This window comes from Labilibaculum sp. DW002 (genome assembly GCF_029029525.1).
Classification (GTDB): domain Bacteria; phylum Bacteroidota; class Bacteroidia; order Bacteroidales; family Marinifilaceae; genus Paralabilibaculum; species Paralabilibaculum antarcticum.
Map to the genome: position 1 here is coordinate 173015 of NZ_JAKJSC010000003.1, position 92736 is coordinate 265750.

The following is a 92736-nucleotide window of genomic DNA, read 5'->3' on the forward strand; positions in this document are numbered from 1 at the left end:
GATGAGGATCGTTTAATCTCGGCAACTTCGTATAATGGAATTTGAGCATCGCCACTTTTAATTAAAATGGTATTCAGTTCTGATAGACTCTTTTCAGGGAGTTGTATATGAATATCGTTCATTTCTCCCCCTTGTTCGAATTTACCTGCTTTTTTACCCATCAGAATGTCCTTAAGCTGATTGGTAATGGTTTGGGTGTTTAGATTAAATAAACCGGCTTTATATGGGTCGATAACAACATCAACTTCAGGAGCTCCTTCTTCAATATTGGTCGTTACATTCGTTAAATCGGATAATTGACTAAGGCGTTCCTTAATCTGATTTGACAAGTCTTCCAAAACCTGCATGTCTTTTCCTTTCACCTCAACTGCAATAGGTGCATTTTCGGTTCCTATGGTCGATTGTAGAGCGGTTTCGTCACGTACAATTGTAATATCCGCATTGGGAATGTCAGAGATTAGCACACCAACATGATTCAGAATCGCTTCAGATTGAGCCAGGTATTCACTTTTAAGTCGAACTTTAATATTGGCTGTATTTTCGTTCTGGAACACTGATTTACTTGTAGATGAACTGGCACCTGGACCGATTTGACTGTAAATCGTTTCAAACTGATTGCCCATTGACTGTCGTAACATGGATTCAATTGCAATAACAGTTTGAGCTGTTCTTTCAAGTTGCGTGCCCTCTTTTAATTCAATATCCAGGCTGAATTCTCCAATGCCACTTTTGGGCAGGTATTCATTTCCAACATAGGGAAGAATAAGGCCAGTAATTACGATTAAAACACATCCAGCACCAATCACCAAACTTCTTTTGTTTAGGATTTTGGCAAGCATTGTTCCATACCAAGCAATCTTAACCGATTTGAACTTGATGTTTTTCCCTTTGCCTTTATAAGCAAAATTAAAAAGCATGGGTATCATCAGGATCGCAACAAATAAAGAGGCTATAAGCGAGAAAGCAACCGTCCATGCCTGATCCTTAAATAAGGCACCTGAGGCACCATGCATATAAACGATAGGAAGGAATACAACAATAGTTGTTAGAGTTGAAGCAACAATGGCTCCACCGACTTCAGAAGTTCCCTCAATGGCCGCTTCCTTAACGGAAAGACCCAATTCCATTTTCCGGAAAATATTTTCGATAACCACAATGGCATTGTCAACGAGCATTCCTGCTCCAAGAGCCAAGCCACCCAAAGTCATAATATTTAAACTAAGACCATTAAAATACATGAGGTTAAATGTGGCAATAATAGAAACGGGAATGGCAAAACTTACAATAGCTGTAACCTTAACTCTTCGCAGAAAAACAAAAAGTACAAAAATGGCGATAAGCACACCAAGTAGTGCTGTTTCCTGCACTTCGTCAATGGCTTTCTGAATAAATTGGCCCTGATTTTGAACCGTGATAAATTGGTAGCCAGGCAAAGCTTTCTTGATGGATACCATGGTTTTTTCGAAGTCTTCTACCGCCTGAACGGTATTCGATCCTGTTTCCTTATAAATGGATAATCCGACACAACGGATTCCATTAATTCTGACAATATTCTGAGCTTTCTTAGCTACAAAACTCACTTTGGCCACATCTTTTAAAAGGATAGGCACCTTACCTTTTACAAGTGCTTGTTTATTGCCATTTGTTGCCTGTGCAGTACCTGATGGCTTTTCCTGTTTTGTGCCAACAATTACATTTTCAATTTCCTGAGTGTTTCGTATTAAACCGGCACCTTTTATAATATACTTGGTTCCCATTTCCACTATACTTCCACCCGAAACATTCTGGTTGAGGCTTTGTATTTTTTGTACAATTTGGTCGATGGTAATTTGGTGTGCATCCAGTAAATATTGATCAGTTTCTATGCGAATTTCTTTTTCTTGAGAGCCTGTAAGTTCAACTTCTGCAATACCTTTTAATCGAATCAGTTCATTACGAATATAGTTTTCGCCAATTTTTCTTAACTCGTTCATGTCCTGAATTTCAGGATGAAGCATACCTACGATTAGAATGGGTGAGGCATTGGGATCGTGTTGGGTAATGGTGAATTCATCAATTTCAGAATTCTGACTATACGAAGAAAGGGCTTTCTGCAGATCAAGAAAGGCTTCGTCCATATCGCTACCCCATGTGTATTCAACGGTAAGTCTTGCTGATCCGACCATACAAACGGATGAAACCTGACTGACACCTTTTTGTCGAATGGTTTGTGCTTCGATGCTCTCAATAAACTGTTTCTCTATCTCCTCAGGAGGACGTTCCCCTGCTTTAATTTCCACAAATATGCGAGGCGCATTCATTTCAGGAAACAGGTCAACATTTAACTTGCCAAGTGAAACGTATCCTAAAAGCAATATCGCCATTACAATCATGGATACTGTCACGGGGTAGTTGACTGAAAATTGTGTTATTTTCTTCATATTAAAAGCAATTAATTATTGTATGATAGAGGCTACCATTTTAAATTGGATGTGAATTGAAATAGTTGTGTAAATTATTTCACCACTTTAATCTTCGATCTGTTTCTTAAAGTTTCAAATCCTTTAATAACCAATCGATCCTTCTCTTCTAATCCTGAAATAATTTGAACTTCTTTAGGATTTTCCAAGCCGAACTGAATATTTCTTTCTTCGGCCAGGCCTTTGTTCACAACAAAAACAATATTCCCGGATTGTTTGTTCAAGATGATATCCTTAGGAATAACGATAGCCTTATCAGCTTTAGCAACGATAATTTCACCTTTTGCAAACATACCCGGGCGTAACAATAATTTTGAGTTGTTGATGTTCACAACGGCTTTGAATGATCTTGTATCCGCATTAATTGCAGGAGAGATCTGTGCCAGCACAGCATTTAAAGTATCCCCGGGAATGGTATAATTAACAATCTTAACTTTTTGCCCCTTTTTAACCGATGTGATATTCTTTTCAGCCAGATTGATTTCCATATGTAATCTACTGTAATCCATAATAGCTAGCACAGGAGAAGCGGCATCAATTCGGGTGTTTTGAGTGTAGTAATTCAGGTTTGTAATTGTACCTGAAAAAGGCGCTTTAATTTTTAACTTGGCTAAGCGATATAAAGCATCTTCGTAGGCATATTTTGAATTGATCAACTCAATTTCCGATTTCTTCACGTCTGAAAGTGTTACGCCACCTTTTTTATACAAAGATTGTTGCTTCTCATAGTTTTGCTGAGAAATTTGTAGACTCAACTCCTGAGATTTGATTTTAATGTTGTTTTCGTATTCCTTGTCTTCCAGAACGATAACTGTTGTTCCTTCGCTAACGTAATCGCCTAAGGCAAATTTGCGACCTGTTTTTGGATTGATTTGCAAATGGTATTTTCCAGCTACGTCACTTTTTAGAGCAACTGTTTTGATCGGATTGACTGTACCCGTTGTGCTGATAAATTTCTCGATGCTTTTACTTGCAACTTCTTTTACAGATACTTGTACGGCAATATCTTTGTTTAGGTCTGTAGCCTTATCGTCACAAGATGCCAATAAGCTTAAACTAAGAATAAAAATGGCGATTCGTTTCATTGTTATGAGGTTTGTATGGTGTATCATGATTGAAATAGGATTAGTTTTTGATCAAGTTATCTTGTAATTCCTGTGGGACAAAAGATCTGTTGTTTTCGAAATCCCAGAGCGATTGAATTTTCAGGTTAAGTAACTCCAACTTGTAGCTAATAAGCGAATTTGCCAGAGTCATCTTCTTTTCAGAAAGTTGATTTTGAAAGCGTTCCAAATCGATACTGGTTAGATCCCCGTTTTTGTAACGTTCTAAATTGATATCGTAGGTACGTTCTGCATTTTTCTGATTCTGTTCTGCAATTTCAATTTGTTGTATCTGATTTTTTAAATTTCTGTAGATCTTTCTAATATTGATTGTAATATTATTCTTCAAACTATTCATGTCTATTTCACGACTTTCAATTTCCAGTTCAGCAGTTCTAATTTGGGCTTTCCTTTCACCCCAATCAAAAATTGGAATTGAAAAAGTGATGCCAGCACGTGGACTTTTTGTAGGCTTGTCGTAAACATCAGCTAGCTTTTCATTGTTTCCCATAATACCAATCGAAAGGCTTACATTTCCTTTAAATTCGTTTATCGAAGAGGTTTGTATCAAATCAAACTTAGCATTATTTAAATCGATTTGTTTTTGAGTCAATTCCAGTCTTTGGCTTAAACCATTTTGAATGGCTTTTTCAAGATCAACGATCACAGGAATATATTTGATGTCGGTACTTACGGCTACGTCTTCGTATAAAGAGATTCCCAGAAGCAGTTTAAATTGATCTTTTGCATTTTCAAGATCAACGCGTTTGTTGTCCAGATTCGATTGGCTGGTAGAAAAATTCAGTTCTGCCTGATAAAGTTCTTCCTTAGCCGATAAGCCACCTTCAACCTTACTGATAATAATATCTTTACTTACTTTTTGATTTTCAAACTCCTCTTCGGCAATTTTTAGGGCCATTTGTTTTTGGTAGATTGAATAAAAAGCTTCATTCACTTGTCTTTCTATATTCAACATTTCTATGGAGTAGGATAGGGTCGCATTTTCCAGGTTTAACTCATTCCGAGTTAAATCCATCTTGGTTTTATTATATGTAAACAGCGGCTGATCGTATTGCAAATACAGTGAGTTGTTAAAACCCGAGTAATTGGAATTACTAGCTTCAGAGTAATTGTCTTGATATCCAAACTCATTTTGCAGGGATAATCTACCATCTGTTAACTTTATTGGTTGCAAAACTGTAAAGGTTCCCCCTGCTCCCTTATTTTCGGAGGTGTTCCATTTAGAAAAATATTCGTCGTATGATTCTGTTTTGTTGTAGGATATCGGCATAAAATCAAAAGAAAATTGAGATCGTAAAGAAGCCAATCGGGCATTCAATCGCTCCTTGTTTTGCTCCATATTGATTTTTGATTTTTTAATGTCCGGACTGTTTGAAAAGGCTATTAAAAGAGCTTCATCCAGTGTAATTTTCTTTTGAGCTTGAGCGTAAAAAGAACTGAGTAGAATCACTCCGACAAATACGAATATTCTCATCAATTTTAATTGTGTTTTTGTTTTAGTCATGCCTTATCTTGTTTATATATTTTACTTGTTTTCGACCCATTTAATTGCATCTGCAAAAAGATAGGCACCTCGGGATTTATTATTTAATTCAACTTTTGAAGTTCCAGGTGTAATGAAATAGGTACCTAAATAATTCCACCCATTTTCCAGCTCCTGATCACTTTTATTGACCTCTTCAAATCCTGATTCGTGATATATTTTGAAATTGTAGTCTGTCTTTTTTTGTTGTCTTCTTCGACTCCATCCTTTTACTTTTTCGATATGGCAGAAAACATCGTAATAGGCTGGCTTTTTAAGTTCTGCTTTCCAGGAAGCTGAACGATCGCCTTGTCCGGATTTTGTAAAGAATGCCGAACGGACATATTTGCCAAAGAAACCAGATCGAAGTACATTCTTCCATTCATTGGGTGGTCTCCATGTTCGTAAACGTGAGTATTCGTGAGTTGAAACGCGTTTATCATCCAACCATTGCTTCAGATAACTTTTATTGGACACCTGTACATATTCAAAGCCTTTATCTTCGTTGTCAACAACAAATTCGTTATCGGCAAGAATGCCTTCAAATACCTCAGAATTTCTCACTTCATTAAAGAAACCAGTCTTTTTCGTTTCAGAAAAAGTACTGAAATCGTAAACCAAACTATTGGGTAAATTTTCTGATATATGTGTCGAGATGTTCATTCTGCTGGGTTGAGTAGAAAAAACAAAACCGACTTCACGAGCTGAATGTGCAGGTACAAAAATAGTTTTTGAGAAATCAGGTTTTTCATCATCCTGATTTCTACGGTTTCTTCTTCTATTTTGATTTTTTAGTTCAACGCTTACCGACACCATACCATCGGAAGATTCCGGATTTGAAATTTTGTAGCGAATTTGATATTTAATATGATCGCCTTCCTTGACTTTATATGTTTTCAAATCTTTAATTAAGAAACCTGGTAGCTTATTGGTTGTGTACCAGTTTTTCACATCTTTTTCTATCGATTCATCCTTTAGTGTTAAAAGCAAACTATCGAAACTTTGGAAACTGAATTTCTGATGTTGATTCTCCTTGATGTATTTTTTTAGTAAGGAATTGAACGCTTCTTCACCATATCGAGATTTAAGTAAGGAGAACAGATGAATACCTTTAGCTTTGAAAATATCATTCAAGTAAATTTGTTCATCATTATCATCGCTTAATTTTAAGCCTTTTTTGGTAATCTCTAGTAAGGATGATTTCTTTAATTCCAGATTAATGCGTTCTTCTTTACTTATACCATCGAATCGCCATCGGGAGTATGATTGCGATGTGGTATTCTTCTCTTTTAAGTAAACGCCTAAAGCCGTATTTAATGCCGGATAATCCCTCGAACTTAATTGAGTTGAATAGCCATAATAGTTTGGGAATGGCGAATAGGTATTTCGGTCAACACTTTTGAATTGATACCATTCGGTTGATGGTGGCATGAAATTACCACGCACAAATCGTTTGAAGATTCTCGCCTGTAGCTCTTCATCCGAAACTTCTTCGTTATCACGTTTCATTCGTTTTTCGAAGCGTTTTTTTCTCCTTTTGAAATCTGTTTCTTCCATTATTACCCCTTTTTCAGGATAAAAAATGATTTCAGGCTGAACGGCATCACTACTAATTGACCAAATGTGTTTGTCAAGAGCAAATTGAATGGGAACTTCGGCTAAAGCGAATCGTTTAAACGGATATTCCAGATTTATTTTACTTTCGAATTCAGTTTTCAATTCTCGGATTAAGGCTGGTAAACTATCTTGAATTACATCAAAATGCTTCAAGTAAAACTCATTTCCACGCATTGCATAGATGGAATATTCAATTGAATCAACCTCAATGCTATGCTTTAAATAGTCTCCAATTAGCAAACTAATTTTAGGCAAGGCTGCTTCTGGTTTAAATTCAAAAATTCCATCTTCAATTTTAGTTACTTCTCCTTGCGAAACAGCTGTTAGATTATCTGTCGTTTGAATTTTCAAGCTGAAGTTTGTGAAATCAGGAGAATGCAAAGCGGGTTGGTCGGAAGCATATCCAACGCCCGAAGTAGGGTACCATAAAGCATCGCTGATTAAACAAACAAAATTCTCTTGTAAGTAGGAATATCGTTTTCGAATGCGAAACATCTCAGCCGTAAAATTGTCTTTAGTAAGCTCGGGATTTAAGTCTAAAAAATGCGTTCTCTCATCTATTGAACCGCTATAGAAGATTTCTAATATTGTATTCTCATTTTTCTGTAAGGATTTATTTGGCAATATTTTCAACAAGTGTGTTTCTCGTAAAAATTTAAGCTCATTACCTTCTTGAAAAATTGAATTGACAGTAAGTTTTGGGTTCAGACTAAAAAGAAGTGTGTCTAAATTTGAACCAGAACTGTTACGCAGATCCAATTCTGTCTTTACGGATATTGAATCACCCAAATGGTTTAGTTCAATATGGCAACTTATTATATCTGTCTTAGGATAAGATACATATTGGTTGTTTAAAGCTATGATGCCTTCTCTAAATTCTAGTTTGTCTGTTTTTAGATCAATGTATTTTTTCGTCAAAAATCCACCTATGGAAAAAGAAAATATTGCCAAATAGACGGGGAGTGAAACAAATCTTTTCGATTGTGGTAAGCGTTGTAGTTTATAAATTGTAAGAAAGATCAACCCGATTCCAAAGAATAAATAAATCCCTCTGTGAATGGCGACTTCTGCTAGGTTTCCAAATCCTCCAATTGTTGAATTCATCATGGGAACCTTATAGGCAATATAGTCGAAGAGGTGATAAAATTTCGTATTCAGGTAGAAAATGGTCAGCGCAATATATCCCAAAAGAACGATGAAGGTGATGGCCTGATTCTTTAATGTGATCATTAAGAAAAATGCCAAGCCCAGAATGTAAACTAAGGTAGGTATCGATATGAGTAATGGATAGTAAAAAACAATCCAAGCATTTTGTGAAGATTCATTGCTCAAAAATGAAAAGCCAATTCCCATAAGTAAGATCAGGACATTGAGAATGATAAAAACAGAGATGATTCCAAAGGATTTACCCAATATATATTCACTATTGGTCATCGATCGGGCGTAGATCACCTCAATAGTATCATTTTTGCTATCTTGTTTTAAAAATTCAGAAGCTAGAAAAACAGCTACAATGGCCTGTCCTAAATTCAATAAGATTAAGTTGGCATAGGGTATAGCAGCTGGTAGAGCACGGTATATCCAAGGTGCACCGCTATCTTCAAGGAAGGCAGCAACATTAAATATGCCGATGAAAAGGATGGATAAGCCAGCAAAAATCCTGAAAAACCAGGATCGAAGTAGGGTTCTGGTTTCAAATTTAGCTACTGTGCGTATGGTGTGAAGTGAGATCATATATATGACTTGCTAAATGAGTTCTGAAGATTTTTCCATGAAATAGACATAGGCATGTTCAAGATTGGGCTCAATCTCTATGGCATTATTGAGTTGACTACCGTCTCCAATTAGTTGAATATCCCAACCGTCTTGTGTTGGAATGGTAGAAACCACTGCATATTTATCTTTGATTAAATCATATTCGTAGCCAGAGGCGCTAGCTTGCCATACATGGCCCCGGGATTTTTCAATAAGTGCTTCGGGTGTGCCTTTAAATTCGAGCTTCCCATTGTTGAGTAGGGCCAGATTGTTGCAGACACTGGATATATCACCAACGATATGAGTAGATAGAATAATACTGACGTCCTGTTGGCTGATTTCAGATAAAATATTTCGGAATCGAATCCTTTCTTCAGGATCGAGTCCTGTTGTAGGCTCATCGACCACAATAATTTTAGGGTCACTAATCAATGTCTGAGCAATACCTAATCGACGTTTCATACCGCCGGAAAGTTTGTTGGCATCTCGTTCTCTAACATCGAAAAGTCCAACTTTTTCAAGCCACTCATCAACCTTTTTTCTTCTAACTTGTTTACTCTTTATACCAGCTAGAGAGGCAGCATAATCGAGAAACTCCCAGGTTTTTAATTTGGAGAAGAAACGAAAATCCTGAGGTAAGTAGCCAAGTATGCTTCTTATCTCTTTTCGGTTTTTATGCAGATCATACGAGTTGAAGCTAGCTGTTCCGGTTGAGGGCTCCATTAGGGTAACCAGAATTCTCATAAGGCTTGATTTTCCGGCTCCATTGGGACCCAGTAAGCCAAACATACCATTTCCTATCTCCAGATTGATATTGTCGAGTGCTTTCTTTCCGTTCGGGTAAATCTTGCTGAGTTCATTTATGTTGATCTGCATCTGTTTGGTTATTTCAATTTGTAATGGAACTTAGCTGAAAAATAGCTAGGGTAAATAATTTGACTCACTACCAAATGTACAATTTATGGCAAATATTTACTGTTCATTAGACTGTTTTTCGATGAAGACTGTTCTTTACATGTTCTACATGATGTATGAGACAAGAAATAGGCAGAATAGGTTACACATTTAAGCGATTTATTAATTATTATTTAAGCTTAGTATCGTAAATAGGTTTGTTTTTGATTTTATTATTTTCTTATCTTTAGTTTTGATTCATAACTAATTGGTAAAGACGTGAGCTTGAGTTTTAAAAAAGATCCATCGGATAAAGTAGATTTTACTCCTTTGGAATTGGTGCAGGAAATGGAGAAGAGAAAGGATTTACTAATGCTTGATGTTCGGGAACCTACGGAAATACAAATTTGTCATTTGGAGAATGCAATGCATGTACCAATGGGACAAATACCTTCTAAAATAGATGATTTGCCTAGGAACAAAGACTTGGTTGTGTTTTGTCACATGGGCGTTCGAAGCAAACAGGTGATGCATTACTTACGGAAAAATGGTTTTACTCGTGTTTTCAACCTAAAAGGTGGAATTGATCGTTGGTCTATTGAGGTAGATGCGAAAGTTCAGCGTTATCGATAGAAGCTTATTCTACTTCAAAACTAATTTTCCCATATCGTTTTCCATTAATTTGAATTTCGATTTCGTGAAGACCAGCATAGTATTTTCTTGTGCTTATTGGTTTAAAAGATATTTTCTTCTTAAAAAGTAATTGGCCATTAGCAGGAATTGATTTTTTAGAAAGCTTGAAAACTTTTGGTGCTGTTTTACCATTTGCCTTTGTATAGTGCAGAACAAAATCAATCATTAAATTTTGTTCTTTTGGTGCTAAGGATTGAATTTCGAATGAAAATTCATTTTCGTCACCTAGTTTACATCTCAACTTTTGAACACAAAAGTTTACCACATCTATTTTTATATTTTGAGGGTATCCTAATAATTCAAGTGCTCTAGGATGTCCTTGTTTTAATAGTGTTCTAGAAGCATGACTAATGATCCATTTTGTGTCTTTGTTGTCGATTTTATTCCACCGGGTTAAAATTTCAACTACTAAATCAGGATGATCTTTGGCAATATCATTTAGATTATTCGCTACGGAACGACGCACATATAACTCCTTGTCTTCTTTTAATTTTTCAAGTAACTCTATTACTGGAGCAGGATTTTTCTGAAATTCTTTTAAGGGAGAAGCCCAAGGAAGTTTTGGACGAGTACCTTCTGAAACTAACCTGCGAACATGTACATTTTTATCTGTTGTCCATTTATGCAGGTGTTGAAATGTTTCCTTAGGATACTTTCTAATAAAGGGTCGAATGGCATTTTCAGATGTAAATCTTTTTGTAATTTCTAGAAGAGCATTTATAGATTGTTTATAATCTTTCTTCTTTAAACCAAATCGAGATACGTAGCCTGCAAAGGGCATGTAATAAAAGCCTTCAAACCCACTTAATTCATTCTTTTTTATTTCTTCATTAAAAGAATTTAGAATAATTTTTATTGCTTCAGGATATGATTTTGGTAGATAAGTAAAGAGTTCTTGTGTAATTAAATTAGAACGTTCCGTTAAACTAAGTGGTTCTAAATTAGGAACAATAGATGCAATAAAGGAAAGAGAATCAAAATCTTCCCAACAGATCGAAATATGGCGAGCAATATTTTCAACCAATTGTTTATTGTACACATCCTTAAATAAAAAACCTTCTTCCATAATCTACAAACAAATAGAAATAATGTTTATTTCAGACGTCCTATTTAATTTGAATTTTACTCAATAACGATATCTCGTATATAACTAATTGCTTCTCCTTTTTCAGAAATCCCTTCAATTATAAGTTCATAATTACCTGGGATATCGCCAACAGTAAAGTTTAAATTTAGACTCTTATCTTTGGTTACAAGTATGTTTGGTAACCATAACATATCAACTCTAGCATCTGGTGTCTTACGGTCAGAGACTTCTGTTTCTGTGCGAATTAATTGCTCATTAAATAAAGGTAGATGAAAGCGTTCTGTATTAATTGGTAATTCAGTTAATTCACACTTTCCTTTTTTACTAATAATGTGAACAATACCATAAAAATGAGATTTCTTGTAATAATATTCGAATGGAACAACTTCTATTCTATCCAGATCTTCTGGATTTAAATTCATTAAGTCATCTATGTTATCCATTATTAATCCATCGTACATTGGCAATGCTTTGTCAGGCATTAACATCCCAGATTCAGGGTTGAATAAAACCATAGATGCTTTTTGGTGACTATTGTACCTAATTTTAACGGTGGGAATTAACTCATGAAAGTATTCAGGAAGTGAATCAAGAGTAATGTATTTTTTAAGATCATAAGAATAGGTTGGTTTCCCAAAAAAGTTCTTTTTTGATCTATTAACTACTGTATCTTCAATTACTGAAGCAGTTTTTTGCTTGTATAATTTTCGGATGTAATAATTTTGCCATATTTTTTTAGCAAAGTTCTTGCCATCTGTGCTTGCTAGTAATGACTTATTTTTTGATATCCCTTTTTCATAGCTAAGGAATTTATTTTTTAGGGCATAGTCTATTTTAAGAGAGTCTATTTTTCTTGCCTGTATTGCAATATCATGAAATCCTTTATCAAGAGGAAGTTTGAAATAAAACTTACCATCACTGTTGGTTATATTCATATCAACATCTGCAAACTTTCCAATCTTTGAAAAATAAATTAGAGTTTGTCTTAATGAACTGTCTTGGTTGATCAATTGTCCTTCAATGATATATGCATTTTTTTCTGGGTATTGCGTTGGTGAAATTTCCTGATTAATAGGCTGTTGGGTCCAGATGGGTTGAAGATTTGTATTCGAAACCCAACTGTCTAAATTTAGATTTGAATTGATAATATCCAAATGAGAACTTACTGGATAGTCGATTAAAATATTGTTGAAATCTGTAAAATTATCACTTCTAGGAATACCTATTGGTTCTTTTAACCTTATTGATGCTGATAAGTTTAATGTATCACAAATCTTACTAAATTGAGTTAATGGAAACGATAACTCATGAGTATTTCTCGTTTTTAAGTAAAGAATTTCTTCTTTTGAATAATTACTCTTTAAAATCCCAGAATGGAAGCTTACCGAATGCAATGGTTCATTTTTTGAATCAGTTATCTTGATGGAAAGATTATTTCCTTTAAAAACATTTAAAGGAACTTCAAGATAAGATTCCGAACCGTTTAAATTCAATTGGTAAGATTTTTCTATTGAGCTTCGATCGGTTATTAAGATATTTATTTCACCTAGATTACTAGAATTCACATTAAATCTTAATTTTCGATTCAAGTCGACCAATTGTATTTCACCCTTTAATTTTTCCGTATTGATTAGATAAGGAGTATCCTTTCTGGAAATTGGTGTGAAAGAATATTTCGCATTATTAGCAGTAAGGTTTCCTGAGGTAATATCTTGTTCATTTTCATTATTGTAAAGATAGATCTCTTTGATGCTAATTAATTCAGGGTTAATTGAAGAGTTCCAATTCGTATAGGCATTTAAATAGTAAGTGCCAGATGGCAATTTATCGGAGAAATTGATTCCAGTATCACCAATTCCTTTATCAAGAAGAATTTCTTTTTGAAGAATAGATATACCTTCTCCATTTAGTAATTCTAGATAGGCAACATTACTAACATTGGATAACTTCCTTGTGTTTATATCAATATTGTATGCTTGTAGCCAGCAAGTTTCGCCAGAAACAAAGATATTTCTATTCAAGTGTAAATAGATCCGATCTATTGCGTAATTCTGAGAAAAAGAATTGTATCCTAATAAGATTAAGAATATGAAAATTGATATCGATTTGTTGCTTAATTTTGTTCTCATCTAGGGAAATTTAGAATTCTATATTGTATGATACCATCGGAATTGCTTGGCCAAATATGGATAGTTTATATCCTAAACTGCCACTTAAATCACTACGGAAATAAACCGAGTATGCATTTTTCCTACCCGTAACATTATATATACCAAATGTGAAATTAGAGTGAAAGAGTTTATCCTTTTTCAAATTTCCAATTACTCTTAGCGATAGATCTGTTCTAAAGTAGTTCGGTATACGATATTCATTTCTTTGTGAATAGTAGGATATTGGAATATCCTGAATTGTATAATGACCTATCGGAAATGTTGCAGGTCTTCCGGTGTTAAAAACAGTATTTGTTGAGAATATTAATCTTCTCGATATTTTAAAGTTAATAGCTGCTTTAATATTATGAGGTTTGTCAAAAGGAGCTCTATAATACTCCCCATTTTTAATAGAAAAGGAACCAGTCTTATCTTTTGTTTTGAAATAACTTCGAGAATAAGAGTAACTCATCGTTCCATTAATTCGACCAGATTTTTTTGTCAAACTGAATTCCAATCCATAATTTTTCCCATCTACATTAATTACTTCACTTTCAATGTTTTGTTTTAGGAATAATTGAGCTCCATCTTTATAATCTTTGGCATTTTCAATCTCTTTGTAGTAGGTTTCAAGAGAGACTTCATATGCTTTATTACCAATGTTTTTATAATATCCAAGAGAGTATTGGTCTCCTACTTGAGGTTTAAGGTATTTATTTGTTAATCGCCAAGTATCTGTTGGAGAAATAGCCATAGAATTCGTTAATAAATGGACGTTTTGTCTACTTCTATTATAGCTTAACTTTATGGCTGAACTTGTTGATAAATCATAAGAAAAATTCACTCTGAATTCCGGACCGTGGTAGTTGTTGTATAGACCACTCTTTTCTATGGAATCGCGAACTTCTGCTGTTGATGGGTCATCATTTACATACTTCATTTCGTAGCTATCTCCTAGGTTACCAAACATAGAGTAACGAATTCCTATTTCAGCTGAAAGTTTTGGAAGAGGATTAAATTTAAAACCTGTAAATAAGGCTAATTCTATTCCTTTTTCTGAATTGAAGTATTGATTTTTATATGATGATAATTCACTAAGTTTAGAAAGATCGCCTGGCTTTATTTGATAATGCTTGGCTTCATATCCAAAATTCAGTACCGAGTTATTTTCTTTTTCATTAACAAGCTGGCTTTTTATTCCCATTTCAATAACTTCATGTTTTAGCGCGAATGAGCTTTCTGGAATTTCATCACTTTCTAAAACGTAGGAATAATTTGAATAATAGGCATTGCTTAAAATTTTATTTTTTTCATTAATTCTATGTTTCCAATTGATTGAACCGATTAAGTTTTTGAAATTATACGTAGAATCTGAATGCAATTGAAAATCATCATTGCTATAATAATAGCTAAAATCTATTTGGTTTTTAGAGTTTGGTTTGTATGATAATTTACCATGTAGATCGTGAAAATTGGCTTTGCTATTATTTAGTTCTTCAGAATCAATAAGGTCTAAAATCCAATTTGAGTAAGTGAATCTAAAGGAGCTTTGAAAACTTAATTTGTTTTTAACAATTGGAGTTTCAATATAGAGTTTAGAGGTAATTGGGCTAATTCCAAGTTTACCACTAAATTTATCACTTAAGTTCTTTTGCGTTTTTAATTCATAAACCGAAGAAATTCGACCACCAAAATGATTTGGAATACTTGCTTTATATAGGTTTGCTTCTTCAATCATATCGCTATTAAAAGCTGCAAAAAATCCAAAGAAATGCGCAGGATAATAGATCGGTGCATTATCGATCAAAATCAGATTTTGATCCGCAGAGCCACCTCTAACATTAAAACCAACAGAACCCTCACCAGCACTTTCAACTCCTGCCAGCATAGTTGTGCTTTTTATAATATCTGGTTCGCCTAATGCAGAAGGAAGGTTGTTAATGTCTTCTATGTTTACAACATTAACGCCCATGCTTGTTCGTTTTACCTGATCGTCTTTTGCAATCACCTGAACTTCTCTTAGCTCTGTCGATTCTTCGATCATTTCGACATCTAAACGACCATCACCACGTATGTTTATTTTACGTGTTGTTTCCCGTAGTCCGATAAATTTATAGATAATATTATGCCTTCCTGGAGGAAGTTTTATTTCATAATATCCAGTTTTTCCAGAGGTAACTCCCTTTTTTATATCTGGCAAAAAAATCTCAACTCCCTGTAAGGGTGTTGAACTCTTCTTGTATTTAACGAAACCTCGTAATTTTACTTGTTTTTGACCGATTGAATTACCTATATTGTGAATTATGTATTCTTGTTCCTTTAAGGATTCAAGATCTTTCGTTGAATTACTAGCTACTTCTTGTTCTATATTTTCAGTAATTAGATTTGATATTTTTTGATCAAATCCCATATCTAAATCAATATTCCCGGTTAGTATTATACTATTCCCATTTACTAGAAAGTTAATTTTATGCGGTGATAAAATTTCCTTTAAAATAGTATTTACATTTTCATCAGCATATGCTTTCTTCAAGTAAATATTTTTCGTCCATGCTGGATTATAAAATACATGTATGTTGTGATTTATTTCTAATTCCTTCGTGAAATCTTCAAAGGACATTTCTGATTTTCCAATTGTTATTTGCCCCATTAGATTACTAGCACAGAGTATCAATAAACAACCAATTAAAACTATTTTGTTTTTCATTACCATTAGTGTTTAGTGTATAAAATACTGAAGTGTTGAAACGATATCTATTGGAGAATCTTTTCGAAATTTGATATTGTTTTTTCTAAAATGTAGCGCTATTTCCTTTTTTGAAATTTGAAAAGCATCGTAGACATCTTTTTTTGAACTGATCTCGTGAAGATTAGATGAGGTAACAGCGTAAATCTTATTGTCTGCTACAATTTTAAAATTGACATTCTCTGCAGTAGACAGTTTTTTCTCTAGATTCCATTCAATTAAAAACAGGATGTTTTTATTAGCTGATTTTATTACCTGATAATAATGATTGGGATTTAAATCTTGGTGTAATAAGTCTCCTCTCTTAAAATGATAGGAACCTATAGGGTTCGTAATAGTAAAATCAGATAACTCCTCTTTATTTAAAACAATATATCTTTTGGTATTATCCTGCGAGGAAATATTCTTGATTACGTTATGATTGTCCAAATCAAATCCAAAATTCTCATTGTGAACCCAAGAATTACTCATAAATAAACTTCCATTTAAAGATAAGTTTTCCTGAAAAAAGGAATTGTAAATTTTAATATTGTCTTTTGGAATCCAAACTTTGCCATTTATATGGTTGAGTTTATTATTGTCTAGAGTGGGTTGACTAACTGCGTTTAAATTAAATAGGTAGGTTAGTACTATAAAAATTAAAAGTTTGTTTTTTTTCATGATATACTCTTTTTAACAGAGAAGTAGATAGGGGATTTTATAAGTGTTTTTGTTGTCTTGCTAATGTTTTTTTTGATTGATATTTATTGCCAAAAAGATGGTTTAGTAATAGGAAATTCATAAGAGCAATCGTAGCAATAAATATAGCGATAGAAATAAACGGCATCTCCTTTATCATATTCTATTCTGGTAACGTAGTAGATGGTAGGATCAGGCCTGGCTTTTCTTCTCGATTTCTCGACACATTCAGGAGGGAAATATTCAAAATTGGTTTGAAACATATCCCTATTAAATGATTTACCTTTTGCACTTACAGAAGAGACCTCAAAATAACCAACAACAGAATGATCACCATCGCAGCAATAAATATTTCCTTCTACGTTTCCTGGTGTTCTATCATACAGATTACCACTGCTTTGATTTATTTGCTTGATGTGGTCCCAAAACTTATAATTGTTTGCACTAATGGAACGGACATTTATATGAAGATGGTAATCGAATAATAATTTCTGCTCTGTAGAATTTATGGAAATCGTCGGAAGTTTTTTCAGGGATTTGGTATCCAGAATTGAGGCATCGTAGACACTTATCTCATTGTTGTAAATCTGTTTGTAACATACAGATGCTGGTTCGCTTGTAAATAGTAAACTATCTACAACATTTATGTGAAATGGTGTTTGCCATTCCCAACTTTCTTGTGATTCCCATCTTAAATAACTTACACTGTTCGATTGGTCAACAGCGTCAAAGTATAGTTTAACGGCACTACGCTCAACATCTTTAGAAATAAATTGTTTGTAATCTTCACCATAAATGTTTGTGATTTCTACTGGTGGCGACATTATTTCTGGTTCAGACTCATATTCTAAACCATCTTTAGTGATAATTTTTATCCAGTAACTAGTGCCTATTTCACCTCGAAAATCTGATGATTCATTTTGGTATAAACCCGGTTCAATTTCTTGGAATATATCAGAATCCCCTTTGTCATTAAATATGTTAATGATGGCATCGCCTTCAGGATTGACGGAATCTCTAGTTGTAACAGAGTCCATTGAAACTGTTTTGTATAAGCGAATTTGAATAGGAATGTTTTCGTTTGATATTTTACCATCAACGACTAAAACAGAGAAGTTTCCGTTTATTTTAGGGCTATACCTTTCTGTACATGATAAAAATATAGGGACAAAAAGAAAAGGTAATATTAACCTTTTAAGTTTAGTTATGTTCATTTTATGCAAAGGGTTAGGTAGTGGGTTGTCTAAAGTTAAATAAAATCTAGGAAGAAAGATGCTTCTTTGTTTCATTATTTGACAAAATTCTAATTTTATGGTTATCTAACTGTTGCACTGCAGGCGAACTTAACGGACTTATAAAAAAGGTAGTGGGAATTATTAAAATAACATGCTAATAATGTTACAGAATAAATTTGTTTGAATTAATACTTATTGCCAAAAAGATGGTTTTGTGATAGAGAATTCATAAGAACAGTCGAAGCAGAATATATAACGATAGTAAAAAACGGCATCTCCTTTATCAAATTCTATTCTAGTAATGTAATAGATAGCTGGATTAGGTCTGTTTTTACTGGATTTTTCGATACATTCTGGAGGAAAATAATCAAAAGTAGTTTGAAACATATCTCGGTTAAATGATTTGCCTTTACTGCTTACTGAAGAAACCTCAAAATAACCAACAACAGAATAATTATCATCGCAACAGTATATATTTCCTTCTACGTTGCCAGGTGACCTATCATACAGATTTCCACTGCTTTGATTTATTTGTTTAATGTGATTCCAAAATTGATAATTATTTGCACTAATGGATCGGACATTTATATGTAGATAGTAATCAAATAATAATTTTTGTTCTGTATAATCTATGGAAACTAAAGGAAGTTTATGCATTGATTTGGTATCCAGAATTGACGCATCAAAGACACTTATCTCATTGTTGAATTTCTGCCGATAACATATCGATGCTGGTTCGCTTGTAAAAAGTAAACTATCTGGAAGATTTAAGTGGAATGGTGTTTGCCATTCCCAGCCTTCGTTAGATTCCCATCTTATATAACTTACACTGTTCGATTGGTCAATTGCATCAAAGTAAAGTTTAACGGCATTTCGCTCTAAATCTTTAGAAATATACTGTTTGTAATCTTCACCATAAATGTTGGTGATTTCTACTGGGGGAGACATGATTTCTGGTTCAGACTCAAATTCTAAACCATCTTTAGTGATAATTTTTATCCAATAAGTTGTACCTACATCACCTCGAAAACTTGAGGATTCATTTTGGTATAAACCAGGCTCGATTTCTTGGAATACATCGGAATTTCCTTTGTCGTCGAATATGTTAATGATGGCATCACTTTCAGGAATAATGGAATCTCTGGTTGTAACAGAATCCATTGATATTGTTTTGTATAAACGAATTTGAATTGGAGTGTTTTCGTTTGAGATTTTACCATCAACAACTAAAATAGAGAAGTTTCCATTTATTTTTGGGCTATACCTTTCTGTACAGGATAAAAATAAAGGAACAAAAAGAAAGGGTAATATTAGTTTCTTTAGTTTAGTTATGATCACTTTGCGCAAGGGATTAGATCGTATGTTATCTAAAGTTAGATAAAATCTAGGAAGAAACTTGCTTCTTTATTTTATTATTTAACAAATTTCTAGTTGGATGATTATCTAACTGTTGTGCAGTAGGTCATGATGAAAGAACGTAAAAAAAATATAGTGTAAATTATTATAAAGTCACACTAATATTACGACATAATAGATTCGTATTGGAACAATACTTATTGCCAAAAAGATGGTTTTGTAATTGGAAATTCAAAAGAGCAATCGTAGCAGAATTTTGGGCGAAAATAAAAAACATCATCTCCAAATTCACTACCAACCCTAGTAATATAATAAATAGTGGTATCGGGATAAATTTTTCTACTAGATTTTTCAATGCATTCACTTGGTGAATAATCAAATTTTGTATGGAACATTTCTCGATTGAAAGATTTGCCCTTCGTGCTTACCGAAGAAACCTCAAAATAACCAACAACAGAATGGTCACCCTCACAACAGGATATATTTCCTTCTACGTTACCAGGTGTTCTATCGTATAGGTTACCACTGCTTTGATTTATTTGCTTAATATGACTCCAAAATTGATAATTTTTTGAACTAATAGAGCGAACATTTAGGTGCAAATAATAATCGAATAACAATTTCTGTTCTGTTGATAGTATTGAAGTTACAGGAAGTTTAAGCATGGATTTGGTATCCAGAATTGAAGCGTCATATACATTAATTTCATTGTTTAAATTCTGTCGATAACATACAGATGCTGGTTCGCTGGTAAATAATAAACTATCCACAACATTTAAGTGAAATGGAGTTTGCCATTCCCATCCTTCCTTGGATTCCCATTTGATGTAACTTACGCTGTTCGATTGGTCTTTTGCATCAAAGTATAGTTTAACGTTACTTTGTTCTATTGTTTTAGAAATGTATTGTTTATCATCTTCACCGTAAATGTTTGTAATCTCAACAGGTGGAGACATAATTTCCGGTTCAGATTCATATTCTATACCATCTTTTGTGATTATTTTTATCCAATAACTTGCACCCACTTCTCCTCGAAAATTTGATGATTCATTTTGGTATAGACCAGGTTCTATTTCTTGAAAATTGTCAGAATCTCCTTTGTCGCTGAATATGTTAATGAAGGCATCGCCTTCGGGAATTACTGAGTCTCGGGTTGTTACGGAATCTGCTGAGATTGTTTTGTATAAACGAATTTGAATTGGAGTGTTTTCGTTTGAGATTTTACCATCAACAACTAAAACAGAGAAGTTTCCATTTATTTTTGGACTATATCTTTCAGTACAGGATAAAAATAAAGGGACAAAAAGAAAGGTTAACAATAGCCTTTTTACATTAATTATGATCATTTCAAGTGAAGGGTTAGTTTGTGGGTTGTCTAATATAAATATATTCTAGGAAGAAAACTGCGTCTTAGTTTTATTATTTGACAATATTGTAGATTTATGCTATGCGAATAGTTGTGCAATAAGCCAAAATAAGTTTTTGAAAAACAGTTTGAATTATTGTGATGTCAATCTCGTAATACGGAATACTGCAAAAAAAATAGCAAACAGGATACTGATATTACCTGTCTTTACTTGTTGCAATTGATTTACTAACGAATTAATTATTACTTGTTTGTATTAATGCTTATTGCCAAAAAGATGGTTTTGTGACTGGGAATTCATGAGAACAATCAAAGCAGTATATTAAGCTATAGTAATAAACGATATCTCCATTAGCAGATCCTAACCTAGAGACGTAATAGTAGTCGGGGTTAGGTTTGGCTTTTATACTGGATTTTTCGATACATTCTGATGGGAAATAATCAAATTTTGTTTGAAACATTTCTCGATTAAATGATTTGCCCTTTTTGCTTACTGAAGACACCTCAAAATAGCCAACTACAGAATGGTCACCCTCGCAGCAGTATATATTTCCTTCTACATTGCCAGGTGCTCTATCATAAAGATTACCACTACTTTGATTTATTTTCTTAATATAATCCCAAAATTGATAATTTTTAGCGCTAATGGAACGGACATTTATTTGTAAATAATAATCAAATAATAATTTTTGTTCTGTTGATAGTATTGATGTTACAGGAAGTTTAAGCATGGATTTGGTATCCAAAATTGAAGCGTTATATACATTAATTTCATTGTTTAAATTCTGTCGATAACATACAGAAGCTGGATCGCTTGTAAATAATAAGCTATCAACAACATTTAAATGATACGGAGTTTGCCATTCCCAACTTTCTTGCGATTCCCATCTGATATAGTTTGCACCGTTCGATTGGTCTTTTGCATCAAAGTATAGTTTAACGGCATTTTGTTCTAGATCTTTAGAAATGTACAGCTGATCATCTTCACCATAAATATTTATAATCTCTACTGGAGGAGACATGATTTCCGGTTCGGACTCATATTCTAAACCATCTTTTGTGATTATTTTTATCCAATAACTAGTACCTACTTGGCCTCGAAAATTTGAGGATTCATTTTGGTATAAACCAGGTTCTATTTCTTGGAATAAGTCAGAATCTCCTTTATCGCTAAATATGTTAATTAATGCATCATTTTCAGGAATAACGGAATCTCTTGTTGAGACAGAGTCTGTTGAAATTGTTTTGTATAATCGAATTTGAATGGGCGTATTTTCGTTTGTGATCTTTCCATCAACAACCAAAACGGAAAAATTTTCATTTATGTTTGGGTTATATCTTTCTGTACAGGATAAAAATAAAGGGACAAAAAGAAAGGGAAGTATTAATCTTTTTATTTTAATTATGACCATTTTAGATGATGGATTAGAAAGTAGTCTGACTAAGTTAAATATATTCTAGGAAGAAGATGCTACTTTCTGTTATTAATTGATAATACTGTAGGCTTTTGGCGGTCTAATAGTTGCACAATTAGCCATGATATAGAGGCTGAATTAAGAGTATTTTGAATTATTATAGCATCAATTTGATTTAAAAAGTTAGAAGCTCATTTTTTTGCTTGACATTTTCATAATCTAACAAGAAAAAAAGGCTGGATGCGAACATCCAACCTTTGGGGTTTTAGGGTTTATTTAACTTTTTATTTTTTTATATTGACTTAACAGTAATAATTGATTGCTTAATATTTAATACCTCTACAAACGAATCTTTTGGGATTACCTCTCCAAATTGAGATTTGGCTTTCCACGTTGAGCCAGAGATTATTATACGTCCAATGTTTTTTCTGTCATTGATTTCTTCCATAACAATAGCCTCTCTGCCAATTAATTTTGCTTGATTTAATTCTGGTATGTACTGATTGCTAAAGGAGTGTTTTTTTATGAATGGTTTTATAATAAATAAGGATAGAAAGGAAAATGCAGCAAAAACAATAATTTGTTCTGTTATTGAGAAGTTTAAATAAGCGATTATTCCCGTTAGTAATGCCCCTATTCCAAAGCAAATTGAAATAAAATTTGAAATAAATATTTCAATCACAAAAAGGCCTACTGTTAATAGTAACCACATGTGCCAAAGTTCTAATTCCATCTTTCTATTTTTAGAGTGAAGTAAAATTAAGTTGTTAATATGTTAAAGTCAAGTGTCAAATGTGTCAAGTTGTTTGCGAAAAACTTGACAGTATTTTGTTAAGTCCTGAAGGTGGCGGTTTCATTAGCTTAGAAACGTTTATTATTTTTTTTAGAGAGATGAAAACTCAAGCCTTTATCAAAAATGATTCTAAATAATTTTATTAAAATGAAGTTTTTAAGTACGTTTGCGCCCTAAATAAAGACTTGCGAGTCTTAATAGTTTGAAAAATGAGAAATCCATATATAAGAGAAAATCATAATCGCATTAGGGAAAAAGTAAAAGAATTTGCTGAAAAAGAGGTGAGGCCTTTGGCTTTTGAATTAGATGAAAAGGAAGAATTTAGCACTCACCTTACGAAAAGGATGGGGGAATTAGGTTTGTTTGGAATTTACTTGCCAAAAAAATATGGTGGACAACAGACAGATTATCTGTCTTTGCTTATCGCAATTGAAGAAATTGCAAAAGTGGATGCTTCTCAGGCGTCAACATTGGCTGCTCATAATTCATTGGGAATTGGTCCCATTTATTATTTTGGTACGGAAGATCAAAAGGAAAAGTATTTACCACAATTAACATCTGGAAATTTTGTTTGGGCGTTTGGTTTAACCGAAGATAACGCAGGATCGGACTCAAGAGGAACAGAATCGACTGGAGATTTGCTTGATGATAATTGGATTATTAATGGTAGTAAAAAGTTCATATCAAACGCTTCTTCCAATTCATCTTTAGGAGTAAGTCTTCAAGTAGTAACTGCGAATGATAATGGAAAAAAAGAATTATCTGCTATATTAGTAGAACGAAGCACTGAAGGTTTCGAAGCTGAGCCAATAAAAAGGAAGATGATGTGGAGAGCATCTGATACTGCTCAATTAAATTTTACCAATTGTAAAGTCCCAAAACAGAATTTACTTGGTAATTTAGGAGAAGGATCTAGAATCATGCTTCAAACATTAGATTCGGGAAGATTAACGATAGCAGCTATGGGACTTGGATTGGCGCAAGGAGCATATGAGTTGGCGTTAAGTTATTCTAAAAAACGAGAGCAATTTGGGAAGCCAATTTCAAAATTTCAGGCCATTAGTTTTAAGTTAGCCGATATGGCCACAAAGATTGAGGCGGCTAGAAATTTATTATATCATGCATGTTGGTTAAAAGACAATGGGCATGAGTTTGGAAAAGAAGCTGCAATGGCAAAGCTTTATTGCTCGGAAATTGCGCAAGAGATTGCGAACGAAGCAGTGCAAATTCATGGTGCTCATGGATTAATTAAAGAATCGGAGGTAGAGCGTTTTTATCGTGATCAACGAATCTTGCAAATTGGTGAAGGCACCTCGGAAATACTGAAATTGGTTATTTCAAGACATATTGGTTGTTAAATTACAATTATGGCAGACAGAAAAAAAGATCACATCGAATTGGCATTTCAATCTCAAATTGAGGAAGCGCTTATCGATGAGCGATTTCATTACGAACCTTTATTAAGTGCTCATCCTATCATAGAAGATACTTCTTTTACTTTCTTGGGTAAGAGTATGCAAACACCTATTTGGGTGTCTAGCATGACGGGTGGAACTGAATTAGCAGGTAAGATCAACCGAAATTTAGCACGTGCATGTGCCGAATTTGGTATGGGAATGGGATTGGGTTCTTGTCGTTCTTTATTAGATAGTGATGAGTATTTCTCTGATTTTGATGTTCGTGATATTATAGGAGAAGATTTACCACTTTATGCAAATCTTGGCATTTGTCAGCTTGAGGAACTAATTCAAACAAAGAAAATCAGTAAAGTTATTAGGCTTGTTGGTCGCTTACGCGCCGATGGATTAATCATTCACATTAACCCTATGCAGGAATGGTTGCAGCCAGAAGGTGATCGTATTTCGAAATCTCCATTAGAAAGTATAGAATTCCTTTTAGAGGAAGTAGATTTTCCAATTATTGTGAAAGAGGTTGGACAAGGAATGGGACCAGAAAGTTTACGAGCACTATTACGTTTACCACTTCAGGCAATTGAATTTGCAGCTTTTGGAGGCACCAATTTTGCCAAAATAGAATTGATGCGTAACCCAAATTTACAGGTGCAGTTGTTTGATCCTCTGACTAATATTGGACATTCTGCAAGTCAGATGATTAATTGGGTAAATGATATTGTTGAAAATGATGAGCAGGTGAAATGTAAAGAAATTATCATATCGGGAGGAGTGCAAAACTTTTTAGATGGTTATTATCTTATGGAGAAATCAAATCTTTCAGCCATCTACGGACAAGCATCGGGCCTTTTAAAATATGCAAAGGAATCATACGATGATTTAAAAGCTTATCTAGAATCTCAAAGAAAAGGAATTCAACTTTCGAGAAGTTTTTTACGAGTTAGAAAATAAGGCTCATGCTTAAAAAAACGTCTGTTTTTTGGGACAGCTAAAGAAAAAACGTAATTTAGGACTTCGAAGTATTTTATTATTTCCAAAAGTCACTGTTTTTTGGATATATAGGAAGGATTAATATATGAAGCGAAAAACAATTATTTCAGGTTTTTCCAAATTATCTCGAGAAGAGAAGATGGAGAAAATGGCCGAATTAACAGGCAGTGCTGAGAGAATTAGATCTCAACTGGATAGTTTTCGACTGAAAAATAAGGCGCAACAAGATCTATTGGATGAGATTAGTGAGAATACAATTTCAAACTTTTACCTTCCATTTGGAGTCGCTCCTAATTTCATGATCAACAATCATTTGTATCATATTCCAATGGTTATTGAAGAAAGCTCAGTAATTGCTGCAGCCTCACGTTCTGCTAAATTTTGGGCTAGTCATGGTGGTTTTAATGCTAGAGTTGTATCGGTAATAAAATCAGGACAAGTTCATTTTATTTGGAAAGGCAGTAATGAAAAGCTAAATGACATATTACCTGAACTAAAATTTGAATTGTATCGTGATACAAAAGAATTAACCCGCAATATGCGTCAGCGTGGTGGTGGAATTCAAGGTATTCAATTGGTAAATAAATGTGACGAAATGGATCATTATTACCAGCTGCATGTAACATTCGATACGGCCGATTCGATGGGAGCCAATTTTATAAATTCTTGCTTAGAGAAAATGGCTCAAAGTCTTAAAAAATTCTTTCGGAATTACGAAGGCTTGCCCGAAGCGGAAAGAGAATGTGAAGTAATCATGTCTATTCTTTCGAATTATACACCCGACTGCATTGTAGAATGTTCGGTTGAGTGCAGTTTAGATGAATTAAATGAAATCCATCCGGGTATTAGCGGAAAGGAATTTGCAAATAAATTTTTAATGGCCTCAAAAATTGCTGAGCTAGATGTTTATCGGGCAGCAACGCATAACAAGGGAATTTTTAATGGCGTTGATGCTGTAGCATTGGCAACAGGGAACGATTTTCGTGCAATTGAAGCAAATGGCCATGTATTTGCCTCGCAGACAGGTAAATACAAAAGTTTAACGCAGGCTAGCGTGTCTCATAATCGATTTAGATATCAGTTAACGATGCCTTTGTCGCTTGGTACTGTTGGTGGATTAACGAGTTTACATCCTTTGGCAAAATTTGGCTTGGAATTGCTTGGAAAACCTTCGGCAAAAGAGTTAATGATGATTACGGCTGCGGCAGGTTTGGCAAATAATTTTGGAGCGTTACGGTCATTGGTGACAACAGGAATTCAGCAAGGACACATGAAAATGCATTTGTCTAATTTATTAAATGCTTTAAAAGCAGATTACGAAGAAAAGAAGCAAGCATTGGAATACTTTGCTCATAAAACTGTTTCGCATAGCGAGGTAGAAGCTTTTATTAAATCACTACGAACTAAGCTACAATAAAATTTGAAACCACTTCATAAATATTATTCGAACGCAAAATTTTTACTTACAGGTGAATACCTTATTTTACATGGGGCTTTGGCTTTAGCCATTCCTTTAAAGTTTGGACAAATATTAGAGGTGTATCCATCCGAAAATGAAAATCTGGAATGGCTTGCCATGGAAAAAGGTAAGACTTGGTTAAGTTTCTCAATAGCGATGGATGAGATAAATAAACAAACAACAAAAGGTCATGATGAAAAGGATTTTGTTTGCTTTTTATTGAATAAGGCGAAAGGATTAAACCCGTCTTTTTTAACGGATGTATCTGTCAAAATAAAGACTGAAATTAATTTCGATCGGAATTGGGGCTTGGGAAGTAGTTCTACTTTAATAAATAATATTGCACAATGGGCTGAGGTGAATCCATATGAATTGCATTCTTTGGTTTCGAACGGTTCTGGCTACGATGTTGCTTGTGCAAATTATTGCAAACCAATTTTATTCAGAAGAAATGGTAATCATCCATTAATTTATCCAGTCGATTTTAATCCAGAATTTTTAAATAATTTGTACTTCGTTTATTTAGGTAAAAAACAAAAAAGTGAGGAGTCTGTTCGTGCTTTTTTGGACTCTAATGAGTTGAACCAAGAGCAATTGGATCAAGTTTCTAAATTGAGTAAAGATTTCTTGTATTCAGCGAATGAACAAGTGTTTGATTCTGTTGTTCAAGATCATGAAAAAATGATTTCTGAGTTATTAAATCAAGATTGCGTTAGGGAAAAACACTTTGCTGATTTTAAAGGATCAATAAAATCTCTAGGTGCATGGGGAGGCGATTTTGTTTTGGTTAGGAGTGATTTGAAAAAAAGAGATGTGCAATCTTATTTTTTTAAAAAAGGATTGACAAATATATTTTCTTGGAAAGAAATGATTCTGGGAGCGAACTAAAACATTTGCAAGTAAACGATGAAAAATAATACAATCTCAGGATCTATTTGTTGGGAAAGTCCATCCAATATTGCCTTGGTAAAGTATTGGGGGAAAAAGGGAAATCAATTGCCTTGTAATCCTTCTATCAGCATGAGTCTAAAAAACTCGATAACCAGAACGAAGTTAGATTATGAACCTAAAAAAGCAGGTGATCAATTAAGCTTTTTATTCGAAGGCAAACGAGAAACTTCATTCGAGAAACGGATTGTAAAATGGTTCGATAGCTTAGCGAAAGAATTTGACTTTTTAAGCGGTTTTACCTTCTCCATTTATTCAGAGAATACATTTCCACATTCAACAGGAATTGCTAGCTCTGCATCTGCTATGAGCTCTCTTGCGCTTTGCTTGTGTAGTTTGGAAGAAGTAGTTCGAGGTGTAAGTTTAAATGAGTCGGAATTTTTCCAGAAGGCTAGTCGAATCGCAAGATTAGGCTCGGGAAGTGCTTCAAGATCGGTTTATGGTGGTTTTGCAGCTTGGGGAGAGAGCAAAGTTTTATCGAAGAGCTCTGATGAGTTTGCAGTTTCGTTTTCGGATCATGTGAATCCAATTTTTCAAGATTTTCAGGATGCTATTCTTTTGGTAAGTTCTGAAAAGAAAGAAGTATCAAGTACTGTTGGGCATCAGCTAATGGAGAATCATCCTTATGCAAAAGCTCGATTTGCTCAAGCAAATGATAATTTTGAAAAAACTTTGGGAATATTAAAATCAGGAGATTTAAATGCTTTTATTGAAATTCTGGAAAATGAGGCCTTAAGTTTACACGGATTAATGATGAATTCCACGCCATCGTTTACCTTGATGAAACCAAATACCTTGGAGTTAATAGATCGAATAAGAGCATTTAGAAAAACACATAATGTTCCGCTTGGTTTTACTTTAGATGCAGGGCCAAATATTCATTTGCTATTTCCTAAATCAGATAAAAAGAAAGTTTTACCATTTATTGAATCAGAACTAGTCCCATTTTTGGAGAATGGAAAGTACATTCTTGATGAAGCAGGTTCGGGTCCTCAAAAAATAAAAATATAAAGAATTGTGAGAATACATCCAGACTTATTTTATGCAAAAATATTACTCTTTGGGGAGTATAGCGTACTATTAAACTCGATGGGTTTAAGCATTCCATATACGCATTTCAAGGGAGAGTTGAGTTTTATTGGTGAAGATAAGTATACCGATCGGAATTTTGCAAAACGATCTAATAATGAGTTGCTTAAATATCTTGAATACTTAAAAGGTGATTTTGACACTTACAATAAATTGATTGATTTGCAGTCTCTTGAAAAAGATATCATGAAAGGTTTGTATTTTGAGTCGAGCATACCAGAGAGTTATGGTTTGGGAAGCTCAGGTGCGTTGTGTGCGTCTTTGTACAAGCGTTATGGAATGAATACGATTGGCAATAGCAAGAAACTAAAGAATGGTGATATTATCGAGTTAAAAACAGTTTTAGCTCAATTGGAATCCGGTTTTCATGGCAAGAGTTCAGGTTTGGACCCTTTAAATTCCTATCTCAAAGTACCTTTGTTGATTCACCATCAGAATGAAATTGAACAAGTAAATTTGCCTGGAGATAAATTTGGTGAAGACAGCGCCATTTTTCTAATTAACTCTCAAAAATCAGGTAATACGGAACCATTGGTTCGTTCTTTTCTAAACAAGTGTGAAAAGGAGGATTACCTTGATTTAATGCAGAAACAATTAATACCGATGAATAACAAGTGTATTTTGGAATTGGTGAATGGTAATGCAGACTCTTTTTTCACACAATTGGAAAAGCTCTCTGAATTTCAATACACAAATTTTTCATCGATGATTCCTGATAATTTTCTTGATCTTTGGAAAGAAGGTCTGGAAACACGCCAATTTTGGATGAAATTGTGTGGATCAGGTGGAGGAGGTTATTTATTAGGCTTTACCAAAAGTTACTCCACAACAAAAGACATTTTAAAAAATAAGGGATTGGATATTGTTACGGTTTATCAGAATCAGTAAAAATAATACTTAGTCTTTATAAACTTGTAAAGGTATGGTGTAAGTAACCAGTGTACCCCTTTTATCTTCTTGTATTGTTTTCAAATCAATGAGATCAAAGTGCATCTTTTTTGATGATTTGAAATTGTAAATTTTTACTCGATCAAGCGCGATTGATGTTGCTAAGGATTTATGAGTTTTCTTTTCGATATTTTGTTTTTTTGCTTCTTCTATTCCAATTCCGTTATCAACTATTTGAAAACGAACTTGCTCTTTATTTTTGCTAAGAGATACTTTAACTTCTATTTTGGCATCGGTCATATTTCTTAAACCACCATGAATTAGTGCATTTTCAACAAAAGGTTGAGCTAGCATCGGTGGAACAACGATTTCATCTTGGTCAATGTTTTCATCAATTTCAAATTGATAAGTAATATCATTTTCAAACCTTAATTTTTGTAGGCTGATATAATCCGCTAAAGTTTCTAATTCTGTTCGAAGCGATACAAATTCCTCACGCGAATTTTCAAGTATTCCTCTTACTAAAGTCGCAAGTCTAGATAGGTAGTTGTTTGCTTCATCATTCCTTTCATCTAAAATAAAGCTTTGAATTGCTGTTAAAGAGTTGAACAGGAAATGTGGATTCATTTGGCTCAATAGCACTTTCTGACGCAAATCCATTATTTTATGAGCAACACTTAGACGATTAATACGCAAAGAGACGATGATGGCTATGGCTCCTAAAAGTAAAACCACTGCTAGGGTAATTATCCAGGCATTTTTCTCACCTAACTTAAGATCTTGAATCTGGCTTTTTTGTTGAAGAAGTTCTAGCTCTTTTTCCTGTTGTACCGATTCGTATTTTGTAGTTAATTCTGCTACGATTTCCGATCTGTAAGATTCAAGTAGTGAATCTTTAAGCTGATTGTGTTTTTTTAAATAACTAATAGATTTTTCGAATTGTCTTTGTTCTTCTAGAAATAGTGAATATCTGTAGTAGGTTTCTTTTAAATCTGCGATAAGATCATTACTGGCACAGGTTTCTTCAGCTTTTATATAATACGCTTCTGAATCATTATATTTCTCTAGCGATTTTAGAATTTCAGCTTTTAAAAGATATAACTTACCAAGTCCCCATATGTCATTCAATTGTAACCTAATTTCTTCGCATAGGTTGCAATGCTCAAGCGCTTTTATAGGCTCTCCTAAAGCTTGGTATGATTGACCAAGGTTAAGATGAATGATTCCTTTGTGCTGAAGCATACCAGAATCATCATTTATTTTTAAAGCCTGTAATTGGACATTTAAAGACTCTCGAAAGAGGCCTTGTTCAAATTTGATGACACCAATATTTGTTAAAACTCTTGAAAGTCTATGTTTATCTTTAAGAGTAATAAATATGTCTTGCGCTTTACGATAAAAGTTTAATGCTTTTTCCTTGTCTTCAAGCGTTTGATATACACCACCAATGTTTAAATAGATTCCAGCTAATCCACTCTTATAATCTAACCTTTGGTAAATTTCTATAGCTTTTAAATATTGTTGAAGGGCTTTGTCGTATTTTCCAGTTCTACGATAAATGATTCCAAAATTACCTGTTATTTTCCCAATGTTTAATGAATCGCCTACAATCTTAAATTGCTCAAGAGCTTTCTCGTAGTAATAGTGAGATGAATCAAATGCTCCTTGATAATAATAGGTAACACCAAGAGATTTATAGCTATCTGCTAAAATATTTACCTCTTCTCTTTCTATTGCCAACGAAATTGCTTTTTTTCCCGTTTTAATACTTACAGCATATGATGAATCTCTTAATTGTTCTGCATACGTAATTATATGTCTTATGTCGTCATTTGTCGGGTTTTTCAGATCATCTTGAAGGTGCGAAGCTGAAAATATATGCGTTGTATATAAAAATGAATAAAGAGCAAATAGTAGAATAGATTTCATTTAAGAAGTGTTGAATGTTTTAGCGATGCCAAAAGTAAAATAAATAGTTTGCTAACTATGATAATGATTAGATGTTTTAAATTTAATGGCTAGTTTTTCTAGAAATTAGATTCTTGTTCATGCGAATCTATTCCTTATCAAGAGTTAGTGGAATGGTGTAGCAAACCTGTGTTCCAGTTCGTTTTGGGTCAACATTTTTCAAATCAATTATTTCAAAATTCATTTTTTTAGATGATTTGAAATTATAAATTTTAACACGATCTAAGGCAATTGAGGTTGCTATCGATTTGTGATGTTTGTTCGTATTTTGTTTTTTAGATTCCTCAATACCAACTCCATTATCTTCTATTTGAAAACGGAGCAGTTCTTTGTTGTTGCTAAGTGATATTTTCACTTTTATTTTTGCGTCTGGTTTATTTCTTAGCATGCCATGAATAAGGGCATTTTCAACAAAAGGTTGTGCTAACATAGGAGGAACAATTGTTTGCTCTTGATCTATTGCTTCATCAATTTCGAATTGGTAAGCAATTTCATTCTCAAATCGTAATTTTTGCAATACGATATAGTCTTTTAAAGTTTCTAACTCCGTTCGCAATGGAACAAACTCTTCTCTCGAATTTTCGAGTATTCCCCTAACTAAACTAGCTAGTCTCGACAAGTAAATGTTAGCATCATCATTTTTATCATCTAAAATAAAACTTTGAATAGCAGTTAGAGAGTTAAATAAAAAATGAGGATTCATTTGAGTTAATAATACCTTTTGACGTAGATCTAATATTTTATGATCTGCTCTTAAACGGTTGATGCGAATGGATACCAGAATAGCAACAGCACCTAATAACATGACAACCATTAAGGTGATAATCCAAGCATTTTTCTTTGCCAGCTGTAGACTATGTATCTGACTTTCTTGTTGTAATAAGGCAAGTTCTTGTTCTCTTTTTTCAGCTTCATAAGCTGCAGAAAGTTCTTCAAATCGCATATCCGCCTGAATTACTTTCAACGAATCTGTTACCTGAATCATTTCACTTTGTCGTAGAAAAGAGTTCTTGTAGTCTCCTGTTTTTTGATAGATATCTGTTAAAAACTTAAGGATTTCAGCTCTCCATTTCAATAAATCATTCTCAATAGCCATTTCATCTGCCTTCAGGAGGTATTTTTCGGCTAGTTTATATTTTCTTTGAGCCATTAAAATTCTTCCAAGCTCCAATTTAGCACTTACAATTCCATCTTTATCGCCAATTTTAATTCTAATATCCTCTGCTTTTTTCACATAGATGAAGGCTGAGTCTAATTTGGCTTGTGAATGAAGTAAAAAACCAATATTAAAGAGTAGTTTCGATTCAAATAAGATATTTCCGACTTTGGAATTTTCATGTAATGATTTATTGTAATATTCTAAGCTTGCAGAATATTCCTTTTTTAATTCTGTAATAGCACCCAAATTGCAATAAGCATTTGCAATCTCTTTCGTTTTCTTAAATTTTATGAAGTTATCTAAAGCGAACTGGTAATATTGCTCTGCTTTTATGAGGTCCTCTCGTTCAAAATATAAATTCCCTAAATTATTGAATACACTGCCAAGACCTTCTTGATAATTATTCTCTTTATAAATTTGCAGATTGTTAAGGTAATATTCGAGTGCCTTGTCGTATTTACCTTGTTTTCGGTATAGTAAGCCAATGTTGCCGAGAACTTTACCTACATCAATTTTCGAATTAATTGCTTCGAAATGAGGAATTGCTTTTTCGTAATAAACAAAAGCAGAATCGAAGGTGCCCGCAAAAAAGTAGTTAATGCCTTGAGCTTTGTATGATTTGGATAATAGTTTAGAGTCCTGAAGTCTTTCTGCGATGCTAATTGCTTGTTGGCATAAACGAATACTTTCTTCTAGTGATTTGTTTCGCGATTGAGCAGATGAATCAAGTAGTTCATGTATCTGTTTTACTTCAAGGGAATCCTTGTCAAATGAAATGTTGGAGAATACACTTGCATTACAGAAAATAAGAATCGTGAATAGATATATTTTCAACTTTCCCATAATTGATGATATTTAGTGTATTGGTAGAACAAATTTATACTTATGCAAAATAAATAAATTGTTTTGGAAAATGATATGTTGCTTGCCATTAATCCCATTATATATTTATTCTAAATACGATAAATTATTATTCATAAAAAAAAGCCTGATCATATTGATCAGGCTTTTTAACTATAAGAGTATATTTTTTATAAATTATATGTTACACCGATACCTGGTAAAAATCCAGTGTTTTGATATTCTCCTGCATATCCAGTATTTCCATCAACACCATTGATTTTTTCACCTTTGATATACAATAAAGAAGCATCAACGCTTAATTTATCTGTAAGCATATAAGAGCAACCTGCTGAGATACCAATTTTGTTCGCGCCAGGAGTTTCAGGAGCATAATATTTATCATTTGTTGGTGTTTCGTCATAATAAAAACCAGCACGTAGATCTAATTTCTCATTAGCCGAGTATTGAGCACCAATTCTATAGGTTATAGAATTATCCCATTCTCTTTTATTTAAAGAATTAAGAGCTGCTGCATCTTTTGAAATAAATTCAAGCTTTTTGTAAACAGACCATTCAACGAAATTTACATCAGCAGATACCAACCACTTTTCATCGATCTGATAAGCAAGCCCTACATTTAAGCTAGCAGGTAATGGAAGTGTTGCCGCAACTCCGCCATCAGGAAAAACACCCTGTATTTGTGCAGGAAGCGCATCACTAACTGTAAAGTCAGCATCACCTTCAGAATAATCAAGATCAATATCAACTTTAGAACGGTATGAAATACCAATGTTTAGTTTTTCAGTTGGTTGTAAGAAGATACCTAAGTTATAACCATATTTTACTGTGTTACCACTTAACTCAGCTCCCCCATCAGTAATATATGATCCATCTGCAGGATTCATAATAGGAAATGCTTTATTTAATTTAAAGTCACCATAAACGATATTTAAGCCAGCACCAACAGACATCCAATCGTTCACTTTATATGAAACAGTTGGTTGGATATAAATGGATTTCATCGTAATTTCCTGAATCAAATATTTACCTGCCCATGTTTTTCCAAAGTCAACTTTATTTCCAAATGGCGTGTAAACACCTAAACCAAATGCAAGCTTATCATTAACTTTCATTGATCCATATAAATAGAACGGTGTTCCTGTTGGATTATCTGTTTCTTCTAATCCTGGAGCTCCAGGGAATGAACCTGTAAACTCAGTTTTGATTAAGGTTGCAAATCCTCCTACAGAGAAACTATATTTTGCATCTAGAGTTGCAAGTGCCCCAGGATTAAACTGCATACTACTTGCATCCCAGTTGATGGCAACACCAACATGTCCCATACCGGTTTGTTTTGCGCCCTGAACATTTACGGCATAGCCTTCAGCTTTTACGCTATAAGTGAAAGCAATAAGAGCTATTGCTAAATAAATTTTTCTTAACATAGAATTGAAGTTTTAAAATTCGCTGGAAATATAATCCTATTTATAGGTAATGCAAGTTAATATCAACCAAAATTCTTTTAAAAAAGCGACGTGTGTCAATGAATACGGAATGTATGGATGTATCTAAATTTATACTTAATAGAAGAAGGCTATACTCAGGTACTCGTTTTTATTAAATTATTAATACTTTTAACGTGAATAATAACTGCTTATTCAAGGATATGAGTGATAAGTTGAATAAAAAAACTGGAGGTGATTTCGTTTACCAGAGTTTTAAAGAGGGTTATAAGAGTGTAACACCTTCTTTAATTAACCGTTCATTTGAATGGAATGATAAACAAATCAATATTTTATTAGAATCTGCCATGCTTGAGTTGGGAGAGCTAAACGCCTACTCAAAATTTTACCCTCGAATAGATGAACATGTGCCACTTTTTATTGCTCAAGAAGTGCTTGCTTCCAACTTAATCGAAGGAAATAAGAGTAACCTGTATCAGGTTTTTGTGCCAGAGATATCTAAGAGTTTCAAGGTGAAGTATGCACAAAAAGAAATTACCAACCATATAAAAGCTATACAATGGGGAGTTGGAGAGTTGACAAAGTTTCCTCTTTCCATACGATTAGTTAAAGAATCACATCGTATTTTATGTGCCGATTTACCAGTTAAAAAAGAATTTGGAGGAAAGTTTAGGCCGTTTTTTCAAGCAAATGATCTTTTGCTTGAAGATAAAGCAGATTATACGCCACCTAATAAACATGACTTGAAAATATTGATTAATGATGCTAAGTGGTTTTGGCGTAATGAGGATCTCGAGCTGCCTTATCTTATTAAGATGGCGATTTCACTTTGTCAGTTCGAGACCATACTTCCTTTCCTGGATGGAAATGGGCGAACGGCTCGTACTCTTATTCTATTGGAGTTAATTAGTTTGAATTTTTTGTCGAAGCCAATTTTTTGCCTTTCTGCTTTTTTCGAAAAGAATCGATTGGAGTATTATCATCGTCTGAATTTGATTCGATCGAGAAATGATGTTGAACAATGGATTCGATTTTTTATCACAGGAATGAATGAAACAGCTATTCACAGTAAGGAGCTGCTAGGGCGTTTAGAGCAACTAACAGAACACTACGAGTCGGTTATTGAAAATAAGATGGGGGTTAAAAGACGAAATTCTGCAAAACAACTGCTTGCTGAGTTTTATTCATCCCCATTTATGTCCGTTAATGACATAAAAGAGAAATTAAATTTAAGTTTTCAATCGGCAAATTTGCTTGTAAAAGAATTTGAGTCTACAAATTTATTGCGCGAACATGTAGGTGCACGTAGAAATAGAATTTTCTATTTGTGGGAGTATTTGGCAATATTCGAAATGTAAAATATACGATACAAAAAGAGCTTGATTTTATTAATCAAGCTCTTTTTAGTTTTTATATGTTGACTAATTAATTACCCCACTACTTCTTTCATTTTGTTTCCTATATCAGCAGGTGATTTCACAACGTGGATACCAGCAGCTGCCAGAGCTTTCATCTTCTCTTCAGCTGTACCTTTACCACCAGCGATAATAGCACCTGCATGTCCCATACGTTTCCCCTCAGGAGCAGTTTGACCAGCGATAAATGCTACAACAGGTTTCTTCACGTTATCAGCGATATAAGCAGCAGCAGTTTCTTCATCTGAACCACCAATTTCACCGATAAGAACGATAGCTTCCGTTTCTGGGTCTTCATTCAAAAGCTTGACTGCATCAATATGTTTGGTTCCAATAATTGGGTCACCACCAATACCAATAGCTGTAGACTGACCAAAACCTGCATTACCTAGTTGGTGAACAGCCTCGTAAGTTAAGGTTCCCGAACGTGAGATAATACCAATCTTACCTGGCTTATGAATAAAACCTGGCATAATACCAATCTTTGCTACACCTGGCGTAATTACACCTGGGCAGTTAGGCCCAATAAGAGTTGTTTTTGGACGCTTTGAAAGAAACTCATGAACATCTACCATATCAAGAGTAGGAATACCCTCGGTAATACATATTACAAGCTCGATACCTGCATCAGCAGCTTCCATAATCGCATCAGCCGCAAATGCTGGTGGAACAAAAATAACCGAAGCATTAGCTTTTGCAATTTTCACAGCATCTTTTACAGTATCGAAAACCGGTACACTATCCATAAACATTTGCCCACCTTTACCTGGTGTAACACCTGCAACCACATTGGTGCCGTATTCTATCATTTGTTGGGTATGAAATCCCCCTTCTGAACCCGTAATTCCCTGAACTACTAGTCTTGTATCTTTATTTACTAATACACTCATTGTGTTGATTGTTTTAAGGGTGGCTACTACTTTTTTAGCTGCATCTTTAAGTTCTGTCGCGGCAATAATATTCATGCCTGACTCTTCAAGAAGCTTTTTACCTTCTTCAGCATTGGTTCCTTGTAAACGAACAACAATAGGTACTTGAGTATTGATATTTTTGATGGCTTGAATAACGCCATTGGCAACACGATCGCAACGAACGATACCACCAAAAATATTAATTAAAACAGCCTTTACATTTTTGTCTGAAAGGATGATACGGAAACCTTGTTCTACGGTTTCTGCTGATGCTGACCCTCCAACATCAAGAAAGTTAGCTGGCTCACCACCAGTCAATTTAATAATATCCATCGTTCCCATAGCCAAACCAGCACCATTTACCATACAGCCAATGTTACCATCTAGTTTAATATAGTTAAGACCTGATTGCCCCGCCTCAATTTCCAATGGCTCTTCTTCGTCAAGGTCACGAAGTGGAGTCAATGTTTTCTGGCGATACATAGCATTATTATCAAAATCGGCCTTAGCATCCAAAGCGATAACATCACCTTCCTGAGTTACAACCAATGGGTTAATCTCGAATAGAGAAGCATCCGTTCCCATATAAGCTTTATAAAGCGCAAGGAAGAACTTCACTGCATTCTTAAATGCAGCACCGCTAAGACCTAATGCAAAGGCCATTTCTCTAGCCTGGAAAGCCTGTAATCCAACCGCTGCATCAACGGCAACCTTTACAATTTTCTCAGGTGTTTCTTCAGCGACTTTCTCAATTTCCATACCGCCTTCGGTAGAAACCATAAAGGTTACCTTCGATGAGGCACGATCAAGAACGATACCCGCATAATACTCATGCTTGATATTCGAAGCTTCTTCAATCCAAACTTTTTTAACCAAACGTCCTTCAGGACCTGTTTGGTGGGTAATTAGGGTCATCCCTAAAATATCATTCGCATATTGGCTTACGTCTTGAGCAGTAGGTGCAAACTTAACACCTCCACCTTTTCCGCGGCCTCCTGCGTGAATTTGCGCTTTAACGACTACAGGCAATCCAATTTCTTGAGCTGCTTGCTCTGCTTCTTTTACCGAGAATGCAATTTTGCTCTCAGGTACAGGAACGCCAAACGACCGTAAAATTTCCTTTGCTTGATATTCGTGAATCTTCATTCTTAGTTAATTTTTTTTGTTAGGCTTGGAAAAGACCTGCGTATTCTGTGTTTATTGTTTTAGTTGATTTTGAACAGGTAAGCAAGTCGGTAACAATTAATACTTAAATGGTTAATTTTTTAATGAACCTAAATATATAAATAACTGAATGAATATAAAAAGGACATTTGATGGAAATTTAAAAGAGTTTTGAATCTTTTTGTTTTTTGAATTTTTGGACTTGGTTTCAATTGAAGAGAATTACCCAAAATAGGATCACTTGTTGTTGGATGGATTCAATTTTTAGTAAGATTGAATCACATGCTTGCAAGAAAACATGTAAAAACTTCCATTTATCGAATAAAAAGAAGATTCTCCCGATAAAATGTGTGTTGTACGTGTGAGATTTAGTAATTTCAAACTCAAAGCAAAAAATCTAATAGAATTAGTTATTTGTCTTAAGTGGCCATGAGAGATAAAAATTTTATTATGATGATTATTTGTTTTATTTTTAATCAGTAAATTAAATGATATAGAAATATGAACACATATTATAACAAGGTAAAAGAATACCTTTTGAATTTAGAATTCAATATTGTACAGGAAGATACAGCAGAAGAACTATTTGTTGTTGAAAATCCTGATGGTGGAATCGCTAATTTGATAATTGATTGTGAAGATCCAATTTTAATTATTGAAGGATTGCTTTTCGAATTAACGGAAGAGAATCCAGAAGTTTATAAATCATTATTAAAAAAGAATAGAGAAATTGTTCACGGGGCTTTTGTTTTAGACGAGTCTGGGAAAAAAATAATTTTCCGTGATACGCTTCAGTTAGAGAATTTAGATCAGAACGAATTGGAGGCAACTTTAAATTCATTAGAATTGTTGTTGAGCGAGTTTTCTGAAGAGATTATTTCATATTCAAAATCATAACTTTAAATAAGATACAAATGGGAATTTTTGGTAGATTATTCAATGTGGGCAAAGCAGAAGCTCACTCCGCTATAGATAAATTAGAAGATCCGATTAAGATGACCGAACAGGGAATCAGAGATCTCAAAAAAGATTTAGATAAAAGTTTACAAGCTTTGGCTGAAGTGAAGGCTTTAGCAATTCGAAGCAAGAGAGACTTGAATGAGCAAAAGTCGATGGCAAAGAATTACGAGCAAAAAGCAATGTTATTATTGCAAAAAGCTGAAAAAGGTGATTTGGAAATGTCGGAAGCAGAACGCTTAGCAACCGAGGCCTTGGCTAGAAAAGAAGAAGCTGTTTCTAATGCTTCAAGATCGCAGGAAGAAGTGAGTAAATTCGATACTAACATTAGTCAGTTAGATACGAATGTGAAGAAATTAAAATCAACGATTACTCGCTATGAGAATGAATTGAGAACTTTAAAAGCTCGTGCTCGTGTAAGTCAAGCGACTTCGAAAATTAACAAGCAACTTTCTGGAATTGATAGTTCTGGTACGGTTGGAATGTTAGAGAAAATGAAAGACAAAGTAGCTCAGCAAGAAGCTATGGCTGAAGCTTACGGCGATATTGCTTTTGAAAATCGTAGTTTAGATGATGAAATTGATGCAACTTTAAGCGATACTAATGTTAAAGCATCAAATGCATTGGAAGAGCTAAAAGCAAAAATGAAAAATAAAGAATAGCTGTTTTTACAAATTTGAACGAAATTAAAAATGGGATTAGCCGATTTTTTTAAACGGAAACAGCCGAAGTATGACAGCACCAATATCCGGGTTACCGACCTGGATGTTGGTTTTGTTTTTGAATACGATCTGGAAAGCTGGGAAGTGCAAGCGAGTTATGAGTACGATTGGGGAGATAATTATTTCTCTAAAGAATACAAAATTAACAATGGAACTAGGACACTTTATCTGGCAGTTGAAGATGATGATGAGATTAGCTTGTCGATCTCCGATAAAATTAAAGTTCGAGAATTAGGCGAGAATGTTCTAAACGATTTAATGAACCTTCAGAAAGCGCCAACAACTCTTATTTATAAGGACACAAAGTATTTTTTCGAAAAGGAATCGCCAGGTTATTTTAATGATACCGCTCGTGGAGAAGAGTGGGTAGAGTTTATCTCTTGGGACTTTGAGGATGAATCTGGAGAAAATATTATCACAATTGAACAATGGGATGAAAAGGAATTTGAAGCTTCTGCTGGAAAAGCCATCAAGGAATTTGAAATTTCTAATATTCTACCGAAATAATTTATAACCCAAAATTATAAACATGAACACTGTAACTAAAGTAATCATTGGGATTATTGTTTTGTTTGTTATCGTAAAAACTTGTGGAGGTGGTAGTTCATCATCTTCGTCGTCTACCGTAACAAAAAGCTATCAAAAATCTCCTGTCGATAATTTAATTAAAGAGTTGAATGCAGAACAGAATTTCTCTATTGTCTTATTTGATATGGATGCAAATGAAGGTTCTGACAATTACCGTCACCAATACCAGGTAATCATTCAGCGTCCGGATACGGTTTTGGAACAAAAATCGACTTGGAAAAATGTTAGTGAAGCTTTCTTTTCTCAGAATATGAATAATATGGGAATGGAGATTGTTTCGAAAAAAGATGGCGTTATTACCAAGCAAGCTGTACCTGCTGGATACAATCATTACGTAGGGAATGAGAAGTATGGGCGATGGGAAAATCGTGGAGGTTCTTCTTTCTGGGCTTTTTACGGTCAATATGCTTTCATGTCGCACATGTTCAATATGGGATCGTACCGACGCTCTTATTACAATGATTATCGCAGTGGTGGTTATTATGGCGGTTCTAGAGGTTATTATGGTCCAAGAGGAGGCAGTCCTGTTTACGGAACCAATTCTTATACTTCATCTACTTCGGGAAAAAATAGCAAGTGGGGCAGTAAGCCATCTACTTTTAAAGATAAAGTTCGAAGTAAAGTGAGTCGTTCTTCAAGCACTAGTAGCGCAAGAACTTCTACTAAAACAAAAAGAAGTTCATCAAGATATAGATCATCAAGTTCATCACGCTCACGTAGCGGTGGATTTGGAAAATAAACCATTGTATCACTCATAGATTTAAAACTTATGATGTCATTATCAGAAATTTCGTTTATCGTTTATGATGCTGTGGTTTATATCGCGGTAGCATTTGCTATTTTCCTTATCGGGAAATTTGTTTACCAGTTGCTTCATCCATCCTTTAAGGTAAAAGAGGAATTGGTTAAGAAAGATAATTTTGCTTTTGCCGTTGCCCATGTTGGTTATTACATTGGATTGTTATTTTCAATCGGAAGTGCAATTGTAGGTCCATCTAACGGTTTAGTTAACGATATTATCGACATAGCAGTTTATGGATTGCTAGCCATTGTTTTATTGAATATTTCAATATTCTTATCGGATTATTTAATTCTTAGAAATTTTTCGATCCGCAAAGAGATAATTGAAGACCAAAATGCAGGAACCGGTATTGTTGAAGGTGCTGTATCGGTAGCTTCAGGTTTAATCATTTTTGGCGCTGTTTCGGGAGAAAGTGGGGATCTGCTTTTTGGAATCTTGACCGCTGTTGTCTTTTGGGCATTTGGTCAAGTTGCATTAATTATCACTACTCGTATTTACAATTGGATAACACCATACAATTTGCACGAACACATTGAAAAAGACAATGTAGCTGTTGGTGTTGGATTCGCTGGTGCGATTATCGCTATTGCCAATTTGATTCGATTTGGATTGGTAGGGGATTTTGATGGTTGGATGCCAACATTTACGGAAGCTGGATTTGAACTTTTAGTAGGAATTGTATTATTACCAGTTATGCGTTTAATTACGGATAAGATTTTACTTCCTGGAGAAAGGTTAACCGATGAAATTATCAATCAAGAAAAACCAAATGTTGGAGCTGCTTTAGTTGAAGCATTTGCATACATAGGTGGATCTGTTTTGATTACTTGGTGCTTATAGTTAATTACGAATTATAAATGCTGAATTATGAATTTATTATTGTGAGTTGAGAGGAGCTAATTGTTTGTTTCAATTAATAATTAATAATTCTTAATTCATAATTAATAGAAGGTGTTTAAGAATCGATCAACATTACTAAAGGCAGCAATATTTGCTACCGGATTCTCTGGAGTTGTAGCGGAATATATTTTATCCACTTTAGCTCAGTATTTTTTAGGTAATTCTGTTTTTCATTGGGTAATGATTATCTCTCTCATGTTATTTTCCATGGGTTTGGGTAGTCGAATTACCAAGAATTTTGAGAATGGATTATTGAAGAAATTTTTGATATTGGAATTTGCGCTTTCCTTTATCGTTTCGTTTGCGGCTTTATTGGTTTATACGGCTTCTGCCTATACGCAATCAATTGGAATTTTAATATACAGCTTAGCCATTTGTATTGGATTGTTAATTGGAATGGAAATTCCTTTGGTGATTCGTATTAATGACGATTACGAGAAGTTGCAATTTAATATCTCTAATATTTTAGAGAATGATTATTATGGAAGTTTATTAGGAGGTGTATTTTTCGCCTTTATTGGCTTGCCAGTATTTGGGTTAATTTATACGCCGTTCATTTTGGGCTTTGTAAATTTCTCAGTATCAATTATTGTTCTGTATTTTCTTTGGGATCTGTTAAAATCGCAGGAGAGAAAATTGTTGGTTAGCTTGGGTGCTTTTATAATGATTTCCTTGACTACAGGAATTTTTGTTACCGATCCAATCATCAAGTTTGGGGAGCAACAAAAATATGCTGATAAGGTTATTTATACTGAACAAACCAAATATCAACGCATTGTAATGACGCAATGGAAAAATGATTATTGGTTGTATTTGAATGGTAATCAGCAGCTTTGCACGCGTGATGAAATCATGTATCACGAACCTTTGGTTCATCCAGCAATGAGTTTGCATCCAAATCCGACCAAGATTTTGGTTTTAGGTGGAGGAGATGGATGTGCAGTTCGTGAGATCTTGAAATATCCGAAGGTTGAAAAAATTACTTTGGTGGATTTAGATCCTGCTATGACTAATTTGGGAAAAAATCATCCGATTCTTACAGAGTTAAATCAAAACTCGTTGAGTAATGATAAGGTCGAAGTATTGAATGATGATGGATACAAATACATGTTATCTAATGAGAATTATTTTGATGTGATCATTATTGATTTACCAGATCCACGAAGCATTGAATTAGGTCGCCTGTATTCGCACGAATTCTATAAGATTTGTTATCGTCATTTACGACCAGGAGGTGTAATTGTAACGCAGTCGGGAAGTCCATACTTTGCAACTCAGGCATTCTCGTGCATTGTGGAAACAATTAAAAGCGCAGGCTTTGAAACGGTTCCAATGCACAATCAGGTAATTACATTGGGAGAATGGGGTTGGACTCTTGGAGTTAAACAACCACCTTACGAAAGTGTAAAAGCGGAACTGCAAAAATTAGAGATTAATGTGCCTACACGATGGATAAATAAGGAGGCAATGACATTAATTACTTCTTTTGGAAAGGATTATTATCCTTGGAAAAAGGATAGTGTACACGTGAATAGAATTCACGAACCTGTTTTGCACAAGTACTATATGAAAGGAAATTGGGATTTATATTAATTTGATGATATGCCTACAGCGGTAAATAAAATATTAGCAGCTAAAATTCATAACTTACGATTCTGGGTGTCAGAATGTGATCCGATTGTGTTGCAAACTCGATTTCAAGAATATTTGAAAAAAGTGGATTTCGTGATTTTGAACTTTACAGACCATCATTTTCCAGTGCAAGGATACACTGCATTTTGGTTGTTAGCAGAATCTCATTTGGCTATTCATACATTTCCAGATAAGGGATGGTCATACGTTGAGTTGAGTAGCTGCAATCAGAAAAAATCTACAGATTTTAAAGAATTGGTTACCGATAGCAAATTGACTGTGAATTGGAATGGTGACGGAATTGAAATTTGTGTACCCGAATAAATTGACTCGAATGAAAAAAAAGCTGATCTTTTTTATTGCCTTTTTGGTTTACGTTGCAGCGATACTCGGAATTAAGTATTTCGAAGGGCAATCGCCTGATGGGAATATTAAGAGTGTTGGAGATGCCTTTTGGTATGCTATTGTAACGCTTACAACCGTAGGATATGGCGATTTTTATCCTGTAACATTACCGGGTAAAATAATTGGCTTAATTGTTATTATTGGAAGTTTAGGAATACTAGGATTTATTATTGGTGAAGTAACCGTAAGATTTAATCAGTATATGGAAAAGAAAAAAAGTGGGTTCTGGGGAAGCGATTTTGAAGATCATTACATTATTATTGGTTGGAATGAATTTGGACAAAAGGTGGCTAGTCAAATTACTCAAGCAGGTCAAAAAGTAGCATTTGTTACCAATAATAAAGCCGATTTAGATTTAATAGCTGATTTGTATTCTTCTAAAACAACCTTTAGTTTATTTGCTGATTATTCTAATATTGATGCTTTCGAGAAAGTTAACATTAACAATTCAAAAAGAGTTTTTGTAAACTTTAAGGATGATTCAGAAACGCTGGTTTTTGTTATTAATCTGAAGAAGAAATACCCAAAAGCAAATGTTGTGGTTACTTGCTCTAACCCTAGCTTAAAAGAAACTTTTATAAGCGCTGGTATCGATCATGTAATTGCTAAGAATGAAGTTGCTTCCAAGTTGGTTGCTTCCTACCTATTTGAGCCTCATGTTGCTGCTTATACCGAAGATTTAATTGCCACTAGTGTTGCCGATGAGGATTCGGATATTCAACAGTATTTAATCAGCGAAGAGTGTGATTTTGCTGGAGCGGAATACATGACTGCTTTTATGAAATTGAAGTTGGATTACAATGGTATATTAATTGGTATGGTTCAAGATGGGAAGATCGTTAAAAATCCAGTAAAAGGGAGTCTGATAAAAGCCAATGATTATTTGATTCTTATTTCAAGCGGAAAAAGTAAAGCAAGCCTAGAGGAGTTTTTTGGAGTGAAGGAAGGTGAGTAGCTTTTACTCTGGATTGTAGCCAACATCATCTGGAAGATTTGGTCTTTTAGATGCTATTACTGCTAATTCGTCGGCACGTTCGTTTCCTGGAATATTGGCATGTCCTTTTACCCAAATAAATTTTACATTGTGTTTTCTATAAATCTTAAGAAATCGAATCCAAAGGTCAGGATTCTTCTTGTCCTTAAAACGCTTTTTCTCCCATCCTAAAACCCACTTTTTCTCAACAGCATCAACCACATATTTCGAATCGGAGTAGATTGTTACCTCACAAGCTTCTTCTTTCAAAGCCTCAAGACCAATTATTACAGCAAGTAATTCCATCCTGTTATTGGTAGTCAGCCTATATCCTTCAGCCAAATCTTTGCGATGTTTACCTGAAATAAGAACAGTACCATAACCTCCAGGTCCCGGGTTTCCACTACAAGCACCATCGGTATACATGGTTATTTTTGTAGACATATTCTCTGTTTATAATTTTCAAATCAAAAGTAACAAAATTTACTCTTCTCAATTATAATTAATAGGCATAAAAAAAGGATGTCCGAAAATTCGAACATCCTCTGTATGTATTGTGAGTGGTTAATTATTTTACAATAGTCATCTCCTCAATTAAGTTTTTAGCACCTGCATACTTTTCAATAATGAAAAGTGTGTAACGAATATCAAGGTTGATACATCTTTGTAGGTTATCTTCAAAATCAATATCACCAGACATCGCCTCAGAGTTACCGTCAAAAGCAGTACCAATCAATTCACCATTTCCGTTAATCACAGGAGAGCCCGAGTTACCACCTGTAATATCACTGTTAGTTAGGAAACAAGCTGGAAGGTTACCTTTCTTATCAGCATATTGACCAAAATCTTTGTTCTTAAACAATTCTTTCAATTTAGCTGGAACTTTAAACTCATGACTTGCAGGGTTTTCTTTTTCCATCACCCCTTTTAGAGTTGTATAGTGATTGTAATAAACACCATCCTTTGGAGAATAACCACCAACAGTACCGTAAGTTAAACGTAGTGTTGAGTTTGCATCAGGAGCAAGATTTTTCTTCTTATTGATTTGCATCAATCCATCAACAAATAAACGTTTACCTTTTTTAAGTTGATCAGCACCAACAGATACTTTAGCTGCTACTTCTCTGTATTTTTTAAGGATTGAATTTCCTGTTTGGAAAGCAATATCATTTTCAAGTACTTCTAATTCTGGAGCGTCAAGAAATTTATTGAAACTTTCAGCAGTTGCAAATACAGATGTTGAGTAAACATTTTCTGCAAATTTTGCGAAATCATTTTGATACTCATCAGCAATTGTTTTGAAGATTTCAGGTTGCTGATCTGCAGCAATATTTTCTGAATACATTTTATACATACCAGCCATTAATCTTTGATCGGTTGGCATATTGTAGTTTTTGTAAAATCCTTTTGCAGCTTTTCGAAGTCCAGTAATTGCCTTTTCAATTGCTTCTGTATTTACTGTATCAGCAGCAAGTAAGGTTTTTAAACCACCAGTTTTAATTGAGAACATTGGCATTTCAGCACCACTAAATAAAGCTTCTCTTAGGTATGAACTTGCATTCATTGCTTCTTTACGCTCAGCATAAACTTTGCTAATCATATCTAAAGCTTTTCCATACTTAGCAGCTCTTTTCGATTTCTTGGTAGCCCAAGCGTTATATTCATCCTCAATTTCTTGCTTAGCTCCCATTGTGTTTAATTTCTTCAAAGCCTTATTTTGCTCGTTAGAATATTTCCAATAGTTAGCAGAACCTGCATGCTTTGAAGCGTACTGAATACGAACCTTAGGATCTTTCAACATCTCTTTCATCATAATATCCAACTTTACAGTACGGATATCGTAACGATTCTGATTCGTGATTTTCATTGTCTCTTCAAGACCATAAGAAGTTAGGTAACGTTTCGTTGTTCCAGGGAAACCCATAATCATTGCAAAATCTTTTTCCTGAACACCTTTTATAGAAACAGGTAAATGATGTTTAGGCTTCAATGGTACATTATCCGCTGAGTATTTAGCAGGTTTTCCATCAGGAGCTGTATAAATACGGAACATAGAAAAATCAGCTGTATGACGAGGCCACATCCAGTTATCAGTATCACCACCAAATTTACCCATTGATTGAGGAGGAGCACCAACTAAACGAACATCTTGATAGATCTCGTAAATAAAAAGAAAGTATTGGTTACCTTCAAACATGCCCTTAACACTTGCTTTGTAATCAGTTCCTTCTTCAGCACCTTTTACAATCTCTTTAGAAATTTTATCAATTGCGGTATAACGCTCTTCTTCTGACATTTCATCATTCACTTTTGATAAAACTTTCTTAGAAACGTCTTCCATACGCACCAAGATAGAAGCAGTAATACCTTCATTTGTTAATTCCTCACTCTTATCGTAAGCCCAGAATCCATCTGCTAAGTAATCATGTTCAGTAGTCGAATGAGATTGAATTGATGGAAAACCACAGTGGTGATTTGTCAAAAATAAACCTTGATTAGAAATGATTTCACCAGTACAGAAATGACGGAATGGTCTGCCTGCTCTACCTAAACCAACAATTGCATCTTTCATACAATTATTGTTGATATCATAAATATCTTTAGCGCTTAACTTAAAGCCCATCTTCTGCATTTCTGCAGCATTTTGTTTTTTTAGTAAGGATAAAAGCCACATTCCTTCGTCAGCTTTTGCATTGGAGAAGCTAAGTAGTAAACTTAGACCCAAAAATAATGATGCAAATTTTCTCATTTTAGTTGCTTTAAATTTTTAATAGAACGTTTTTGCTTTTGTAAGCAAAATAGTTCTTGTTGTTAAAAGTATTTAGTCAATAAGCAAAGTTAATATTATTATATGATTCCTTCTTTTATTGATTTGTTAGTGATTGTTTACTTATTGTTTAATGTATTGATAATCAGTGATTGTGTGTGGTGTAGCTATCTTTAAAATTAGATAAACCTATCATTTTCCTCGTTGAAGAGGGAGGATAATTGCCTGTTAATGAGTCTTTATTCTTTAAAATTTCATTTCAAGTTGAGTGGACAGAAGTGAAAAACTCTTTCTGTGAATTTCATTTATTCCATGTTTTTGAATTGCTGCTCTGTGTTTTTTTGTTGGGTAACCTTTGTTACTATCCCAATCATAAATCGGGTAATTTTTATGAAGATCTAACATTAAATCATCTCGGTAAGTTTTAGCTAAAACCGAAGCTGCTGCAATCGACAGATATTTACCATCGCCCTTTATTATGCAATGATGTGGTATATTTTTATAAGGATTAAAACGGTTGCCATCAATTAGAAGTTGCTCAGGTGTAATATTAAGCTGATCGATAGCTCGATGCATAGCCAAAAAAGAGGCATTAAGTATATTTATTTTATCAATTTCTTCGGGACTAACTATTCCAACGGCCCAGGCGACAGCTTCTTTTTCAATAACTTCCCTAAGAGCATAACGTTTCTTTTCAGTCAACTTTTTAGAGTCGTCTAATATGGAATTCTTAAACTTTCGTGGCAAAATGACTGCTGCTGCCACCACTGGTCCGGCAAGACAACCACGTCCTGCTTCGTCGCAACCCGCTTCAATTTTATTCTTGTATAAAAAAGAGGCTAAACCATTCATAAATTCGATGTTTGGCGACAAAAATAAGAGTATTTTTTACTGAATCAAATAAAGAACTCGTAAGGATATGATTTTGGGAATGAAGAGCGAGTTATTATTTTAGTTTTAAAGTTCTGGCTTTATCAATAAATTCCCTGTTGATTTGTTTCGGATCATCAATTAATTCATAAAATTCGTCGAAGTAATTTAAGCTCCTTTCTAGTTCCTTCTCAGATAGATATGAGCAGTTTTGATAAAGCTTATAAAGATTTTCTTTTTTCATTCGAAACTCTCTGAATATATACTCAAGATCTTTGGCTGATCTTTTATAACCTCTGTATAAACGTTCATGAATGGATTCGATATTCAATTTTTCATTTGGAATTGCATAAGGAGCATTTACCAAACTTGCCCAATCAAAGTCGTACGGAACACAACTAGTACGTGATTTTGGAGTTTTTGAAATTAATTTGATGTTGTGCAGTGTAGGGACTCCCCAGTCAGTATTGCCAATCATGTATTGAAATACTGCCAATTTTGTTATTTTATTAATTAAGGTATGATCTTGATGTATTTTTTTATCGTAACGTGGAATTTTGCCATTTCGTTCAGCCATTTTCTCAAAGTCTTCAATAAAGAAAGTGAGTTTAGTAACTGGTTTAACTGAATTCTTGCTGTCCTTGTAAGTGATTTTGGCAAGTCTTACCTTAAAACTTTCAGGCGTAAAGATATTGTAAGCTTTGTAAATCAAGTATTCTTGAATAAGCATCTGCTCAAATCGAGGATTTCGATTTTGGCAATGGGTAACCATTTTCAACTTCTTCTGGTCGTGAAATATAGTATAACTAGACTCGGCTTGATTGAATTTGATTTTGAGTGGAGGGAAAGCACATATGCTTCTATCCTTCCGAAAATTACCACGGGTTTTTAGTTCTACTATCATGCTAACAATAGTGTCACCCACAAAGTATGAAAGTCTTCCTTTGTGATATGTATTTTTTTTACCAATATCCCGTAATAAACTTTTAAGGTCGGTGGTGATCGATAGTTCTAATAAATCATCAGATTCAAATAAATTAGGTGCTTTATATATTGAATCGGTGAGATCCTGATTTTTTAAGCACAACTCAGCATTTCCTATTTGAGGTAGAAAAAGAAGTAGGAGGAATATGAATTGAAAATGCTTTATCATTTATTGATTTTGTTATTGACAAATTAAGAACTCTTGTCGTTTAATTCGGCATCAGTTAATATGTTAGGTGTCGAATTTTCTTTGTAAAAAATAATAAGTCTGGTACTATTTTTTGCTAAGTCGATTTGACCAATCTTAAACTTGGAAACAACCATTCCTGTTCTGTTTTCAATATCTTCAATTAATTCTTTGTGCTTACTTGGATGAATTAAATCAAGCCTGTCGTAAACAATCGTTCTTCTTGCTAAGTGACGTGTCATCCAAATTCTTTCCATAACCCATGTAGTAGCCATAAAAGCAATATTTGTAAAGGCAATTTCACCAATGCTTACTTCTCTTCGAGCCAGTGCATTAATAACTGAAATTGTAATAACCAAAAATAAGTAGGTCATTTCACGAATAGGAATCGTATCGGTACGGTAACGAATTATGCCAAATATTGCAAACAATCCTAAGGCAAAACCCAATTGCAAATCAATACTTCCAAGCAAAAAACAAAGGAAAAATATTGTTGTAGATATAAGAATATAAGTAAACACATACGAGCGTTTACCTGTCGCTCTAAAATAGACAAAAATGATAACAAAGATTGTTACAAATAAATTTAGGGCAAACCGGAACAATAATTCCAGAATATTATCGGTAACAATAATAGAGGTTGGAATGCTTTGATTCGTTATTAGGTTCATGAAAAGTTCCATATAAATAGTGCTTTATTTTATTCGTTCTTTTTCTTTGTGCGCAAAGATACGGTAATACATCTGATTATCTATTAATAAGCCTTGATCGATAAATTTGGGGTCTCCTATCGGAACATCCATTGCAATAAGTTTAAACGAATAAAACGGGTAAACTCTTGCAACCGGAGTGTGACCAAAGATGATTACTGTTGAGGAGTATAACTCAAGTGTTTTAAGAACATCTTGTAAAGAGATTCTGTCATAGTTTGGGGTTCGTGATAAATAACCTCGATACCACAAAGGACTCTCTGAATATAAGAATAAATCTACTAAGGTTGTGTCTTCTAATTGAGTGTAATTGTTAAGATGATACCTCATTCCTACATTTACTTCATCAATTTTCATTTTTTTTTCTAAAAATTTTGGAGAAATGCCACCGTGAACAAATAATTGCTCACCAATTCTGACCAATGCATTTTTTGAACGTAGCCATTTACCCAAAACAGTATGCTTGGCAAAAAAATGTGAGTAGTGATAATTATAGGCATGAGCAGCATGTATGTATTTCTCATCAACATATCGAACATCAAATAATAGGGCCATCATTTCATGATTTCCTAGTAAAAGGTGAACATCACCTCCTTCTTTCTGTGCCTGCATTTCAAGCTTGAATAAAAGCCACAGGCATTCTGTTACTTCATCTCCTCTATCAAACACATCTCCTGTAAACACAACTTGCCCTTTACCAAAACTCCACTTGTTATTGGAATCAATAACCTTATTAAAACGAAGAATGGCTAGAAGTGATTCGAATTCACCATGAATATCTCCTAAAACAACGATGTTTTTATTTATTGGATTAATTCCACTTTGGGGTTTTATTTGTTTTGGTATGATGTAATTTAGGGTGTCTTCACCTGCAAAACCTTTAAAAAAGATTGAATCTTTCTTGAATCGAAAAGATTTTGATATTTTCTTAGTGGTATTTTTTAAACTGTCGTGTACAATGTAAAAAACATCAACTCTTGATGTTGAGGTGTATCTAATGTGCGGACCTTCTATGTAGCTATGAACCAAAAGTGAGTCCTTACTTGCTAAATCCTTATTTAGAGAAGCCTCTGAACAAAAAGATATAAGCAAGAAAAAAAACAGGAATATGGTATGGGTAAATTTTATTTGCATTTATAACACTTACGCTATTTAGAGTCTTTAAAGATAATATTATTTTAATGATGAAATCATGCTTCTTTGTGATTATCTGTCACAAGATATCCTTATTTTTGTCAAAAAATAAAAACAAATGTATACAAAAGACGAAGCCAAAGCAATAAAAATAGGATTTTGGGATGGGTTTAAGCGTTTCTCAAAGAAAAAAGGACGTAAAATGACTTCCTGGGTGCTTAAAGGAACGCAAATTAAAGAAGTTCAGCTTAAGTTTGATTTGAATGAAAAGGGAGCTTTTGTTATGCTGCAAATAGATAGTAAACTAGATACGAACAGACTATCTGTATTCGAAAGTTTTGAAAAATACAAACTTGTGATTGATGAAACATGTGGACCTGAATTGAAATGGGAGAGAGATTATCTTATAGAGGGTTTCAAGGAAGTAAGTATGATTTACTTTCAATTACCTGGAGCTATTGTATACAAGAAAGAAGAGTGGGAGACATACTATCAATTTTTATTTGAGAAAATGTCAATTCTTGAAGAAGCTTACCTAGATGTGAAAGAGGTGATACAAAATTCATCTTTTTAAAATATTTTTTTTAGCTTGTATCTGTGTGATAGACAGAGGGTAAAAGCCCCGTATTTACTGAGGTTGTAAGCCTTTTTGTTTTTTTTATTCCATTAATTTTGTTTTCGAGCAAAAGCCTCCTATCTTTGCAATCGCAAATAAGAAAGATACCAATCTAAAAATATATTGCGGGGTGGAGCAGTTGGTAGCTCGTTGGGCTCATAACCCAAAGGTCATCAGTTCGAGTCTGGTCCCCGCTACTAAGAAATCCTTCGAGATTTCATCTTTCGACGAAAACATTTTGAAAATATATTGCGGGGTGGAGCAGTTGGTAGCTCGTTGGGCTCATAACCCAAAGGTCATCAGTTCGAGTCTGGTCCCCGCTACTACTGAGAAGGCTTTAGAGAAATCTAAAGCCTTTTTTTTATTCCCTATTTTTACCAGCCGAATAAGTAAGCATTTTACGCTATTTCTCTTACCTTTGCGTAAATATTTTTAGATCCATTCATTATGAGTCGTTTAAAAGAGAAAACTCCTTTGCTTGAGAAATTAAAGAACAAATACCGTCTAACAATTTCTAATGAAGGCACTTTTGATGAAGTGTTATCGATTCGTCTATCCAGACTTAATGTTTTTACCGTAACGGGATTGTTTTCAATTCTTTTGATTGTTTTGGTAACCTTATTTATTGCATTTACTCCTTTGCGAGAATATATTCCGGGATATCCTGATGGTGAAATGAGAAGAAATATAGAGAACAATGCCATATTGGTTGATTCTTTGATAAACGAATTGGATAAAAGAGATCGATTTTTTCAAGGAGTTCGTAATGTGATTGCTGGTAATGATTTTGATAATGTTGTTCAAAATGAGGCCGATTCTATTGTCGATCCAAAATATAAGGATTTAAGTTTTAGTACATCTTCTAATGATTCACTTTTTAGAAAGGAGCATGAAGAGGATGAGAAATTTAATTTATCTCTTGGTAATTCCGGGAAAGCACAAGGTCTAGCAAGTGTTCACTTTTTTGCTCCAATTAATGGTCTGGTTTCAAATCATTACGATAGTAAATTAGAACATTTTGGTACGGATGTTGTCGGCGGGATCAATGAACGAATTTCTGCTGTTCTGGATGGAACGGTTATTTTTGCTGAGTGGACTCTGAATACAGGGTATGTTATTCATATTCAGCATAGCAACGACTTGGTGTCGATCTATAAACACAATCAGGAACTTTTAAAAAAACCGGGAGAATATGTAAGAGCTGGCGAAGCAATTGCAATTCTGGGTAATTCAGGAGAATTAACTTCAGGACCACATCTGCATTTTGAATTGTGGCACAATGGTCGACCATTAAACCCAGAGGATTATATCAAATTCTAAACAAACAAAACTCGATTTATTGATGAGTAAACATATTGCAATCTTAGGATCTACGGGTTCTATTGGAACGCAAACCTTAGAGGTAGTAGAAGCAAACCCGGAATTGTTTGTTGTTGATGTATTAACAGCAAATAACAATGTGGATTTGTTGATTGCCCAAGCAAAGAAATTTAAGCCAGATGTTGTTGTTATTGCTCGTGAAGATAAATATGAATATTTGTCTGAAGCATTGAAGGATGAGGATGTAAAGGTCTATGCAGGTATAGATGCCATTTCTCAAGTTGTTGGAATGTCATCTATTGATGTGGTGCTTACTGCTATGGTTGGTTACTCAGGCTTATTGCCAACAATAAAAGCTATCGAAGCTAAAAAGAATATTGCACTTGCCAACAAGGAAACTTTAGTTGTTGCAGGAGAAATCATTCAAAAATTGGCTCTTGAAAATGGGGTGAGTATCTATCCTGTAGATTCTGAACATTCAGCAATATTCCAATGCTTGATTGGTGAGTTTGAAAATCCTGTTGAAAAAATATACCTGACGGCATCAGGAGGACCTTTCAGGGGGAAAGACAGAAAATTCCTTGAAGATGTGACTTCTAAACAAGCTTTGAAGCACCCTAATTGGGACATGGGAGCTAAAATCACAATAGATTCAGCTAGTATGATGAATAAAGGCTTTGAGGCAATTGAAGCCAAATGGCTTTTTGATCTTAAGCCGGAACAAGTTGATGTGATTGTACACCCACAATCTATAGTTCATTCTTTGGTTCAGTTCGAAGATTCTTCTATGAAAGCTCAAATGGGTTTACCCGATATGAAATTACCTATTCAGTTTGCTTTAACATATCCTAAACGACTGAAAACTAGTTTTGAAAGATTCAATTTTCTAGACTATCCAAATTTGACTTTTGAACCAGCAGACTCCAAGAATTTTAGAAATTTGGCTTTGGCTTATGAAGCGATGGATAAAGGAGGGAATATGCCTTGTATCATTAATGCAGCAAATGAAATTATGGTGGAAGCTTTCTTGAAAGATCAGGTTGGTTTTCTTCAAATGAGTGATATTATTGAAAAATGCATGGATCAATTAGGATTTATTAGTAAGCCTAGTTATGAGGATTATGTGGTAACGGACACAGAGACTAGGAAATTAGCCTTATCAATGTTGTAAAAAAATACCTATATTAGGCATCCGCTAAAATACTGAATTTAAATTTCAGTATGGAGTTAAAAATTAGTTAATTGAAATTTAATGGAAATATTAATTAAAGTATCTCAGTTTCTACTGAGTTTGTCCATTCTGGTGGTTCTTCACGAATTAGGACATTTTGTTTTTGCGAAGCTTTTCAAAACTCGAGTTGAGAAATTCTATATGTTCTTCAATCCAGGTTTTTCTCTTTTTAAATATAAAAAAGGCGAGACGGAATATGGTATTGGATGGATTCCTTTGGGGGGCTATGTGAAGATATCAGGAATGATAGATGAGTCGATGGATAAGGAACAAATGGCATTGCCACCGGAGCCTTATGAATTTCGATCGAAACCAGCTTACCAACGTTTATTAATTATGGTAGGTGGTGTTTTAGTTAACTTTGTTCTTGCCTTCGTAATTTATATTGCTGTACTATTTGCTTGGGGAGATGAATATTTGCCGGCAGAGAATGTAAAGTATGGTTACGTATGTGATTCTTTGGCACAAAGTATTGGTTTGCAAAATGGAGATAAGATTCTTGAGTTAGATAATCAGAAAGTTGAACGATTCAGTCAAATTGTTCCTGATATTTTGTTGAACGATCCACAATCAATTCAATTCTTAAGAAATAACAAGCAATTAAGTGTTGATATACCTTCAACATTTATTGCTGATTTGCTTGCGAGAAGTAGTAAAGGTTTTTCCTTAAGTCCTGTTTTGGATATACGTTATCCATACAGCGCTATTTCGATTGGTAAAGTTGCAAAGGATTCTCCAGCAAAAATTGCTGGTCTTTTAGAAGGAGATAAGATTGTATCTATTGATTCTATTCGATTTGAGTATTACGATCAATTTCAAGATTTTTCAGCTGCCAATAAGGGTAAGAGTGTAGTCGCGATTATAGATCGTGCTGGAAAAGAAGTTGTGCTAAACCTTACGATTGGAGAAGATGGTAAGTATGGTTTTTATCCTGCGATGGAAGCTGGTGTATTTGAATATGCTACTTTAAAATATACATTCGCGGAGTCAATTCCTGCAGGCTTTAATAAAGGAATTGATAAGTTGGGTTCTTATTTGAAACAGTTTAAACTGATTTTCTCATCGGAAACAAAAGCATATAAATCAATCGGTGGATTTGGTACTATTGCGAGTATTTTCCCAGGGGTTTGGAATTGGCAAGCATTCTGGAATCTTACAGCTTTCCTATCGATAATTTTAGCGATAATGAACATACTTCCTATTCCAGCATTAGATGGTGGGCATGTAATGTTCTTAATGTACGAGATTATTACAGGAAGAAAACCAGGAGATAAGTTCATGGAATATGCGCAAATAACTGGTATGGTATTGTTGTTTGGTCTTTTAATTTTTGCAAATGGTAATGATTTGTGGAAATGGATTTCTAATATGTAATAGAGATTAGCTTAAAAAATTATTAACTTAGTGTTGTAAATCAATAAAAATCAATAGATATGAACCTTTTTGTTTTAGCCGGTATGATAGGACCTTGGCAAATCGTTATTATTGTATTTGTAATTGTATTACTTTTTGGAGGTAAAAAAATTCCAGAGTTGATGAAGGGATTGGGGCAAGGAATGAAGGAATTTAAAAAAGCTACCGATCAAGATGATGACAAGGAGAATAAAGATAAAAAATCAACTGATAAATAGTTAATTGAAAAGGTAGGAGGCTCTCCTACCTTTTTTTATATCTCATGATTTGGGAAAATAATTAGTTGAAAACTAATTTTTTAGTTATTTAGATTCATTTTGACCATAACATTTGCAATAAAATGCTTTTTTTATGTTATTTTGGTTGAAGAATTTACAATGAATTCAGATTATTTTGCGAAATTTAGGAGCAATTAATTGCTTACATCTATGAGGAAAAATTTACTTCTTTTCATTATTTCTTTCATGTTTTCTGTGCCTCTATCCGCACAGTCTACTTTTCGTATTCTTCACAAGAAGAAACCTGATAATGTTCAGGAAATAAATCAACGATTGCTTCATTTTACGGATGAAATTTTAAAAGAAGAACATCCTGTCAATACAGTCCTTAATGCTAATTTTATTCCTGTTTTCTCTGATGAAATTTATCAGAAAAGAATGGATCGATTGAATTCCGAAAGTCCAATACAATTAGATTTTAAGCCAGTTGTTAGGCGTTATATCGATGCGTATGCTATTCGTCATAGAGAAAAAACAGCCAAAATAATAGAACGATCGGAGTTATACTTTCCATTATTCGAAGAATACCTGGATAAATATGAACTTCCCTTAGAGTTAAAGTACTTGTCGGTTATCGAATCAGCCTTAGATCCTAAAGCAAGATCAAGATCTGGAGCAATGGGCTTGTGGCAATTCATGTACAATGCCAGTAAAATGTTCGACTTAAGGATTACATCGTATATAGATGAACGTATGGATCCTGAAAAGTCAACCGAAGCAGCTTGTAAATATTTGCAGTACTTGCATCGTATTTTTGGGGATTGGAAATTGGCCTTGGCAGCATATAATGGAGGTCCTGGAGTTGTAAGAGAAGCCATCCAACGTTCAGGAGGGAAAACAGATTTTTGGGCTATTTCTCCATATCTTCCAGATCAGACAAAAAATTATGTGCCTGCTTTTATCGCAGTTAATTATGTGATGAATTACAGTTCTGAGCACAATATTGTACCGGCAAAAAATGAATATCCTTATTTTAGAATTTCTCAGGTGAATGTAAGTAAGCCATTGACTTTTCAACATGTGGCAAAAGTTTTAGGTCTTCCTGTTGAAGCTGTTCGTGAATTGAATCCTATTTATAAAAAAGACGTAATTCCTTTGTGCGAACTTCCTGCAAAATTGGTTCTACCAATAGAAAAAGTAGGTGCCTTTATCGATTCGGAAGAAATTATTTATGGAATGAAAGATGTTCCAAAGAAATATCTTGATTTACAAAAGGATTTATCCTCTACAAAGGGTAAGTTTTGCCTTCTTCATAGTGTGGAATCAGGAGAGTACTTTCACAAGATTGCAATGAATTACGGATGCACCATTAATAATATTAAGGAATGGAATGGCATGAGTAGTTCAGATATATTTGTTGGCCAAAAATTAAAAATATGGGTTTATCCTTCGGATACCCTAGCACATAAACCAGAAAGAGATCCTTCCATGCGCAAGAGTAAATTTTTATTATATCAGGTTCAATCTGGTGATAGTTTGAATTCTATTGCAAATCAGTTTGATGTGGATTCTGTTGGAGATCTTGTAGAATTGAATAGCATGAGTCATTCCCAGACAATTGAGCCTGGAATGGTTTTGAAAATAATTCGTTACGAATAGAAACATTTGTCTCTGTAAAATAGATATTATGAAGAGAATAATTCAAGTAGTTACGCTTTGTTTGTTTGTAGTTGCAAGCATGTCTTCTTGCAAAAAAACAACAAAAGGATTAAGACCTGTTGTGACAGGGAAATCTGGTGAAGTTTTGGTGTTAATTAACGACGCTTTATATGAAGGAAGTGTTGGTGATTCTTTAAAGTCGGTATTAAATGATACGCAGATTGGATTGCCTCAAAGTGAACCTTTGTTTGATATTCTTCACCTTTCGCACAATGCTTTTTCAAGCATGTTTAAAACGCACAGAAGTATACTAGACATAAGAGTTTCGTCAAAAGTTACAGAGAGTAAGATATCTGTAAAAGACGCGGTGTATGCGAAGTCGCAATCATTTATGAAGATTGAGGCGAAGAATAACAAAGAGATGATTAAAATGCTAACTGAAAATAGAAATAAAATCATTGCTTATTTTCATTTAGGAGAAAGAAATCGCAAACTTAAAGTGTTCAAAAAAAATACTGTTCAGGAAGTTTTTGACAAGCTAAAAGCGAAGTACGATTTTACCTTGACATTCCCTTCAGGATATACAATTAACAAAGAAGAAGGTGATTTTCTTTGGATTAGTAAAGAAACACCTACTACTAGTCAAGGGATGTTTATTTACACTTACGACTACATTTCTGAAGATTCCTTTACGAAGGATGCTGTGGTGAAAAAGAGAAATATTTTGCTTGGGAACTTTGTTCCTGGTCCACTTGAAGGCTCCTATATGACAACTGAGAAAGGTTATCCGATATCAAATCGTTATTTTGAATTTATGGGGAACTATGCTTCTGAAACAAGAGGTTTATGGAAGGTAGAAAATGACTTTATGGGCGGACCATTCTTAAACATTACTTTCCTTGATAAGAAAAATAATAAAGTCGTTTGTTTAGATTCTTATGTGTACTATCCAAATCATAACAAAAGAGAACTGTTAAGAGAGTTAGAGGCAGTTATGTACTCGTACAATAATATAGTTGAGAAGTAAGAATATGAATTTACCTGATTTTAAAAATTTAAGCATAGAGCCTTATCGCGATCGAGAAGAAATAATAAGGCAAGTTGCAGCTCAAATCGAAAAAGATTTTGATCAGTTTGGGATGGATGTGCAATTTTCGGGTGATATAAATTATGCTTATTCTGAACTTTTTGCACAATTAAAAGAACATTTGATTTATTTGCTTGATCGTGATTATCATCGACTTGTACTTTTACTGTATCAAATTGATGTAAGTGAAAAACAAATTATTAATACGGAATTAAAGTTTCCGGATGTGCCTAAATCTGATTTACTAACAGAATTAATAATTCTCAGGGAGTTGAAAAAGGTTTTAATCCGAAATTACTTTAAAGAAAATCCGGATAAATTATAGAGAAAGCGCAGCAGTAAGCTGCGCTTTTTTACTTTTTGGTACATAATGCTTTCCGTAAAGAATTTTATTATTTTTACTTGACTATAACTTTTACTAAAGTTATCTTGATTTATTTCAAGATTCTTGTTGTAGTTCGTATGTTTTAACTAACATTTGCACAGATGAAAATAATATTAGAAAAATATCAAGAAGCAAAAGAGGGCGAAAACGTTCTTTATCTAGCTAATCTGAAGAATTTTAAAAATCTTCCTTTATCAGATCAGGAGATAAATTTTGCACAAGAGCAGCTTAAAAATGAGGTTAAACTAATCGAGTTTAACAGATACACACACAAAGTCTATTTATTTGTTTCTGATAAGGAATCCTATAAAACTAAGGATTTGGAATCGATGAGAAAGGATGCTTTCTCTCTCCATGGCAAAGTGCTAGAAAGTAAAATCTCAAATTTGTTTATTCTTGACCAATTAAATGATACCGAAGCTACATTAGCTTTTCTTGAAGGTATTTCCTTAAGTAACTATCAATTTCTTAAATATTTTTCGGATACGGAGAAATTAAAATTTTGTCTCGAAGCCATCGAATTAAGAAGTGATTCAGTAAGCCAAAGACAAATTGAGGAGCTAATTTCAGTAACTGAAGGTGTGAAGTTTGCTAGAGAACTAGTTGACGAACCATTAAGTTATCTTACAGCACAAAAATTGAGTGAAGAGATTCAAAGAATGGGTGATGAAGCTGGTTATTCTGTAGAAGTTTTTGGCAGAAAAAAAATTGAAAGCCTTAAAATGGGTGGACTTTTAGCCGTGAACAAAGGAAGTCTTGATGATCCAAGTTTTACCATTTTAGAATGGAAACCAGAAGGAGCTATAAATAAAAAACCAATTGTTTTTGTTGGGAAAGGTGTTGTTTACGATACTGGCGGTTTAAGTTTGAAACCTACGAAAGACAGTATGGATTTAATGAAATCGGACATGGGTGGTGCTGCTTCGGTAGCTGGTGCTATTTACTCAATTTCAAAAGCCAAATTACCTGTTCATGTTATTGGTTTAATTCCAGCAACAGATAATCGCCCTGGAGGAAATGCATATGTTCCTGGTGATGTTGTTAAAATGTACAATGGTAAAACGGTTGAGGTACTAAATACAGATGCTGAAGGTAGAATGCTATTGGCCGATGCTTTGAGTTATGCTGAGTCGTATAAACCAGAATTTGTTGTTGACTTAGCTACCTTAACAGGTGCAGCAGCTGTTGCTATTGGAAAATATGGTGTTGTTGCAATGGGAAATGAGGAAAGCAAATTTCAAATGGAACAACTAAAAAATTCTGGAGAAAAAGTGTACGAAAGAGTTGTTGAATTTCCATTTTGGGATGAATATGGTGAGTTGATTAAATCGGATATTGCAGATTTAAAAAACATAGGTGGCCGTGATGGTGGAGCGATCACAGCAGGGAAATTTTTAGAGCATTTTACGAACTATCCTTGGATTCATGTAGATATTGCTGGTCCAGCTTACCTTGGAGCAACAGATAATTATAGAGGTAAGGGTGGTACAGGTGTAGGTGTTCGTCTGCTATTTGATTTTATTAAGCAGTATCGCTCATAGGAATAAGTTAAAAGATAGTGCTCTTTTCTTGAATCTTTCTATTTTTGTATTTGATTAGCTTGATATTACTTCTTTTAGAGATGTATATCTATAATATAAATCTAAGAATCAAATTGTTTGCCTTTTTGTGTAAAGCAGTTTGATTAGATATTAACGATATAGCTAAGGATTCTTTTTTTGTCTTCCATTTATCAATATGGGTGGTTTAGACAGTTGAAATCAGGATTTTTAGTCCATTAATAAAAATATTTTTGATGAAAGACACTAAAATAAAAGTTGGAATAACTCAAGGTGATATAAATGGAATTGGATACGAGGTTATTATTAAAACCTTGATGGACAATAGAATATATGAACTTTGTACACCGATTATTTACGGCTCACCTAAGGTGGCAGCTTACCATCGTAAAGCATTGGATATCGAAGGATTTAGTTTGAATAACATTAAGGAAGTTAGCGAAGCTCATCCTAAAAGAGTTAATGTAATTAACTGTACAGATGAGAATATAAAAGTTGAATTAGGTAAATCTACATCAAGTGCCGGAGCTGCCTCATTAGCATCTTTAGAATCTGCAGTAAAGGATCTAAATGATGGAAGTATTGATGTTTTGCTAACAGCACCTATCAATAAAAAGAATATTCAGTCGAAGGATTTTGTTTTTCCAGGACACACAGAGTACTTAGAGTCGCGAATCAATTCGGGAAAATCTTTAATGTTGTTGATAAGCGAGAAATTGAGAGTTGGCGTTGTTACAGGACATATTCCAATTTCAAAAGTAGCCGAAGTGGTTACTAAAGAGAATATCATGAGCAAGCTTGATATCTTAAACACTTCTTTGAAAAAAGATTTTGGTATCAGACGTCCACGAATTGCCGTATTGAGTTTGAATCCACATGCAGGAGACGATGGATTAATCGGATCAGAAGAAAAGGATGTAATTATTCCTGCAATTGAAAAATCGAGAAAGAATGGCGTTATGGCACTAGGTCCATATCCAGCGGATGGTTTTTTTGGTTCGAATGATTATTCAAAGTTTGATGCAATTTTGGCGATGTATCACGATCAAGGTTTAACAGCCTTTAAAGCTCTGTCATTTGATTCGGGAGTGAATTTTACAGCAGGTTTATCTAAGGTTAGAACATCTCCTGCTCATGGAACAGCATATGCTATTGCAGGAACAAATGTTGCTTCTCCGGAATCTTTTCAGAAGGCACTTTATATGGCAATTGATGTTTATAGAAACAGAGAAAACTTTGAAGAGATTAATAAAGATCCTTTAAAGGTGTCAGAAGGAGCTAAAAATTCGTAAGGAATTGTTAACAAAATACTATAAAGAGCGGTTTGTTGTAAATCGCTCTTTCTTTTTTTGTTAAAAGGGAAGTATTGATTATAAAAATTGCATATTTTTGCATATTTTAAGGGACTAAACGAAAATTCAAATCATTTTTTATGTTTGAGTACATTAAGGGAGAATTGGTTGATTTAACTCCTACTTCAGTTGTTGTAGAAACGAATGGAATTGGTTATTATTTAAATATTTCATTGAACACATATTCTAAATTGTCTGGGCATAAAAATGCACAAGTTTATCTTCATCAGGTTGTACGAGAAGATGCACACTTGTTATTTGGTTTTATAGATGCCTCCGAAAGAAGTGTTTTTCGTCATTTAATATCCGTTTCGGGTGTTGGCGCTAACACAGCAAGAATGATGCTTTCTTCTTTAACACCTTCCGAAATTCAAACGGCTATTGTGTCGAGTAATGTGAAAACTCTACAAGGAGTGAAAGGGATTGGTGCTAAATCAGCACAAAGATTAATTATTGAATTAAAGGATAAACTAGGAAAAGATACAGATATAGCTGATATTTCTTTCTCACAGAACAATACTACTAAAGATGAAGCGTTATCAGCTTTAGTGATGTTGGGTTTTGCAAAGAATTCTGTAACCAAAGTTATCGATAAATTATTTGCTGCAAATCCATCTGCCAGTGTAGAGGATTTAATAAAGCTAGCATTGAAACAATTATAATTGAAGACCGTATTTGCTTTACTAACCTAAGGTAATCATCAATCATTGGAAAAACTATTAAAATATACTCTGACCTTATTTACCCTGTTGTTATGTAGCGCCATTGGTGGAAACTACAGTTTGAATGCTCGTAATTCGAGTGGTGAATTTCAAATTTCAAATTTACAACAGCAGGATACTACTAAGCGTGTTGTCTCAAAAAATGGACGATTGGTTAATAATAAATCTCCTTTTCATAAAGATAACCCAAACGCAAAAGATAGTACGCTTCGTTATCCTTTTGAAGATGAGAATGAAAACCAGGAATTTGGTTCTCAAAAAGAATCTCCTCTTTACCTTAAAGATCCAAAGAATATTCTAACATCAATTCAATATGATCCTGAAACGGGAAATTATATTTTGGTGAAGAGAATTGGCGAAATGGAGTATCGTCGAGGTATTAGTATGACTGCCGAAGAGTACAAGGAATACGAAGCGGAAAAATCGGTTCGCGATTACTGGATGGAAAGAAGTCGTAACGACGGAAATTCAGGTGGTAGTGAGTTGGTTCCAGAATTGAAATTAGGAGGCCAATTTGTTGATAAAATTTTTGGAAGCAATACCATTTCAATTAAACCACAAGGTTCTGCCGAATTAACTTTCGGAATTAATACAACTAAAGTTGAAAATCCTACACTTCCAGTAAACCTTCGAAAAACAACTAGTTTCGATTTTGATGAAAAAATTCAGATGAACGTTACGGGTACAGTTGGTGAGAAATTAAAAATGGACGTGAATTACAATACCGAAGCCACTTTTGATTTCGAAAACCAAATGCGCTTGGAATATTCCGGTGATGAAGATGAAATCATAAAAAAGATTGAGGCAGGTAATGTTTCTATGCCAATATCAAATACCTTAATTACAGGAGGACAAAACCTATTTGGGGTAAAGGCTCAATTGCAATTTGGTAAATTATCGGTTACATCGATTTTTTCGCAACAAAAAGGAGAAACTAGTGTTGTTGAAATGGAAAATGGCGCTCAAAAAAATGAGTTTGAGATTTCTGTAGATCAATATGAAGCCAATCGACATTTCTTTTTATCTAAATATTTCTACGATCATTACGATGAGTCCTTGCGCAATTTACCAGTTATAAATTCTGGTATTTCGATCAATAAAGTTGAAGTATGGATAACCAATAAGACCTCCAACTTTCAGAATTCTAGAAACCTTGTTGCATATGTTGATTTAGGTGAAAGCGCAGCTAACATTTCGAATCCAGGACAGTTTTCCCAAATAGGAACAGGAACATTACCAGGGAATGATTTGAATGATGTCTATCAGCAGATGACTACCACTTACTCTAACGTTAGAGATATTAATAGTGTAACAAGTACATTGGGACCTTTAGCTCCTGGATTTGCGAGTGGCACCGATTACGAAAAAGTGGAGAATGCTCGTAGGTTATCAGATTCAGAATATTCGATAAATGATAAATTAGGATACATTTCATTAAATCAAGCATTAAATGCTGATGAAGTTTTGGCAGTTTCCTATGAATATACCTATCGAGGACAAGTTTTTCGAGTTGGAGAATTTACAAGCGATGGAGTAAGTGCTCCACAAACCCTTATCATGAAATTGTTGAAAGGAACTAATTTGAATCCTACACTTCCTACCTGGGAGTTAATGATGAAGAATATCTATAATATTGGAGCTTACCAAGTTAATGCTGAGGATTTTATTCTGAATGTTCTTTATCAAAACGATCAGGCAGGTTCTCAATTGAATTATTTAGATGTTGATGGTGCTGGAAAGAATGAGATTTTACTAAGGTTGATGAACCTTGATAACTTGAATTCGCAATTAGATCCAAGTCCCGATGGGATGTTTGACTTTCTTGATGGTGTTACGATTAACTCTACAAACGGTCGAATTATTTTCCCATCGATAGAGCCTTTCGGTAGCTATCTAAGAAATGAAATTAATGATAATGCCTTAGCAGATCAATATGTGTTCGAAGAGTTATATGAATTAACGCAGAATGAAGCACAGCAAATTGCCGAAAAAAATAAATTCTCATTAAAAGGAAGCTATAAGTCATCTACCAGCTCTGAAATTTCTTTGAATGCATTGAATGTTCAGCCAGGATCGGTTGAAGTTAAAGCCGGGGGAATTAAGCTTATAGAGAATATTGACTACACTGTAGACTACACACTAGGTAGAGTGAAGATTATTAACCAAGCTCTTTTGGAAGCTGGAACACCAATCTCTATCTCTTCGGAAAGTAATTCATTATTCAATATTCAGACAAAAACTTTGGTTGGGGTTCAAATGGATTACCAATTTAACAACGATTTTAATTTAGGTGCAACAGTTATGCACTTGTCTGAACAGCCTTTAACGCAGAAGGTAAATATTGGTGATGAACCTATTTCGAATACCATTTGGGGTTTAAATGGATCATATAGGACAGAATCGATGTTCTTAACCAATTTGGTTGATAAACTTCCATTTATAGAAACTAAGGAACCATCTCAAATTTCTATTGAAGGTGAATTTGCCCAGCTAATGCCAGGACATAATAAAGCGATTGGTAGCTCAGGAACGGCTTATATCGATGATTTCGAAGGAACTGAAACTTCTATTGATATGAAGAACTATAACTCCTGGGTTTTAGCAAGTACACCACAAAATCATCCCGATTTTAAAGAAGGAGATTTGAATAATGATTTGGCATATGGTTATAATCGAGCAAAATTAGCTTGGTATGTAATTGATCCGCTTTTTAATAGAAACACTTCAACTACGCCTGCTCATATTCGTTCTGATAAGGAGCAATTATCAAATCACTATGTACGTGAAATTTATGAAGAAGAAATTTGGCCAAATAAGGAAACTGCAACTGGAGTTCCTACGAATATTTCGGTTCTAAATTTAGCCTATTACCCATCGGAAAAAGGGCCATATAACTTCGATGTTGACGGATTTTCAGATATTTCAACAGGTATGAATGAGGATGGAACCTTGAGAGATCCGGAAACTCGTTGGGGAGGTATTATGCGTAAGATTGAAACCAATGACTTTGAAGCTGCAAACATTGCATATATCGAGTTTTGGATGATGGATCCATTTGCTTATGACAAGACGCATAAAGGTGGTGATGTGTTAATCAACCTAGGGAATATTTCAGAGGATATTTTACGTGACTCAAGAAAGGGATTTGAGAATGGTTTGCCAACTGACGAAGTGGTTACACTTGTGGATAGTACAAAATGGGGACGAGTTCCTTTGGTTCAGTCTCTTGTGAATGCTTTCGATAACAATACCAATTCTAGAAAATATCAAGATGTTGGTTTGGATGGATTAAGTTCAGAGGATGAATTGTCGCATTATAAAGAATATATACAAGCTATTTCAATCTCGGCTAATTTAGGTTCTGGTTCAGAAGCATACGTTTTAGCTCAGAATGACCCTTCAAGTGATGATTATCATTACTTTAGAGGTGCAGATTACGATAGTGATGAAGTGAGTATTTTAGATCGTTACAAACAATTTAATGGTCCAGAAGGTAACTCTCCAACTTCTTCGGGAAGTGGATATCCTACATCTGCTACTACTTTACCTGATGTTGAAGATATTAATCATGACAATACGTTAAGTGAGTCAGAGGCATATTATCAATACAAGGTACATTTAGCTCCTGATGAAATGGAGATTGGTCAGAATTTTATTGTTGATAAGGTGACCAGTAATGTTGATTTAGCAAATGGAACTCCAGGAACTGTAAATTGGTATCAGTTTAAGATTCCTGTTGATGAATATGAAAATACATATGGTAACATAAGTGATTTTACATCAATTCGATTCATGAGAATGTTCATGAAAGATTTTGAAGAAGATGTGATTTTAAGATTTGCGACACTTGATTTGGTAAGAGATGATTGGAGAAGATACGATCAGTCGATTAACGAAGATCCTTTAGATGGTTCTCTTTCCGATGCAGGCTTTGATATTACAGCCATTAACATTGAGGAGAATGCCAGCAAGGAACCAGTGAATTATATCTTGCCTCCAGGAATCGATCGTGTAGTTGACCCAAGTAATCCTCAATTAATTCAATTGAATGAGCAGGCAATCTTATTAAAAGTAACTGACTTAGAAGATGGAAAAGGAAAGGGAGCCTACAAAACCCTAAACATGGATATCAGAAAGTATGGTAAACTGAAGATGGATGTTCATGCCGAAGAAATTGAAGGTTATACACTGAATGATGAAGAAGTACATGTTTTTATTCGTTTGGGAGCTGATTATCAGGATAACTACTACGAATATGAAATTCCATTGAAATTAACCGAACCGGGAATTTACGATGGGAATAATGATAATGATCGTTTAAGTGTATGGCCTGATGAGAATCGTTTTGATTTCAAACTTCGCTTATTCCAAACGATTAAACAATTACGTAATGATGGTTTACGAGAAGCCGGTTCCACATTGCAATACTCAGATGTTTATGATGTAAGGGTTGGTGACATTACCAACGATGCAGATCCATTACACGCGGATCATATTGTTAGAATCAAGGGTAATCCTAATTTAGCAAATGTAAAAACCGTAATGATTGGTGTTAAAAATCCTGACGAAGATGCTTCAGGAAGTGATGATAATTTACCTAAATCAGTAGAAGTTTGGTTGAATGAGTTACGTTTATCAGATTTTGATGAAGACGGTGGATGGGCTGCGAATCTAAGAGTAACAACTAAATTAGCAGATTTTGGTACGGTAACTTGGGCAGGAAGCAAAATTACTTCGGGTTTTGGTGGTATTGAAGATGGTGTAAACGATCGTTACAAAGATGATATTTTCCAATATGACCTTTCTGCAAGTTTTGAGCTGGGGAAATTCTTCCCAGAGAAATCAGGTGTTAGAATTCCATTGTATTACGCAATATCAGAAGAAACAATTAGTCCTGAATACAATCCGTTAGATCCTGATATTCCTTTGGACGTAGCATTGGAAAATGCCAACTCAAAAACAGAGAGGGATTCAATTGAGCGTATTTCACAGGAATATACGAAGCGAAAAAGTTTTAACTTGACCAATGTTCGAATTGAAAAAGCTGAAGGGAAGCCTAAATTATTGGATGTTTCCAATTTAGCAGTTACCTATTCCTTCAACGAAACTTATTCTAGAGATGTAAATACGATACGTGATCTTGAAAAGAATTACCGAGGAGTATTGAGCTATAATTATAACAACAGACCCAAAAATGTTCAACCATTTAAAAAGGTAAAAGCATTTCAGAAACCAATGTTTCGTTTGTTGAAAGATTTTAATTTCTACTATTTACCAACTCAGCTTTCTTTCCGATCGGATTTGCAAAGATATTATCGAGAAATTGAGAAGCGAAACATTGATGAGCCGGGGATTAAAATCAAACCTACTTTTGATAAAGATTTTGTTTGGTACCGTTATTACGATTTAAAATACAACTTAACCAAAGGATTGAAGTTCGATTTTTCGGCAACAAATACATCTCGTATTGATGAGCCTGAAGGAATTGTTGATAGAGATAGAGACAGAGAAACGTATAACATTTGGAAAGATTCGATTTGGAACAATTTAATGGATGGAGGTCGAAATATTCAATACCATCATAACTTTAATGTTACCTATACGGTTCCTATTAATAAGATTCCATTTTTAAATTGGACCTCACTAAACACGCGTTATTCTGGTTCATATGATTGGAATGCTGGGGCAATAACATCTGATACTATAGAGCTAGGAAACACAATTCGAAATTCGAATAACATACAAGTTAATGGCCAGTTGAACATGGTTAATTTGTATAATAAAGTAGGTTTACTAAAGAAAATTAATCGAAAATATAGTTCGAATCGAAAATACAAGAAGAAAGCTAAAGATTATAAAAAGGTTAATTTTGAGAGCAATGTTGATGAATTAAAGGCTGGAATTCCAACTTCGATTTACCATAAGCTAATGACCACAGATATTACTGTTAAGGCCTATGATAAGCAAGGGAAAGAGGTTAAGCTTAAAGTAAAAGCGGTAACAGGCAACAGAGCGAAAATTACATCAAGTGTTAACGTAAAAGATGTAAGAGTTAGGGTAAATGGTCGACTAACCGAAAAAGATGGTATACTCGCTATAATTGGAGAGAATTTCTTGAGAACTTTAATGAGTGTACGGAATATCTCTCTTAATTATTCGGAGATTAATTCTACCACTTTACCAGGATATTTGCCACAAACGAATTATTTCGGAGGTGAATCATATAATGGAACAAAGGCACCAGGTTTTAATTTCTTAGTTGGTAATCAAGACAAAAGTTTTGCTAGAAATGCAGCTGCTGATGGATGGATTACTACTGACGAGGCACTGAATGAACCCTTTGTAATGACTCACACTCAGAACTTCACAATTCGTAGTACTATTGAGCCAGTTAAAGGATTGAAGATAGACTTGACTGCAAACCGTAATTTTTCTAGAAATAGAAGTGAGTACTATATCTACGACGAAGGGAATGACGAGTTTAGTGCCGAGAATTTAGTGAAATCGGGTAATTTTAGCATGAGCTTCTTAAGTCTGAAGTCAGCATTCTTTACCATTGGTAATACTGGAGATTATTCTTCTGAATATTTTGATGAATTCCTGACGAATCGAAAATTAGAATCGATGCGATTGGCTAAGAATCGATATGGGGAAGATTATTTAAATCAGAAAGAAACGATTGTAATTGGAGAAGGTGTCAATCAGCAAACTGTTGAAACGGGTTATTATGAGGGCTATGGTCCAACTTCTCAAGAAGTGCTTATTCCAGCCTTTCTGAAAGCATATGGTGGAGGAGGAAGTAAGTATAATAAGCTATTCCCAAGCATCACGAAGATGATGCCGAACTGGAGGGTAACATTTGATGGTTTATCGAAATTACCACTTATAAAAAGATACTTTAAATCGATAAACCTTAGTCATGCGTATACTTCTACTTATGATGTAGGTTCTTACAATACGAATTTAACATACGAAGCTGGCGACGATGGTTATAGTATTATTCAAGATATGTCGAATAACTTTTTACCTATGTATGAAGCCAACTCTATTTCAATTAACGAACAGTTTAATCCTTTGATTAATGTTGATATGATGTGGAAAAATAATTTCACTACAACATTCGAAATTAAACGAACACGTAATTTAATATTGAGTCTTGCAAATACGCAGTTAACTGAGGTTGCTTCAAGCGAATTTATATTTGGGTTAGGTTATCGATTTGACAATTTAGGGTTAATTATCGGTCAGGGGTCGAGTCAGAAGAAATTTAATAGTAGTTTAAATCTTCGTGGAGACTTGTCTATTAGAAAGAATAATACAATTATTAGAAAGATTGTTGATGAAGTTGATCAATTGACATCGGGGCAGAAAGTTGTAACTATAAAAATGTCGGCAGATTATGTTTTAAGTAGTCGTTTCAACCTTCGTTTATATTACGATAGAATTGTTAACGAGCCTTATGTTTCTCTTTCTTATCCAACTACAACAACCGAATTTGGTGTTAGTGTACGCTTTACCTTAGCTAATTAATACGGATGAGTTGATTTATTTGGGATAAATGGAATGAGTAAGAATAAGTTGTAAAACAGTGAAAACTGAAAGAAGTCATATTTTATAATTGGAAAAAAAATGTAAATTTGGGGCAAAATAAAGAACTAGACTTAAACAAGAATTATCATGAACGTACCTGAAAATTTAAAGTTTACAAAAGATCACGAATGGATTCGTGTTGAAGGTGATGCAGCCTTTATTGGTGTTACTGATTTTGCTCAAGGAGAATTAGGTGATATCGTTTTTATCGAAGTTGAAACTGAAGGTGAGACTTTGGATAGAGAAGAAGTTTTTGGAACTATTGAAGCTGTAAAAACTGTTTCTGATATGTTTATGCCATTGAGTGGTGAAGTATTGGAATTCAACGAGAAGTTGGAAGATGCTCCAGACTTGGTAAACTCTGATCCTTATGGTGACGGTTGGATTATTAAAGTAAATATTGCTGAAGCTTCAGAACTTGAAGAATTACTTTCTGCAGAAGCTTACAAAGCTTTATTGTAAGGATTCAATAAGATATAAAGCCCTTCATACATTGTGTGAGGGGCTTTTTTTTGCTTTATATATTTGTGTTTAGAGCAAAAAAAAAGCAGGCTCAAAAGCCTGCTTTTCAAATATATGAGAATTGTATATTACAATTTCTTTTTTACTTCGGTTTCTTCGAAAGCTTCTACCATATCGCCAACTTTAATGTCGTTGTATTTCTCGATATTCAATCCACATTCGTAACCTTTTGCAACTTCTTTCACATCATCCTTGAATCGTTTCAATGAACCAAGAGCTCCGGAGTAAATAACGATACCTTCACGAATTAAACGAATCTTAGAACTACGCTTAATCTTACCTTCACGAACAATACAACCTGCAATTGTACCAACTTTAGATATATTGAATGTCTCAGTAACCTCAACAGTAGCCACAATCTCTTCTTTAATCTCAGGAGAAAGCATACCTTCCATTGCAGATTTCAATTCTTCGATAGCATCGTAGATAATTGAGTACAATCTGATATCGATTTCTTCCTTCTCAGCAATTCGTCTTGCTCCGATTGAAGGTCTTACTTGGAAACCAACAATAATCGCGTTAGAAGCGGTTGCAAGCATAACATCTGATTCAGAAATCTGACCAACAGCTTTATGAATAACGTTTACTTGAATTTCTTCAGTTGATAGTTTGATTAATGAGTCAGAAAGTGCCTCAATAGAACCATCCACGTCACCCTTAACAATAACGTTAAGTTCCTGGAAGTTTCCGATAGCAATACGACGACCAATTTCATCAAGAGTAATATGCTTCTGAGTTCTCAGACCCTGCTCACGCTGTAATTGCTCACGTTTGTTAGCAATACCACGAGCTTCCTTCTCACTCTCCATTACATTGAAATTGTCACCCGCTTGTGGTGCACCATTCAAACCAAGAATCAATGCTGGTTCCGAAGGACCAACTGCATCAATTTTCTTACCACGTTCGTTAAACATAGCCTTAACGTGACCAGTGTAACTACCTGCTAGTAGAATATCACCAACTTTAAGTGTTCCTGCTTGAACCAATAAAGTTGTAACGTAACCTCTACCTTTATCTAGTGATGATTCAATTACTGAACCAATCGCACGTTTCTTTGGATTTGCTCTCAATTCAAGTAGTTCAGCTTCAAGCAATACTTTTTCAAGTAACTCTTCGATGTTAACACCGTTTTTCGCTGAAATTTCCTGACACTGATATTTACCACCCCAGTCTTCAACCAGGTAGTTCATGTTAGCAAGTTCACTCTTAATTCTTTCTGGATCTGCACCATCTTTATCGATCTTATTGATCGCAAATACGATTGGTACACCTGCTGCACTTGCGTGATTGATTGCCTCAATTGTTTGTGGCATCACGTTATCATCGGCAGCAACAATAATAATAACAATATCGGTAACTTGAGCACCACGAGCACGCATTGCTGTAAAGGCTTCGTGACCCGGTGTATCAAGGAAAGAAACACGTCTTCCATCATCAAGTTTCACATTGTAAGCACCAATATGCTGAGTAATACCCCCTGCTTCACCATCGATTACATTCGCATGACGAACATAGTCAAGTAATGATGTTTTACCGTGGTCAACGTGACCCATTACGGTAACAATAGGAGCTCTGTCAATTAAATCTTCTTCTTTGTCTTCTTCTTCAATAATAGACTCCTGAATTTCAACACTAACGAATTCGGCTTCGAAACCGAACTCATCAGCAACAACTGAAATTGTCTCAGCATCCAATCGTTGATTGATTGATACAAATAGACCAAGTCCCATACATGTTCCGATAATTTGGTAACTGGCACTTCCATCATGGTTGCTAATTCGTTCACAGTCACAAATTCTGTCAGCTTAAGAACGTTCTTTTCAGCTTCAATTTGTTCTGCAATTTTCTCACGTTTCGCACTTTCAACTTCACGCTTATCGCGACGGTGCTTTGAGCCTTTCGATTTTCCACCCTTAGATGTTAATCTAGCTAAAGTATCTTTAATTTGCTTTTGAACATCTTCTTCGCTAACCTCTTTTTTAACAGCTTTCTTCTTCTTCAGTTTAGAAAATCTAGAAGCTCCAGCACCAGTACCTCTTACTCTACCTTCCGTTGAGTTTGTTGGTTTTCCTGGTTTTCCTGGTTTTGCTTGCCCTGGGTTAGCTACATTTACTTTTTCAGTATCTTTTCTAATTCTTTTACGCTTTTTACGCTGATTAGAAGATACTTTCTCTTTGTTTCCTGCACCAGGTTTCTTTTCTACCGGAAGTTCAATTTTTCCAATAACCGTAGGACCTGTTAATTTCTTGGTAGAAGATTTATAAATTTCTTCTTTCCCTGTCTCTGAGCTATCTTGAGCATTAGGCTTAGGAGAAGCAACTTTTTGTTTTTCTCTTCTTTCCTCCTCTTTCTCAGCTTTTGTTTTTTTGGCAGGGCGAGTTTTTTGATTTAACGAAGCCAAATCAATTTTACCCACCACTTTAAGCTCATCTTTTTTCTCCTCTTTAGGAGCTTGAGCTTTTTCCTCTTTTTTCGGGGTTTCCATTTTAACAGTTTGGTCATCCTGAACAGGCTTTTTAGCAGATTCAGATGGTTGTTCAGTAACTTCTTCTTTTGCAGGTTGAGCCTTTTCAACTACCGGTTTCTCAACAGCTTTTTCTGCTTTAGGAGCCTCTTTCTTTGGTTCCTCAGACTTTACTGGTTCAACAGGTTTCTCTTCCTTCTTTATTTTAGGTTCAGTTACAACTTCCTGCTTCACAGCTTTAGGTTGTTTCGACTTAGGCTTAAGTGCATCTAAATCAATCTTACCTACTACTTTAACAGGATCTTTAGCAACTGGCTTTTCTACTACTATTTCAGCAACTTCTTCTTTGCTACTCTTTTCTGGTTCCGAATCTTCTGAAACATTTTCAATTGAAACTGTTTCTTTCTTCTCACGCGTGCTCTTCAGATTTACTTTCTCGGATTCCTTCTTCAGATTCAAATCTGAACTATATTCTTTTGCAAGAATATCATAAGCCTCTCCGGACACTTTGTTATTAGGGTTTGAATCCATTTCAATCCCTTTTTTGTTCAAGAATTCCACAATAGTAGTAATACCTACATTGAATTCTCGTGCTAGTTTACTAAGTCTTATATTTTTATTGACTTTTGTCATATTCTGAAGTTAACTGTTAAATGTCCCGTTATAATAATTTACATCATGATTCTGAAGAATTTAATTATTCGAACTCGGATCTAAAAATATTCAAAATATCATTAATAGTCTCGATCTCAAGATCTGTTCTTTTTTCTAATTCCTCTGCTGTAAGTTCCAACACAGAACGGGCAGTGTCGCAACCTATTTTCTTAAATTCTTCGATGATCCAAGCTTCAATCTCATCATTAAATTCTGACAAGTTTACATCTTCTTCACCTTCAACCTCACTTTGTACTTTCTCACGATAAACGTCTATTTCGTAACCAGTAAGTTGACCTGCAAGTTTTATATTTAAACCACCTTTACCAATTGCCAAAGATACTTCTTCTGGATTTAAGTATACTTCAGCTTTGCTAGTTTCATCGTTAAACTTAACCGAGTTTACTTTGGCTGGGTTAAGTGCACGTGAAATAAACAAAGAGGTGTTTGTTGTATAATTAATGACGTCGATATTTTCGTTTCTCAACTCACGAACAATACCGTGAATTCTCGATCCTTTCATACCAACACAAGCTCCAACAGGATCAATACGCTCGTCGTATGATTCTACTGCAACCTTTGCTCTCTCACCAGGAGTACGAACGATATTTTTGATTGTAATCAATCCATCAAAAATCTCAGGAACCTCAAGTTCAAATAAACGCTCAAGGAATACAGGAGATGTTCTGGATATAATAATAAGAGGACTGTTGTTTTTCACTTCAACACGAACAACAACCGCTCTCAGAGTTTCACCTTTACGGAAATAATCCGAAGGAATCTGCTCTGTTTTTGGCATAATCAACTCGTTACCTTCATCGTCGATAACAAGAATCTCTTTTTTCCAAATCTGATAAACTTCACCAGTGATAATCTCACCAATCCTGTCTTTGTAAGTATTAAAGATATTATCCTTCTCAAGCTCCATAATACGAGCTGATAGGTTTTGACGAAGTGTCAGAATTGAACGACGTCCAAAATCTAAGAATTTAACTTCATCAGTTACCTCTTCACCAAGTTCATAATCTTCATCTATTTTCTTAGCTTCAGATAGTGTGATTTGAAGGTTTTTATCTTCAATATCAGCATCAGCAACTACTTCACGATTTCTCCAAATCTCCAAATCACCCTTGTCAGGGTTAATGATGATGTCAAAGTTTTCATCAGTACCGTAATTTTTCAATAGAAGGTTTCGGAATACATCTTCCAAAACACTCATCATGGTTGCACGATCGATGTTTTTTAACTCTTTAAATTCTGAAAAAGTTTCAATAAGATTCATATGACTCAGCGATTCACTTGTTAAAAAGTAATTATATCTTTTGTTGATTTAATTTGATCAAATTTGAAAGTGTAAGACTTAACAACGAGTTGCTTTTTCTTTTTTCCTTCAACTTTAATTTTTTCCTCAACTTCAATTTCTATTTCTTCATCACCTACGGTGATTAATTTTCCTATAAATTTAAGTCCTTCTGTCGTTAATACCTCAACATCTTTGTTTAAAAATTTGTGGTATTGCTTAAGAACTTGAAAAGGTTGACCAATACCTGCAGATGTAACTTGCAATTCAAAGTCCTCTATCTCACGATCAAAGTGCTTTTCAATTGCGCGGCTTAACTCAATGCATGTAATGATTGGCACTCCTTGTAAACTGTCGATCGCAATATAAATTGCGTTCCCTGCTGAAACGCTAAGCTCAACCAAAAATAGGTCGGTATCAGCAATTTCATTTTCAACAATTTCAGTTATAATTTTTTTATCAATCATATATCGGTTAATGTCAATAAAATAGGGGACTTTTTGTCCCCTAAAGTTCACGTACTGCTTACTTTTCGATGCAAAATTAGATATAAATGTTCTAAAAAACAAATGAGACTCTTCTAAATTATTGTATTCTAATTGCTAATGAATATTTATTTTGCCTGATAATGAGAATTTTTGGACAAGTTCCTTAAAATCTATTGTTTAATAATCGGTACTAGATTCGGTGAAATGAACTTCAAGGGATGATGAGTAGAATTAAAAATGAAAGAATACGAATGGTTCGTGCTTGGGATTTTGGATATAGCTGGGATAGGCTTTGTTGACTAGTTTTTATACATTTGTTGCTAAGCCCTATACACAATTGCCTATGACGATAGAAAATAGATTCAAAAAGAAAATTGTAAATGATCCGGTTCACGGTTTTATTCATATCCCATCAGGAATATCATACGAGTTGGTTGAGCATTCTTTTTTTCAGCGTTTAAGAAGGATTAAGCAATTAGGCTTGACTTTCCTAGTGTTTCCTGGAGCCTTTCATAATCGATTTCAACATGCTTTAGGGGCAACTCATTTAATGAGTTTGGCAATTGAAACCATTCGCTCAAAGGGGCATGTGATTACAGAAGAGGAAGAAGAGGGAGTTTATGCTGCAATTTTATTACACGATATAGGACATGGTCCTTTTTCACATGCTTTAGAGTACAGTATCGTTAATGGGATAACGCATGAACGCATTTCGGAATTGTTTATGAGCCGACTAAACCAACAATTCGAAGGAGAACTTAGTTTGGCGATTCAAATTTTCAAGAATGAATATCCTAAACGATTTTTAAATCAGTTGGTGTCTAGTCAATTAGATATGGATCGATTGGACTATTTAAGAAGGGATAGTTTTTTTGCCGGTGTGACTGAAGGAGTCGTTGGATCGGCACGAATCATTAAAATGCTAGATGTTAGGAATGATCAGTTGGTAGTCGAGGCAAAGGGAATCTATTCTATTGAGAAGTTTTTAATAGCACGACGTTTAATGTATTGGCAGGTATATTTGCATAAAACGGTTATTGCTGCAGAGGAAATGCTTGTTTATATTCTGAAGAGGGCTAAATATCTTGCTGAACGTGGGGAGGAATTATTTGCAACACCATCTTTGCAGTATTTTTTATACAATAAAGTGGGAGAGTTGGAGTTTGAGAACCCAAATCCTGTGTTAGATGGTAAAAGTGCTTTGGAGGTTTTTGCTGATCTGGATGATGATGATATCATGGTGAGTTTAAAAGTATGGTCAAATCATAGTGATCGAGTACTTTCTTATCTATGTAAGTGCATCCGCGATCGACAATTGTATAAAATTGAGATTCAAAAAACTGCTTTTACTAAAGAATATATTGATCAGGTAAGAATGAAAGTGAAAAGTTATTTTGCTTGTTCAAATCATGCTTTAGACTTTTTGGTGATTTCTAATTCGATTAGCAATAATGCGTACAGTTCTGATGATGATCAAATAAATATTCTTTATAAAGATGATAGCCAGTGTGACATTGGAGAGGCTTCGGATATGTTAGATGCTTCTGTTTTATCAAAAACAGTGAAGAAATACTACCTCTGTTACCCTAAAATTTAAGGTTTCTAGGTTCATGATTTTGATAAGATAAGTTGATTTTCACAACAATTTATCTGTTTGTTTCTTTCTTGATAAAGCAGGCAATGGACGAAAAAATTTCATGTGCATGAAATAATTATTAGATTTGCAGAAATTTTTTTCTTATTAATCAACGATATTGGATGATTTGTTTTTGAGTATTTGCTCAGAAAATCAGGAATAAAAAAGATCATTTAAGTGGTTTGATAAAAAGTAGAACAAATGGAATTTAGAGCACAAGATATTGCAGAGTTTCTGAACGGTGAAGTCGAAGGAGACGGAACTGTTGCAGTAAATAATGTATCCAGAATTGAAGAAGGTAAGCCAGGAACATTATCGTTTTTAGCCAATCCAAAATATGCACATTATATTTATGAAACTAAATCATCGATTGTTTTAGTAAATAAGGATTTTGTAGCTGATAAAGAAATCGTAGCAACTTTAGTTCGTGTTGACGACGCCTATCAGGCTTTAGCGCAACTGCTTGAGATGTATGAGCAGAGCAAACCTCAGCATGTTGGAGTTGAGCAGCCTTCGTTTGTGAGTAAAACAGCACAAGTTGGCGAACAAGTTTATATTGGAGCCTTTGCTTATATCGGTAGCAATGTTAAGCTTGGTAAGAATGTCAAGATTTATCCTCACTCTTATGTTGGAGATAATGTAATTATAGGTGATAACACCGTTTTAAACTCCGGAGTTAAAATTTATGAGAATTGCAAAATTGGTGCAGAATGTATTTTCCATTCGGGTGTTGTAATTGGTGGTGATGGTTTTGGGTTTGCTCCTTCATCAGCCAATAATTACAAAAAAGTTCCTCAGGTAGGTAATGTTGTGATTGAAGATCATGTAGAGATTGGCGCAAATACCTGTGTTGACAGAGCAACGATGGGATCAACTATCATTCGTAAAGGAGTGAAGTTGGATAACCTAATTCAGGTGGCACACAATGTTGAAATTGATGAAAATACGGTGATTGCTTCTCAAACAGGGCTTGCAGGGAGTACCAAAATTGGTAAGAATTGCATGATTGGTGGGCAAGTTGGTTTTGCTGGGCACATTAGTATTGCTGATGAAGTAAAAATTGCAGCGCAATCCGGGCTTGGGAAAAATATCAAGAAAGTTGGAACGGTTGTTCAAGGATCACCTGCTTTTGAATTCGGTCCATACCAAAAATCATATGTGTTGTTCAAGAACCTGCCTAAAATGCGTGAGCAAATCATGACATTGGAGAAGGAGTTGAAAGAATTGAAGAAAGAATAAAAGAAAGTTTTCTTTCAATTATTAAACCTGGAATTAAAAATATTGGTGTCAAGTTATGGCTGATAAACAAAGAACTTTAGCAAAAGAATTTTCTCTTTCGGGGAAAGGTTTACATACAGGGGTAGAGGTTTCAATTAAATTTTTGCCTGCACCAGAGAACCATGGTTACCAGTTCAGAAGAGTTGATCTTGAAGGACAACCAACAATAAAAGCTAGTGCCGAATATGTTGGCGATACGTCTAGAGGAACAGTTTTAGAAAAGGGTGATGTGAAAGTTCAAACAGTTGAGCATGCCTTATCCGCTCTTTACGGTTTAGGTGTTGATAACTGCATGATTGAGATGAACTCTCCTGAACCTCCTATCTTGGATGGAAGTGCAAAGTTTTATGTAGAAGGAATAGAGGAAGTTGGAATTGTTGAGCAAGATGCGGTTCGTGAATACTACGTTGTAAAAGAGAGAATTACTTATAAGGATGAAGCTCGTGGATCAGAATTAATAATTCTGCCGGATAATGAGTTTAGTGTAAATACTATGATTTCTTTTGACTCGAAAGTTTTGAGAAATCAGTTTGCGAGCATGAATAGTTTGAGCGAATACAAGAACGAGATTTCGATGTGCCGTACATTCGTCTTTGTTCGTGAGCTAGAATTTCTTTTAAATAACAACCTTGTAAAAGGTGGTGATTTAGATAATGCGATTGTAATTATGGATCAGCCAATGGAGCAGGCTGAGTTAGATCGTATTGCAGATTTATTTGATCACGAAAGTGTTGAAGTAAAAGAAGGCGTTCTTAGTAATGTAGATTTGTATTTCGATAACGAATGTGCCCGTCACAAATTGCTTGATGTAATTGGTGATTTAGCACTTTGTGGTAAGTTTATAAAAGGTAGAGTTATTGCAACCTGCCCAGGTCACGGTCCTAATACCGAGATGGCTAAAGTATTAATCAATAGAATTAAAAAAGAGATGGGAAAAGATTCAGTACCGGCTTACGATCCTAATAAAGAGCCTGTTTTAGACATTAATGGGGTAATGAAATTGTTACCACATCGTCCTCCATTTTTGTTGGTTGACAAGATTATCGATATTCAAAGCGATAGCATCGTTGGGGTAAAAAATGTTTCAATGAACGAACCATTTTTTGTTGGTCACTTCCCGGGAGAACCTGTAATGCCGGGTGTTCTTATGGTTGAAGCTATGGCTCAATGTGGAGGTATTTTAGTTTTAAGTCAGGTTGATGATCCAGAGAATTATGGAACTTACTTTCTGACTCAAAACAATATCAAGTTTAGAAAAAAGGTTGTTCCAGGCGATACCTTAATTTTTAAATTAGAATTCTTGTCGCCTATTCGTCGTGGAATTGCTAATATGAGAGGTTTGGCTTATGTGGGTGATACCATTGTAGCTGAAGGTGAGTTCATGGCTCAGATTGCCAAGAAGAAGTAAGAATTTTTAACTACTACGATGCACACTCTTATTTTATTTGGGGTTTGCCAGTAAATAAAAAATATAAAATGAAGCAACCCTTAGCTTATGTACATCCGGAGGCAAAAATTGCCGACAATGTAGTTATCGAACCTTTCGTAACTATAGACAAGGATGTTGTGATTGAAGAAGGAACACGTATTGGTTCTAATGCAACCATTCTTGAAGGTACACGTATTGGAAAAAACTGTAATGTATTTCCAGGTGCTGTAATTGGTGCTGTACCTCAGGATTTGAAATACCGTGGCGAAAAGACAACTGTTGAGATTGGAAATAATACAACAATTCGCGAATGTGTAACTATTAATAGAGGAACAGCTGCAAAAGGTAAAACTGTTGTAGGTGATAACTGCTTACTAATGGCTTACTCTCACATTGCTCATGACAGTATCTTGGGTAATAATATTATTATTGGAAATGCTTCTCAGATTGCTGGTGAAGTTGTGATCGATGATTTCGCTATTTTAAGTGGACTTGTGGCTGTGCACCAATTTGTACACATTGGTTCACATGTAATGGTTTCAGGTGGATCATTAGTTCGTAAAGATATTCCTCCATTTGTGAAAGCAGCTCGTGAGCCAGTTTCATATGTAGGAGTTAACTCAATCGGTTTACGTCGTCGTGAGTATTCGAACGATAAGATTCGTGAGATTCAGGATGTGTATCGTTACCTTTACCAAAAAGGAATGAATAATTTCGCAGCGATTGAAGCAATTGAAGCAGAGATGCCAGCTTCACCAGAGCGTGATGAGATTATCCTTTTCGTTAAGAACTCAAAAAGAGGTATTATGCGTGGGTATTTCCCAGAATAATCCCGATAGATTTATCTAGCGGAATTATATCATTATTTCCCTGAGTAATCCATCGCTTTAAACGATATAAAAAAAAGAGAGGCTTTCAATTGAAAGGCTCTCTTTTTTTGCTTGAATATCTAAATGTACTTGTTGAATTCTCCCTTTTTAAAGGGAGATGTCCGATAGGACAGAGGGGTGAAAGCACACCCTTTCGCCTGTCGGCACTTTCCCAGAAAGAATCTTTAGTTTATAGGTGGTTATTAATCTTCTTTTATAGGATTCCAACCTTGTGCTTGCAATTCAATTTCGACACCATCTCTTGTTACTAAGTATTTGCCTTTTGATTCATTTGTGATGTGTCCAATCACTTTCACATCTTCCATCTCCTCAATCGCATCAAATTTGTCTAGAGGTACGGTGAAAAGTAATTCGTAATCTTCACCACCATTAAGCGCAAAAACTGAATAGTTCATATTCAACTCCTCTGCCATTTTATGAGTTTCGTAATCAATAGGGATTTTCTCTTCGTAAATCTGACAACCCACTTTTGAATCTTCACAAATATGGAAGAGTTCCGATGATAAGCCATCAGAAACATCAATCATGGCTGTAGGAACGATTTTAGCGTCTTGTAAGCTCTCAAAAATATCTTTTCTAGCCTCTGGCTTTAACTGACGCTCTAGGATGTAATCGTGACCTGTTAGGTCTGGTTGAATCTCCGGGTTATTTTCGAAAATACGTTTCTCTCTATCTAATAGTTGAAGACCAGCATAGGCTGCTCCCAGATTACCTGAAACGCAAATTAAGTCGTTAGCTTTTGCTCCGCTACGATATGCGATTTGATCTTCATCAGCTTCACCAATGGCAGTTACTGAGATGCAAAGTCCCGTTAGTGATGAAGTCGTGTCACCACCAACTAAATCGACATTATATTTCTCGCACGCCATATTTATGCCTTCATAAATCTCATCAATGGCTTCGAGAGTGAAACGCTTTGAAATCGCTAAAGAAACAGTCACCTGCTTAGGCTCAGCATTCATGGCGTAAACATCAGAAACATTTACGACAATTGCTTTATACCCTAAATGACGCAGAGGTGTATACATCAAATCGAAATGAATCCCTTCAACCAAAAGATCAGTTGTAACAACAGTTTTTTTGTTTTTGCAATCAATAACAGCAGCATCATCGCCAACACCAACATTGGAGCTTTCGTGTTTTAGCTTGATATTTTTAGTAAGGTGTTTAATTAGTCCGAATTCTCCTAATGTTGAGATATCAGTTCCTTTTGCATTGTTTTCTTGCATAATATCGTTTATATATTAAAGCTAATTTTTGATAGTATGCCGATATATAAATAAAAAGAGGCAAGAAGTTTGCGAACTTGACGCTCATTTATTTAGTAATCGGTATAATATCCTCAATTAATGATATTGAAATTTGACTGCAAAGGTAGATAAAAATTAGAAATGGAAAATCATACTTAAGTAATTGGTTTTTTTCTATTCATGAAGAAGAACGCTCTTTGATTATTTTTCTGATATGAATGTTGGTAGAATCGTGAAGAATACGCTTAAATATTTTGATGAAATTGAAAATTTTCAACTATTTCGGATTCTTTTTGCGGATGATTGATTGAAAACGTATCCTTTCCAATTTAATTACGTTATCTAATAAAAGGACTTCTAGGTATTTTATTTGCTTTTAGTAAAAAGATATCTAAATTCTTTATTATATTTGCATCAAATTTCATAGGGGCATGCACTTGTAAGTTAGCTTAATGATAAAGCAGTTGTTTGCGAAACTATAGCAATGTATTCTCCATTCGGATTTTTAATATTGAATTCTTTTATGAAAGTATTCCTTCGGGAGCTTTCTACTTGATACTTGAACAACATGGCTAAAGAAGAACAAGATAAAATATTGAACGAAGTCACGCAAAGTGATTACAAATATGGTTTTTCGAGTGACATCGATACAGACTCTATTGCAAAGGGTTTGAGCGAAGATGTGATTCGTCTGATTTCGTCTAAGAAAAACGAGCCGGAGTTCATGTTGGAATTTCGATTAAAAGCTTACCGTCATTGGTTAACCATGAAAATGCCTGAATGGGCACATCTGGATATTCCACCAATCGACTATCAGGATATTATTTACTATGCAGCTCCTGTCCAAAAGGCGAAGTTGGAAAGTATGGATGATGTAGATCCTGAGATTCGTGCAACTTTCGACAAACTGGGTATCCCTTTGGATGAGCAAAAGCTTTTATCGAATGTTGCTGTTGATGTTGTTATGGATTCATCTTCGGTGAAAACGACTTTTAAAGAAGCTTTAGCTGAGAAGGGAATTATTTTCTGTTCATTCAGCGACGCCGTTCAGGATCATCCGGATTTGATTCAGGAGTATATGGGAACGGTTGTTCCTTATCGCGACAATTTCTTTGCGGCTCTAAACTCTGCAGTATTTTCGGATGGCTCTTTTGTTTATATTCCTAAAGGCGTTCGTTGCCCAATGGAACTATCAACCTATTTCCGAATTAATGCGGAGAATACAGGTCAGTTTGAACGTACTTTGATCATCTGTGAAGACGAATCATATGTAAGTTACCTTGAAGGTTGTACGGCACCAATGCGTGATGAGAATCAATTGCACGCCGCAATTGTTGAGATCATCGTTAAGGATAATGCTGAAGTGAAGTATTCAACGGTTCAGAACTGGTATCCAGGAAACAAAGATGGCCTTGGAGGTATTTACAATTTTGTAACCAAGCGTGGAATTTGTGAAGGCGTTAATGCTAAGTTAATGTGGGCTCAGGTTGAAACAGGATCTGCAGTAACTTGGAAATACCCATCTACAATATTAAAAGGTGATGGTTCATCAAGTGAGTTCTACTCAGTAGCTGTAACCAATAATCATCAGCAAGCCGATACGGGAACGAAGATGATTCACATCGGTAATAACACAAAGTCAACGATTATTTCGAAAGGTATTTCTGCAGGGAAATCGAACAACTCTTACCGAGGATTGGTAAAAGTGGTTAAGAATTGCGAAGGCGCCCGAAATTTCTCACAATGTGATTCGCTTCTATTGGGCGATAAGTGTGGTGCACATACTTATCCTTATTTGGAAGTTCATAATAAATCGGCTAAAGTCGAGCACGAGGCAACCACCTCGAAAATTGGTGAAGATCAGATCTTTTATTGTAACCAGCGAGGTATCTCAACCGAGGATGCTATTGGCTTAATTGTTAATGGTTACGCTAAAGAGGTGATTAATAAAATGCCTATGGAGTTTGCTGTTGAAGCACAAAAACTATTGGCAATTAGCCTCGAAGGCTCTGTCGGATAATCAATATATAAAGTAAGTAGAACCCAACGCATAACTGCGACAAAATAGAAGTGACATGTTAAGCATTAAAAATTTACACGTTTCCATTGATGGAAAGAAATCCTAAAAGGGATTAACCTAGAAATAAAGCCAGGAGAAGTTCATGCTATCATGGGCCCTAATGGCGCAGGTAAAAGTACATTGGCTTCAGTTTTGGCAGGACGCGAACTTTTTGAAGTTACAGAAGGTGAAGTAGTTTTTGAACAAAAAGATCTTTTAGATCTGTCTCCAGAAGCTCGTGCAAAAGAAGGTATCTTCTTAGGCTTCCAGTATCCAATTGAGATTCCAGGTGTTTCAACTGTTAACTTTATGAAGACAGCTGTAAACGAGCATCGCAAGTATAAAGGATTAGAGCCCTTAAAAGCTGCTGATTTCTTAAAGTTGATGCGAGACAAAAAAAATCTGGTAGAGATCGATTCGAAGCTGACTAATCGTTCAGTAAACGAAGGTTTCTCTGGTGGAGAGAAAAAGAAAAATGAAATTTTCCAAATGGCTATGCTTGAACCTAAGTTAGCTGTATTGGATGAGACTGATTCAGGTTTGGATATTGATGCACTTCGTGTTGTCGCCAATGGGGTTAACAAATTGAAGAATGCAGAGAATTCAACTGTTGTGATTACTCACTATCAGCGTTTGCTTGATTATATTGTACCTGATGTAGTTCACGTTTTATTCGATGGACGTATCGTAAAAACTGCCGGTAAAGAGTTAGCGCTTGAATTGGAAGAAAAAGGATACGACTGGATTAAGGAAGAAAACGGAAAATAGTTGAACGCGATGAAGCAGTAGGTGAGATGTAATATCAACTTATTGTTTTGTGTCTAAATATTTAAACAAATGGCCGATATAAATACAATTAATAAGGATTTCGCAGATCTGTTCGAGCAAGGCAAAGAATTGCTTTCGAGTGGCTCTTCTGATCATATGAATGCAGCTCGTGAAAAAGCTTTCGTTCAATTTCAGGAATTAGGCGTACCTACTCTTGCCAACGAAAATTATAAGTACACAAATTTAGTTCCTGCATTTGATCATCCTTACACGGTTGATTTACAATACAGAACTGTAATTGGTGACTTGAATGAATTGTTTTACTGCGACGTTCCAGAGTTAGATACCAATTTGGTATTGCTTTCGAATGGTTGGTATTACAATCAGAATAGAGAATTAGATATTCCTAAAGGTGTTATTGTTTGTAGTCTGCAAGAAGCAGCTGAAAAGCATAGCGAAATTTTCGAGAAACACTACGGGAAATATGCTAAGCCAAACGAAGAAGGTTTGGTTGCGCTAAACACAGCTTTAGCTAAGGATGGTGTTTTTATTTACGTTCCTAAAAATATCGTAGTTGAAAAGCCTATTCAGGTGATTAACCTACTTCGTTCAGATCGTGATTTAATGGCGACTCAACGTAACCTGGTTGTGATTGAAGAAAATGCTCAGGCAAAATTAATTTTTTGTGATCATACGCTAACTCATAACAAATACTTATCGAATACAGTAAGTGAGATTAATGTCGCTAAAAATGCAGTTTTCGATTTATATACCTTGCAAAATCAGCATTTGAATGCAACTGTGCTAAACTCTGTGTTTATTCGTCAGGAAGCAAATTCAAATGTATTGACTAATACACTATCTCTATATGGTGGAATGATTCGTAACAATCACTACACTTTATTCGATGGAGAGCATTGCGAAAATCATACTTACGGTATGTATTTGATGGACCGTCAGCAGCATGTTGATAATTTTACTTTTGCAGATCATGCTAAGCCTAATTGTGTAAGCAATGAGCATTTCAAAGGTGTAATGGATGATGATGCGACTGCAGCTTTCACAGGAAAGATTCACGTTCGTCGCGATGCACAAAAAACAGAGGCTTATCAGAGTAATAACAACCTCCTGTTATCCGAGAATGCTGTTATCAACACAAAGCCTCAGTTAATTATCGATGCTGATGATGTGAAGTGTAGTCATGGTGCAACTGTTGGTCAGATGGATGATGACGCTTTATTTTACCTACGTGCTCGTGGTATTCATGAAGAAGAAGCTCGTATGATGTTGATGTTTGCTTTTGCTCACGAAATCATCGAGAAAATTAGAGTTGACGCCCTTAAAGATCGTATTGACGAATTGGTTGAAAAACGATTAAGAGGCGAAATCTCTAAGTGTAATACATGTGCAATTGCTTGCAGTAACTAGGATTGTATTTTTTTTAGAATGACAATAGATATCGAAAACATACGTAAAGACTTTCCTATTTTAGAGGAAATGATTCACGGTAAACCTCTTGTTTACTTTGATAATGCTGCAACTACTCAAACGCCAAGTCAGGTAACTGACGTGATGTTAGAATACTACAATAAGTATAATTCCAATATCCACCGAGGGGTTCATTATTTGAGTAATAAATCAACTGAAGGGGCAGAAAATGCTCGTCTTAAGGTTCAGAAGTTTATTAATGCAGCACATTCTCATGAAGTTATTTTTACTGGAGGAACAACTGAGAGTATCAATTTGGTTGCAAACTCATTTGGGGAATGCTATATTTCCGAAGGTGATGAGGTGATTGTTTCAGAAATGGAGCATCATTCGAATATTGTGCCATGGCAAATGCTTTGTCAGCGAAAGAAAGCGACTTTAAAAGTTATACCTTTCAACGATAAAGGGGAATTGATGATTGAAAAATTACCTGATCTGATTACTGATCGCACAAAAATTCTTGCTGTAAATCATATATCAAATTCACTAGGAACAATTAATCCTATAAAAGAGATTATTGATTTTGCACATTCGAAAAATGTGCCTGTTCTTATCGATGCCGCACAGTCGGTTCAGCATAAGAAAATCGATGTTCAAGCTCTTGATGCTGATTTCCTAGTGTTTTCAGGTCATAAGCTGTATGGACCTACAGGAATAGGTGTTTTATATGGGAAAGAGAAATTCTTAAATGAGATGCCACCTTGGCAAGGCGGAGGTGAGATGATTCAGGAGGTTTCTTTTGAAAAAACAACCTACAATGAATTGCCATTTAAATTTGAAGCCGGTACGCCAAACTATATAGATGCAATCGGACTTGGTGCAGCTATCGACTATGTTGAGACAATCGGTTTGGATAGTATCGATGCATACGAGCAGGATTTATTAAAATACGCTACAGAAAAATTTGAGGCAATTCCGGGCATGAAAATCTATGGAACTGCAAAAAATAAAACATCTGTGATTTCGTTTCTAATCGATGGAATTCATTTCTACGATATGGGAATGTTGCTCGATCAAATGGGAATAGCAGTTAGAACCGGAACCCATTGTACCGAGCCTGTCATGCAGCATTTTGGTATTGAAGGAACGGTGCGAGCATCCTTTGCTTTTTATAATACAAAAGAGGAAATTGATTCACTATACAATGGAATCTTAAAAGTTTGCAAAATGTTTGTACATTGAGCCAGTTTTTAAAAGTTAAAAGAAAATCAAGAAATGACCATAAACGAAATACAAGAAGGAATCATTGAAGAATTCGCTGGTTTTGAGGACTGGATGGATAAATATGCATACTTAATCGAATTGGGTACAGATCTTTCTGGTTTGGATGAGCAATATCAAACAGATCAGAATTTAATTAAAGGCTGTCAATCTAAGGTTTGGTTCAATGCTAAATTGGAAGATGGGGTTGTGAAATTAGAAGCTGATAGTGATGCGATTATTGTAAAAGGGATTGCTGCTTTGTTGATTCGAGTATTCGATAATCAAACACCTGAAGCAATTATGAATGCTGATTTAAAATTCATCGATGAGATCGGATTGAAACAGCACTTGTCTCCAACACGTTCAAACGGTTTGGTTTCTATGGTGAAGCAAATCAAAATGTATGGACTTGCGTTTAATCACGTGAATAAATAATACAGAAATGAGTAGAAAACAAACAGAAGAAATTATCGTAGAGATTTTAAAAACGATTTACGATCCTGAAATCCCTGTGAATATTTACGACTTGGGATTGATATATGAAATTGATGTTTACGAAGATGATGAGGTGAAAGTTTTGATGACTTTGACTGCGCCTAACTGTCCTATGGCCGATCAGATTCTTGAAGAGGTGAACGAAAAAATTAAGGCTTTGCCACAGATTAACGATGTAACTGTCGTTTTAACTTTCGATCCACCTTGGGATAAGGACATGATGACTGAAGAAGCAAAACTCGAATTGGGTTTTCTATAAAATATAAAGGACTGTTTTTACGGTCCTTTTTTTATGATCTTAATTTTACCTTTATGTACAGACGCACGGCCGTGTGTCTCTTCTGAAGAATAATTGAACGCAGATGTGTAGTATCGCAAACACATATTATCATTCGGCTCAACAATATTTTAAAATTATTACCTTCAATTTGTGAATTTAACTTTAACAGCAAAATCACAACTTATAAGAGATAAAGCCAAAGAACTTGGTTTTGATCTTTGTGGTATTGCAGAGGCTGATTTTCTCTCCGAAGAAAAGGAGCGTTTCATTGACTGGTTAGATAAAGATTATCATGGTGAGATGGGCTATATGGCAAACAATATAGAGAAGCGCCTCGATCCCCGACTTTTGGTTGAAAATACCAAGTCAATTGTAATGGTTGCTCTTAATTATTTCCCAGAAAATACTCAAGAAGATTCTGAAGCACCAGTTTTGGCAAAATACGCCTATGGAAAGGATTATCATTTTGTAATAAAAGAAAAGTTAAATGCCCTTTTGGAGTATATAAATCAGGAGATTGGAGAAACGCAAGGACGAGCCTTTGTTGATTCAGCTCCAATATTAGAACATGCTTGGGCACGAAAGGCTGGTTTGGGGTGGATTGGAAAAAATTCATTACTCCTTAATCGTAAAATTGGCTCTTTTCTATTTCTTGGTGAGTTGTTAATTGATATGGAATTGGAATATGAGAATCCTATCTACCAAGATTTCTGTGGAGGATGCAGTAAATGCATTCGATCGTGCCCAACTGGTGCAATTACCGAACCATATGTAGTTAATGGAAGTAAGTGTATTTCATATTTCACTATTGAATTGAAAGATGAAATTCCTGAGGTGATGAAGGGGAAATTTGAAAATCGTGTGTTTGGTTGTGATATTTGCCAGGATGTTTGTCCATGGAATCGAATGGCAAAAGGAAATACGGTTCCTGAATTCGAACCAAACCCAGATTTGCTTGCTTTATCTAAAGAGGACATGGAAACTATGGATGCGCATCAGTTTGGGGAAGTGTTTAGAAATTCTGCAGTAAAGCGAACCAAATTTAAGGGCTTCAAAAGAAATCTCGATTTTCTACAAGACTAACACATTTATCTGCACACTTCTTTTTTTAAGTTTATTTCTGTAAAATTGTTTAGTCTTTATAATACCACTTGCTCAATTCTCGAGTTTTTGCTAATGTTTTATAAAATTAGATTTAAATGATACACAATATAACGCACATCCATTCATTTGATAATACTCGTTTGTTTATGCAATCATGGCAACCGAAAAATGAAGCGAAAGCAGTTATTTGTTTGGTGCATGGAATTGGTGAGCATTCGTCTCGTTATTACGAATGGGCAGAGCGATTTGTGGATGTCGGATTCGCATTGCTAAGTTTCGATCAGAGAGGACATGGATTGTCAGATGGAAAACCTGGAGTCATTTCTTCCTATGAGGATTTCATGAATGATATTGATGTTGTCTTGGAGGAAACAAATAAACTTTTTCCTGACTTGCCATTTTTTCTTTACGGTCACAGTATGGGTGGTGGAGAGGTTTTGAACCATTTGCTAAAAAGAAAGGCCAACTATTTGGGCGTAATTTCTACTTCACCCTGGATTGTAAGTCAAGCATCTCCGCCTAAATTTGTACTTCCTTTTCTTCGAATGATGGATAAGATCATTCCTTCATATAGTATTCCTACAAGTTTTGATGCAAATCTGTTAAGTCATGATAAGGAAGAAGTGAAAAAATACAATGAAGATGAATTAATTCATCATATGGTATCCTTTCGTTTATTCGTGGATGCTTATGATGCGGGATATTTTGTCTTGGATAATAATAATGACCTTCAAAAACCACTACTTTTACTTCATGGAACTGATGATGAGATTACCAGTTGCCAGGCGAGTCAAGCTTTTTCTGAAAGTTGCATCAATAAATGTACCTTTATTAAATACGACAAGGCGTTTCATGAATTGCATCATGATTTTTGTAAAAATCTCGTATTTTCGGATATTTTGCTTTGGCTCGAGTCTCAATTAAAAGAAAATAAGTAAAGATACATATATGGTAAATTTTCGAACGAAAGTAAAAATTCAAGAATCCAAGGATAAGTTTGGCTACAACTCTAAAGCGATAATGCTAGGTTCTTGTTTTGTTGAAAACATCGGCGAAAAGTTATTTGGGTATAAATTCGATTGTAATGTTAATCCTTTTGGCGTAATATATAATCCTATTAGTGTTGGTGAAAGTTTAAAAATCCTTCTCGAGAATAAAGAATTCAAGGAAGAGGATTTAAATTTTGCCAATGATTTATATTTTAGTTTCTCACATCATAGTCGTTTTTCACATGCCGATGCAAATGAATGTTTGCATTTAATCAATACAGAAATAAAAAAATCATCATTAGATCTGGCTAATTCTGATGTTTTGTACATCACATTTGGTACTTCTTGGGTTTTTGAATTACTCGATTTAGGAAAGATTGTATCTAATTGTCACAAATTACCAGCTAAAGATTTTCATCGATATCGACTTGAGGTTGATGAAATCGTTAATTACTACAAAGAATTGATTATTTCTCTTTCTGTTTTTAACCCAAACTTGAAAATTGTTTTCACTGTAAGTCCAATTCGACATTGGAAAGATGGTGCTCATGGGAATCAGTTAAGCAAATCTACTTTACTATTGGCTATAGATCAGCTAGTGCAGTTGTTCGAACAGGTTTCTTATTTTCCGTCTTACGAAATCGTAATGGATGAATTAAGAGACTATCGTTTCTATTCGGAAGACATGTTGCACATGAATTCTACGGCTATAAATTATATTTGGGGTCGTTTTGTGGATACCTACATGGAGAAAAGTGTACTGGATGTAATGAAGAAGGTGGAAAAGATTGTTTCAGCTTCTAATCACAGACCCTTTAATCCCGATACTATAAGCCATCAAGAGTTTATAACCAGAACTTTACATGATATTGAGAAACTGCAAAGTCAATATCCGAATATCGTATTGGATAAAGAAAAATCAGTTTTGTTGAAAAATTTGCACATATAGAGTGGACATTCTCATTTGTATTTTGTAATTTGTTTTTCCGTTTCGGATAAAAAAATAGCTTCTGATTATCAGGCAGCTATTTCTTTTTGTAAAAATAGTTTGCATTTC

At 34.7% G+C, this 92736-nt stretch carries 70 protein-coding genes and 2 tRNA genes (1 of these 72 running past the window's edge); 44 read left to right on the forward strand and 28 right to left on the reverse strand.

The window, feature by feature from the left end:
* The 5 genes from L3049_RS15030 to L3049_RS15050 all read right to left on the reverse strand — a co-directional run.
* Window positions 1-2420, reverse strand: the 5' portion of a protein-coding gene (locus L3049_RS15030) for an efflux RND transporter permease subunit (RefSeq protein WP_275110639.1). The gene continues 718 nt to the left of window position 1, outside the view; only the first 2420 of its 3138 coding nucleotides appear in the window; the start codon lies at window positions 2418-2420; its stop codon lies beyond the left edge, outside the window.
* 74 nt (window positions 2421-2494) lie between these two features.
* Window positions 2495-3544 carry an efflux RND transporter periplasmic adaptor subunit gene (locus L3049_RS15035; protein ID WP_275110640.1) on the reverse strand — a complete coding sequence of 350 codons (1050 nt, stop codon included), beginning with the start codon at window positions 3542-3544 and terminating at the stop codon, window positions 2495-2497.
* A 40-nt stretch (window positions 3545-3584) separates the two neighbouring features.
* Window positions 3585-5087 carry a TolC family protein gene (locus L3049_RS15040; RefSeq protein WP_275110641.1) on the reverse strand — a complete coding sequence of 501 codons (1503 nt, stop codon included), beginning with the start codon at window positions 5085-5087 and terminating at the stop codon, window positions 3585-3587.
* A gap of 21 nt (window positions 5088-5108) precedes the next feature.
* Window positions 5109-8456 (reverse strand): golvesin C-terminal-like domain-containing protein, encoded by a 3348-nt coding sequence (locus L3049_RS15045; protein WP_275110642.1) that lies wholly within the window; start codon window positions 8454-8456, stop codon window positions 5109-5111.
* A gap of 12 nt (window positions 8457-8468) precedes the next feature.
* Window positions 8469-9353: an ABC transporter ATP-binding protein gene (locus L3049_RS15050; RefSeq protein ID WP_275110643.1), complete on the reverse strand. Its 885-nt coding sequence runs from the start codon at window positions 9351-9353 to the stop codon at window positions 8469-8471.
* Between the two features lie 303 nt (window positions 9354-9656).
* Between L3049_RS15050 and L3049_RS15055 the strand changes: the two genes are divergently transcribed.
* Window positions 9657-10004: a rhodanese-like domain-containing protein gene (locus tag L3049_RS15055; RefSeq protein WP_275110644.1), complete on the forward strand. Its 348-nt coding sequence runs from the start codon at window positions 9657-9659 to the stop codon at window positions 10002-10004.
* Between the two features lie 4 nt (window positions 10005-10008).
* On the opposite strand, the gene L3049_RS15060 is transcribed toward L3049_RS15055, so the two are convergent.
* From L3049_RS15060 to L3049_RS15100, 9 genes are all read right to left on the reverse strand, one after another.
* A complete protein-coding gene (locus L3049_RS15060; protein WP_275110645.1) occupies window positions 10009-11130 on the reverse strand; it encodes a DNA alkylation repair protein in 1122 nt (373 codons plus the stop codon).
* A 56-nt stretch (window positions 11131-11186) separates the two neighbouring features.
* Window positions 11187-13280, reverse strand: coding sequence for a hypothetical protein (locus tag L3049_RS15065; protein WP_275110646.1), 2094 nt, complete (start codon window positions 13278-13280; stop codon window positions 11187-11189).
* A 10-nt stretch (window positions 13281-13290) separates the two neighbouring features.
* On the reverse strand, window positions 13291-16008 hold the full coding sequence (locus tag L3049_RS15070) for a TonB-dependent receptor (protein ID WP_275110647.1): 2718 nt from the start codon (window positions 16006-16008) through the stop codon (window positions 13291-13293).
* A 12-nt stretch (window positions 16009-16020) separates the two neighbouring features.
* Complete coding sequence (locus L3049_RS15075) at window positions 16021-16707, reverse strand: hypothetical protein (protein ID WP_275110648.1); 687 nt, start codon at window positions 16705-16707, stop codon at window positions 16021-16023.
* A gap of 83 nt (window positions 16708-16790) precedes the next feature.
* A complete protein-coding gene (locus tag L3049_RS15080; protein WP_275110649.1) occupies window positions 16791-17939 on the reverse strand; it encodes a DUF4249 domain-containing protein in 1149 nt (382 codons plus the stop codon).
* Window positions 17940-18152: 213 nt separating this feature from the next.
* Window positions 18153-19298, reverse strand: coding sequence for a DUF4249 domain-containing protein (locus tag L3049_RS15085; protein WP_275110650.1), 1146 nt, complete (start codon window positions 19296-19298; stop codon window positions 18153-18155).
* A 215-nt stretch (window positions 19299-19513) separates the two neighbouring features.
* Window positions 19514-20662, reverse strand: coding sequence for a DUF4249 domain-containing protein (locus L3049_RS15090; RefSeq protein WP_275110651.1), 1149 nt, complete (start codon window positions 20660-20662; stop codon window positions 19514-19516).
* Window positions 20663-20945: 283 nt separating this feature from the next.
* On the reverse strand, window positions 20946-22094 hold the full coding sequence (locus tag L3049_RS15095) for a DUF4249 domain-containing protein (RefSeq protein ID WP_275110652.1): 1149 nt from the start codon (window positions 22092-22094) through the stop codon (window positions 20946-20948).
* Window positions 22095-22389: 295 nt separating this feature from the next.
* Window positions 22390-22830: an NfeD family protein gene (locus L3049_RS15100; RefSeq protein WP_275110653.1), complete on the reverse strand. Its 441-nt coding sequence runs from the start codon at window positions 22828-22830 to the stop codon at window positions 22390-22392.
* A gap of 269 nt (window positions 22831-23099) precedes the next feature.
* On the opposite strand from L3049_RS15100, the gene L3049_RS15105 reads away from it, so the two are divergent.
* The 6 genes from L3049_RS15105 (at window position 23100) to L3049_RS15130 (ending at window position 29676) form a co-directional block, all read left to right on the forward strand.
* On the forward strand, window positions 23100-24248 hold the full coding sequence (locus tag L3049_RS15105; protein WP_275110654.1) for an acyl-CoA dehydrogenase family protein: 1149 nt from the start codon (window positions 23100-23102) through the stop codon (window positions 24246-24248).
* Between the two features lie 9 nt (window positions 24249-24257).
* Complete coding sequence (locus L3049_RS15110; RefSeq protein ID WP_275110655.1) at window positions 24258-25253, forward strand: beta/alpha barrel domain-containing protein; 996 nt, start codon at window positions 24258-24260, stop codon at window positions 25251-25253.
* A 124-nt stretch (window positions 25254-25377) separates the two neighbouring features.
* A complete protein-coding gene (locus L3049_RS15115) occupies window positions 25378-26709 on the forward strand; it encodes a hydroxymethylglutaryl-CoA reductase, degradative (RefSeq protein ID WP_275110656.1) in 1332 nt (443 codons plus the stop codon).
* Window positions 26710-26712: 3 nt separating this feature from the next.
* Complete coding sequence (locus tag L3049_RS15120) at window positions 26713-27639, forward strand: GYDIA family GHMP kinase (protein WP_275110657.1); 927 nt, start codon at window positions 26713-26715, stop codon at window positions 27637-27639.
* Window positions 27640-27657: 18 nt separating this feature from the next.
* The gene (gene mvaD, locus L3049_RS15125; RefSeq protein ID WP_275110658.1) at window positions 27658-28710 is read left to right on the forward strand and encodes a diphosphomevalonate decarboxylase; all 1053 of its coding nucleotides are present in this window, start codon (window positions 27658-27660) and stop codon (window positions 28708-28710) included.
* Window positions 28711-28716: 6 nt separating this feature from the next.
* Window positions 28717-29676 (forward strand): GHMP family kinase ATP-binding protein, encoded by a 960-nt coding sequence (locus tag L3049_RS15130; protein ID WP_275110659.1) that lies wholly within the window; start codon window positions 28717-28719, stop codon window positions 29674-29676.
* Window positions 29677-29685: 9 nt separating this feature from the next.
* Here the strand turns inward: L3049_RS15130 and L3049_RS15135 are convergent, their stop codons facing one another.
* From L3049_RS15135 to L3049_RS15145, 3 genes are all read right to left on the reverse strand, one after another.
* On the reverse strand, window positions 29686-31605 hold the full coding sequence (locus tag L3049_RS15135; protein ID WP_275110660.1) for a tetratricopeptide repeat-containing sensor histidine kinase: 1920 nt from the start codon (window positions 31603-31605) through the stop codon (window positions 29686-29688).
* Window positions 31606-31732: 127 nt separating this feature from the next.
* Window positions 31733-33646, reverse strand: coding sequence for a tetratricopeptide repeat-containing sensor histidine kinase (locus L3049_RS15140; RefSeq protein WP_275110661.1), 1914 nt, complete (start codon window positions 33644-33646; stop codon window positions 31733-31735).
* A gap of 188 nt (window positions 33647-33834) precedes the next feature.
* Entirely contained in the window at window positions 33835-35091 is a 1257-nt protein-coding gene (locus L3049_RS15145) for an OmpP1/FadL family transporter (protein ID WP_275110662.1), read from the reverse strand.
* Between the two features lie 194 nt (window positions 35092-35285).
* On the opposite strand from L3049_RS15145, the gene L3049_RS15150 reads away from it, so the two are divergent.
* On the forward strand, window positions 35286-36467 hold the full coding sequence (locus L3049_RS15150; protein WP_275110663.1) for a Fic family protein: 1182 nt from the start codon (window positions 35286-35288) through the stop codon (window positions 36465-36467).
* 71 nt (window positions 36468-36538) lie between these two features.
* On the opposite strand, the gene sucC is transcribed toward L3049_RS15150, so the two are convergent.
* The gene (gene sucC / locus L3049_RS21670) at window positions 36539-38581 is read right to left on the reverse strand and encodes an ADP-forming succinate--CoA ligase subunit beta (protein WP_275110664.1); all 2043 of its coding nucleotides are present in this window, start codon (window positions 38579-38581) and stop codon (window positions 36539-36541) included.
* A gap of 519 nt (window positions 38582-39100) precedes the next feature.
* Here sucC and L3049_RS15160 point away from each other — a divergent pair.
* From L3049_RS15160 to L3049_RS15195, 8 genes are all read left to right on the forward strand, one after another.
* Window positions 39101-39496, forward strand: coding sequence for a YbjN domain-containing protein (locus tag L3049_RS15160; RefSeq protein WP_275110665.1), 396 nt, complete (start codon window positions 39101-39103; stop codon window positions 39494-39496).
* Window positions 39497-39513: 17 nt separating this feature from the next.
* On the forward strand, window positions 39514-40218 hold the full coding sequence (locus L3049_RS15165; protein ID WP_275110666.1) for a PspA/IM30 family protein: 705 nt from the start codon (window positions 39514-39516) through the stop codon (window positions 40216-40218).
* A 30-nt stretch (window positions 40219-40248) separates the two neighbouring features.
* Complete coding sequence (locus L3049_RS15170; RefSeq protein ID WP_275110667.1) at window positions 40249-40785, forward strand: DUF4178 domain-containing protein; 537 nt, start codon at window positions 40249-40251, stop codon at window positions 40783-40785.
* A 22-nt stretch (window positions 40786-40807) separates the two neighbouring features.
* The gene (locus tag L3049_RS15175) at window positions 40808-41605 is read left to right on the forward strand and encodes a hypothetical protein (protein ID WP_275110668.1); all 798 of its coding nucleotides are present in this window, start codon (window positions 40808-40810) and stop codon (window positions 41603-41605) included.
* Between the two features lie 30 nt (window positions 41606-41635).
* Window positions 41636-42508 carry a DUF350 domain-containing protein gene (locus tag L3049_RS15180; protein ID WP_275110669.1) on the forward strand — a complete coding sequence of 291 codons (873 nt, stop codon included), beginning with the start codon at window positions 41636-41638 and terminating at the stop codon, window positions 42506-42508.
* 111 nt (window positions 42509-42619) lie between these two features.
* Complete coding sequence (locus tag L3049_RS15185; RefSeq protein WP_275110670.1) at window positions 42620-44161, forward strand: polyamine aminopropyltransferase; 1542 nt, start codon at window positions 42620-42622, stop codon at window positions 44159-44161.
* A 9-nt stretch (window positions 44162-44170) separates the two neighbouring features.
* The gene (locus L3049_RS15190) at window positions 44171-44524 is read left to right on the forward strand and encodes an S-adenosylmethionine decarboxylase (RefSeq protein ID WP_275110671.1); all 354 of its coding nucleotides are present in this window, start codon (window positions 44171-44173) and stop codon (window positions 44522-44524) included.
* Window positions 44525-44534: 10 nt separating this feature from the next.
* Window positions 44535-45560, forward strand: a complete 1026-nt coding sequence (locus L3049_RS15195) for a potassium channel family protein (RefSeq protein WP_275110672.1) — start codon at window positions 44535-44537, stop codon at window positions 45558-45560.
* A gap of 3 nt (window positions 45561-45563) precedes the next feature.
* Here the strand turns inward: L3049_RS15195 and rnhA are convergent, their stop codons facing one another.
* The 6 genes from rnhA to L3049_RS15225 all read right to left on the reverse strand — a co-directional run bounded on the left by rnhA (window position 45564) and on the right by L3049_RS15225 (window position 52230).
* Entirely contained in the window at window positions 45564-46022 is a 459-nt protein-coding gene (gene rnhA / locus L3049_RS15200) for a ribonuclease HI (protein WP_275110673.1), read from the reverse strand.
* A 124-nt stretch (window positions 46023-46146) separates the two neighbouring features.
* On the reverse strand, window positions 46147-48327 hold the full coding sequence (locus L3049_RS15205) for a S46 family peptidase (RefSeq protein WP_275110674.1): 2181 nt from the start codon (window positions 48325-48327) through the stop codon (window positions 46147-46149).
* Window positions 48328-48591: 264 nt separating this feature from the next.
* On the reverse strand, window positions 48592-49197 hold the full coding sequence (locus tag L3049_RS15210) for a ribonuclease HII (protein ID WP_275110675.1): 606 nt from the start codon (window positions 49195-49197) through the stop codon (window positions 48592-48594).
* A 94-nt stretch (window positions 49198-49291) separates the two neighbouring features.
* A complete protein-coding gene (locus L3049_RS15215; RefSeq protein WP_275110676.1) occupies window positions 49292-50368 on the reverse strand; it encodes a hypothetical protein in 1077 nt (358 codons plus the stop codon).
* Window positions 50369-50391: 23 nt separating this feature from the next.
* A complete protein-coding gene (locus L3049_RS15220; protein ID WP_275110677.1) occupies window positions 50392-51069 on the reverse strand; it encodes a DUF4956 domain-containing protein in 678 nt (225 codons plus the stop codon).
* 12 nt (window positions 51070-51081) lie between these two features.
* On the reverse strand, window positions 51082-52230 hold the full coding sequence (locus L3049_RS15225; RefSeq protein ID WP_275110678.1) for a metallophosphoesterase: 1149 nt from the start codon (window positions 52228-52230) through the stop codon (window positions 51082-51084).
* 118 nt (window positions 52231-52348) lie between these two features.
* On the opposite strand from L3049_RS15225, the gene L3049_RS15230 reads away from it, so the two are divergent.
* The 15 genes from L3049_RS15230 (at window position 52349) to gcvH (ending at window position 71844) form a co-directional block, all read left to right on the forward strand.
* The gene (locus tag L3049_RS15230) at window positions 52349-52804 is read left to right on the forward strand and encodes a DUF4268 domain-containing protein (protein ID WP_275110679.1); all 456 of its coding nucleotides are present in this window, start codon (window positions 52349-52351) and stop codon (window positions 52802-52804) included.
* Window positions 52805-52970: 166 nt separating this feature from the next.
* Window positions 52971-53043: transfer RNA gene (locus tag L3049_RS15235), tRNA-Met, on the forward strand.
* Between the two features lie 53 nt (window positions 53044-53096).
* Window positions 53097-53169 (forward strand) — tRNA-Met (locus tag L3049_RS15240).
* 124 nt (window positions 53170-53293) lie between these two features.
* The gene (locus tag L3049_RS15245) at window positions 53294-54166 is read left to right on the forward strand and encodes a M23 family metallopeptidase (RefSeq protein WP_275110680.1); all 873 of its coding nucleotides are present in this window, start codon (window positions 53294-53296) and stop codon (window positions 54164-54166) included.
* Between the two features lie 22 nt (window positions 54167-54188).
* A complete protein-coding gene (locus L3049_RS15250) occupies window positions 54189-55337 on the forward strand; it encodes a 1-deoxy-D-xylulose-5-phosphate reductoisomerase (RefSeq protein ID WP_275110681.1) in 1149 nt (382 codons plus the stop codon).
* A gap of 81 nt (window positions 55338-55418) precedes the next feature.
* Entirely contained in the window at window positions 55419-56771 is a 1353-nt protein-coding gene (gene rseP / locus L3049_RS15255) for an RIP metalloprotease RseP (RefSeq protein ID WP_275110682.1), read from the forward strand.
* A gap of 59 nt (window positions 56772-56830) precedes the next feature.
* Complete coding sequence (gene tatA, locus L3049_RS15260) at window positions 56831-57028, forward strand: twin-arginine translocase TatA/TatE family subunit (protein WP_275110683.1); 198 nt, start codon at window positions 56831-56833, stop codon at window positions 57026-57028.
* 210 nt (window positions 57029-57238) lie between these two features.
* The gene (locus L3049_RS15265) at window positions 57239-58687 is read left to right on the forward strand and encodes a lytic transglycosylase domain-containing protein (protein WP_275110684.1); all 1449 of its coding nucleotides are present in this window, start codon (window positions 57239-57241) and stop codon (window positions 58685-58687) included.
* 28 nt (window positions 58688-58715) lie between these two features.
* Window positions 58716-59714 carry a DUF4837 family protein gene (locus L3049_RS15270; RefSeq protein WP_275110685.1) on the forward strand — a complete coding sequence of 333 codons (999 nt, stop codon included), beginning with the start codon at window positions 58716-58718 and terminating at the stop codon, window positions 59712-59714.
* Between the two features lie 4 nt (window positions 59715-59718).
* Window positions 59719-60099, forward strand: coding sequence for a hypothetical protein (locus L3049_RS15275; protein WP_275110686.1), 381 nt, complete (start codon window positions 59719-59721; stop codon window positions 60097-60099).
* Between the two features lie 161 nt (window positions 60100-60260).
* On the forward strand, window positions 60261-61700 hold the full coding sequence (locus tag L3049_RS15280) for a leucyl aminopeptidase family protein (protein WP_275110687.1): 1440 nt from the start codon (window positions 60261-60263) through the stop codon (window positions 61698-61700).
* Window positions 61701-61954: 254 nt separating this feature from the next.
* On the forward strand, window positions 61955-63010 hold the full coding sequence (gene pdxA, locus L3049_RS15285) for a 4-hydroxythreonine-4-phosphate dehydrogenase PdxA (RefSeq protein WP_275110688.1): 1056 nt from the start codon (window positions 61955-61957) through the stop codon (window positions 63008-63010).
* A 140-nt stretch (window positions 63011-63150) separates the two neighbouring features.
* Window positions 63151-63732: a Holliday junction branch migration protein RuvA gene (gene ruvA / locus L3049_RS15290; RefSeq protein WP_275110689.1), complete on the forward strand. Its 582-nt coding sequence runs from the start codon at window positions 63151-63153 to the stop codon at window positions 63730-63732.
* A gap of 45 nt (window positions 63733-63777) precedes the next feature.
* On the forward strand, window positions 63778-71322 hold the full coding sequence (gene sov / locus L3049_RS15295) for a T9SS outer membrane translocon Sov/SprA (protein ID WP_275110690.1): 7545 nt from the start codon (window positions 63778-63780) through the stop codon (window positions 71320-71322).
* A 147-nt stretch (window positions 71323-71469) separates the two neighbouring features.
* Window positions 71470-71844: a glycine cleavage system protein GcvH gene (gene gcvH / locus L3049_RS15300; RefSeq protein ID WP_275110691.1), complete on the forward strand. Its 375-nt coding sequence runs from the start codon at window positions 71470-71472 to the stop codon at window positions 71842-71844.
* 128 nt (window positions 71845-71972) lie between these two features.
* Here the strand turns inward: gcvH and infB are convergent, their stop codons facing one another.
* From infB to rimP, 3 genes are all read right to left on the reverse strand, one after another.
* Window positions 71973-73634: a translation initiation factor IF-2 gene (infB, locus tag L3049_RS15305; RefSeq protein WP_275110692.1), complete on the reverse strand. Its 1662-nt coding sequence runs from the start codon at window positions 73632-73634 to the stop codon at window positions 71973-71975.
* Between the two features lie 1431 nt (window positions 73635-75065).
* Window positions 75066-76304 (reverse strand): transcription termination factor NusA, encoded by a 1239-nt coding sequence (gene nusA / locus L3049_RS15315; protein ID WP_275110693.1) that lies wholly within the window; start codon window positions 76302-76304, stop codon window positions 75066-75068.
* A 20-nt stretch (window positions 76305-76324) separates the two neighbouring features.
* Entirely contained in the window at window positions 76325-76789 is a 465-nt protein-coding gene (gene rimP / locus L3049_RS15320) for a ribosome assembly cofactor RimP (RefSeq protein ID WP_275110694.1), read from the reverse strand.
* Between the two features lie 364 nt (window positions 76790-77153).
* Here rimP and L3049_RS15325 point away from each other — a divergent pair, with 364 nt between their 5' ends.
* The 4 genes from L3049_RS15325 (at window position 77154) to lpxA (ending at window position 81983) form a co-directional block, all read left to right on the forward strand.
* The gene (locus tag L3049_RS15325) at window positions 77154-78407 is read left to right on the forward strand and encodes an HD domain-containing protein (protein WP_275110695.1); all 1254 of its coding nucleotides are present in this window, start codon (window positions 77154-77156) and stop codon (window positions 78405-78407) included.
* A gap of 240 nt (window positions 78408-78647) precedes the next feature.
* On the forward strand, window positions 78648-79685 hold the full coding sequence (gene lpxD, locus L3049_RS15330) for a UDP-3-O-(3-hydroxymyristoyl)glucosamine N-acyltransferase (protein ID WP_275110696.1): 1038 nt from the start codon (window positions 78648-78650) through the stop codon (window positions 79683-79685).
* 55 nt (window positions 79686-79740) lie between these two features.
* Window positions 79741-81132, forward strand: a complete 1392-nt coding sequence (locus L3049_RS15335; RefSeq protein WP_275110697.1) for a bifunctional UDP-3-O-[3-hydroxymyristoyl] N-acetylglucosamine deacetylase/3-hydroxyacyl-ACP dehydratase — start codon at window positions 79741-79743, stop codon at window positions 81130-81132.
* A gap of 68 nt (window positions 81133-81200) precedes the next feature.
* Window positions 81201-81983, forward strand: a complete 783-nt coding sequence (gene lpxA / locus L3049_RS15340; protein WP_275110698.1) for an acyl-ACP--UDP-N-acetylglucosamine O-acyltransferase — start codon at window positions 81201-81203, stop codon at window positions 81981-81983.
* A 242-nt stretch (window positions 81984-82225) separates the two neighbouring features.
* Here the strand turns inward: lpxA and thiL are convergent, their stop codons facing one another.
* Window positions 82226-83272, reverse strand: coding sequence for a thiamine-phosphate kinase (gene thiL, locus L3049_RS15345; RefSeq protein ID WP_275110699.1), 1047 nt, complete (start codon window positions 83270-83272; stop codon window positions 82226-82228).
* A 589-nt stretch (window positions 83273-83861) separates the two neighbouring features.
* On the opposite strand from thiL, the gene sufB reads away from it, so the two are divergent.
* The 9 genes from sufB to L3049_RS15390 all read left to right on the forward strand — a co-directional run bounded on the left by sufB (window position 83862) and on the right by L3049_RS15390 (window position 92628).
* On the forward strand, window positions 83862-85313 hold the full coding sequence (gene sufB, locus L3049_RS15350) for a Fe-S cluster assembly protein SufB (RefSeq protein WP_275110700.1): 1452 nt from the start codon (window positions 83862-83864) through the stop codon (window positions 85311-85313).
* A gap of 150 nt (window positions 85314-85463) precedes the next feature.
* Window positions 85464-86120 (forward strand): Fe-S cluster assembly ATPase SufC, encoded by a 657-nt coding sequence (sufC, locus tag L3049_RS15355; protein ID WP_425440820.1) that lies wholly within the window; start codon window positions 85464-85466, stop codon window positions 86118-86120.
* 69 nt (window positions 86121-86189) lie between these two features.
* Window positions 86190-87548, forward strand: a complete 1359-nt coding sequence (gene sufD, locus L3049_RS15360; protein ID WP_275110701.1) for a Fe-S cluster assembly protein SufD — start codon at window positions 86190-86192, stop codon at window positions 87546-87548.
* Window positions 87549-87566: 18 nt separating this feature from the next.
* Window positions 87567-88790, forward strand: coding sequence for an aminotransferase class V-fold PLP-dependent enzyme (locus L3049_RS15365; protein WP_275110702.1), 1224 nt, complete (start codon window positions 87567-87569; stop codon window positions 88788-88790).
* Window positions 88791-88823: 33 nt separating this feature from the next.
* Window positions 88824-89246, forward strand: a complete 423-nt coding sequence (locus tag L3049_RS15370) for a SufE family protein (protein WP_275110703.1) — start codon at window positions 88824-88826, stop codon at window positions 89244-89246.
* A gap of 7 nt (window positions 89247-89253) precedes the next feature.
* Entirely contained in the window at window positions 89254-89565 is a 312-nt protein-coding gene (locus tag L3049_RS15375) for a metal-sulfur cluster assembly factor (RefSeq protein WP_275110704.1), read from the forward strand.
* Window positions 89566-89736: 171 nt separating this feature from the next.
* On the forward strand, window positions 89737-90669 hold the full coding sequence (gene queG / locus L3049_RS15380; RefSeq protein WP_275110705.1) for a tRNA epoxyqueuosine(34) reductase QueG: 933 nt from the start codon (window positions 89737-89739) through the stop codon (window positions 90667-90669).
* A 116-nt stretch (window positions 90670-90785) separates the two neighbouring features.
* Window positions 90786-91628, forward strand: coding sequence for an alpha/beta hydrolase (locus tag L3049_RS15385; RefSeq protein ID WP_275110706.1), 843 nt, complete (start codon window positions 90786-90788; stop codon window positions 91626-91628).
* A 10-nt stretch (window positions 91629-91638) separates the two neighbouring features.
* Window positions 91639-92628: a GSCFA domain-containing protein gene (locus tag L3049_RS15390; RefSeq protein WP_275110707.1), complete on the forward strand. Its 990-nt coding sequence runs from the start codon at window positions 91639-91641 to the stop codon at window positions 92626-92628.
* The last annotated feature ends 108 nt before the right edge of the window (window positions 92629-92736 follow it).

Coding starts and splice junctions, on each gene's coding strand:
- L3049_RS15035 (WP_275110640.1), bottom strand. CDS start 3,544: ATGAAACGAATCGCCATTTTTATTCTTAGTTTAAGCTTATTGGCATCT.
- L3049_RS15040 (WP_275110641.1), bottom strand. CDS start 5,087: ATGACTAAAACAAAAACACAATTAAAATTGATGAGAATATTCGTATTT.
- L3049_RS15045 (WP_275110642.1), bottom strand. CDS start 8,456: ATGATCTCACTTCACACCATACGCACAGTAGCTAAATTTGAAACCAGA.
- L3049_RS15050 (WP_275110643.1), bottom strand. CDS start 9,353: ATGCAGATCAACATAAATGAACTCAGCAAGATTTACCCGAACGGAAAG.
- L3049_RS15060 (WP_275110645.1), bottom strand. CDS start 11,130: ATGGAAGAAGGTTTTTTATTTAAGGATGTGTACAATAAACAATTGGTT.
- L3049_RS15065 (WP_275110646.1), bottom strand. CDS start 13,280: ATGAGAACAAAATTAAGCAACAAATCGATATCAATTTTCATATTCTTA.
- L3049_RS15070 (WP_275110647.1), bottom strand. CDS start 16,008: ATGAAAAACAAAATAGTTTTAATTGGTTGTTTATTGATACTCTGTGCT.
- L3049_RS15075 (WP_275110648.1), bottom strand. CDS start 16,707: ATGAAAAAAAACAAACTTTTAATTTTTATAGTACTAACCTACCTATTT.
- L3049_RS15080 (WP_275110649.1), bottom strand. CDS start 17,939: ATGAACATAACTAAACTTAAAAGGTTAATATTACCTTTTCTTTTTGTC.
- L3049_RS15090 (WP_275110651.1), bottom strand. CDS start 20,662: ATGATCATAATTAATGTAAAAAGGCTATTGTTAACCTTTCTTTTTGTC.
- L3049_RS15095 (WP_275110652.1), bottom strand. CDS start 22,094: ATGGTCATAATTAAAATAAAAAGATTAATACTTCCCTTTCTTTTTGTC.
- L3049_RS15100 (WP_275110653.1), bottom strand. CDS start 22,830: ATGGAATTAGAACTTTGGCACATGTGGTTACTATTAACAGTAGGCCTT.
- L3049_RS15105 (WP_275110654.1), top strand. CDS start 23,100: ATGAGAAATCCATATATAAGAGAAAATCATAATCGCATTAGGGAAAAA.
- L3049_RS15110 (WP_275110655.1), top strand. CDS start 24,258: ATGGCAGACAGAAAAAAAGATCACATCGAATTGGCATTTCAATCTCAA.
- L3049_RS15115 (WP_275110656.1), top strand. CDS start 25,378: ATGAAGCGAAAAACAATTATTTCAGGTTTTTCCAAATTATCTCGAGAA.
- mvaD (WP_275110658.1), top strand. CDS start 27,658: ATGAAAAATAATACAATCTCAGGATCTATTTGTTGGGAAAGTCCATCC.
- L3049_RS15135 (WP_275110660.1), bottom strand. CDS start 31,605: ATGAAATCTATTCTACTATTTGCTCTTTATTCATTTTTATATACAACG.
- L3049_RS15140 (WP_275110661.1), bottom strand. CDS start 33,646: ATGGGAAAGTTGAAAATATATCTATTCACGATTCTTATTTTCTGTAAT.
- L3049_RS15145 (WP_275110662.1), bottom strand. CDS start 35,091: ATGTTAAGAAAAATTTATTTAGCAATAGCTCTTATTGCTTTCACTTAT.
- sucC (WP_275110664.1), bottom strand. CDS start 38,581: ATGAAGATTCACGAATATCAAGCAAAGGAAATTTTACGGTCGTTTGGC.
- L3049_RS15160 (WP_275110665.1), top strand. CDS start 39,101: ATGAACACATATTATAACAAGGTAAAAGAATACCTTTTGAATTTAGAA.
- L3049_RS15165 (WP_275110666.1), top strand. CDS start 39,514: ATGGGAATTTTTGGTAGATTATTCAATGTGGGCAAAGCAGAAGCTCAC.
- L3049_RS15170 (WP_275110667.1), top strand. CDS start 40,249: ATGGGATTAGCCGATTTTTTTAAACGGAAACAGCCGAAGTATGACAGC.
- L3049_RS15175 (WP_275110668.1), top strand. CDS start 40,808: ATGAACACTGTAACTAAAGTAATCATTGGGATTATTGTTTTGTTTGTT.
- L3049_RS15180 (WP_275110669.1), top strand. CDS start 41,636: ATGATGTCATTATCAGAAATTTCGTTTATCGTTTATGATGCTGTGGTT.
- L3049_RS15190 (WP_275110671.1), top strand. CDS start 44,171: ATGCCTACAGCGGTAAATAAAATATTAGCAGCTAAAATTCATAACTTA.
- L3049_RS15195 (WP_275110672.1), top strand. CDS start 44,535: ATGAAAAAAAAGCTGATCTTTTTTATTGCCTTTTTGGTTTACGTTGCA.
- rnhA (WP_275110673.1), bottom strand. CDS start 46,022: ATGTCTACAAAAATAACCATGTATACCGATGGTGCTTGTAGTGGAAAC.
- L3049_RS15205 (WP_275110674.1), bottom strand. CDS start 48,327: ATGAGAAAATTTGCATCATTATTTTTGGGTCTAAGTTTACTACTTAGC.
- L3049_RS15210 (WP_275110675.1), bottom strand. CDS start 49,197: ATGAATGGTTTAGCCTCTTTTTTATACAAGAATAAAATTGAAGCGGGT.
- L3049_RS15215 (WP_275110676.1), bottom strand. CDS start 50,368: ATGATAAAGCATTTTCAATTCATATTCCTCCTACTTCTTTTTCTACCT.
- L3049_RS15220 (WP_275110677.1), bottom strand. CDS start 51,069: ATGGAACTTTTCATGAACCTAATAACGAATCAAAGCATTCCAACCTCT.
- L3049_RS15225 (WP_275110678.1), bottom strand. CDS start 52,230: ATGCAAATAAAATTTACCCATACCATATTCCTGTTTTTTTTCTTGCTT.
- L3049_RS15230 (WP_275110679.1), top strand. CDS start 52,349: ATGTATACAAAAGACGAAGCCAAAGCAATAAAAATAGGATTTTGGGAT.
- L3049_RS15245 (WP_275110680.1), top strand. CDS start 53,294: ATGAGTCGTTTAAAAGAGAAAACTCCTTTGCTTGAGAAATTAAAGAAC.
- L3049_RS15250 (WP_275110681.1), top strand. CDS start 54,189: ATGAGTAAACATATTGCAATCTTAGGATCTACGGGTTCTATTGGAACG.
- rseP (WP_275110682.1), top strand. CDS start 55,419: ATGGAAATATTAATTAAAGTATCTCAGTTTCTACTGAGTTTGTCCATT.
- tatA (WP_275110683.1), top strand. CDS start 56,831: ATGAACCTTTTTGTTTTAGCCGGTATGATAGGACCTTGGCAAATCGTT.
- L3049_RS15265 (WP_275110684.1), top strand. CDS start 57,239: ATGAGGAAAAATTTACTTCTTTTCATTATTTCTTTCATGTTTTCTGTG.
- L3049_RS15270 (WP_275110685.1), top strand. CDS start 58,716: ATGAAGAGAATAATTCAAGTAGTTACGCTTTGTTTGTTTGTAGTTGCA.
- L3049_RS15275 (WP_275110686.1), top strand. CDS start 59,719: ATGAATTTACCTGATTTTAAAAATTTAAGCATAGAGCCTTATCGCGAT.
- L3049_RS15280 (WP_275110687.1), top strand. CDS start 60,261: ATGAAAATAATATTAGAAAAATATCAAGAAGCAAAAGAGGGCGAAAAC.
- pdxA (WP_275110688.1), top strand. CDS start 61,955: ATGAAAGACACTAAAATAAAAGTTGGAATAACTCAAGGTGATATAAAT.
- ruvA (WP_275110689.1), top strand. CDS start 63,151: ATGTTTGAGTACATTAAGGGAGAATTGGTTGATTTAACTCCTACTTCA.
- gcvH (WP_275110691.1), top strand. CDS start 71,470: ATGAACGTACCTGAAAATTTAAAGTTTACAAAAGATCACGAATGGATT.
- infB (WP_275110692.1), bottom strand. CDS start 73,634: ATGGGACTTGGTCTATTTGTATCAATCAATCAACGATTGGATGCTGAG.
- nusA (WP_275110693.1), bottom strand. CDS start 76,304: ATGAATCTTATTGAAACTTTTTCAGAATTTAAAGAGTTAAAAAACATC.
- rimP (WP_275110694.1), bottom strand. CDS start 76,789: ATGATTGATAAAAAAATTATAACTGAAATTGTTGAAAATGAAATTGCT.
- L3049_RS15325 (WP_275110695.1), top strand. CDS start 77,154: ATGACGATAGAAAATAGATTCAAAAAGAAAATTGTAAATGATCCGGTT.
- lpxD (WP_275110696.1), top strand. CDS start 78,648: ATGGAATTTAGAGCACAAGATATTGCAGAGTTTCTGAACGGTGAAGTC.
- L3049_RS15335 (WP_275110697.1), top strand. CDS start 79,741: ATGGCTGATAAACAAAGAACTTTAGCAAAAGAATTTTCTCTTTCGGGG.
- lpxA (WP_275110698.1), top strand. CDS start 81,201: ATGAAGCAACCCTTAGCTTATGTACATCCGGAGGCAAAAATTGCCGAC.
- thiL (WP_275110699.1), bottom strand. CDS start 83,272: ATGCAAGAAAACAATGCAAAAGGAACTGATATCTCAACATTAGGAGAA.
- sufB (WP_275110700.1), top strand. CDS start 83,862: ATGGCTAAAGAAGAACAAGATAAAATATTGAACGAAGTCACGCAAAGT.
- sufC (WP_425440820.1), top strand. CDS start 85,464: ATGGGCCCTAATGGCGCAGGTAAAAGTACATTGGCTTCAGTTTTGGCA.
- sufD (WP_275110701.1), top strand. CDS start 86,190: ATGGCCGATATAAATACAATTAATAAGGATTTCGCAGATCTGTTCGAG.
- L3049_RS15365 (WP_275110702.1), top strand. CDS start 87,567: ATGACAATAGATATCGAAAACATACGTAAAGACTTTCCTATTTTAGAG.
- L3049_RS15370 (WP_275110703.1), top strand. CDS start 88,824: ATGACCATAAACGAAATACAAGAAGGAATCATTGAAGAATTCGCTGGT.
- L3049_RS15375 (WP_275110704.1), top strand. CDS start 89,254: ATGAGTAGAAAACAAACAGAAGAAATTATCGTAGAGATTTTAAAAACG.
- L3049_RS15385 (WP_275110706.1), top strand. CDS start 90,786: ATGATACACAATATAACGCACATCCATTCATTTGATAATACTCGTTTG.
- L3049_RS15390 (WP_275110707.1), top strand. CDS start 91,639: ATGGTAAATTTTCGAACGAAAGTAAAAATTCAAGAATCCAAGGATAAG.